The organism is Candidatus Omnitrophota bacterium (genome assembly GCA_041650805.1).
Taxonomy (GTDB): domain Bacteria; phylum Omnitrophota; class Gorgyraeia; order 2-01-FULL-45-10; family 2-01-FULL-45-10; genus JBAZKM01.
The window spans coordinates 1-97,260 of record JBAZKM010000009.1 but is presented as its reverse complement, the minus strand read 5'-3'; the positions used below and the strand labels follow the sequence as shown (position 1 = coordinate 97,260).

General features: G+C 54.1%; 90 protein-coding genes. All 90 read left to right on the top strand.

Annotation, left to right across the window (positions count from 1 at the left end; all coding sequences use genetic code 11):
- Window positions 1-565: 565 nt before the first annotated feature.
- The 90 genes from WC515_07475 to fmt all read left to right on the top strand — a co-directional run bounded on the left by WC515_07475 (window position 566) and on the right by fmt (window position 97,111).
- A complete protein-coding gene (locus WC515_07475; protein ID MFA5147197.1) occupies window positions 566-1,060 on the top strand; it encodes a hypothetical protein in 495 nt (164 codons plus the stop codon).
- A complete protein-coding gene (locus WC515_07470; protein ID MFA5147196.1) occupies window positions 1,057-2,244 on the top strand; it encodes an iron-containing alcohol dehydrogenase in 1,188 nt (395 codons plus the stop codon). Before WC515_07475 ends, WC515_07470 begins: the two co-directional genes overlap by 4 nt.
- A complete protein-coding gene (locus tag WC515_07465) occupies window positions 2,231-3,406 on the top strand; it encodes a DegT/DnrJ/EryC1/StrS family aminotransferase (protein MFA5147195.1) in 1,176 nt (391 codons plus the stop codon). The genes WC515_07470 and WC515_07465 overlap by 14 nt, the downstream gene beginning before the upstream one ends.
- Window positions 3,403-4,023 carry an acylneuraminate cytidylyltransferase family protein gene (locus WC515_07460; GenBank protein ID MFA5147194.1) on the top strand — a complete coding sequence of 207 codons (621 nt, stop codon included), beginning with the start codon at window positions 3,403-3,405 and terminating at the stop codon, window positions 4,021-4,023. Before WC515_07465 ends, WC515_07460 begins: the two co-directional genes overlap by 4 nt.
- Window positions 4,013-5,068 (top strand): N-acetylneuraminate synthase, encoded by a 1,056-nt coding sequence (neuB, locus tag WC515_07455; protein MFA5147193.1) that lies wholly within the window; start codon window positions 4,013-4,015, stop codon window positions 5,066-5,068. Before WC515_07460 ends, neuB begins: the two co-directional genes overlap by 11 nt.
- A complete protein-coding gene (neuC, locus tag WC515_07450) occupies window positions 5,065-6,213 on the top strand; it encodes a UDP-N-acetylglucosamine 2-epimerase (GenBank protein ID MFA5147192.1) in 1,149 nt (382 codons plus the stop codon). The genes neuB and neuC overlap by 4 nt, the downstream gene beginning before the upstream one ends.
- Window positions 6,214-6,216: 3 nt before the next feature.
- The gene (locus WC515_07445) at window positions 6,217-7,014 is read left to right on the top strand and encodes a formyltransferase family protein (protein MFA5147191.1); all 798 of its coding nucleotides are present in this window, start codon (window positions 6,217-6,219) and stop codon (window positions 7,012-7,014) included.
- The gene (locus tag WC515_07440; GenBank protein ID MFA5147190.1) at window positions 6,992-8,383 is read left to right on the top strand and encodes an NAD-dependent epimerase/dehydratase family protein; all 1,392 of its coding nucleotides are present in this window, start codon (window positions 6,992-6,994) and stop codon (window positions 8,381-8,383) included. The genes WC515_07445 and WC515_07440 overlap by 23 nt, the downstream gene beginning before the upstream one ends.
- A complete protein-coding gene (locus WC515_07435; protein MFA5147189.1) occupies window positions 8,380-9,576 on the top strand; it encodes a DegT/DnrJ/EryC1/StrS family aminotransferase in 1,197 nt (398 codons plus the stop codon). Before WC515_07440 ends, WC515_07435 begins: the two co-directional genes overlap by 4 nt.
- 18 nt (window positions 9,577-9,594) lie before the next feature.
- Window positions 9,595-11,157 (top strand): radical SAM protein, encoded by a 1,563-nt coding sequence (locus tag WC515_07430; GenBank protein MFA5147188.1) that lies wholly within the window; start codon window positions 9,595-9,597, stop codon window positions 11,155-11,157.
- Between the two features lie 8 nt (window positions 11,158-11,165).
- Window positions 11,166-12,344 carry a hypothetical protein gene (locus WC515_07425; GenBank protein ID MFA5147187.1) on the top strand — a complete coding sequence of 393 codons (1,179 nt, stop codon included), beginning with the start codon at window positions 11,166-11,168 and terminating at the stop codon, window positions 12,342-12,344.
- Window positions 12,345-12,347: 3 nt separating this feature from the next.
- Window positions 12,348-13,367 (top strand): radical SAM protein, encoded by a 1,020-nt coding sequence (locus WC515_07420; protein MFA5147186.1) that lies wholly within the window; start codon window positions 12,348-12,350, stop codon window positions 13,365-13,367.
- Window positions 13,364-14,110 (top strand): cytidylyltransferase, encoded by a 747-nt coding sequence (locus tag WC515_07415; GenBank protein ID MFA5147185.1) that lies wholly within the window; start codon window positions 13,364-13,366, stop codon window positions 14,108-14,110. The genes WC515_07420 and WC515_07415 overlap by 4 nt, the downstream gene beginning before the upstream one ends.
- Before the next feature lie 5 nt (window positions 14,111-14,115).
- Window positions 14,116-15,171: a histidinol-phosphate transaminase gene (locus WC515_07410; protein MFA5147184.1), complete on the top strand. Its 1,056-nt coding sequence runs from the start codon at window positions 14,116-14,118 to the stop codon at window positions 15,169-15,171.
- Window positions 15,168-15,719 carry a GNAT family protein gene (locus WC515_07405; GenBank protein MFA5147183.1) on the top strand — a complete coding sequence of 184 codons (552 nt, stop codon included), beginning with the start codon at window positions 15,168-15,170 and terminating at the stop codon, window positions 15,717-15,719. The genes WC515_07410 and WC515_07405 overlap by 4 nt, the downstream gene beginning before the upstream one ends.
- Window positions 15,695-16,297, top strand: a complete 603-nt coding sequence (locus tag WC515_07400) for an acyltransferase (GenBank protein ID MFA5147182.1) — start codon at window positions 15,695-15,697, stop codon at window positions 16,295-16,297. The genes WC515_07405 and WC515_07400 overlap by 25 nt, the downstream gene beginning before the upstream one ends.
- 19 nt (window positions 16,298-16,316) lie before the next feature.
- Window positions 16,317-17,216 (top strand): NAD(P)-dependent oxidoreductase, encoded by a 900-nt coding sequence (locus WC515_07395; protein ID MFA5147181.1) that lies wholly within the window; start codon window positions 16,317-16,319, stop codon window positions 17,214-17,216.
- The gene (locus tag WC515_07390; protein MFA5147180.1) at window positions 17,213-19,150 is read left to right on the top strand and encodes a hypothetical protein; all 1,938 of its coding nucleotides are present in this window, start codon (window positions 17,213-17,215) and stop codon (window positions 19,148-19,150) included. Before WC515_07395 ends, WC515_07390 begins: the two co-directional genes overlap by 4 nt.
- A 13-nt stretch (window positions 19,151-19,163) precedes the next feature.
- Window positions 19,164-20,087 (top strand): phosphoglycerate dehydrogenase, encoded by a 924-nt coding sequence (locus tag WC515_07385; protein ID MFA5147179.1) that lies wholly within the window; start codon window positions 19,164-19,166, stop codon window positions 20,085-20,087.
- Entirely contained in the window at window positions 20,084-21,154 is a 1,071-nt protein-coding gene (locus WC515_07380; GenBank protein ID MFA5147178.1) for a methyltransferase domain-containing protein, read from the top strand. The genes WC515_07385 and WC515_07380 overlap by 4 nt, the downstream gene beginning before the upstream one ends.
- 20 nt (window positions 21,155-21,174) lie before the next feature.
- Window positions 21,175-21,777, top strand: coding sequence for a cyclase family protein (locus WC515_07375; protein ID MFA5147177.1), 603 nt, complete (start codon window positions 21,175-21,177; stop codon window positions 21,775-21,777).
- Entirely contained in the window at window positions 21,755-22,387 is a 633-nt protein-coding gene (locus WC515_07370; protein ID MFA5147176.1) for an HAD-IA family hydrolase, read from the top strand. The genes WC515_07375 and WC515_07370 overlap by 23 nt, the downstream gene beginning before the upstream one ends.
- 11 nt (window positions 22,388-22,398) lie before the next feature.
- Window positions 22,399-24,294: a heparinase II/III-family protein gene (locus WC515_07365; protein MFA5147175.1), complete on the top strand. Its 1,896-nt coding sequence runs from the start codon at window positions 22,399-22,401 to the stop codon at window positions 24,292-24,294.
- A gap of 2 nt (window positions 24,295-24,296) precedes the next feature.
- Entirely contained in the window at window positions 24,297-26,171 is a 1,875-nt protein-coding gene (gene asnB / locus WC515_07360; protein ID MFA5147174.1) for an asparagine synthase (glutamine-hydrolyzing), read from the top strand.
- Window positions 26,155-27,147, top strand: coding sequence for a glycosyltransferase (locus tag WC515_07355; protein ID MFA5147173.1), 993 nt, complete (start codon window positions 26,155-26,157; stop codon window positions 27,145-27,147). The genes asnB and WC515_07355 overlap by 17 nt, the downstream gene beginning before the upstream one ends.
- Window positions 27,147-28,319: a glycosyltransferase gene (locus WC515_07350; protein ID MFA5147172.1), complete on the top strand. Its 1,173-nt coding sequence runs from the start codon at window positions 27,147-27,149 to the stop codon at window positions 28,317-28,319. Before WC515_07355 ends, WC515_07350 begins: the two co-directional genes overlap by 1 nt.
- Window positions 28,316-29,182: a polysaccharide deacetylase family protein gene (locus WC515_07345; GenBank protein MFA5147171.1), complete on the top strand. Its 867-nt coding sequence runs from the start codon at window positions 28,316-28,318 to the stop codon at window positions 29,180-29,182. The genes WC515_07350 and WC515_07345 overlap by 4 nt, the downstream gene beginning before the upstream one ends.
- Window positions 29,172-30,329, top strand: a complete 1,158-nt coding sequence (locus WC515_07340; protein MFA5147170.1) for a GNAT family N-acetyltransferase — start codon at window positions 29,172-29,174, stop codon at window positions 30,327-30,329. Before WC515_07345 ends, WC515_07340 begins: the two co-directional genes overlap by 11 nt.
- 56 nt (window positions 30,330-30,385) lie before the next feature.
- The gene (locus WC515_07335) at window positions 30,386-31,270 is read left to right on the top strand and encodes a radical SAM protein (protein MFA5147169.1); all 885 of its coding nucleotides are present in this window, start codon (window positions 30,386-30,388) and stop codon (window positions 31,268-31,270) included.
- 4 nt (window positions 31,271-31,274) lie between these two features.
- Window positions 31,275-32,249 (top strand): glycosyltransferase family 9 protein, encoded by a 975-nt coding sequence (locus tag WC515_07330; GenBank protein ID MFA5147168.1) that lies wholly within the window; start codon window positions 31,275-31,277, stop codon window positions 32,247-32,249.
- Between the two features lie 4 nt (window positions 32,250-32,253).
- Complete coding sequence (locus WC515_07325; protein MFA5147167.1) at window positions 32,254-33,258, top strand: NAD-dependent epimerase/dehydratase family protein; 1,005 nt, start codon at window positions 32,254-32,256, stop codon at window positions 33,256-33,258.
- On the top strand, window positions 33,255-34,100 hold the full coding sequence (locus WC515_07320; protein MFA5147166.1) for a transketolase: 846 nt from the start codon (window positions 33,255-33,257) through the stop codon (window positions 34,098-34,100). Before WC515_07325 ends, WC515_07320 begins: the two co-directional genes overlap by 4 nt.
- Window positions 34,097-35,023 carry a transketolase C-terminal domain-containing protein gene (locus WC515_07315; protein ID MFA5147165.1) on the top strand — a complete coding sequence of 309 codons (927 nt, stop codon included), beginning with the start codon at window positions 34,097-34,099 and terminating at the stop codon, window positions 35,021-35,023. The genes WC515_07320 and WC515_07315 overlap by 4 nt, the downstream gene beginning before the upstream one ends.
- Window positions 35,024-35,025: 2 nt before the next feature.
- The gene (locus tag WC515_07310) at window positions 35,026-35,688 is read left to right on the top strand and encodes a class I SAM-dependent methyltransferase (protein MFA5147164.1); all 663 of its coding nucleotides are present in this window, start codon (window positions 35,026-35,028) and stop codon (window positions 35,686-35,688) included.
- Complete coding sequence (locus tag WC515_07305) at window positions 35,666-36,793, top strand: radical SAM protein (protein ID MFA5147163.1); 1,128 nt, start codon at window positions 35,666-35,668, stop codon at window positions 36,791-36,793. Before WC515_07310 ends, WC515_07305 begins: the two co-directional genes overlap by 23 nt.
- A gap of 25 nt (window positions 36,794-36,818) precedes the next feature.
- Complete coding sequence (locus WC515_07300) at window positions 36,819-37,490, top strand: class I SAM-dependent methyltransferase (protein MFA5147162.1); 672 nt, start codon at window positions 36,819-36,821, stop codon at window positions 37,488-37,490.
- Window positions 37,491-37,512: 22 nt separating this feature from the next.
- Window positions 37,513-38,202 carry a class I SAM-dependent methyltransferase gene (locus WC515_07295; GenBank protein MFA5147161.1) on the top strand — a complete coding sequence of 230 codons (690 nt, stop codon included), beginning with the start codon at window positions 37,513-37,515 and terminating at the stop codon, window positions 38,200-38,202.
- Window positions 38,199-39,302: a DegT/DnrJ/EryC1/StrS family aminotransferase gene (locus WC515_07290; protein ID MFA5147160.1), complete on the top strand. Its 1,104-nt coding sequence runs from the start codon at window positions 38,199-38,201 to the stop codon at window positions 39,300-39,302. Before WC515_07295 ends, WC515_07290 begins: the two co-directional genes overlap by 4 nt.
- Window positions 39,289-39,801, top strand: coding sequence for a WbuC family cupin fold metalloprotein (locus tag WC515_07285; GenBank protein ID MFA5147159.1), 513 nt, complete (start codon window positions 39,289-39,291; stop codon window positions 39,799-39,801). Before WC515_07290 ends, WC515_07285 begins: the two co-directional genes overlap by 14 nt.
- Window positions 39,798-41,207, top strand: a complete 1,410-nt coding sequence (locus WC515_07280; protein MFA5147158.1) for a sulfotransferase — start codon at window positions 39,798-39,800, stop codon at window positions 41,205-41,207. The genes WC515_07285 and WC515_07280 overlap by 4 nt, the downstream gene beginning before the upstream one ends.
- 48 nt (window positions 41,208-41,255) lie before the next feature.
- On the top strand, window positions 41,256-42,734 hold the full coding sequence (locus WC515_07275) for a radical SAM protein (protein ID MFA5147157.1): 1,479 nt from the start codon (window positions 41,256-41,258) through the stop codon (window positions 42,732-42,734).
- 19 nt (window positions 42,735-42,753) lie between these two features.
- Window positions 42,754-43,776, top strand: coding sequence for a hypothetical protein (locus tag WC515_07270; protein ID MFA5147156.1), 1,023 nt, complete (start codon window positions 42,754-42,756; stop codon window positions 43,774-43,776).
- 16 nt (window positions 43,777-43,792) lie between these two features.
- Window positions 43,793-44,344 carry an adenylyl-sulfate kinase gene (gene cysC, locus WC515_07265; protein ID MFA5147155.1) on the top strand — a complete coding sequence of 184 codons (552 nt, stop codon included), beginning with the start codon at window positions 43,793-43,795 and terminating at the stop codon, window positions 44,342-44,344.
- The gene (locus WC515_07260; protein ID MFA5147154.1) at window positions 44,332-46,041 is read left to right on the top strand and encodes an asparagine synthetase B; all 1,710 of its coding nucleotides are present in this window, start codon (window positions 44,332-44,334) and stop codon (window positions 46,039-46,041) included. The genes cysC and WC515_07260 overlap by 13 nt, the downstream gene beginning before the upstream one ends.
- The gene (locus tag WC515_07255; GenBank protein ID MFA5147153.1) at window positions 46,035-47,426 is read left to right on the top strand and encodes an aldehyde dehydrogenase family protein; all 1,392 of its coding nucleotides are present in this window, start codon (window positions 46,035-46,037) and stop codon (window positions 47,424-47,426) included. The genes WC515_07260 and WC515_07255 overlap by 7 nt, the downstream gene beginning before the upstream one ends.
- On the top strand, window positions 47,426-48,301 hold the full coding sequence (locus WC515_07250; GenBank protein ID MFA5147152.1) for an EamA family transporter: 876 nt from the start codon (window positions 47,426-47,428) through the stop codon (window positions 48,299-48,301). Before WC515_07255 ends, WC515_07250 begins: the two co-directional genes overlap by 1 nt.
- Before the next feature lie 6 nt (window positions 48,302-48,307).
- Window positions 48,308-49,351 carry a radical SAM protein gene (locus WC515_07245; protein ID MFA5147151.1) on the top strand — a complete coding sequence of 348 codons (1,044 nt, stop codon included), beginning with the start codon at window positions 48,308-48,310 and terminating at the stop codon, window positions 49,349-49,351.
- Window positions 49,330-50,379 carry a radical SAM protein gene (locus WC515_07240; protein ID MFA5147150.1) on the top strand — a complete coding sequence of 350 codons (1,050 nt, stop codon included), beginning with the start codon at window positions 49,330-49,332 and terminating at the stop codon, window positions 50,377-50,379. The genes WC515_07245 and WC515_07240 overlap by 22 nt, the downstream gene beginning before the upstream one ends.
- An 8-nt stretch (window positions 50,380-50,387) precedes the next feature.
- The gene (locus WC515_07235; GenBank protein ID MFA5147149.1) at window positions 50,388-51,047 is read left to right on the top strand and encodes a class II aldolase/adducin family protein; all 660 of its coding nucleotides are present in this window, start codon (window positions 50,388-50,390) and stop codon (window positions 51,045-51,047) included.
- The gene (locus WC515_07230; protein ID MFA5147148.1) at window positions 51,034-52,500 is read left to right on the top strand and encodes a radical SAM protein; all 1,467 of its coding nucleotides are present in this window, start codon (window positions 51,034-51,036) and stop codon (window positions 52,498-52,500) included. The genes WC515_07235 and WC515_07230 overlap by 14 nt, the downstream gene beginning before the upstream one ends.
- A 22-nt stretch (window positions 52,501-52,522) precedes the next feature.
- Complete coding sequence (locus WC515_07225) at window positions 52,523-53,842, top strand: aminotransferase class I/II-fold pyridoxal phosphate-dependent enzyme (GenBank protein ID MFA5147147.1); 1,320 nt, start codon at window positions 52,523-52,525, stop codon at window positions 53,840-53,842.
- Entirely contained in the window at window positions 53,817-54,578 is a 762-nt protein-coding gene (locus WC515_07220) for a hypothetical protein (protein ID MFA5147146.1), read from the top strand. The genes WC515_07225 and WC515_07220 overlap by 26 nt, the downstream gene beginning before the upstream one ends.
- A gap of 14 nt (window positions 54,579-54,592) precedes the next feature.
- Complete coding sequence (locus WC515_07215; GenBank protein MFA5147145.1) at window positions 54,593-55,732, top strand: hypothetical protein; 1,140 nt, start codon at window positions 54,593-54,595, stop codon at window positions 55,730-55,732.
- Window positions 55,733-55,737: 5 nt separating this feature from the next.
- Complete coding sequence (locus WC515_07210) at window positions 55,738-56,973, top strand: TIGR04372 family glycosyltransferase (protein MFA5147144.1); 1,236 nt, start codon at window positions 55,738-55,740, stop codon at window positions 56,971-56,973.
- A 5-nt stretch (window positions 56,974-56,978) separates the two neighbouring features.
- Window positions 56,979-58,751: an ABC transporter ATP-binding protein gene (locus WC515_07205; GenBank protein ID MFA5147143.1), complete on the top strand. Its 1,773-nt coding sequence runs from the start codon at window positions 56,979-56,981 to the stop codon at window positions 58,749-58,751.
- A 1-nt stretch (window position 58,752) separates the two neighbouring features.
- The gene (locus tag WC515_07200; protein MFA5147142.1) at window positions 58,753-60,450 is read left to right on the top strand and encodes a hypothetical protein; all 1,698 of its coding nucleotides are present in this window, start codon (window positions 58,753-58,755) and stop codon (window positions 60,448-60,450) included.
- Window positions 60,451-60,462: 12 nt separating this feature from the next.
- The gene (locus tag WC515_07195; GenBank protein MFA5147141.1) at window positions 60,463-62,502 is read left to right on the top strand and encodes a hypothetical protein; all 2,040 of its coding nucleotides are present in this window, start codon (window positions 60,463-60,465) and stop codon (window positions 62,500-62,502) included.
- Between the two features lie 170 nt (window positions 62,503-62,672).
- Window positions 62,673-64,520, top strand: a complete 1,848-nt coding sequence (locus tag WC515_07190) for an ElyC/SanA/YdcF family protein (protein ID MFA5147140.1) — start codon at window positions 62,673-62,675, stop codon at window positions 64,518-64,520.
- A gap of 23 nt (window positions 64,521-64,543) precedes the next feature.
- Complete coding sequence (locus WC515_07185) at window positions 64,544-65,485, top strand: glycosyltransferase family 2 protein (GenBank protein MFA5147139.1); 942 nt, start codon at window positions 64,544-64,546, stop codon at window positions 65,483-65,485.
- Between the two features lie 5 nt (window positions 65,486-65,490).
- On the top strand, window positions 65,491-67,032 hold the full coding sequence (locus tag WC515_07180; GenBank protein MFA5147138.1) for a radical SAM protein: 1,542 nt from the start codon (window positions 65,491-65,493) through the stop codon (window positions 67,030-67,032).
- A 5-nt stretch (window positions 67,033-67,037) separates the two neighbouring features.
- The gene (locus WC515_07175) at window positions 67,038-68,042 is read left to right on the top strand and encodes an NAD-dependent epimerase/dehydratase family protein (GenBank protein MFA5147137.1); all 1,005 of its coding nucleotides are present in this window, start codon (window positions 67,038-67,040) and stop codon (window positions 68,040-68,042) included.
- Between the two features lie 17 nt (window positions 68,043-68,059).
- On the top strand, window positions 68,060-69,157 hold the full coding sequence (locus tag WC515_07170; protein ID MFA5147136.1) for a DegT/DnrJ/EryC1/StrS family aminotransferase: 1,098 nt from the start codon (window positions 68,060-68,062) through the stop codon (window positions 69,155-69,157).
- Between the two features lie 10 nt (window positions 69,158-69,167).
- Entirely contained in the window at window positions 69,168-69,902 is a 735-nt protein-coding gene (locus WC515_07165; protein MFA5147135.1) for a class I SAM-dependent methyltransferase, read from the top strand.
- A 12-nt stretch (window positions 69,903-69,914) separates the two neighbouring features.
- Complete coding sequence (locus WC515_07160; protein MFA5147134.1) at window positions 69,915-71,165, top strand: glycosyltransferase family 39 protein; 1,251 nt, start codon at window positions 69,915-69,917, stop codon at window positions 71,163-71,165.
- Window position 71,166: 1 nt separating this feature from the next.
- Complete coding sequence (locus tag WC515_07155; GenBank protein MFA5147133.1) at window positions 71,167-71,697, top strand: DUF4330 family protein; 531 nt, start codon at window positions 71,167-71,169, stop codon at window positions 71,695-71,697.
- The gene (locus WC515_07150; protein MFA5147132.1) at window positions 71,684-72,055 is read left to right on the top strand and encodes a hypothetical protein; all 372 of its coding nucleotides are present in this window, start codon (window positions 71,684-71,686) and stop codon (window positions 72,053-72,055) included. The genes WC515_07155 and WC515_07150 overlap by 14 nt, the downstream gene beginning before the upstream one ends.
- Entirely contained in the window at window positions 72,052-73,233 is a 1,182-nt protein-coding gene (locus WC515_07145; GenBank protein ID MFA5147131.1) for a glycosyltransferase family 4 protein, read from the top strand. Before WC515_07150 ends, WC515_07145 begins: the two co-directional genes overlap by 4 nt.
- Complete coding sequence (locus WC515_07140; GenBank protein MFA5147130.1) at window positions 73,230-74,198, top strand: GDP-mannose 4,6-dehydratase; 969 nt, start codon at window positions 73,230-73,232, stop codon at window positions 74,196-74,198. The genes WC515_07145 and WC515_07140 overlap by 4 nt, the downstream gene beginning before the upstream one ends.
- 14 nt (window positions 74,199-74,212) lie before the next feature.
- A complete protein-coding gene (locus tag WC515_07135; protein ID MFA5147129.1) occupies window positions 74,213-75,244 on the top strand; it encodes an MraY family glycosyltransferase in 1,032 nt (343 codons plus the stop codon).
- Complete coding sequence (locus WC515_07130; protein ID MFA5147128.1) at window positions 75,241-76,503, top strand: O-antigen ligase family protein; 1,263 nt, start codon at window positions 75,241-75,243, stop codon at window positions 76,501-76,503. The genes WC515_07135 and WC515_07130 overlap by 4 nt, the downstream gene beginning before the upstream one ends.
- Window positions 76,496-77,590, top strand: coding sequence for a glycosyltransferase family 9 protein (locus WC515_07125; protein ID MFA5147127.1), 1,095 nt, complete (start codon window positions 76,496-76,498; stop codon window positions 77,588-77,590). Before WC515_07130 ends, WC515_07125 begins: the two co-directional genes overlap by 8 nt.
- Window positions 77,587-78,723, top strand: a complete 1,137-nt coding sequence (locus tag WC515_07120) for a glycosyltransferase family 2 protein (protein MFA5147126.1) — start codon at window positions 77,587-77,589, stop codon at window positions 78,721-78,723. The genes WC515_07125 and WC515_07120 overlap by 4 nt, the downstream gene beginning before the upstream one ends.
- Window positions 78,720-79,775 carry a glycosyltransferase family 2 protein gene (locus tag WC515_07115; protein MFA5147125.1) on the top strand — a complete coding sequence of 352 codons (1,056 nt, stop codon included), beginning with the start codon at window positions 78,720-78,722 and terminating at the stop codon, window positions 79,773-79,775. Before WC515_07120 ends, WC515_07115 begins: the two co-directional genes overlap by 4 nt.
- A 4-nt stretch (window positions 79,776-79,779) precedes the next feature.
- Complete coding sequence (locus WC515_07110; GenBank protein MFA5147124.1) at window positions 79,780-80,793, top strand: glycosyltransferase family 2 protein; 1,014 nt, start codon at window positions 79,780-79,782, stop codon at window positions 80,791-80,793.
- Between the two features lie 19 nt (window positions 80,794-80,812).
- A complete protein-coding gene (locus tag WC515_07105) occupies window positions 80,813-81,586 on the top strand; it encodes a glycosyltransferase family 2 protein (protein ID MFA5147123.1) in 774 nt (257 codons plus the stop codon).
- The gene (locus WC515_07100; GenBank protein MFA5147122.1) at window positions 81,583-82,653 is read left to right on the top strand and encodes a GDSL-type esterase/lipase family protein; all 1,071 of its coding nucleotides are present in this window, start codon (window positions 81,583-81,585) and stop codon (window positions 82,651-82,653) included. The genes WC515_07105 and WC515_07100 overlap by 4 nt, the downstream gene beginning before the upstream one ends.
- 4 nt (window positions 82,654-82,657) lie before the next feature.
- Window positions 82,658-83,434, top strand: a complete 777-nt coding sequence (locus WC515_07095) for a glycosyltransferase family 2 protein (protein MFA5147121.1) — start codon at window positions 82,658-82,660, stop codon at window positions 83,432-83,434.
- Window positions 83,410-84,453, top strand: a complete 1,044-nt coding sequence (locus WC515_07090) for a glycosyltransferase family 2 protein (GenBank protein MFA5147120.1) — start codon at window positions 83,410-83,412, stop codon at window positions 84,451-84,453. Before WC515_07095 ends, WC515_07090 begins: the two co-directional genes overlap by 25 nt.
- 5 nt (window positions 84,454-84,458) lie before the next feature.
- Window positions 84,459-85,154, top strand: coding sequence for a glycosyltransferase family 2 protein (locus WC515_07085; protein ID MFA5147119.1), 696 nt, complete (start codon window positions 84,459-84,461; stop codon window positions 85,152-85,154).
- Window position 85,155: 1 nt separating this feature from the next.
- Entirely contained in the window at window positions 85,156-85,557 is a 402-nt protein-coding gene (locus WC515_07080) for a hypothetical protein (GenBank protein ID MFA5147118.1), read from the top strand.
- Entirely contained in the window at window positions 85,554-86,933 is a 1,380-nt protein-coding gene (locus WC515_07075; protein MFA5147117.1) for a glycosyltransferase family 39 protein, read from the top strand. Before WC515_07080 ends, WC515_07075 begins: the two co-directional genes overlap by 4 nt.
- Entirely contained in the window at window positions 86,930-88,507 is a 1,578-nt protein-coding gene (locus WC515_07070) for a glycosyltransferase family 39 protein (protein MFA5147116.1), read from the top strand. Before WC515_07075 ends, WC515_07070 begins: the two co-directional genes overlap by 4 nt.
- Window positions 88,494-89,063 (top strand): HAD family hydrolase, encoded by a 570-nt coding sequence (locus tag WC515_07065; protein ID MFA5147115.1) that lies wholly within the window; start codon window positions 88,494-88,496, stop codon window positions 89,061-89,063. Before WC515_07070 ends, WC515_07065 begins: the two co-directional genes overlap by 14 nt.
- On the top strand, window positions 89,060-90,103 hold the full coding sequence (locus tag WC515_07060; protein MFA5147114.1) for an NAD-dependent epimerase/dehydratase family protein: 1,044 nt from the start codon (window positions 89,060-89,062) through the stop codon (window positions 90,101-90,103). The genes WC515_07065 and WC515_07060 overlap by 4 nt, the downstream gene beginning before the upstream one ends.
- A gap of 2 nt (window positions 90,104-90,105) precedes the next feature.
- The gene (locus WC515_07055; GenBank protein MFA5147113.1) at window positions 90,106-91,245 is read left to right on the top strand and encodes a glycosyltransferase; all 1,140 of its coding nucleotides are present in this window, start codon (window positions 90,106-90,108) and stop codon (window positions 91,243-91,245) included.
- Window positions 91,238-91,927, top strand: a complete 690-nt coding sequence (locus tag WC515_07050) for a uracil-DNA glycosylase (GenBank protein ID MFA5147112.1) — start codon at window positions 91,238-91,240, stop codon at window positions 91,925-91,927. Before WC515_07055 ends, WC515_07050 begins: the two co-directional genes overlap by 8 nt.
- On the top strand, window positions 91,928-93,274 hold the full coding sequence (locus tag WC515_07045; protein ID MFA5147111.1) for a radical SAM protein: 1,347 nt from the start codon (window positions 91,928-91,930) through the stop codon (window positions 93,272-93,274).
- 21 nt (window positions 93,275-93,295) lie between these two features.
- Window positions 93,296-94,138, top strand: a complete 843-nt coding sequence (locus WC515_07040; protein ID MFA5147110.1) for a glycosyltransferase — start codon at window positions 93,296-93,298, stop codon at window positions 94,136-94,138.
- A 3-nt stretch (window positions 94,139-94,141) separates the two neighbouring features.
- Complete coding sequence (gene priA, locus WC515_07035) at window positions 94,142-96,166, top strand: primosomal protein N' (GenBank protein ID MFA5147109.1); 2,025 nt, start codon at window positions 94,142-94,144, stop codon at window positions 96,164-96,166.
- A gap of 9 nt (window positions 96,167-96,175) precedes the next feature.
- The gene (gene fmt / locus WC515_07030; GenBank protein ID MFA5147108.1) at window positions 96,176-97,111 is read left to right on the top strand and encodes a methionyl-tRNA formyltransferase; all 936 of its coding nucleotides are present in this window, start codon (window positions 96,176-96,178) and stop codon (window positions 97,109-97,111) included.
- Window positions 97,112-97,260 lie beyond the last annotated feature (149 nt).

Genomic DNA, 97,260 nt, shown 5'->3' with positions numbered 1-97,260 from the left:
TGAAATTTTAGTATTTTAATAGCCTATAGATTATCCCAAATTTTTCCTTTATAAAAATTTGGGATCATACTAAAATTTCCTCTGTGAAATTTTAGTATTTTAATAGCCATAGCTTATCCCAAATTTTTCCTTTATAAAAATTTGGGATCACCCGTAAAAATTTTGCTTTTTTTACCCAGTTCCCACCTCAGAAAATTTTTCGCTCCTCATTGAAAGGACCTATGGTCAGACTCCTATTTGTATTGTAGGACATGGCCACGAGGCCATGGGGGTTGAGCCGTATAAATTTTGCTAAGACTATAACCACTTCTCAAATATATGAAGCGAAAGCTATATGCCTAAGAACGGATAAAAGGAGATAGCCAATATAACTATGGATGCTCTTGATAGCAAAATTAGGCGAAACCCCCTGGCCGAGATGGCCATGTCCGGAGGAGCGGCAGGACCCGTAAAAATTTGACTATTATATACATATATATTGACATATAAGGGGAGATGTGTTATCTTTGTTTAGAACGTTCTAAACGATGTAAAAGCGACCATAACCTATCAAAAAGAGGAGAATATGAACACAAAATTGGAACAGGCGCAGGATGTATTTTTGGATAAGATAAACCAGATTTGTACCACATTTGGTCTCAATAACATCATGGCCCAGCTCTATTCCATCCTTTATCTCAGCAATAAACCGCTATCCCTGGATGATATGGTCGAACGGCTCAAGATCAGCAAGGGCAGCGCAAGCGTCAATATAAGGTCTCTCGAGAGTTTAGGCGCCGTACGGAATGTCTGGGTGAAGGGCTCCCGGAAAGATTTCTATGAGGCCGAACTGGACGTAAAGAAACTGATCGCCACCAAGGTCAAGGGCTCAGTCCAGAAGCGCGTGACCGAGGTCTCCGAGATGCTCAACAAGTTCAAGGAGATCGTGAAGTCGGCGAGCGACGAGCTTTCGTCCGAGGATAAGGACCTTGCCAGGATATATGCAGAGAGGATAAAGAAGATAGAGGAGCTCAATTCTATGGCCACCATGGCGCTCGGCCTTGTGGAGAAATTTTTATGACCGGTAATTTCAAGTTCAAGGTATCCGCCAATATGCGGTACGGCGCAGGCGAGAGCGCGCGCCTCGGCGAGGAGATGAAGGAGCTCGGGTATTCGAATACGGCGGCGATAGTTGATAAAGGCGTCTTCGATCATCCCCGGGTCCGCAAGGCGCTTGAGAGCGTAACGGCCGCAGGGATACGGCTCGATGTCGTGAAGAACCCGGCGGCGGAGCCGACGTACGGGTTTCTCGAATCGTTCAGGAATAATTTTAAGGCCGGACGATACGACTCTCTTATAGGGATAGGGGGCGGCAGCACCCTCGACCTCGCGAAGGGGATAGCGGTCCTCCTTACTAATGACGGGCCCGCCATCTCGTTCAGGGGGTTCCCTAAGCTGAGAGAGAGGCCGCTGCCGGTGGTCGCGCTCCCTACGACAGCGGGGACGGGCAGCGAGGTCACATATAACGCCGTATTCACGGACGAGAAGGAGAAGAGGAAGCTAGGCATAAATTCGGAATATAATTACCCTGTCCTGGCGATACTCGATCCGCTCCTTACCATGGACTGCCCGGTGAATGTCACCGTATCCTCTGGGATGGATGCGATGACGCATACCCTGGAGAGCTTCGTCCACAAAAACCACACGGTCGTATCAAGGGCCCTCTCCAGAGAGGCCTTCCGGCTCCTCTATAATAATCTGACGAAAGTCCTGTCAAATATGGGCGACGTGGAGATAAGGGGCCGTCTCCAGATCGGAAGTTATCTCGCCGCCATGGCCCTCATAAATTCGGGATCAGGGCCGGCAGCGGCGCTCTCTTACCCGCTCGGCGTCCACTACAAGGTCCCGCATGGTATCGCGGGCGCGATATTCCTCCCTTCGGTCACCGAATACAATGTCCGCAAAGGGTACACCGACTATGACGAACTGCACGACCTCATAGAGGGCTCGGATAAGGGCCTGACGCCCGACGCCAAGAACAGGGCGTTCGCCGGCTATATCAAAGAGCTGGCGGCCAAGCTGCATGTCCCGGCCTCGCTTTCCGGCCTCGGGCTGAAGGATAGGGATGTGGAATTCATGATAGACCAGTATGATATGTTGAAGAACGGCATCGCGCAGAACCCCATCGGGATGGCTAAGGAGGATATCGCGGCGATGCTGAGGTCTTTAAATAAAGAAACGGAGAGGAAAGATGCCAGGATTTGAGCTTATAGGGAAGGAAGAGAGGCAGGCGGTACTCGATATCTTCGATAAGTACGGCGGAGTGCTCTTCAAACACGGGTTTGACGGGCTGCGCAACGGTTCTTTCAAGGTCGCCGAATTCCAGAAGGCGTTCGCGGAGAAGTTCGGCGCCGCGCACGCGCAGGCGGTGACATCCGGTTCGGTCGCGCTTAAAGTAGCGCTCCAGGCCCTCGGTATCTCGCCCGGCGATGAGGTCGTCACGCAGAGCTTCACCTTCGTGGCGACAGCCGAGGCGATCATGGAATGCGGCGCCGTCCCGGTGATCACCGAGATAGACGAGACGCTCAATATGGACCCGGAAGACCTGAAGAAGAGGATAACGAAGAAGACGAAGGCGGTGGTGCCGGTCCACATGTACGGCTCCGCGGCCCGGATGGACGAGATAACGGCGATCGCGAAAGCGGCGGGGCTGAAGGTCCTGGAAGACGCGGCGCAGGCCATCGGCGGGAGATATAAAGGGAAGCCGCTCGGCACGATAGGCGACGCCGGCGCCTTCAGTTTCGATTTCGGCAAGGCCGTGACGACAGGCGAAGGCGGGATGGTCGTGACGAACGATATGGCGACATACCTGCGCGCCATGGAGCTGGCAGACCACGGCCACCAGAATAATCCGAAGTTCCCGAGGGGTGAGGATACGAGGCGTATACCCGGTTTCAATTACAGGATGAACGAACTCCAGGGCGCGATAGGGCTGGTCCAGCTTGGAAAACTCGATCTTGCCATAGGGGAGCAGAAGAAGAACAAGACAAAGATAGTCGCAGGTATAAGGGGTATAAAGGGGCTGAAGTTAAGGGCCTTCGCCGATCAGGAGGGCGAAACGGCCGATACCCTTACGTTCACTCTGGCTACGCAGGATAAGGCAAGGCGTTTCGTGGAGAAGCTGAAGGAAAGACGCCTCGGCACCAAGAACCTCCCGGATGCCTTCAAATGGCACTTCGCGGGGACCTGGGACCATATGCTGCCGGCCATCCCCCTCTACAGGGGCAAGGACCTTGCCGGGTTGTGGCCAAAGTCGCGCGACCTGCTCGAGAGGACTGTGGCGTTGCCGGTGAATATAAAAATGTCCGATGAGCAGATAGGCCGCGTCATCGATTCTATCAGAGATATATCGAAAGAGGTCATATGATACTTGGCATCATCCCGGCCAGAGGAGGGAGTAAGGGCATACCGCGGAAGAATATAAAGACGATCGCGGGCAAACCGCTCATAGCATGGACGATCGAAGCGGCTTCCGGGTCGCGCCTCTTAGACCGGTTTGTTGTCTCGACCGAGGATAAGGAGATAGCGGCCGTATCGAAACGATACGGCGCAGAGGTGGCGGAGCGTCCGGCGGGACTCGCTACCGATGAGGCTACCACGCTCTCCGTCCTGCAGCACGTCCTCTCGAAGATAGACGCCGACACGGTAGTGCTTCTACAACCTACCTCACCCGTCAGGAGCAATGGCCTCATAGACCGCTGTATTGCGCGTTTTAAGGAGTCGGGCGCGGATAACCTGGGCACGGGCTTCATATGTAAATTCATGGAATACGGAACATACACCGCCAGGCGGCAGGACCTTAAAGGTTTCTTCTACGACGACGGCAACGTCTATGTCATAAAGGCGGACCTGATACGGAAGGGCACGCTCTTCGGTAAGAAGGCAGGGCATTTCGAGACATCAAAAGAAGAGAATATAGAGATAGACGATGACTTCGATTTTTGGATGGCGGAACAGATACTGCTGAAGAGAGATGAAAAATAACAGATCGGTCACCATAGGGAATAAGAGGATAGGCGTCGGTATGCCAGTATTCATAATAGCCGAGGCGGGTGTGAACCATAACGGGGAGCTGTCGCTTGCGAAGAAGATGGTGGATGTCGCCGCCGACGCCGGAGCGGATGCGGTAAAGTTCCAGGCATTCAGGGCGGACGAGCTCGCCACGGTAAACGCCCCGAAGGCCGAGTACCAGAAGAGGACGGCCCCGGGCAAGTCGCAATTCGAGATGCTGAAAGAGCTTGAGCTTTCCCGGTCCGATCTCGAGTCCCTCTTCGATCACTGTAAAAAGAGAGGCATCATATTCCTGACGACGCCGTTCGACCCGAAGAGCGCACTGGTCCTGCAGGAGATCGGAGTCTCCGCGTTCAAGATAAGCTCAGGAGAGATCACCAACGACCCGTTATTATCTCAAGTAGGAGGTTATGGTAAGCCCATAATACTCTCCACCGGCATGTCCACTCTGAAAGAGGTGAGGGCGGCGGTAAATACCATTTACGAAAGCGGCAACAGGAAACTTGTGCTCCTCCACTGCACTTCGAACTACCCGGCGAGGTATGAGGACGTGAACCTGAAGGCGATCGATACGCTCCGCGCCGAGTTCGGAGTGCCGGCAGGTTATTCCGACCATGCAGAAGGCCTGGAGGCGGCATGTGCCGCCGCGGCAAGAGGCGCATCAGTCATCGAAAAACACTTTACGCTCGACAGGAATATGCCGGGGCCGGACCATCTCTCTTCGATCGAGCCCGATGAACTTAAGAGGATGGTGCGCTCGATACGGAATATCGAGAGGTCGATGGGTGACGGCAGGAAGGTCATGACGGCCAATGAGGCGCCCGTGCGCATGGTCGCAAGGAAGAGTGTGGTGGCGGAGGTAGATATCCCCGCGGGGACCGTGGTGCGCGATGATATGCTCGCCCTCAAAAGGCCGGGGACCGGCATAGAGCCGAGGCTCATCGGCAGGGTGATCGGAAAAAGGGCGAGACGCACGATAAAGCGTGATACCCTGCTTACATGGAAGATGCTCTCATGAAGAAGAAGATATGCGCCATAACGGGAAGCCGCGCCGATTACGGGATATATCATCCTGTATTCCGTGCCATTAAAGGTTCGCGGCATCTCGAGCTGTATATAGTAGCCACCTGCATGCATCTCATGCGCGAGTTCGGATATACGGCAAGGGAGATAGAGAAGGACGGTTTCCGTATTTACAGGAAGGCGGACATCTCATACGGCGAAGATACGGCCGTCGCTATGTCCGTCTCTGTCGGCAAGGCGGTCATCCTGCTGTCAAAGATATTCGCGGAGTTAAGGCCGGATGTAGTAATGGTCCTCGGGGACAGGGGCGAGATGCTCTCAGGCGCCATAGCCGCCAATTACCTCAATATTCCCGTCGCGCATATCCACGGAGGAGAGGTCTCCGGCCATGTCGACGGTCTCCTGCGCCATGCCATAACGAAGCTGGCCCATATCCACCTGGCCCCTACAAAAGGTTCCGGGGAGAGGATAATCAGGATGGGGGAAGAGCCGTGGAGGGTGCATGTGGTGGGCGCGCCTGCGCTCGATCGTATAATTAACGGGCGATTCTCCCCCCGCGCTAAGCTCATCAAAAGATATAAGATAGATCCGACCTCGCCTTTGATCCTGGCCGTGCAGCACCCCGTATCCACCGAAATAGGGAAGGCGGCCTCCCATATGAAGATCATGCTCGATGCGGTCCGGGAGACAGGGGTGCAGACGATCGTCGCATATCCGAACGCCGATGCGGGCGGCAGAAGGATGATCGAAGTGATACGGTCTTACAAAAGATACCCGTTCATAAAGGCGTTCAAGAGCATCCCGCACGAAGATTACCTGGGGTTGATGAAGATCGCCTCGGTCCTTGTCGGGAATTCCTCGAGCGGCATCATAGAGGCGCCTTCTTTCGGCCTGCCGGTGGTCAATATAGGCGCCAGGCAACACGGCCGCGAGAGGAGCCCCAATATAATAGATGTGCGGTGCGTTAAGGGTGAGATAGTGAATGCCGTAAAGAAGGCCATGTCCGACAGCGCATTCAGGAAAGGCGCGGCCCGGCATCGCAACCTGTACGGCGACGGGAACGCGGCAAAGAGGATCGTCTCTCTGCTCGAGGATATAAAGATAGGCGACCGCCTTCTCCATAAACGGATAACATACTGATATATGGATAATAAAAGGGCCCCCAGGATAGTTTATGCAGGAGACCGCGCCATAGCCGTGAAGGTGCTCCGTTTTATCGCGGGAGAGGGCGTATTGCCCGAGGTGCTCCTCGTAACCGACGCAAAACGGGCTTCTCATGCGGAAGAGCTGAAGTCCCTCTGCGGCCACCTTGACGGTTCGAGGATACTGGAGGGCAGTAAGTTCTCCAAAAAGGAGGGGCTCGACCTGCTGAGCTCCGTCAGGCCCGATTATATATTGTGCATACATTTCCCTTATATAGTCACCAAAGAAGTGCTCGCGATACCAAGCCGCGGCGTCCTGAACCTCCACCCGGCGTACCTGCCTTACAACCGCGGGTGGCACACGCCTACATGGGCGATATGGGACGGCACGCCATATGGGGCTACGCTCCATTTCATGGATGAGGGCGTCGACACAGGTGATATCGTACACCAGAAGCGCATAACCGTTTCACCGGATGATACTGCCGACTCTCTCTACAAGAGGGTGCTCGACCTCGAATTCGAGGTATTCAAAGAGGCGTGGCCTTCCCTCGTCAAAGGCACCTATGAGCGAAGGCCCCAGCCCGGGAGCGGAGGCACGTTCCATACGAAGACCGACATAGAGAGGATAAGAGAGTTCGATCCGGCGGGAGACAGGACGGAGATCGCCAGGAAGCTGAGGGCGCTTACCACAAATAGCATGGAAGAGGCGGCATATATGAAGATAGACGGCAGAATATACAGGATGCAGGTAAAGGTTTCAGAGGATATGCGGAATGATCCCAAAAAAAGACCTTAAGAAGGCCGTGGCGTCACAGGACGCCTCCATAAAAGACGTGATGCGGCTCATAGACCACTCGGGGTTGAGGGTGGCTTATATCGTAGATGACAAAAAACGTCTTATAGGGGCGGCGAGCGACAGCGAGATAAGGAAGGCGATCCTTAAGGGGAGCGATGTGTCGGAGAAAGTGAAGGCCATAATCAATCCGCATCCGGTCTTCCTGCGGGAAAAGGACCTTTCGAACGGATATGTGGCGAAGAAGGCCGTAAGGGAACTGCGTGCACGCATGCCGGACAGCCGTTACATACTGGTCGTGGACGGCAAGGGCCGTCCCTGCAGGATGGCGTTCTGCGATGCCATTACCGGCGAGAACGCCCTGCGGCCTCACAGGAAGCGCGTGATGGGCAGGAATATTCTCGTAGTGGGCGGCGCCGGATATCTCGGCTCGATCCTTGTCAGGCGCCTCCTCGAGCACGGGGCGAGGGTCAAAGTCCTGGACCTCCTGATGTACGGGGCAGAGTCGATGGACGGCCTTGCCGGAAAGAGGAATTTTACCCTCGTCGAAGGAGATATGAGGAATATATCCACTATGGTCAGGTCCCTTGAGGGTGTCGACAGCGTGGTGAACCTGGCGGCCATAGTAGGCGACCCTGCCTGCAAGAATAAGCCGGAGGCCGCCATAGAGACGAACTACCTCGCCAACAAGGTCCTTGCCGAGGCGTGCAGGTACCACCAGATAAACCGTTTTATCTACGCCTCCACCTGCAGTGTCTACGGAATGATGGATGACGAGCTCCCTCTCGATGAAGATTCGCCTTTAAACCCGGTATCGCTCTATGCGCGTTCAAAGATAAGGTCCGAAGAAGGGGTGCTCGGTCTTGTCGACGAGAACTTCTCGCCCACGATACTGCGCATGGGCACCCTATACGGATATTCGCCAAGGATGAGGTTCGACCTCGTCGTCAATACGATGACCAAGACGGCTATGGTCGAGAAACGTATAAAGGTCCACGGCGGGGGCAGGCAATGGCGGCCGCTCGTACATGTAAAAGACGCCGCAGAGGCGTATGTGAGGTGTCTCGAATCGCCCATAAACGCGGTGAAGGGCGAGGTCTTCAACGTAGGTTCGGACGGCCAGAATTATCAGATATTCACCGTAGCGGAGGTGGTGCAGAGGCATGTCCCCGGATCGCGCCTCATCAACGAAGGAGAGTCTAAAGACCAGCGCAATTATAACGTATCTTTCGCAAAGGCCGCATCGACGCTCGGGTTGAGGGCGGCGAACGACCTTAAGGAAGGCGTCATAGAGATCAGGAAATGGCTTATGGGTAGGAGTGCGGAAGACCTGGAAGATGCCAGATACTATAACGTGGAGTACGGACAATGATAGAAAAGGGTAAACGAGGAGGCCTCAAGAGGCGGCTGCCCGCGATAGCCGGAGGTAAGCCGGCCTTCGACGAGCCGGTCCCTATCACCCGTCCCACCATAACGGGTATAGGCGGTCTTGTGAAAGGGTATCGCCGCATACTTGAGAGCGGCATGATCACCAATGCAGGATATGTGAAAGAATTTGAAAACAGGGTAGCTGAATACACCGGCGCAAGACATGCCATAGCGCTTGCCAGCTGCACAAGCGGGCTCATGCTTATCATGAAGGCGCTCGGGCTTAAGGGGGAGGTCATATTACCCAGTTTCACATTCCATGCGACGGCCCACGCCGTAGTATGGAACGGCCTGAAGCCCGTCTTCGTAGATTGCGACCCTGCCACTTATAATATAGATCCGGAAGAAGCGGAAAAGGCCATTACTCCCGCTACTTCCGCGATACTGGCGGTCTACATATTCGGAAATCCTCCGGATATGGATAAGCTGGAGCGGATAGCCAGAAGGCGGGATCTGAAGTTGATATTCGATGCCGCCCACGGTTTCGGTTCGGTATATAAAGGCCGGAATGCCGGCACGTTCGGCGACGCCGAGTCATTCAGTTTAAGTCCTACGAAACTCGTCACTGCCGGAGAGGGCGGGGTAGTCACTACGAACGACGACAAGCTGGCAGGGATGGTAAGGATAGGCAGGAATTACGGTGACCCGGGCACTTATGACTGCGCGTTCTCCGGATTGAGCGCAAGGATGGATGAGTTTTCCGGGCTCCTGGGGATCGAGGGCCTGAAGCGCCTGGAAGCTCATGCGAAGCGGAGAAACAGTATAGCCGCATTGTACACCAGACGCCTGTCGAAGCTGGAGGGCCTGACGTTCCAGAAGATAGAAGGACGGAACAGGTCTAGCTACAAGGACTTCTCTATCCTGGTCGATGGCGCAAGGTTCGGTATCACAAGGGACGTGCTTGCGGATGCCCTGGCCGCGGAGAAGATCGTGACGAAAAAGTATTTTTATCCTGCAGTCCACGACCAGAAGATATTTTTGGGATTTCGAAACGGCGCCGCTAAGTTTGAAGCGACTGAAAGGTTAGCGGGCGGCTCGCTCAGTTTACCGTTATATTCAGATATGCCGCTTTCCGATGTCGAGCGCATATGTGACACGATAGAGCGTATCCATGGTTATTATAAACGTCCCGGGTAAGAAAAGGGTTACATGCACATGAAGCTCCTTTTAGTCTGGCCGAACAAAGATTCTTTCGGGTTCAAGCCGATAGGCATATCGCTCCTGGCCGGCATAGCGCGGCAGCTGGGGTGGGAGACGAAGCTATTCGATACCACCGGCATAGATTTCGGATATACGGATAATACGCAATTCGGGCAGTCCGTAAAGATGTTTAAGCCAGTAGATCCCTCATCCTATAATTTAAAGAAAGAGAAGCTCGACCTTAAGGAAGAGTTCAAAAAGGCGTTCAGTGAGTTCAGGCCCGATTGTGTGGCCATAGGAGTATTGAGCGATGAATTCAGGATAGCGGCCCAGATATCTGCGGCTGCAAAAGAGGCAATGCCGGATATCCCCATAATATGGGGTAATAAATATCCTACGCTGAATCCCGAAAAGACGCTCCTGTCGCATAATGCCGATTTCGTATGTATCGGTGAGGGATTAAGGGCCTTCCCCGAATTTTTGAAGGCGATGGCAGGCGGAGGCGACCTGTACAGCATACCGAATATATGGGGAAATAAAAAGGGTTCTATAGTAAAGAACGCTCCCGGACCGCTTGTGAAGGATATCGATGCCATGCCTTATGTCGATTGGGAGATATTCGACAAGAGGCAGTTTTATAAGCCGTTTGACGGACGGATATATGTGGGCGGAGACCATATGCTGAATTGGGGGTGCCCGTATCACTGTACATATTGTATAAACCATTTTTATCACGGGCTTTACTCGAACAAATATGTTATGAGAAGGTACAGCGTCAAGAGGATACTGCCGGAACTGAAGCACCTCGTAAAAAGATACGGGCTGCAGTTCTTTAAATTTCATGATGAAGATTTTCTGATGCGCCCCGTGGACAACCTCCGGGAGTTGGGGGAGGCGTACAGGGACGAAATCGGCCTCCCGTTCACCATAGAGACGAATCCAAAGTCCGTAACGGAGGAGAAGGTGCGCATACTTAAAGAGATGAACTGCGCAAGCGCTTCCATAGCGATAGAGACCGGTGACCTGCACCTGAGAAGAGATGTGCTGAAACGTGTGGATACGGAAGAGGACGTTATAAGGGCATTTTCCCTCTTCAGGGATGCAGGCATAAGGACCGTGTCGTTCAATATGCTCGGCATACCGTTCGAAACGCGCAAGACGTATTATGCCACCGTCGAGCTTAACAGGAATGCCGGTGTGCAATATCCACAGGTCGGGTTATTCTTCCCGTTCGAGGGGACGGAGCTTAGAGAGATAGCCATAAGGGAAAATCTATTTGATCCGGATGAAGGCAGCCTGTATGACAGAGACAATCCACCCATGAAGTTCCCAAACTTAAGCAAAAGGGAGCTTATGGAGATGCGGAACGTCTTCCCTTTATATGTCAAATTGCCAAAATCTTTTTGGCCTTTCATAGAGAGGTCAGAGATCCAGGATGATGCCGGCAGGATGTTGAGAAAAGAGATACTCGACGTGTATGATAAGACAGTGTGGTCTAATAACGGTTGGTATGACGGTGGCGCTTCGGAAGAAATGTATCTGGGGCAACTTGCAGGTATATTGTCAAAGGGATCGTGACGAGCCGGATGAAGATCGATAAAATAATATTTTTAGTCGCAAATACTTTCTGCGAAAGAGACCACGACAGGTTCGGCGTTGAAACGTTGAAGGATAATGGTTTTGAGGTTGAGATATGGGATCTTGCGCCCATCTTTTATCCCAGGACGTTCGACCCCTCCCTGTCATACGACTGCCTGGAACACAGGGTATTCTATTCAAAAAAGGAATTGCTCGTGGCTTTAAGACGATCGGGAATGGGCGATTTCATGATCTGTCTCATCAGGTACGATTTAAAGTCGTATTTCATATACAGGGCCGTCTCCGCGCGCCGGATCCCTTACGCCGTATGGACTGCCAACTCACTGCCCGTGCAGAGGAAGAACAGAGATGGCTTAAGGGCTAGAAGTTTTTTTAAGATGCCGACTTTGGCCAGGGTGGCAACCGTAGCAAATCTCCTTTTTCTAAATATACCGTTCCGTTTTATTGGGATACGCGCCGCCACTCTCGTATTTGAAGGCGGAGAGCAACCGGCCTATTCCAGCTACCCCATAGACCCTAGAAGCGAGACGATCCGGATACACTCTTTTGATTACGACATATACCTGAGGGAGAAGGGCAGGAGGGACGCTGTGTCGAAAGATTCCATGGCCGTTTTTCTGGATGAATATGTCCCGTTCCATCCGGATTATATGCACATGGGCGTTAAGCCGTTTTCCGAAAAGGACGATTACTATCCTGCCATGAGGAATTTTTTCCGTTTCGTAGAGGCGAAATATAAGGTGCGCGTTGTAATAGCCGCACATCCGAAAGCCGATTACGAGAATCATCCGGATTATTTTGAAGGAAGGCCTGTAGTGAAGAATAGGACCGCAGAACTGGTCAGGGACTCGAGCCTTGTCATGGCACACAGCAGCACGGCCATCAATTTCTCGGTTCTATTCAAAAAACCGCTTATCTTTATAACGACCGACCGCCTCGACCGGAGCCCGCAGAAAGAATTGATATCAGTGACCGCGGCATCGCTTGGTAAGGTAGCGGTGAACATAGATCATTTTTCAGAGGATGATCTTGAAGATGTACTGGCCGTTGATGAAAAGGCATATGACAATTACAGAAATACCTATATAAAACAAGACGGCTCCGTTGACGCGCCGTTCTGGCAGGCGGTCTCCGACAGGTTGAAGGAAGGGATAAGATATCCTTAATATATGGGAAAAACGATGAAGCCTGACGCTACCATGAAGGTCAATTCCAACGTCCACAGGATGGCCGGTGCCGACCTGCTTGCTAACCCTGACGCGCGTTTCATGGAATACAGGCGGAATTGGAAAGAATGGCCGGAGAATTTCAGTACGGGCGGTTTCCCTTTATTCATCGACATCGAGGCGACTAACGCGTGCAACCTCTCATGCCCGTTCTGTCCTACCACGCCGAAGCGGGAGGTGCTCGAGAAGGACCTGATAAGCCCGGACCTTGTGGCACGGATCATAGACGAAGGGGCGGCGAACGGCCTGGCCGGCGTCAAGTTCAATATCCGCGGAGAACCGCTCCTCCATCCCCGCATAGCTGAATTTGTGAAGCATGCTAAGTCGGCGGGGCTCATAGACGTCTATTTTAACACCAACGGCATGCTATTGACCGAAGAGATGTCGGAAAGGCTGATCGACGCCTCTCTGGACAGGATATCGGTTTCGTTCGAAGGGTATACGAAAGAGATGTATGAAAAGTACCGGGTGGGGTCGAAATATGAAACGGTCCTGGCCAATATAGAGACGATGCAGGCCTTGAAGAGGCGCATGGGAGCGGACCGGCCCAAGCTCAGGGTCCAGACCGTTATGCTGCCCGAGATAGAGACGATAAAGGAAGAGTATAAGGATTTCTGGAAGGGCCGTGCCGATGAGGTGATATTCCTGGACCACCAGGAGACCGGGGAGAAGAGACGCGGCCGGAAATATCCGTGGGCGTGCCAGCAGTTGTGGCAGAGGATGGCCGTATTCTGCGACGGGACGATACTGCCATGTAACCACGACTTCGACGGCCTCATAGCGCTGGGAAATATCAAAGAGATATCTATAAAAGATGCGTGGTGCTCGGATAAACTCAATCGGATAAGAGAGCTACACAGGAAGGGCGCGGCGCACGAGATACCGGCGTGCGATAACTGCTGCCTGAGGCATAGCGAGATAGACAACTTTCTAAAAAGAGAGAAAGGCGGAGTACCAAAATGATATGCGCGATATTGAAAGGGCGTAAGGGGAGCAAGGGGTTCCCGGGTAAGAACATGTATAAGGTGCTCGGGAAGCCGCTTTCCTATTATCCTATGGCTTCCGCGGAGGGTTGTCCCGAGGTCGACGAGACATATGTGACCACCGATGACGAAGCGCTCATGAAGCTGGCCCGCAATAACGGAGTGAAGGTCATCGAGCGTCCTCCCGAGCTATGCACCGATGCCGCCCTGGGAGATGACGTTTATGTGCATGCGTACGGTCTCATAAAGAAGGAGTATGAGAAGAGAGGGAAAGATGTGGAGCTCGTCGTGCTTCTCATGTGCAATGCGCCGTGCATTACAAGCGCGGCCATATCCGAAGGCATAAAGGTCCTGAGGGCGCATCCCGACTACGACTCTGCCGTAACCGTCTCTAAATATAATATGTGGAGTCCGTTGAGGGCGCGAAAGGAAGATGATAACGGCCTATTGAAACCGTTCGTCCCGTTCGAGGTCTTCGGTGATCCGAAGAAGCTGAGCTGTGACAGGGATTCACAGGGCGATGTGTGGTTCGCCGATATGGGTGTATCCATAGTCAGGCCGCGATGCATCGAGAATATCAAAGAAGGGCTCCTGCCGCAGAAGTGGATGGGGCAAAAGATATATCCGCTGAAGCAGTGGGGCGGTCTCGATGTCGACTACGAGTGGCAGATACCGCAGGCGGAGGCCTGGCTCAGGGACCACGGTTTCAAAGGGAAGGGATAATAGGTATGTCTTTTAAATATAAAGAGTGGGTGAAGCCGGTCCTGAGGGAGCGGGGCGCCGACGAGACGAGATACGGCTCGCTTCGCCTGGAGAAGAATGAAAGGGTAACGCCTTTCTCTACCGGGTTCTGGAAAAAGGCCGCCGGCCGCATCACCCAGGAGTGCGTAATGGCCTACCCCGAGCCGGAACGCCTCTATAAGAAGCTGAGCGCGTTCCACGGTTACGGAGTCGACCATTTCATGCTGACTGCCGGCTCTGACGCCGCCATCCGCCATGCGTTCGACCTCTGTGTAAAACCGGGCGATGGCGTGGTCACCCTTAAGCCGACATTTGCCATGGTAGAGGTGTATTGCGAGTTGTACGGCGCCGGGAAGCGGTTTGCCGGTTTTGATAAAGACCTCACGCTCGACACGAAAAAACTTTTGAACGATATAGACGAAAAGGTATCTCTTGTTGTCATCGCGAATCCCAATAGCCCCACAGGCACATATATAGAGTTGCCTATGATGAAGAAGATCGTCGCGAAGGCCGAAGGGGCCGGCGCAGTGGTCCTGATAGACGAGGCATATCACGGTTTTTGCCCCAAGACATCCATTTCTCTTATAGAGGACCATGATAATGTCATGGTGACCAGGACATTCTCGAAGGCGTGCGGCCTCGCGGGCGCGCGTATAGGATATATAGCGGCCTCTCCCGTGCTTACCGCTCTCCTGTACAAATTCAGGCCCATGTATGAGGCGAGCGGTCCGGCCGTAATACTGGCCGAGGAGGTCCTGGATAACTGGGAAGAGGTCAGGAAGTATCTTGTCGGCACAAAACTCGGCGAAAAGTATCTGATAAGGGAACTGGACCGCCTCGGGTTCCGGTATGTCAGCACGGTATCTAACTTCATACATATAGATTTCGGTACGAAAAAGGAAAAGGCGCTTGCATCATTTAAGAAGGCAGATATCAGGGTGAGGAGCGGTCTCCCGATAAAGGGATACGAGACCTTCCTGCGGATAACCACAGGTCCCGAAGAGGCGATGAAGAGGCTCATAAAGGTGATGGAAAAATTATGAAGTATGTAGCGAAGACGCGTATCTTAGGCGCCAGGCAGTTCCGTCCGAAAGACGCGCGGGATGTGGCATCATGGATGTCGGTGACGCCCGAAGGGCTCTTCATGGTGTCGTCTTCCCTTAAGTTCCCTGTTACCTCAAAGGCGCTGGTAAAAAGATTTACCGCCGCCCGATCCGGGGAGCACGCCTTCTATTCGGTATTTCTTTTAGAGACAGGGGAGCACGTGGGCCATTTCGAGATAAAGAATATCAGCGCCCGCCACAGGTCGGGCACAGGCGCGCATATCATACTCGCGCCTTCATGGAGGGGCAGGGGGCTCGGCAAAGATCTGGCGCGCCTCGTGTCAGGGACGGCGTTCGGTGTATTGAAACTTTACCGCGTTGGCCTGAGCGTGCATACGGTGAATAAGCCCGCCATAGCCGCTTATAAAAAGGCGGGATATGCCGTCGAGGGTGTTATACGCGAAGTCCTCAACTTCGGCGGTAAGAGATATTCGCTGTATCAGATGAGTATCCTGCGGCCGGAATGGGAGAAGAGAAAAAGATGCTGATGACCGATGAGACAAAAGAATGGTTTGAATCGATATTCGTCAGGAACATGCCCGGCCTGACAGGCCAGAAGGTAAGAAGGATATACTGGTCCCGTCAATTCCGTTCAGGATCCAGGTTTTTCATCCTGCCGGGTTGTCTGATAACTTCTCCCGGGAATATAGATGTCGGCGAAGATGCGGTGATAGTCGACGGTTGCAGGCTATACGCCCACGATGGCGGAAAGATCGCAATAGGCGACAGGGTCCGCATAAATAATAATGTGCAGTTGAACGCCTCCAACGGAGGAGAGATCGTCATAGGAAGAGAGGCGATCATAGCGCCCAACGTCGTCATAAGGGCGAGCAATCATAAATATGCGCGGAAGGACATGCCGATAGTCAAACAGGGGCACGAAGGCCGGACGATAAGGATAGGCGATGATGTATGGATCGGGGCGAACGCAGTCATATTGCCCGGGGTTACTATCGGTAACGGCGCGGTCATAGGCGCCGGGGCGGTGGTCGATGATAATGTGCCCGCTTACGCGCTGGCGGCCGGCGTTCCGGCGAGGGTCATAAAAGAGAATTGCAGGTCATGATAAAAGGAGAGTGATCAAGATGAAGATTGTCGTATTCGGAGGTTCCGGATTTTTAGGGAGTCACGTCGTAGATGTCCTGATCGAAAAAGGCCATGACGTCACCATCTTTGACCTTAAGCCGTCCGTTTACACCAAAAAGGGCACGATGGCAGTGGCCGATATCCTGGATGAGAAGGCGGTCGATTCGGCAGTGAGAGGGGCAGACGCCGTATATAACTTCGCCGGCATAGCGGATATAGATGAGGCGAAGGCGAACCCGGTGCTGACCGTGAAGCAGAATATAGTCGGCAATGCCGTCATCCTGGAGGCGTGCAGGAAGAATAAGGTCGGCCGTTTCCTCTTTGCCTCGTCGATCTATGTATACAGCAACTCCGGCTCATTCTACCGCAGCACAAAGCATGCGTGCGAGCTGATCATAGAGGATTACGGCAAGGCGTACGGCCTCGACTTCACGATCTTAAGATACGGCTCGCTTTACGGGCCGAGGGCAGATGGCAGGAACTGGATACACAGCATGCTGAAACAGGCCGTGACGGAGGGTAAGATAACCCGCAAGGGCGACGGCGAAGAGATACGGGAGTATATACATGTACGCGATGCCGCGCGCATGAGCGTCGATGCGCTCGAGAAGCAGTATGCGAACCAGTACGTCGTCATAACGGGGAACCAGGCGATAAAGATGAAGGACCTGCTCGTCATGATAAAGGAGATGATGAATAACTCCGTAAAGATAGAGTATATACCGGCGCGCGACGAAGAGCACTACGAGATCACGCCGTATTCGTTCAACCCGCGCATAGCCAGGAGGATAACGGCCCCTTCTTACCTGGACCTGGGGCAGGGCATGCTTGACGCGCTGGAGACGGTATATCACGAATCTTCACCGCACAGTAAAGGAGAGCGTCTGCGAGTCAAATGAGATCCCTGGTAGTCTTCGATAACAGTTTGGATGATAAGCGATTGAGCGCGATGGTCCGCGCTCATGCCAAAGGTGAGGTGTCGCTCTTTCCGCTCACATCGAGGTGGGACCGTATAGAGGCCCTCAGGGCCGGCCTCTCCTCGCCTGCGATAGGGAAGTTAGAGCTTATGGGGTCGGCCAGGTTGATCGAAGGGGAGACTGACAGGATCCGGGAGATACTGCCCCGATGGTCGGCAGGGCTCGGCATGCATAAGATCGAAGGGAAGACGTTGAAGGAACACTTCCTCCTCCCGGGGACGAACGTCAGTACGTGGTTCTTCTCTCTCCTTTCGGAGAAGAACCCGTTGAAGACGGATGCCTTCCTTCATATAGCACAGCTCTCCGCATTGGAGGGGGTCGTCTCCGCGGGCGGGTTCGACCTGTGTATCATAGCCGTTAAAGGCGGCAGCCTCCGGAGGGCACTCTATGGGCTCTGCCGCAGGCATTCGCTCGCATTTAAAGGGAGAGGGACGGGCAGGCCGGGAATAGGGCTATCATATATTTCGGTTGCCAGGGCGCTCAGGTTTGCATACTCCGCCGTTATGAGGAGCATGTACGCAAAACTGAGGATCGGTCCGATGGCGTCCAGGATGAAAGACGCCTCCGGTTCGACGCTCTTCGTGACCTATTTTCCTTCGGTGGAGAAAGAGGCGGCAGATGAGGGGATATTCAGTAATAGATATGCCGCGCCCCTCCAGGAAAAACTTGAAGAGATGGGAAAGCGCGTGATATGGGTATGGATGTACGTATTCATAGACGGGCGCAATTTCGCCGAAGCGGTCAAACTGGCGGCCTCGTTCGTCAAAAGAGGCGAGCGCGGTTTCCTGCTCGATGAATTTGTCTCGGTGAAGACATTATCCGGGGCGCTCCTGCAGTGGGCCAGGCAGGTCCGTGTGCTGGGCTCGCTCAACGCCGTGCTGACGGATCGCGCATTGCGCGGCGATCTCCCGGTGCCGGAGTCCGCCATCATAGTGAGAGAACTGATGATAGACTCTTTCGCCGGGCGGAAGGGGCTCGAGGGCATACTCTTCTTCGAATTATATAAGGATATATTCAGGCGTTTTTCGGATGCATCCACCTGCCTTTACTATTCGGAGATGCATGCCTGGGAGAAGGCGCTCAACGCGGCAAAGGATGCCGTCGTCCCCCGGATGAGGTCGATAGGATTCCAGCACACCAATGTTCCCAGGAACTTCTTCCCGTATTTTCATCACCCGGATGAGACGGCTGACAGAAAAGGCGTCGCGCCCCTGCCGCTCCCGGACATACTGGCCTGCAACGGTGAGACCCCCATGGGCCTCATGGCCCGATGCGGGTATCCTGATATGAGGAAGGTGGAAGCGATACGCCATCTATATATAGGTAAGGCGCTGGAAGAGACCGCCGCAAAACCGGAAGAGGCGATCGTCCTGATAGCCGGTTCGATAGACAGGAATGAGACGAAGAACCTCATCTCTTTCTTCCATAATGCCTTCAGGGAGCCCGAAGGTTTTGAACTGTGGGTGAAGGGCCACCCGTCCGTGCCGGTAGAGGATATAATGAAAGAGTTGAAGATACCTTCCGGACGATCGGGCTGGCGCATAAGACAGGAACCGATCGGCGAGTTGTTACAGGCCGCACGGGTGGTATTCGTAGGTTTTTCGTCTGTGGCGCTCGAGGCCCTCGCGTCCGGCTGTTTTGTCATATTGCCCGTCTTCGCGGACCATATCTCCATGAGCCCCCTCAAGGGGTTTGAAGAGTATTACGAAAAGGTATTTGACGCGGAGGAGCTGAGGAGCGCCGTCCGGAAAGGCATAGGGCCCGGGGCGGCGGATCCCGGCAAAGGCAGGACTTTCGCCGCCGGCTATTGGTGCATAGACAGGTCCCTGAAGAGGTGGGAGGAGATACTGAGATGAGGAGGAGCCGGATATGAAGGAAAGAATAGCCATAACTTTGACCTCGTTCGCCGAATACGATACGCGTCCTATGGATACGCTGAAGAAGAGAGGCCTGGATATCGTAAGTAACGCTCATCGCCGCACTCTCGCAAAGGGGGAGATACCGGAGTTGTGCGCAGGCTGCGCCGGCATAATCGCCGGTACAGAACCGTATGACAGCCGGACGCTCGCGGCCCTGTCCGGCCTGAAGGTGATATCGCGGTGCGGCGCGGGTACGGATAACGTGGACCTGGATGCCGCCGGGAAGATGGGGATAAAGGTCTTCAATACGCCCGACGGCCCCACAGAGGCGGTCGCCGAGCTCACCGTCGGCCTGATCTTTTCGCTCGCCCGTCATATAGCGCGCTCGGACCGTGATATAAGAAATGGCGTGTGGAATAAGCGGATGGGGGGCCTGATAAACGGGAAGAAGGCCGGCATCGTCGGATTCGGCAGGATAGGCCGGAGGGTGGCGGAGATATTGCGCGCCCTGGGCGCCGAAGTCGTCTTTTATGATCCGCTCAAGGCCGCAGAAAAGGCGAAAGGCCTTTCAGGCGTCCGGCTGGAGGAACTACTTAAAGGATCGGATATCGTCACACTGCATATACCGTATACAAAGGATAACCATCATGTCTTTTCTTCAAAAGAGCTCTCCCTGATGAAAGAAGGCGCCGTGCTGATCAACGCCTCCCGCGGGGGCATAGTGGACGAAGAGGCGCTTTACGGGGCATTGAAGAGCGGGCGGCTTTCAGGCGCCGCGGTCGATGTCTTTGAGAAGGAGCCTTACAGCGGGCCGTTGAAGGAGCTGGATAATGTAGTGCTTACCCCGCACATAGGGTCATACGCTAGGGAATCGAGGGTCTCTATGGAACTCGAAGCGGCAAATAACCTGATAAAAGGGCTCGGCGGTAGATGACGGATAACAAAACTCTCTTATCGCGCCTTAAGTTACTCCGGTGCCCGGCATGCAAGGCCGGCGCGCTCGATATTGCCGGCGGTACGGAGGCAGTCCGTCCGCTGCATTGCCGCGCATGCGGTAAAGATTTCGCGCCGGATAAAGGGTATTATGGTCTATTGGGGACGACGGAGGTATCCGGGCCTAAAGGCAGGATACAGAGATTCTGGGGAGATACCTGCAGGGAGTGGTATTCCGGTCTCGATGAGGTATTGACCGCCGACATCCTGGAGAAGCACCTGGCCGAATTGACAAAGATGTTCGTCTACAGGAAACATTGCGCCGTGACAGAGATGGCCCCGGAGGGCCTTGCCGGCGCCGATATACTTGAGATAGGTTCCGGCCCCGGCGCACATTCGGCGCTCTTCAAGAAGCGCGGCGCGAACGTTACGGCGATCGATATAACGGAAGAGAGGGTGCTGTCGACCGGGAAGAAACTGGCCCTGGTGAAAGAGGGTACCGGGTTCTCGGTCCTTGCAGATGCCGAAAACCTTCCTTTCCGCGACGACTCTTTCGATATCGTATACTCGAATGGCGTACTCCACCATTCCGAGGATACCGCAGGATGCGTCTCCGAGGTCTACAGGGTGCTGAAGCCCGGCGGGAAAGCGGTGATAATGCTCTATTGTAGGGACTCCCTGCTTTACTGGATGAACCTCCTGCCGAAGACCCTGATCAACGGCAGCATATTCAGGATGCCCGAGCCCGAGCGGCTGGGATATATCACGGAAGGCAGGCCGGGTACGGGCGCCAGGAACCCGATCACAAGGGTATATTCGAAGAGAGAGCTCGAGGCGCTCTTCGGCAAGTTTCGCATAATATCGCTCAGGAAGAGCGGCTTTGCTTTAGCGCATATACCGGGCGGAGGATATCTCCGGTCTGCCATAAGGAGGCTTTCCGGGGAGAAGCCCTACGAGGGCGGGGTCATCGTATACGGCGCTCCGTTTTACGCCGAGACGGGACCCGAGCTTGCGCTGGGCCGTTATATCGGATTTTCGTGGAATGTGGTTGCCGCGAAAGCGTCATAGGAGAGGGCGAAGGGGATAAGATGCGATATATAGATATAACGAGGACGATCGAGGCGGGCATGGATAAATATCCGTCCGATCCCGAAGTGGAGATAACCGAGTTCAAATCGATCAGGAGGGGGAACAGCTGTAATCTCCGTAAGCTGACGCTCTCCAGCCACGCCGGCACACATGTGGATGTGCCGCGCCATATATTCGACGAAGGACAAGCGCTCGACGATATAAGCATAGGCGACTTCATATGCCGCGTTGCCGTGGCCCCCATAGGCAGATCGGGTGACGAAAGATTTTTGAAGAGGATGTCGGATGACGGAGTGCGCGGCCTGCTCCTGAAGAGCGACGGGAAGAGGTCGGGCCTTACGGCGGAAGAGGCGGGGAGATTATTGAAATACGGGATACGTATCGTCGGCACCGAGGGGATGTCCATAGACGAATCGGCCGATAAACGCCACCCGGCGCATCGCATGCTGCTGGGCCGCGGCGTCATAGTGGTAGAAGGGCTGACACTGGCGAAAGCGAGACCGGGCCGCTATACGCTCATATGTCTGCCGCTTAAGATAAAGGACGGAGACGGCGCGCCGGTCCGCGCCGTACTGGCTTATGATAAAAGCTGTCATATTTGATTTTGACGGGGTGATCGTCGAATCCGTCGATATAAAGACCGATGCATTCCGCGAGCTCTTCAACATCTTCCCCGATAAGGTGGATGAGATAGTGAAATACCATGCCGATAACGGGGGTATATCGAGGTTCAACAAGTTCAGGTACATCTATGAGCATATACTGAGGAAGCCGCTCCCGAAGGAGCTCTTCGACAGGTTGTGCGACGACTTTGCCCGGCTTGTCAAGGAGAAGGTGGCCTCGGCGCCTTTCGTGCGCGGGGCAGAAGATTTCATCGGCAGGAATTTCACAAAATATCACTTTTATATAGTGTCCGGGACGCCCGAGACGGAGCTGGTGGATATAATAAAACTGCGGGGTATGGAGAAATATTTCAGGGGCATATATGGCGCGCCCAGGAGCAAGGCAGAACTCCTCAGGAAGATACTGGCGGATAACGGGTTCAGTCCGGAAGAGACGATATTTCTGGGGGATTCCATAAATGATTATGAGGCGGCAAAGAAGGCGTCTGTCCCGTTCGCCGCGCGGATCGTGGGGAGCGATGATCCCCTCTCTTCCGCGGATGTAGAGAAGAAGTTCAACGACCTGTCCGATATAGAGGCGTATCTTTAAGGAAGGGAAGAATGATATCTTTAGAAGACCGTAATTTCGTGAAGCACCTGGCATCGCCCGCCTTTTTTGCGGGCGCCGCTTCCCATCTGATCGGGACCGTATGCCATAAGGTATTTCGGGAGACGAAGGGTGATGGGGCCATATATATAAAGGTCCCAGAAGGTGGGCGCGGCATATCTTATGATAAAGGCTTCTTGAGCATCTTCGCCTCTCAGCCGGGCCTGTGTCAGCCGGGGACGGCTGAAACGCCGTTCGCATTTCCTGTCCCGGCCGAGCTTGCCACACACACCGCCTTTTACGGAGGTGTCCCCGACTGGTCGGAACGTTTCGACGACGAGGAAGATACTTTCGCCCTGAACAGGTGGGGATGGCTCCTTATGCTCGGAGCGGAAAAGCCGTCCTCAGGCATGAAGACCTTCGGCGTGGAAGTCATGAGAGACTGGTCCCTTAAGATGGGCCATCGCAAAGAGAGCCCTGCGTGGGAGAGTTATTCCGTGGCCGAGCGCATAGTGAACTGCATCTTGTTCCTGTATAGCCAGCGCGGTTTGCCTCCCGCCTTACCGGAAGAGCTCGGCCTCCTTGAGGATGATATCATGGAGATGGGCCGTTTCCTCCTGGCCCGCCTGGAATTTAAGGGGACCCTTACCAATAACCATATTTTAAACGACGCGAGGGCGCTCTATATCCTCGGCGCGATATCCGGCTGGAGAGAAGGAGCCGATATGGGCCGGCGCATATTTATCGAAGAGACGCCGCGTATGATAACGCAGTCCGGTTTCCTGAGAGAGGGGTCTTCGAGCTATCACGTGCTCTTATTGAGGACATATCTCGAAGTGCTTTGGGCGGCGGGCCGCTCAGGAGACGATGAGTTTGCCGAACGGTTAAGGCCGACGGCCGAAGCGATGATACGCGCAGCGTGGTTCTTCATCGTTGATGAGAATTCGCAAAGATCCGAAGACCTGCCGCTCATCGGCGACGTCTCGCCCGACTTCCCGCCGCGCTGGCTCGAGAAGATATGCCTTTCCCGGCCCGCATTGAGGATGTATGCGCCTGCCGTACAGAAGGCCGACCTGGCCACGGGATGGAACGGGCTGTGGCAGGCCGATGCGGAATGGGCACATCCCGTACGGTCGGCCGAACCCGAAGAGGGGGCGAGGATATTTCATGATAGCGGATGGTTCAGGATAGGATCCGGGGATATCGTCCTCCTGTCCTATGTCTGTCCTTACGGGACCCTGCCCGCCTTTTCCCATCTCCACAACGATCTCCTCTCCTTCGTATTATACTGGAAAGGACGGAAGGTCTTTACGGATGCGGGGCGGTTCAGTTATAAGGATGAGCCGCTCGGCCTTTACGGGAAGAGCGCCGCTTCGCACAATACATATATGGTAGACGGTCTTGAGCCGTATCCTGTGCCGCGTACTATATATCCCGCTGGGTACAAGAACGCCAGGTCGGATGTCGAATACAGGAGAGAAGGCGATGAAAATATACTTAAGATGTCACATACCGGGTTCTGCAGGATAGACCCGTCCATCGTCGCCTCAAGGGAATTCCGTCTCACCGATAAGGCGCTTGTGATAAAGGATTCGGTCCGGGGTTCGGGCATCCACACCGTCACAACATTTTTTCATATAGCGGACGGGATAGAGACGGCAGGGCGCGCGGCCGGAGCTGCCCCTCTCGATCTTGCGCTCATGGACGACAGAGGCATAGTGCGGATGCGGTCGTCGGATGCGGCAGAGGAGAGGGGCATAAGAAAGATCTCCGGCAAGGACGCCCCCGGGCCGGCCGGCTGGTACTTCCCGGGATACGGGGCCAGGAAGGCTATAGATACGGTCGTGATAGAGGAGAGGTCATCTCTGCCTTATCTGGCAGAGTATCGTCTCACTTTCGAGGGTAAATAGATATGTGCGGGATCAGCGGTATAATGCACCTGGACGGCAGGCCGGCGATCAGGGAAGAGCTTTCGCCTATGAATGCGGCCATGATACACCGGGGACCCGATGACGAAGGCTATCATCTGGACGGCAGCGCCGGCATCTCTATCCGCAGGTTGTCTATACTGGATATCGAAGGCGGCCACCAGCCGATCGCCAGCGAAGACAGGCGCTACTGGATCGTCTGTAACGGCGAGATATATAACTACGTGGAACTGAGGAGCGAGCTGAAGTCGAAGGGGCACGTATTTACCACGAAGACGGATGTCGAGACGATAGTCCACCTTTACGAGGATATGGGCCCGCGGTGCCTTGAGCGGCTTAACGGGATGTTCGCCTTCTCGATATGGGACTCGAGGGAAAAGGAACTGTTCGTCGCGGTCGACCGGCTGGGCATAAAGCCGCTTTACTATATAAGGAACGGGGCGTTCTTCTCTTTTTCGTCCGAGCTTAAGTCGCTCATGACGCTCCCGTTCGAAAAGGAGATAGACCGCACAAGCTACCTGCTCTATATGCTGCTCCTTTATGTGCCGCACCCGCTCTCCATGATAAAGGGTGTCCGCAGATTTGAACCGGCTACGTATATGAAGATAGGCCGGAACGGGAAGACCGTCCAGAGGTCTTACTGGGACATAGGCGATATACCGCCCGACGGCGCCGTGGACGAAAAGGGGCTCGGCGAAAAGATCGTCGGCATGCTTTCGGATGCCGTAAAGATCCAGCTCAGGAGCGATGTCCCCGTGGGCACGTTCCTTAGCGGCGGTATAGATTCGAGCACAGTCGTGGCGATGATCTCGCGCATCGGTGACCGTGACGCCCTGAGGACTTTCGCGGTCGGGTACGAGGGCCATTATATAGATGAAAGGCCGTATGCCGGAGAGGTGGCGCGCCTCTTCGATACAAGACACTCCGAACTATTCGTGACTCCGGATGTGGTCAAGAGAAACCTCGGGCGCGTCATCCGGCACATGGATGAGCCTATAGGCGATTCAGCGGCCATACCGACGTTCCTCCTTTCGGAACTTGCGCGCGAGGCCGGCGTAAAGGTCATACTGAACGGGACCGGCGGCGACGAGGTATTTGGCGGGTACCCCAGGTATCTTACGGGCGGACCGGGACAGGCGATGAAAGATACGGCAAGGCCGATAAGGGACGCCGCAATCTCTTTTTTACACAGGCCCATGCGCCTGTCGTCTGCGCTCAGATCCGGGAAAGGGTCGCTCGGTTATCTCTCGCACATAGGCAGCATGTCCGCCGTGCAGATGGACGGTCTCCTGAGAGAGAAGGCGTCGTTCGAAGACCTGCTCGACGCATTCGAAGGGACGATGGGGGATCGTTTCGATTCGCTCGTCTCCATGCCGCGCGCGGAGCGATTGATGAGATTTGACCTGAAGACGTATCTCGTCGATGACCTGCTCTTCCTCCTGGATAAGATGACGATGGCCCATTCCGTGGAGGGCAGGGTGCCGCTTCTGGACCACAGGATAGTGGAACTTATGGCCTCGATACCTTCGCGTTTAAAATTGGAGGGCGGACGGCTGAAGGGGTCCATGAGGAAAGCCCTGTCCGGCGTACTGCCTGAGAGCGTCCTCGACAGGCCGAAGGCGGGGTTCGGCGGACCGGTATTCTTCTGGCTTTCCAATAACATATTGTCCGAGGCGGGCGTCTTCGAAGATGATATGTCTCAGGTGACGGAAGAGGTCTTCCGCGCGGATAAGATAAGGACGATGGTAAGGGAGAGCAGACAGGCTGCCGGCCACAGGCAATTCGTTTACAACCTGGCAATATTCGAAATGTGGTACAAAGATGTCTTCAGAGGAGAGAGAATTGGACAGCGCAGTTAAAGGCAACGGTTCCCCGCTCGTCTCGGTGATCATACCGACCAGGAACAGGTCTTCTTTTCTGGAAAGGGCGATAGAGAGCGTGCTGGCACAGACCTATAAGAAGATAGAGCTCATAGTGGTCGATGACGCATCGGATGATGATACCGCAGGGTCGGTCATGGCCTTAAGGGAGAAGGTCCCGGGGCTCGTATATATAAGGAACGAAAAGCCGGGGGGCGGCGCGGCGTCCAGGAACACAGGCATAAGAAAGGCGTCGGGTGAGTACATCGCCTTCCTGGACGACGATGACGAATGGATGCCGGGCAAGCTTAATGCCCAGGTCGATTTCTTCAGGGCGCACCCGGATATCGCCGCGGTCTCATGCTATTTTATCATCAAAAAGGACGGCCGCACGGTGAAGGTGAGGAAACAGGAGGCGATATCTTTCGACGACATGCTCTGGGACAATTTTATGGGAAGTTTCTCGTTCGCGATGGTGCGCTCATCGATATTCGGGAAGGTCGGATACCTGAGCGAAGACCTTTCGAGCTGCCACGACTGGGATTTCTGGATACGTGTCGCCCGCATATACAGGATAGGCGTCGTGCCCGAATTTTTATGTGTCTACAGGTGGCATACCGCCAATATAAGCGATTGGACGGAGCGGACGCTCGATAACTATGCCATGGTATACGAAAAGAATAAGGACCTCATGAGCCGGGAATGCCGCAAGTACCACCTGAAGAAACAGATGATATTCCGTTCGAAACTTAAGGACGGCCGGGGCCGGAGGATGCGCGACTTCATCATGTCGTTCAAAAGGTCGGGTATCCCTTTCACGGAAGAATTCACGTTCGTGGTGAAAGGGCTCCTGGCATTATTTTTCCGGGACCTCATCTCCGGCCATGCCATGCGCCGGGCTAACGGCCTCTTCCAGGAGGCCGAACGGGAGGAACTGGCGGACCTTTATGCGGAAATACATAAGGATAGACGATAATGCTTAGCGGCAAGACGATCGTATGTTATTCCGGCACGAACTGGGGCCGCAACTGGGGTATAACGCAGCGGGCGATGACCGCCTTTGCCAGGACGAACAAAGTCATCTACATAGAATATCAGCCCTCGTTCGCGCACTGCTGGCTGCGCGGTGCCTCATACATAGATTACAGCTCGAAAGGGCGGGGCGTCTTCGAGAAGGTGAGCGATAACCTTACCATCTATCACCCGCGGCCGGGTTTGCCGTTCAATAACTACGCGCGAGCCGTAAATGTCATTAACCAGCGTACGATAGCCGCGGATATAAGGACGGCCCTGGCCGGCGCCTCCGCCAGGGATGTCATCCTCTGGGCGTTCGTGCCTTATGCCATAGATTTCGTGAACGGATTGGACAGATCTTTCACCGTATATCATTGCGCGGCAAATTATCCGGCCGAGAAGAATAATGCACTGAGACGGCGCACCGTTATGGATATGGAGAGCGCCTTGACCGGGGCGGCCGATCTCGTCGTGGCTCAGACGCGTTCGCTCCTGAAGAGGTTCGAGTCGATCGGTAAAAAGACGTTCTATCTACCGTCGGCGGTAGAGGCAAGGTACTCCGCCCCCGACGGCGCCGGCGCCTCCGGCCGGAGCCCGCTCCTCCCGGACAACAGCCGTCCCAGGATCGGGATAGTGGGATATTTCGACGACGCGTTCTACGATACGGACCTTTTGGAGTACCTGGTCGACGCGCGGAGAGAATGGTCGTTCATATTCATAGGACCGGTCACCGGGAAGGCGAGGAGCTTTAAAAAGTTGAACGGTATGCCCAATGCGGTATTCCTCGGATACAGGGAGCCTCAGACCGTCCCGGGCCTCCTGAAAGGCATGGACGTCGGGATAATCCCTTACAAAGTGAACAGCTTTATGGATGAGGTCTCGCCCAACAAATTTTATGAGTATATAGCATGCGGCGTGCCGGTCGTATCGACTTCACTGCCGGACCTTAAAGATTACGGCGATGTCATAAAGATCGCCGGGGGGAAAGAGGAATTTTTGAAGCACATCGACTATTTTCTCTCGGCCTCAGGCAAAGGTTCCCTGAGAGAGAAGGCGATGGAGACGGCCGCCCGCCATTCTCTCGACGGTTATATGGAGAGACTGTCGGCCGTAATAGAGGGGGCGATGCGATGATAGCTAAGGACCTGAAGGATGTACCCCTGAAGAAACGCTGGCGGATCTCTATCGGCGACCTCTTCTATAACCCGAAGAAGGTTGCGGCCGGCAGCGGGGCCGGGTTCAGGGCATTCGTCTACCATTCGGTCACCGCCAGGCCCGTCGATAACGAATGGGCCGAAGAGACGATCTCAAAAGAGGCCTTCGATTGGCAGATGGGATATCTTACCGACCATAAATATAATGTGATAAGCGCCGGAGAGGCGGTCCGCTATCTTACGCTGGGAAAGACCATGCCGCCCCGCGCCGTAGTGATAACGTTCGACGACGGGTACAGGGACAACTACACGAATGCGTTCCCGGTGCTGAAAAAATACAATTTTCCCGCAACCGTCTTTCTCACTGCCGATTTTCTGCGTGACAGGTCCGCCGACGAACGCGCATTATCCATTTCCGAGGTTAAAGATATGAAGCGTTCCGGCATAATAGATTTCGGGTGCCACGGCATGACCCACAGGGCGCTTACGCAGCTCGACGAAGCCCGGCTGGAAGAGGAGATAACGGGCTCCAGGAAGCGCCTGGCAGATATATTGGGCGAGGCCCCCGGGCTCTTCGCCTATCCCTTCGGCCACGTCGGGAGCTACAACAAAGGCGTAATAGAGAAGGTGAAGGCAGCAGGGTTCTCCGGGGCATATACGGCGATCTTTGGCAGTAACTCCGTGGGCCTGGACCCGTTCCTGATGCGCAGGAACCGCATCTCATGGCTCGATACGAGAGATGAATTTGCGAAGCACCTCGCCGGCGCCTATGACTGGTACGCGCTGTACCAGCGCTTTGGCGCCAAGAGATACCACTTCGACGGAGGGCGGCGTGGGGAGTGATATGACGGTGAAGAGGTATAAGGTGGAGCCGGCGGGTCCGGACGTCGGCGGCGATGTCCTCGATTTTCTCAAAAGCGCGTACGCCGGCCGTTTTAACGCCGCCGACTTCGAAGACGGCGATGAGGTCACGAAACGCTGGAGATGGTTCGCCGCCGAAAATCCGAACGCAAAAGACGCAAGGACAGCCTGGTTATGCAGGGATAGGCGAGACGGGAAGATAGTCGGCCATCTCGGCATCATCCCGGCCGCACTGAAATGTAAAGACCGGTGTTATCCGGTCGTCTGGGGAAGGGACATGATAGTCCTTCAGACGGTACGCAATATGGGCATAGGGACCTTTATGGCCAGGGTGCTTATGCGGGATATAAAAGAGAACGGGGCTATATTCCTGGCCGCCGGGTTGAACGAAAGCTCATACGGGTTATTCAGGAAGATGGGTTTCATCGATGTGGGCCGGATACCTTTGTATATATCCGTCAATAGGTGGGAAGATATCCTGCGTCTCAAGGTGCGGAACAGGGCCCTTGCCCGGTTCCTGGCGGTCTTTCCTCCCGTGATCGTGCGCGTCCTTCGCGCGCCGTCAGTTATATGGAGAGCCGTTCGCGGATACAGGAAAGATATTACCATAACCGGGATAGACCGTTTTGATGAATCGTTCGACCGCCTGTGGGATGAAGTGTCACACGGTTTTCCTGTCATCGTTAAGAGGGACATGGCCAATCTGAACTGGCGGTTCGTGGACCAGCCGTACCGGCGTTACGGGATATTCAAGGCAGCCTCGGCCGATACGGGCAGGACCAGAGGATACATAGTCCTGCGTGACGGGGAATATCGCGGCCTTAAGGTGGGTGTCATATCCGATCTCTTTGCAGGGGCCTCGGATCCCGATACGGTCATGGCTCTATTGGGTTTTGCCATAGACCATTACAGGGATAGGCCGGATATAGGGATGATATGGTGCAATATGATGCACAGAAATTTCGAAAAGGCGCTCATTAGGTCCGGTTTTATCGGGGTGCCTTCCAAGCCGCGTCTCATAGTGGAGAACGCGGAATGCGGCATAGATATGGACCTGGCCGGCAGGAAGGAGAACTGGTTCCTGACCTTTGCCGACAGTGACATGGACCTCTCCGGCGCCTCGCGCTAGAGACGCGGGTTGAAAAATGGCGGTATATACCATATAATATACAGATTATTATAACAATGAACATGAAACCTATAACTATACCTAAAGATTATGATTATGTGGGCGTCTATCTCACGGACAGGTGCCACCTGTCTTGCCCTTACTGTATCACGAAGCACCACGGTTCTCCATTCGGGAAGAACGCGATACGGACCCTTGGCCCCGGTGAGTGGATAGGGGCCCTGAACCGGCTCGAATTGCCGGAAGGCATCCCGATAACGCTTCAGGGGGGAGAGCCGTTCCTGTACGATGGGATATGGCAGATACTCGAAGGCGTCCGCCACAAGATGGATGTGCTGACCGCGCTACCGGGTTTTCTGGATAAGAAAAGATTCGAGGAGCTTAAGACGCTCGAGTGGAACAGGCGCCCTGCCCCGTATCCGACCATAAGGGTGAGCTATCATAAGGGGCAGAACGACTATAAGGAGCTGATCGGGCGCATCGCCGAGCTGAAGACGATATTGAAGATCGGGCTATATTACCTGACCGATCCTTCCTGCACGGAAGAGATAGCTTCTATACGAGAGTATGCGGAGAGGTTCGGCGTCGAGGTCAGGCCTAAGGAATTTCTCGGGAACTGGGAGGGAAAAGTATACGGCACTTTCCTCTACCCCGATGCCTCGGCAGGCACGCGTAAGGGGAAGAAGGTATTTTGCAGGAATACGGTAGTCCCGATAGCCCCGGACGGGAATATATACCGCTGCCACTCGGACCTCTATTTTAACCGCCGGGCCTCGGCGCTGGGCAATATCATGGACCCGGAGTTCGCCTTCCCGGCCGGGCATCTCGGTTGCGACAATTACGGCCTGTGCAGCGAATGCGACGTAAAGGTAAAGACGAACCACAATCAGGAGTACGGTTACACGTCTGTGGACATACAGTTCTCCAAAACGAAGAGGTGAAAAGATGGTGCAGCAGAAGAAACATAAGGTATTGATCATCAAGGTGGGGTATTCGGAGACGCTCGCCCCGGAGATATCGAACGTCACGAGTTACGGCGACGTCCTGAGGTCCACGGTGATCCTGAACCTGTACAAAGATAACCACGTCACGTGGCTCGTGGACGAGAAGGCGTACCCCATACTGAAGGGCAATCCGCACATAGACAGGATCCTCATATACAATATAAGTTCCGTGCTCCAGATACAGTCGGAGAGCTTCGACACCGTGGTCAACCTGGAGAAGGTCCCGGGGCTGTGCGCCCTGGCCGATTCGATAAACGCGTGGAGGCGTTACGGGTTCAGGTTCGACGCCAAGACGGGGGACGCCGAGGCCTATGACGGGTCGCACAGCGTGCTCGATATATGCCGGAACGCGGAGAAGAAGAAAGAGGCGGCGGCCTACTGGCAGGAGGGGCTCTTCGAGATGGTAGGCGCAAAATGGGACGGCGAAGAGTACATCCTTGGGTATAAGCCCAGGTCGAAGAATAAGTACGATATAGGTTTCAACTATGAGGTCGGCAACAAGTGGCCTCTCAAGGCATGGCCGATGGACGCCTGGAAGAAGCTGGAGGCGATCATAGGCAAAAGATATACCGTATCGTGGCAGCAGGGACTGGAGAGCATCGAAAAGTACTTCGAATGGATAAGCTCCTGCAGGCTTGTAGTTACGAACGACTCTTTCGGGATGCACGTAGCCATCGCCCTGAAGAAGCCGACGGTCGCATTATTCGGTCCCACCCCGCACGGGGAAAATTACCTGTACGGCCTGGGCTCCATAGTGCATCCGGAAGACCTGAAGTGCGAAGAGTTCCCGTGCCGTGTCAATAAGTGCATCCATTATAAAGAGAATTGTATGGAGCTTATAAAGCCGGAGACGGTCATGAAGGAGATAGACAAGATAATGGGTAAGGCGCTCGAGCCGAGCCCTGCGGGAAGATGAAGCCATGAGAGAGATCATAAAGAACGTCCTGGTCACGGGAGGCGCAGGTTACGTGGGGGCGGTGCTGGTCCCCAAGCTCCTCGACAGGGGGTATCACGTCAGGGTGCTGGACCTCTATATTTACGGGAAAGACGTCCTGAAGGCGGTCGGGGATAACCCGAACCTTGAAGAGATAAAGGGCGATATACGGGACAGGGGGCTCGTCGAAAAGGCGCTCGCCGGCTGCGACGCCGTGATACACCTGGCGTGCATATCTAATGACCCGAGCTTTGAGCTGGACCCGGCGCTCGGGAAGAGCATAAATTATGATGCAACACTGGCTCTTATAGATTCCGCCAAGAAAGCTTTGGTCAAGAGGTTCGTCTTCGCGTCGTCTTCCAGCGTTTACGGGGTAAAGGCCCAGGAGAACGTGACGGAAGACCTGCCCCTTGAACCTTTGACCGACTATTCGAAATATAAGGCGATGTGCGAGGAGTACCTCCTGAAGGCGCATGACAGCGGCTTCACCGTCCTCGTCCTGCGCCCGGCGACCGTCTGCGGCTATTCTCCGCGCCAGCGGCTCGACCTCACGGTGAATATACTGACCAACCATGCCGTCAACAAAAGGAGGATCACCGTATTCGGCGGAGAACAGAAGAGGCCCAATATACATATCGACGATGTCACCGACCTGTATGTGAAGACGCTCGAATATCCCAAAGAGAAGATCGCCGGCAAGGTATTCAACGCGGGGTTCGAGAACCAGAAGGTGAAGGATATAGCCAGGATAGTCACGAATGTCGTAAAGGACGAAAAGCTTGAGATAGTGACGGAGCCGACCGACGATAACAGGTCCTATCACATATCTTCCGAGAAGATAATGCGCGAGCTCGGTTTCTCCGCGCGCCGCACGATAAAAGACGCGATAACGGACCTGAAGGAGGCGTTCGCCGACGGCAGGATACCCGAGCCGATGACCGATATACGTTACTATAATATAAAGACGATGCAGGCGATAAAACTTAAATGAGAACGATGAATACGGCGGACCTCAGGACCAGGGCAAGGGATATCAGGCAGGTCATAATAAAGACGATCTGTAAAGGCGGCGGCGGCCACATACCCGCCTCGCTTTCGATAGTAGAGATACTCACGGTCCTTTATAACGGCATCCTGAAGATAGATACTAAAAGGCCGAAGGACCCCGCGAGGGACAGGTTCATACTGAGCAAAGGCCATGCAGGCGTTGCGCTATACGCGGTCCTTGCGGACAGCGGATTTTTTGATAAGAGCCATCTCGATACATTCGGAAGGCGCGGCACCATCCTGGGGGGACACCCCGATATGCACAAGGTGCCCGGGGTCGAGGCATCTACCGGGGCCCTGGGACACGGCTTCCCGTTCGGGATGGGGATGGCGCTCGCGGCGAAGATGGATAAGAAGGATTACAGGGTATTTGTACTACTGGGCGACGGGGAATGCCAGGAGGGATCGGTATGGGAGGCGGCGTTATTCGCGCCGCAGCATAAGCTCGATAACCTTACCGTCATCATCGATTACAATAAACTGCAGGCGATGGACAGGATAGAGAATATAATATCGCTCGAGCCCCTGGCCGATAAGTGGAAGGCCTTCGGTTGGGCGGTGAAAGAAGTGGACGGACATAATATACCTGAACTCCGAAAGACGTTCGCGTCAGTGCCGTTCGTCAGGGGAAAGCCGAATCTGGTAATAGCGCATACGGTAAAGGGTAAGGGTGTCTCCTTCATGGAGAACGTGCCGATCTGGCACTTCCGCCTGCCCGACAGGAAAGAGACCGAGATGATATGCAGAGAGCTTGAGATGGATACGCTTGAGGGGCCCCGGCAATGAGGAACGCATACGTGGCCGCTCTTTACGAACTGGCTAAAAAGGATAAGCGGATACTCTCCCTTGTGGCGGACAACGGCGCGATCGTCTATGACAGGTACAGGGAGGAGCTGCCCGGCCAATTTTTGAACTTCGGTATCTCGGAGGCGAATATGGTGAGCGTCGCCGCAGGCCTGGCCGCATGTGGGAAGATACCGTTCGCGTACACCATCGCCTGCTTCCTCACAATGAGGGCTTTTGAGCAGATAAGGAATGACGTCTGCCTCCAGAAGATGAACGTGAAGCTGGTCGGGATAGGCGTCGGTTTTGTATACAGCACGCTGGGCCCAACGCATCAGGCGACGAAGGATATATCTATCATGCGGTCCCTCCCGGAGATGACGATATTCTCTCCGGCCGATCCTATTGAGGCCAGGGAAGTGACCTCTGCGGCAGCCGGGATAGACGGGCCTGTATATATACGCCTTGCCACAGGAGGCACGCCAAAGATATATGATAAGGCATATGGTTTCAAACCGGGCCGGGGGGTCACGCTGAGGGACGGGGACGATATAGCCATCATCGCTACAGGCGGTATAGTACATGATGTCCTTCAGGCAGCGGAAGAATTGAAGAGAGGCGGTATCTCCGCCAGGGTGATAAATATACATACCGTAAAGCCGATCGATAAGGCGATCATCCTCAAAGCGGCGGCCGAGACGGGTGCGATACTGACCGTAGAGGAGCATACGATACTCGGCGGCCTCGGTAGTATAGTGGCGGAGACCGTATTGGAAGAGGGGAAAGACCCTTCCTTTAAATTTAAACGGCTGGGACTGGAAGGGGTATTCCCATCCGGATACGGGACATATCAGGAGATGAAAGAGATGAATGGCCTCTCAAAGACGGATATCGTACGCGCGGCGAAGAAACTACTGGGGCGGTGAATATGGGAAAACCGGTGAATTTCATAACGCCGTTACATAAGAAGACGAAGAGGGATTATGTCGGCAGGATGACCGACGATAAGGTCCATTGCATGAAGGTCGCCAAAGAGTACGGCAAGGATTACTGGGACGGCGACAGGCGATACGGGTACGGCGGCTACAGGTACGACGGCAGGTGGAAGGCGGTGGCAGAGGAGATGATAAAGCACTATCGTCTCCAGAAGGACGCGAAGATCCTCGACGTCGGATGCGGCAAGGGTTTTCTGCTCTATGAGCTCAAACGGCTCCTCCCCGGTTCCAGGATCGCCGGATTCGACATATCCAGATACGCGATAGAGAATGCAAAAGAGGAGATAAGGGGCGAGCTATTCGTCCACAGGGCCGAAGAGCTATACCCGTTCAAGGATAAGGAGTTTGACCTTGTGATATCGATAACGACCCTTCACAACCTGCAGGTGAAGGATCTGGCGCCGGCCCTGAAGGAGATCGAGAGGGTAGGCAGGGATAAATACGTAGCCGTTGAGAGCTACAGGAACGAAGCGGAGCTGTTCAACCTGCAGTGCTGGGCATTGACGTGCGAGGCGTTTTTCAGTCCGGCATCGTGGGTATGGTTATTCGACAGATCCGGATACAGCGGGGACTATGAGTTCATATACTTTGAATAAGGAAAAGGCGAGTAAAGGGAAGCGCGCGCGGAAGAAGGGGCTCCTCTACACGCGCACGAAGATATTCCACTTCAAGGATAAGCTCGATTCTCTTCCCTTGAGCGCGGATAAGATAATGGCGCCCCTTCATATAAGGATAAAGCCGACGAACGTCTGCGGCCATAACTGCAGTTACTGCGCGTATAGGGCCGATGATCTTCAGCTCGGGAAGGATATGGTCAAGACGGACCACATACCGGAAGCAAAGATGATGGAGATGATCGACGACATAGCCGGGATGGGTGTGAAGGCGGTCACCTTCTCGGGCGGAGGGGACCCGTTCTGCTACCCGTACCTCCTCAAGGCGGTAAAGAAGATATCCGGGACAGCCGTAAAGTTCGCCGCCTTAACGAACGGTTCCCGGCTGACGGGGGAGACGGCCGAGGTATTCTCCTCGAGAGGCACATGGCTCAGGGTATCCATGGACGGGTGGGATGACAAAAGTTATTCTTCGTATAGGGGCGTCCCTGAAGGCGAATTCGCAAAAGTGATAAAGAATATGAAGGGATTCAAGAAGCTCGGAGGCGGATGCTATCTGGGCGTGAGCATAATAATCGATAAGACGAACGCAGGCCATCTCTACGGATTTATGAAGCTCTTGAAAGATATAGGCGTCGACAGCGTGAAGGCCTCCCCGTGCATAACGAGTAATGACGGCGCCGAGAATAACTTATATCACAGGCCGATATTCGATAAGGTCAAAGAGGAGATTAGGAAGGCGGCGGGCGACCTTGCGGACGGGACTTTTGAGATAAACGACTCGTACCATGAGCTCGATGAAAAGTTCAGGAAAGCCCATACATGGTGCCCGTATCTCCAGATACTGCCGGTGATAGGGGCAGACCTTAACATATACCCGTGCCAGGACAAGGCGTACAACCTGGAAGAGGGTCTTATCGGTTCCATAAGAGATTGCCGGTTCAGGGATTTCTGGTTCTCGGATAAGAACGCGTTCTTTAAGATAAACCCGTCTATCCACTGCAACCACCACTGTGTCGCGAACGAAAAGAATAAGATGATATTGGAATATCTCGACGCGGATAACGAGCACCTTGCTTTTGTATAAAAAAAGAGATGAAAGGAAGAAGCCCATGGACGAAAAAAGTAAGCGGGAGATGAACACCTACTATTCCGGCCGCCTGAAAGAGTACGGTCCGACGAAGGAGGCGCTCGTATACAGGTCCGACAGGCAGCAGACGGACAGGTATGCCCTCCTGGCGGACATAGAGCCGATGGCAAAGGAGAGCTCTCTCCTCGATGTTGGGTGCGGCCTGGGGTTCCTTTGCGACTACCTCAGGAGCTACGGGTGGAAGGGAAAATATACGGGTATAGACATCAACCCGGACATGATAAAGGCGTCTCAAAAGAGGTTGCCGAAAGACAACTTCCTGTGTAAGGACATCCTGACGGAACGTTTTGATGAACAATACGATTATGTCTTTTGCGCCGCCACGGTCCAGTTGCGGCCCACTAACGGTGATCCTGTAGAGTATATGCAGGCTATGGTGAAGAAGATGTTCTCTTTGACGAGAGGCGCCCTTGCGTTCGACGTCTTCTCCGGAAGGGTCGACTATCAGGACAAGGACAAATTGTACGTAGACCCCGCGCGTTTGCTGGACTTCTGCTACACCCTGACGCGCAGGGTCGTATTGAGGAACGATACGAGACCCTATGAGCTCATGATGTATCTCTACAGGAAGGCAGAGAAGGACGATGCCAACAGGTTCGTCCACTGGATGACGCGGACTCCGCAAATATATTAAAGGAAAGGAAGGGAGTGACCCCGTGGGCAAGATAGACATAGACAAGTACAATAAGAAGGCGAAACTCTTTGAGCGGCTCGTGGTGGAGGAGTACGAGGATTATCCGGAGGTCACGCTCTCCCAGGAGTACGGCCACTTCGTCCATGATAACCTTCTCCAATTCCTGATCCGCCTGGCGCGTTATAAGTTCGTCGCCCGGCTCATCAAGAAGACCGATACGGTCCTTGAGGTAGGGTGCGGTTCCGGTCTCGGGACGATATTCCTCGGGCAGCATAGCGCCAAGGTCACCGGCCTCGAGCTGAAGGAGTACGAGCTCAAGGCGGCGCGGAAGATAAACCGGCGTAAGAACGTGACATTCCTGAAGGAGGACTTCTTCGACTATAGTCCGTCCGGCAAGTATGACGTGGTCGTCGCCATGGACGTTATAGAACATATGACCGCACCCCAGGCAAAACGGCTGATATCCAAGATGGCCGGACATCTGAAGCCGACGGGCATGGCCATAATCGGGACCCCGAGCATATACTCATATAAGTTCCAGAGCGCGGTGAGCAGGGCATCCCATGTGAAGTGCTATGACCAGAAGGAGCTCACGGACCTGGTCGAGAACTATTTCGGGAGGACGCTCGCATTCTCCATGAACGACGAGATGGTCCATACCGGCTTCCCGAAGATGGCCTGGTACTACTTTGTCATAGGACTCGTCCCATGAATAGAAAGATACCTTTCCTGGACCTCAGGGTGGAAAGTGCAAGGGACCGAAAAGAGATCATCGGCGCAGTCAGGGGTGTGCTCTTCCACGGCCGTATCATAAACGGCCCTGAAGTGGAGACGCTCGAGCGGAAGATCGCATCCCGTTGCGGCCGGAAGTATGCCGTAGGCGTCAATTCAGGCACGGACGCGCTCTTCCTGACGCTGAAGAGTTTAGGGATAGGGCCCGGGGATGAAGTGATAACGACGGCGCTCTCCTGGATAGCTACAGCCAATGCCGTCGCCCTGACAGGCGCAAGGGCAGTATTCGCGGACATACGGGACGATCTCAATATAGACCCGGACAGCGTAGAAAAATTGATCACGTCCCGGACGAAGGCGATCATGCCCGTACATTACACCGGCAAGGTCTGCGATATGCCATGGCTTTTGAAGATAGCGAAACGGCACGGTCTCCTCATAATAGAAGATGCCTCGCAGGCATTCGGCGCCCTTTATCGCGGCCGTATGGCGGGTTCATTCGGCGACGCCGGCTGTTTCAGCTTGAATCCGATGAAGGTCTTCGCCGCATGCGGCGAGGCAGGTATAGTGGTCACCGACCGGAAAGATATCTATGAGCGGCTCATCATACTGCGCTATAACGGTACGGTCAATAAAGAGAGATGCATAGAATCGTCCCTCAACGGGCGGCTGGACACGATACAGGCGGCGATACTGCTAAAGCGCCTGCCCGGGGTGAATGATGTGATACGGCGGAGGCGCAATATAGCGGCCCGGTACGCTCATCTATTGAAAGGTGTGGTGGACCTGCCGAAAGAGAGATCCGGCGAAAGGGACGTCTACTATACATATACGATAAGGACCGGGAAGAGGGATGCGCTCAGGTCGTTCCTTGCATCCTGCGGGATAGAGACGAAGATACAGCACCCGTATCTCATGTGCGGACAACCGGCATTCCGGTATGCGGTTAAGAGCCGTGTCCCTAACGCCAAACGGCTCGTCAAAGAGGTATTGTGTATACCGTGCCACGAGAAGATGAAAGATAGCGATGTCATATATGTGGCCCGGGCTATCAGGAGATTTTTCGATGAAGGCAGGTAAGGGGCCGGTAACATTCTGTAAAAGCGGGATAATAGAGATCAGAGATGAAGATATCCGCCGCCTGAAGAAAGAGGCCGCTAAGTCGGACCTGAAGAGGGCGCGCCTCTGCCTGCATAAGGACCACGCCGATAAGGTGCACGAGATGGTGATCGCCTTCTGCAAGGGGTCCTATGCGAGGCCGCACAGGCATAGCGATAAGAGCGAATCGTTCCACGTCATCGAAGGCAGGATGACCGTAGCCCTCTTCGACAGGCGGGGTAAGGTTATGAGGAGAGTGGAGATGGGGCCCGCAGGAAGCGGCCTGACGTTCTTTTACAGGATGGCCGATGAGCTCTGGCATACGGTGGTGCCGAACACGGAATTTGTCATAGTACATGAGACAACGCGCGGACCTTTTATAAGGAACGAGAGCGAACTTGCGCCGTGGTCGCCGGATTATGGGGATGCCGAAGGGATAAACGCGTTTTTACGCAGATTATCACAGAGAGAACGCAGATGATCACAGATAGGACCAGGAGACAGATGGTAGCGCCACGATTTACCGATTTCATGGTGCCGAGGCCGGTCTGTCTCATATCAGCCAATGACGGAGGGTCCAAGCTCTTCCAGAGTTACCTGGACGGCCATCCGGCCCTGTACAATATACCCGCCTATCCCATGCTCTATTTCTACCCGCACTGGGACACATGGAAAAAAGAGCTTGCCGCCGACTGGACGTGGAAAGCCATAATAGAGAAGTTTTGCGTCAAGCACGCCTCCGTGATCGACTCGCGGAGGATACCGGGCCTGAGCGGCCTGGAGACGCTGGGTGAGAACAAGGACGAGCATATAGAGATCGACGAAACGGCCTTCAGGTCTTATCTTGCCTATATGCTCGCGGGGCAGAAGGTGGAACGCAGGACATTCTTCCTCGCGGTCCATTATGCCTATGCGCTCTGCAAGGGCGAGGATATATCGAAAAAATCGGTCCTCCTGTGGCACCATCATGTTTACGAGTACCTGAAAGAGTTCATGGCCGACTTTCCGGATGCCGTCATCCTGGGGATGGTCCGGGACCCCAGGTCCAAGATACACCGTATCCATGACCTCCTGCTGAAAGTGGACAGGGTGAAACTTAACGAAACGGACTGCATGATATACAGGGCCGATGCGTCATATAATCTGAACAGGCACGTCTTCGACAGGATGCGCGAGCTGAAGTCGGTGGCGAAACCGGGGCGCATATATTTTATAAGGCACGAGGACCTGGCGCTGAAACTGGAGGGCGTGATGAAGAGCGTCTCCCGGGTGCTGGACATAGGGTTTTCGGATTCGATGCTCACGACGACTTTCGACGGAAAGCCGTGGTGGGGTCACGAGATATATAATATGCCGGCCGTCACAGGCACATATAAGAGGGTCCTGTCTAAGGATTGGCAGAAGATCCATCCGAAGATAGAGATATTCGTATTCGAGGGGATATCCTTAGACCTGTGCCTTAAATATGGTTACGACCCGCTATATTACAGGAACGATTCCGTATGGAACCGGATGCTGCTCTCCCTGGCGATCCTCCGGCCTTCGGGCATAGAGATGCGCGACCTTATCTTTTATCTTAACCCCGTCTCGCACATCCGCTTCCTGCGCGCCGCATACCGCGAGGGGAAGGATAAGGCAAGCCGTAAGGACTACACCCAGAATGCCGCGTACTATTATAAATGGACATATGAGAGGTTCGATCTGTGGAAAGAGAGATGGTACGAGAAGGTGCCGTCCCGGATACTTTATGTGATATGCCGTTACTGCCGTTTCTGGGTGTCGATATTCGCGCTGCCCGTCCTGGTATTTAAACGGTGGGGCATATATTACAGGGCATTGTACAGAAGGCGGTCGGGCAGTAATTTTTTACCGCCCCTTATCGGGTGATGCATATACAGCGAAAGGCGGAGAAGAGGCATGGGCATTGATTCGTCTATGAAGAAGAGAGTGGTCCTGGTGATACCCAATACCAGGTGGTACGGGAAACGGCCGTGGATGATAGCCAACAATTGCGCGTTCGTCATAACGGCCCTGCTGAAGGATGAGTACGACTTCAGCATCCTGGACGCGAACGGCAAAGACATGTCCGAGGAAGCGGTAAAAAATAAGTTGCGCGACCTTAAGCCGGACGCGGTACTGGTCTCCGGCGTCTCGATGGAATATTCGAGGCAGTTCCACGCGATATTCGCGATAGCCCGCTCTCTCTTCCCGGGCATATTGACCATATTGGGAGGGTCCTATCCTACGCTCCTTCCCAAAGAGGCGATGGAGAGGGACAAAAATCTCTCTTACGTATTCATAGGCCCGGCAGAGACACGGTTGAATGAGTTCATGAAGATCACGCTCGGCGGCAACGATAAGGCCGCAAAGGATACGAAGGGCATCGCGTACAGGGGCGGGGATGGCAATGTCCGCATAAACCCCATAACGGCCGATGATATGCGCCTCGCGGAATTGAGAGACACCGACTATTCCTATATGGACCTTTCGCCTTACCTTGATCAGGTCCACATGGATTTCATGGCGAACGGGCGGGGGAAGACGTTCTCCATGATGACCTCCCGCGGGTGCCCGCACAACTGCGTCTTCTGCGCCAACAAGGTGCTGCAGGGAAGGGGCCTCCTTTTCTATTCGGCAGAGAAGGTCTTGAGCGATATGGACTGGCTCATGGCGAAATACGACATAAACCATTTCATCTTTATAGACGACCTCTTCCTGTATGACAGGAAACGCGTTGAGAAGATAATAGAGGGGATCATAGAGCGCAGGAAGAAGAACCCGAAGCTTACCTGGCACCACGCGAACGTATCGGCATGGCATCTCGATCCGGAACTTCTCGCGATGATGAAGCGGAGCGGTTGCTCGAAGATAATAATCTCGGTCGAATCCGGCAACACCAGGGTACTGACGAAGATAATCAGGAAGCCGTTCAAGCTCGACCTCATCCCTAAAGTGGTCAAGATGTGCCGTGATGCAGGGATGGATATAGGGGCCAATTTCGTGATAGGCCTTCCCGGGGAGACGTGGGATGAGATACTGGAGACCTTCAGGTTCGCGGAAAAGATGCAGTTCGATGTCACCCATTTTCATATCGCCACCCCGCAGCCCGGCACAGACCTCTACAGGATCGCGAAAGAGAAGGGGCTCCTGCCTGCCAACTTTTCATTCCTGGACGACGGCTTCTTCGGTTACGGGGAGGGGTTCATAACTACGGACGAATTCACGCCGTTCGAGCTCAAGATCGTGCGCGCCTATGAGTGGGACAGGATAAACTTCAGCACGCCGGAGAAGACGGCGAAGGTAGCCGAGATGTACCTGACGACGGTCGAGAAGCTGAACGAACACCGCAGGCAGACGAGGCGCAAGCTGGGGATACACCACAATCAGGACGCGACCGGCAGGAACCGGCTATAACTGGATAAGGAGACTATCGATGGCAAGGGTCAAAGATGCCGCGGCGAATAAGGTCCCGGTCAAAAGAGAGGGCAGGGAGAAATTCCCGCGGGTAATGAAGCTGGAGCTGGAAAAGGTCTACGACGTGTATATGGGTGAGAACCATCACCAGAAGGCGGCGCTTTACAGGGACCCGTCCTCCAACGGCACCGGGATATGCGATGCCAGAAAACTGCGCGGCAGGGAGGTCTCCTCCAACATCCTTATAGACGCTAATACGGCCATCGAGATGATAAAGGTCTTCGACCTGCCCACCGTCATCTTTGTGAAGCACACCAACCCGTGCGGCGCATCATCGGCAGATTCCATATCGGCCGCCTTCACGGAGGCATTGGACTGCGACAGGCAGGGGCTTTTCGGCACAACGGTCGTTGTGAACGGCAGGGTCGACAGGGCCCTGGCCGGGCTCATCATGGATGAGACGAGATCCGTGCGCATCGAGTCGGTGATAGCCCCTTATTTCGACAGGGATACGATCGATATATTTTCCGCGAAAGATGACCTTGTGATGTTCGAGCTCCCTAAACTGAAGGATGGGAGCGACAAAGAGATGGATTATAAGAAGGTCATCGGAGGTTTCCTTGTCCAGGACACGGACCTGAAGCTGATCGGCGAAAAGGGGCTACAGGTGGTGACGAAGAGGGCGCCTTCCGCAGAGGAAGAGAGCTCGCTCATATTCGGGAACAAGATAGCGAAATATACGAAGTCGAACGCCATAGTCATATCCAAAGGCACGAAGACGGTCGGCATCGCGACCGGACAGATACTCAGGGAAGAGGCGGCGGCAATAGCCCTGCGGAAGGCCGGGGAGAGGGCAAGGGGCGCGACCATGGCGAGCGACGCGCGTTTTTCGCGGGCCGACAGCATAGAGTATGCTCATGAGGCCGGAATAACGGCCATAATCCACCAGGGAGGGGACAAGGCCGACCCGAGGATAATAGAGACGTGCGATAGATACGGGATGAGCATGGTGACTACAGGGTGCAGGCATTTTAAACATTGAGCTTACAAGAGCAATTATGGACCTTAAGAAGACAGGAAATGCGGGAAGCATCTGGATAATAGGGCTTTCGTCTTCAGGAAAGACGACGCTGGCGCGTCTTTTGTCCAAGCGGTTATGGGAGAATGGGCGTCCGAACATCCTACTGGATGGAGATCAGATACGCGACCTCTTCGAAGAGCGGCTGGGTTATGACGTAGAATCGAGACGTAAACAGACCCGGCGGGTAGAGCGCCTGGCACGCCTCATCTCCGGGGGTGGCGTATTGCCGGTCGTCGCCATAATACATCCGTTCGAAGACGACCGCGCCAGATGCAGGAAAGGGCTTAAAGGTTACTTCGAGGTGTACCTTAAATGCGACCTCGAGACCTGTATGGCGCGGGACACCAAGAATGTCTATTCGCCCGTCTTAAAAGGGCAGGCGAAGAACGTCCTGGGCCTCGACATACCTTATGAGGATCCGAAGAACGCGGACGTCGTGCTCGACAGCGGCAGGACCTCCCCGGATGAGATGCTTGAAACGTTGTGGAGAGAACTGGAAAAGAGGTGGAGTAAAACATGTGCGGAATAGTCGGAGGCATAGGTTTGACCAGGGAAGAGGCGTACGAGTGCCTTCTTTGTATAAAACGCGGGAATGACGGCATCACGGTGAAGGAGTCGGGCGGCGTGGTCGTGGGAAGCCGCCGCCACCTCGTCAAGGAGTCGTGGAAGCATGATGTCGCGCCGGGCGAATCGGACCAGCCGTACGATTCGGACGACGGGAAGATACACCTTGTCTTCAACGGGGAGCTTTACAATTTCAGGGATATACGGGATGATCTCACCAAAAAAGGAAAGACATTCCATACGGAAGGCGATACGGAGGTCTTCTTAAAGGCATACGAGCATTCCGGCAAGGATTTCGTGAAGAATAGGGAGATAGATTCCATGTTCGCCATCGCCATCCACGATGAGAATAAGAGGAAGCTCGTGATCACGCGCGACTGGCCGGGCCGCCTGCCCTTATTCTATTATTACGACCGCGACAAGAGGGTCTTCATATTTTCGAGCGAGCTGAAGGGGTTCCGCCCGCTTTCCTGGATGGACCTGGCGAAGCCGGTGGAGCTGGTGCCGGGCTACATGGCGATACTCGACCTGGATACTTTTGAATTGACACTGGAACAATATTACAAGCCCAGGCCGATCAAGAGATCCCTGCCTCTTCTGAAGGTCGGGGAGGAGCTCCACAAATTGCTGAAGCGTTCCGCCATGCACAGGACGATGGGGGATGTGCCCATATGCACCATGCTCTCGGGCGGGATAGACAGCCTGCTTACGACCTGGTATGTCCTCTCCAATATTGACTTCAAGAATGTCAATTATCAGCCGACCTCCTATGTCTTCGCGATAGACGGTTACGACTCCCCGGATGTGGCTCGGGCGAAGATAGCCGCCGAGGGGCTGAAGACGATGGGACTCCGGTTGAAAGAGGTCAGGGCATCCGGCGACCAGGTGGTCAGGGATATCGCAGATATAATAGAGATATTCGAGATGAGGAAGATAAAGGCGCTCAGCGTATACCCTCTTCCTATATATTACTACCTCGCCCCCGAGATGCGTAAGGACGGGTTCAAGGTCACTATAGGAGGCCATGGTGTGGACGAGCTCCTGGGCGCATATGACTCCTGGAAGGAGCTCGACGCGAGCCATAAGGTGCAGGTCAATCATAAGAGCCGGCTCATCTTCATCAATGCCATATATGAGAATATGATGCGCCGCGCCTCGATAATATTCATGAACCGCGGGCCCATCGAGGCGCGTTTTCCGTTCCTCGAGACGAACGTCTGCGAATACTGCCTCGGGATAGATCCCAAATGGCTCACGATAAGCGTCGAGAACGCAGAAACGCTATTAGCCCTCATGGATAAGAGGGCCGGCCCGAAGAGCGCCTGGCCTGAACAGTTCGCGAAGATACACAGCTGCCTCACCGGCTATCTCGATTCAGGCGGCAGCCACCCGGCCGGCGCCGACAGGGCGATAGTGCACGAAGTAGAGAAGCTCTTCTGGAAACTGCCTCTCATGGTGGCGGGGATGTATGCAGTCGGCGAATCCGAGCTGCCTTTCTTTACACTCTTCAATGCCAAACTGAGGGGCCAGCACGGTTCAGGGCTCACTTCCCTTGAGCCGAAGATCGTAGAGCATTATAAGGACCTGGGGAAGACCGATACGGAGATATTCAGATCGATAGTTCAAAAGGCATATTGCCTGGAGGGTTACAGCCGATGCTGATAAAAGGAAAATGGGTGGAGACGGACCGCAAATTATCCATAAAGAACCCGTATGACGGGAAGGTCGCAGGCGCCGTATCTCTGGCGACGAAGGAAGATGTTAAGGCGGCGGCAAAGGATGCCAAAGGATATCGCCCCGGATTGAGCGCTTACGAAAGATCGCTGATCCTTATGCGCACGGCAGACGAGCTTGAAAAGAAGGCCGGCGACTATGCCGCTTCCATCTCAGGCGAGTCGGGGATGTGCGTAAAAGATGCGAAGAAGGAAGTGGCCAGGGCGGTAAATATATTGACCGTTGCGGCGGAAGAGGCGAAGAGGATCACCGGAGAGTCGATCTTCACCGATATATCCGAGTCCGCGAAGCGGAACCTCGCCGTCACTATGCGCGAACCCGTGGGCCTGGTCCTGGCCATCACGCCGTTCAATAGACCCCTGAACCAGGTAGTCGTTAAATTGGCCCCTGCGATCGCGGCCAATAACAGCGTAATATTGAAGCCGTCTGAAAAGACGCCTCTCACGGCGATCAAATTCGTCAGGGCGCTTATAGATAACGGTCTCCCGGCCAGGATGGTATCGGTAGTCACGGGGCATCCCGGCGAAATAGGCGACGCGCTCGTATCCTCCCCTTATATCGATATGATAACCTTTACGGGGAGCAGGGAGGTGGGAGAACATATCGCCGGGGCGGCCGGTATGGTTAAGACGACTTTTGAGCTGGGTGATAACGGCGCATTGATAATAATGGACGATGCCGATCTCAAGAAGGCGGTAACGACGGCTGTAGCGGGCTCATATGGCAATGCCGGACAGTCCTGCCGCGGCATCAAGAGGATACTGGTGCAAAAAGGGATCGAGAAGGCGTTCGTCGAGGCCCTTAAGGCCCAGACCGTGAAGTTGAAGGTCGGGGATCCGCGCTCGGAGGATACGGATATAGGGACTCTCATATCCGAAGAGGCGGCATCGGTGATCGAGAAACGGATCAAAGACGCCGTGAAGGACGGGGCGCGCCTTGTATGCGGGGGGAAGAGGGTGAGGGCCCAGATCACACCGGCCGTCCTTACCGGCGTGCGGCGTGATTCCGACATAGTCGCGAAAGAGACGTTCGGGCCGTGCGCGCCGGTCGTGACGATAAAAGATATTGAAGATGCCGTCGGTTATGTGAACTCCACCGAATACGGGCTTCAGACGGGCATATTCACCAAAGACCTGGAGAAGGCCTTCTATGCGGCAAGAGAGCTGCGGGTCGGATCGGTCATAATAAATAACGGTCCCCAGTTCGATTCTCCGGCCATACCTTTCGGCGGAGTGAAGGCCAGCGGCCTGGGCCGCGAGGGGGTCAGGTTCGCCATAAATGAGATGACAACGATAAAGACGATCGTATTCTGATGGATTCTATAGCGTTATCCCTGGTCCTCCTGTCGGCATTTCTGCATGCCGTAAGGGAGCTCTTTACGAAGACGGGGACGAACAAACATAATTTTATATGGCTCTACAGGATAAGCGGGATAACGCTCTTCTTTCCGGTCTTCGTGTACTGCCTGGTGCGCTATTCCCTGAACTGGTACGGCGTGGGGCTCGCAGTCGCGAGCGGGTTGGTCCATTGCTTCTACTATATAGCCCTGGGCGAGAGTTTGACAGACGGCGACATCTCGATCGTCTATCCGATAACGAGGTGCACGCCGATAATACTGATATTCTGGTCCTATTTTGTATCGCATGAGCGGATGACGCTCCTCGGCATCATGGGGATCCTGCTGGTGATAGCCGGGACGCTATCGATCCAGCTGGACAGGAGAGACCTGAAGAACACCCTGCAGGCGATATTCAGGTTCAAGAACTATCCGGTGAGGATGGCATGGGTAGTGGCCGTCATCACCGCTCTATATTCGGTCATAGATGATAAGGGCGTGTCGTATCTGAACCCTTTCATCTATCTATATCTGATATATTCGTTCAGCGTGCTCTTCCATGCGCCTTTCGTCTTCAGGAATAGCAGCAAGGCCGAACTGGTATCGGAGTGGCGTACCAATAAGATGAAGATAATCCTGACGGGTTTTGTAAGCCTGTTCGGATATCTCCTGATACTGATGGCATTCACCATGGAGCGTGTCACTTATATAGTCACGATAAGGCAGGTGAGCGTAGTATTCGGCGTGCTCCTCGGGATAACGGTGTTGAATGAGAAGAATAAATTGATACGTCTTTCATCGTCGGTCGTCATCTACGCCGGCATATGCCTGATAACTCTTTTTGGAGGGTAATATAAAATGTCTCAGAAGATCAAGCCTTTAATATACCCGTACCACTGGGATATCATAGGGAACGACAGCCGTCCCAGGGCCAGGGCGGAATACGATCCCAGGTTCCTGGAATACAGGAGAGAGTGGGAGGAGAACCCCGTGAATTATAAGGTCTCCGATTTCCCGCTCCAGCTCGATATCGAGGTGAGCGGCAGGTGCAACCTGATGTGTTCGCACTGCGTCAGGCATTCGAGGAGGACGGACATCGGAGATATCGACGTCGAACTCTTTAAAAAGATAATAGACGAAGGCTCCCGGTACGGGCTTTACGCTATGAGCCCTCACTGGCTGGGGGAGTCATTCCTGCACCCTCACCTTATAGAGATGATCAAATACGCGAAATATAAAGGGGTCGTCGATATCAGGATCAATACGAACTGCACGCTGATAGATGAGGAGATGGCCAATAAGGTATTGGGGAGCGGCCTCGACACCCTGATATGTTCCATAGACGCCGTAGAAGAAGAGACCTATAACAGGATAAAGCTCGGTTCCGACTTCTCCCTGGTGAATGAAAATATAGAGAGGCTGATAAGCCTGAGGGACAGGAAAGGGCTCGATAAGCCGAAGATCATCGTACAGATGATCGACATGAAGAAGACCCACGAGGAACTTGCGTCTTTCGTCGATTACTGGAGGGTGCGGGCGGATAAGGTGCGGGTCGCCACCTACCAGAGCCCGGACGGCAGGCCCAACGACAGGAACAGGGTCAGGAACGCGCCCGACAGCATATTCCCGTGCCCCCAGCTGTGGCAGAGGCTCGTCATAGCATGGGACGGCACGGTCTATTCGTGCCTGGGGAACAATGCCTGCAGGGACCCCCTCGGCAACGTCAAAGAGATGCCGCTCTACGATATCTGGCACGGAGATAAATTGAATAAGTTAAGGCAGTTGCACATCGAATATAAGGCGGACGATATAGAGATGTGCGCGCACTGCGACTTGAATAAGATACCCCACACCGCCAAAAAATATAACGGAGATAAGAGATGCTCAAAAAAAAGAACGTAGGCAGGAAGATATCGGTCGGGATAGGGACGACCGGGAACTGTAACCTGAGCTGCCCTCACTGCTACTCGAGGCCCCTCAGGGGTAACACGCTCACCTTCGATGAGATAACCGCTCTCCTCGACGGGAAGAATATAAGTTCCATAAATTTCGGGACGGGAGAGAATATATTGAACCCGGATTTTGTCGATATAGTGAAGTGGTGCCACGAGAAAGGCATCAAGATGTCCCTCACGTCCAACGGTTACGGCATAATATCCCTCCACGACGACGATGTAAAAAAATTCAACGATATAGATATCTCGCTTGAATTTGTGAACGAAAAGCTGCAGAACGACTTCAGGCACGGCAATTCATGGAATTTTGTGGAGAAGGCGATAGAAAAATGCAGGCGCCTCGGCGTAGAGTTCTCGATCGCGACCGCCCTCATGAACGTAAATTATAGGGAGATCCCCGATCTCCTTGCCAAGGCGAAAAAAGAGGACTGCAACCTGCGCCTCAATATATTCAAGCCGGTGCCGAAGGCGGGCATCACGAAGTTCGCCCTGACCTATGACGAGTTCTGGGAGGCGATACGTCTGCTATTTACCCACGGCGGCCTCATAAGCTGTTCCGAGCCGATCGTGAACGCGATGCTCAACATACCTCCCATCGTGCCGCAATCTCCGTGCGGAAAGTCGAGCATAAGGGTGCACCCGACGGGGCAGGTGGTGCCCTGCGTCTACTGGTCCGAGGGGGACGTACATATAGATGACCTTAAAGATTCGTTTGAGCCGGCATTCCTGAGCGACTCCTTCAAAAAGGCGGGCATCGTACCGGAGTTCTGTCTTAAGAATTGCGATAAGGTGGGTGTTTGCGGCGGGGGGTGCTCATCCAGGCGCTACCTGAGAGGGGATATAAATGAGCCGGACGAATATTGCCCCATTTACCATAGAAGAGAGGTCCCGAAGATAGCGGTCACGGCGGCGAAGGGGCAGAAGGACCTCGTCCATTCGTCATATCTGTGCACTTTGATATTCGGGGGGAGATAGAGGACCAGATGGCTGTAAGTTTCAGGCCCGTAAGGGTAAAGGAAGGCAAAAGGCCGGATGCCCGCAAGGCGGATGAGATGATATTGTGGGGCAGGATATTCGACCGTCTCTATATGGCGCCGTATGTGGAGGGCAAGGGATCGGCGGGGAACATGGCCTTCAGGGCGCCGAACGGCATATGCATTACACCTTCCGGGGGCGCCCTCGGGTCTTTAAGGGCGGATGAGATAATGACGGTCGTCGACGTAAAGGAGGACGGAGGGGGTCTCTCGGTGCTCTTCTACGGCCATCCAGGTAAGGCGCCGAGCTCGGAGACGCTCATATACTGGGATATCTTTAAGAGGAGAAGAGATGTGAACGCGGTCCTGCACGGCCACGACTCCATATGTCTTGAGAAGACGGATGCCATACGTAAGATCTTTCCGGCCGACGTCTCCGAGACCAGAAAGGCGACGGATGCGGGCAGTTTCGATTTCGTGGAAGAGATGCGCGGTATATTATCCGGCAGCAACCGTTACCTCGTAGGAAAAGGCCACGGTTTCTTCGCGCTCGGAAAAGATTTTGAGGAGGCGGGGCTCCTGGCCCTTAAGTTGAGGACAGAGGCGACCGGTCTGCTTCTCGGGAAAAAGTTCATGGACGGACTGAAGGAAAAATATGACATATCTTGATAAGAAGACAATAAGGCTATCGGAGGACGTCCACCTTTTCGAGCGGGACGGTTTTGCGGCGTTCTTCCATTCATTGCGTATGACCAAGATCTATGGGGACGGTAAGACGCTTGCGACCCTCTTCCGGTATCTCAAAACCCCGCGCAGGAGAGCGGACGCGGTGAAGAGGTTCTCAAAACCGCTGATCGAAAAGCTCATGTCGGAAGGGATGGCCGTAGAAGGAATGGCGGCCAGAGAAGCGTCCCTGAAAAGGATAAAGAAGCTCGTCGGAAAGTTCGATATAACCAATATAGTCCTCCTCGTCTCCAATAACTGTAACTTCAGATGTTCCTATTGCCAGATCGAGGAGAATATGGCGCCGGAGCATATGGTCAATATGTCCAGGGAAGTTGCCGGCAAGGCGCTCGACCTCTTCAGGCGGAACAGCCGCCCGGGGGCGAAGAAGACGATCACCATTACGGGCGGGGAGCCGCTCCTCAATATGGACGTCGTCAGGTTCATCATAGATAAGGTAAGGAGAGAGCTGAAGAATACCCGCATAGTCATATTTACGAACGGGTCTCTGGTGACAAAGGAACTCGCCGTATATTTTAAAGACAACGACATACTGATGCTCATATCCCTCGACGGTCCGAGAGAGATGCACGATTCGGCGAGGAAGATGAAGGCGGGCGGAGGGAGTTTCGGGCCGGCTATGAACGGGTATAAGCTCCTCAAGGAGGCAGGTTGCACCATAGGCATCTCTGCCGTCGGAGGCACGCATAATGTAAAGGAGATCCGTAAAACATTCAAGTTCTTCACGGACCTGGCCCCTTCGAGCATAGGATTCAACTTCTCCCATTTCCTGTTGAATAAGGATAACCCCACCGAGATCCCGATAGTCGACTTCGGGAGGATACTGGTCGAGTTCTACGGCATATTGAGAGAGAGGCGGATATTCCTGGAGAACGTCTCCCGGCCGATCGGCGCCTTTGCGAGCAATAAGCCCAAGGTGAACGAATGCCAGGCGCAGGGGCACGGCTTCACCGTCGATGCACGGGGTAAGATCGGCCCGTGCAAAAGCCTGGTCGTGTCCGATATATTTTCCGAAGATATGGCAAGGGTCCCCAGGATCGATAAGAACCCCATGTTCATGGATTGGGCCACGCGGAGCCCTTTTATGGTCTCGAAGTGCGCGGATTGCACGGCCCTCTCCATATGCGGTGGCGGATGCGCCTACGACAGCTATATATCCAATAAAGGCGATTTCAAAGGTATCGACGAAAGGGTCTGCGAATACAAAAGATATATCCTCGATTATCTCATATGGGACCTCTTCGGAAAGATAAAGAGTAAGGTCATCAAAAATAAATTCTATTCCCCCTCCGTGAAGGAGCAGGAATCGGCATTTAACGGTTATTATGACAGGCGCAATGAATTGCAGCGTTCCGTAGGCCATGAGAACGACAAGTGAGATACGTCAAAAGGAGACACATATGCCGTCGATAAACGAAAAGATACTCGACATACCCATCTTTTACACCAAAGAGCTGACGGAAGGCATAAAGGATGATGCGACTGCGGTGAACCTGGCCAGGGGCGATTCCGAGTTCCAGACGCCGAGGCCTGTCATAGATTACCTCTGCAGGATATTGCCCGACGCCGGAGAGGGGCTGGACGGATTTAACACGCTCCCCGGCAAATGGACGCATTACGAGAAGGAGAAGGGTTCGCGCCGCCTCAGGGAGGCGATCGCAAGGAAATACCGGAGGGAGAGCGACCTCAAGGTGGACCCCGACTCCATCCTGATCACCCAGGGAGGGATGAACGCAATATTCACCTCCTTTATCGCGGTGACCAACCCGGGCGATGAGATCCTGATACCGGACCCATGCTATATAGCTTACGACCCCATATCGAACCATCTCCTTTCGGGGAGGACAGGCAAAAGGATACGGCCAAAGGAAGAGAACGGCTTCATCCTGACCGTAGAAGAGCTGGAGAGGGCCAGGACCAAGAAGACAAAGGCGCTGATACTGACATCCCCCTTGAACCCGGCCGGCACTTTATATGGCCGCGATCCGCTTAAATATATAATGGAGTGGGGAGCTGAGAACGATATCTTCATAATCCACGACGAGAACCACGAAAAGGAGATATATGACGGCAACAGACACTATCCGATAAGGTTATATGATACAGGAGGAGAGCATTCGATACTCTTAAACAGCTTTTCGCGTATAGGGATGGGGGGATGGCGCCTCGGATGGATGGTAGCCCCGAAAAAGGTGCTGAAGGCGGCTACGCTGGCGCACTCTTTTATCAATATGACGTGCAATACATTCGTGCAGGAGGCAGGCGCTTATACACTCGATAATTACGAGAAGTTAGGTTTCGACGATATATTCAGGAAGTATCAGGAGAAGAGGGACCTCCTGGTCCCCGCCCTGAACTCTATCCCCGGTTTCAGGTGCGCCGTGCCGAAGAGCACCTGCTATGCCTTTCCGAATATAAGGAAATTTTACGACTCGCACAGGGATGCCATCCTGTCATCGGTGGAGGAGGCGCTGAAGAGGAAGATCAAAGAGTGCCCGGAAAAGAAGGTATCCTGTGATAGAGACCTGAAATTGTCGCGCGAAAGCGTATCTTTCGCGATGCATAAGTATCTGTTATTCAAGGCGCGCGTCGGTGTGATCCCGGGCATCGCTTATGGGCCCGCGAGCGACGACCATATAAGGTTCTCTTTTTCGGTCAAGAGACCGGCCCTTGAGGAGGGGATAAGACGACTTCATGAATGCTGCCGTTCCGCCGTATGAATTGAAGAGTGACGGGTTTTTGACCCCCCAGGCAATGACCGGCGCGCGTTTCGCCGGCCGTGTCCCGGGGAGCTTATTGCTTACGTTCCATTATAATTCTGATATCTTTGCGCCGTTTGCCGCCGGGCGTGATGCCGTAAAGTGCCCATGGTACAGGGAGGACTACTCACCGGTCTCTTTGAAGGGCACCGATAAAGGGTGGTACATCCTTCCGGGCACGGGCGCCCCGGCTCTCATGTATGATCTGGAGAACCTCAGGGCATGCGGCGCCAGGCGCTTTGTCCTCTTCGGGAAGGCGGGTTTCCTGCGCCGTACGGATGCCGATCTGGCGATGCCCAGGTTGTCCTATATAGATGAGGGCACCAGCGCGCACTATATAGGGCGTAAAGAGAGCGTCGGTCTTGACAGCGCCCTGTACGGCGAGGTTAAAAAGGCGATGGAGGACCTGGGGTGTATCGTGTCCGAAGACCCTGTCTGGACCACGGATGCCATCTACAGGGAGACGCCGGGCAGGATCGAATATTTTAAGGAGAGAGGGTGCCTGTCCGTCGACATGGAGAGTTCCGCCTTCTTCTCCTTCTGCGGGAGGTATGGCCTGGAAGGGGCCAGCGTCTTATATAAGAGCGACTCTTTTTTGCGGGATAAGTGGGTTTACCACGGAGCGGATTTCAACTCCGCCGCCCTGACCGAAGGGAAGATAATCGAAGCATTGCTGAACGCTATCCGATCAACGTAAGGAAGGTCTGTATCATGCCCATCTCTGCATATGGCGGAAAACTGGTCGACCGGCTCATCGATGACAAGGAATTGTCCGCGCGGCTGGACAAGGTAAGGGACAAGAAATATATATCACCGGACGATATCATAAATATGCAGAACCTGGCCGCCGGTTGTTACAGCCCTCTCGAGGGCTTTATGACAGAGATCGAATATAATAGCGTCACGCTCTCCAGCACATTGCCGTCAGGGCATGCATGGACGATACCTGTGCTCCTCAGGGTAGAGGCGCCTCCCGAAGGGGATAAGGTCGCTTTGTGCGGCCCGGACGGTGTCGTTATAGGCATGATGGAGGTAGAGAGCGTCTTCGTGATAGACAACGAGAAGTTCTGCAGGAATGTTTTCGGGACCGCAGACCGGGACCATCCGGGCGTACGGCACGCCATGAAAAAAGAGGGGACCTGTATAGGAGGGAAGATATTCCTGTCCAGGTCAGGTATGGCCACCCACCGCCACTTCCGCACACCCAGGGAGTGCAGGGGCTGGTTGAAAGCGACGGGCAAGAAGGCCTTTACCGCTTTCTCTACCAGGAACGTATGCCATATAGGCCATCAGCATCTTCACGGCCTGGCGCTTGATGTCACCGATATGCTCGGTATCAATGTCATAACCGGGGCCCAGGTCGAAGGCAGCTTCCTGCCGGACGTCGTATTCGATATCTACGAGCACCTGATATCGGGGTCTTATCCGAAGGGGCGTGTATTTCTCAATAACCTCATGATACCGCCGATCTACGCCGGCCCGAAAGAGGCGTTCCTGCAGGCGACGATGCTGCAGAATTACGGTTTCACCCATGTCATCATAGGGCGCGACCATGCCGGGGTCGGCAGATATTATCCCAAATACGGTTCCCAGAAGATATTCGAGGAGCTGAAGGGACTGGATATAAGCGTATTACCTATAGCGGAACCGGTATTCTGCAAGGTATGCAATAAGGTGACGACCGAGGTCTTCTGCCGGCACACGGGAGACGACATAAGGCATCTGAACGGCCGCGACGTCAGGCGATACCTCATGGAGAAGAGACACGAGGAGCTGGACGCCGTCATAGGCAAAGATGTCCGGGACCTCCTCGTCGGGATGCTGGAGAAGAACGCAAAGATATTCTATTGATGGCGATGAAGAAGATAATAGACAGATTGCGCAGGGGGAGGGCAGGGCACATATTCCGTCAGACACGTGACAGGATATTGTATGTTTTGTGCGTTCCTCTCTTCCTGATATGCATACCGGCCATCCTGGTCGTGCGCATCGTGCGGCCATGGGCGGTCATACGCTTCGGATTTTTGTTCAGTCCCCGCATAGGCCACTTTGCCGCCAATACAGAGATATATCTCTGCGAAAGGGACGCCGGCCTCTGGCATAAAGGGCCTCGTACCGTCGATCTCTTTTATTTCCAGAGATCTGTATGTAACCGTCAGCTTGCGCGGATGTGGAAGCGGCTATTGCCGGTCTCGTCCCTTATCTATTACCTGCATCAGGCGAACAGGTGGATACCCGGATGGAGGCATCACGATATCTCCCTCCACAAGATCTACGACAGTCATGCCCTCATCTATAAGACGAAACCGCATCTGCGGTTCACGGCGGAAGAGGAATCGAGAGGATATTCAGCGCTTCGCAGGATGGGTATACCCGGGGACGGCGCCTTCGTCTGTTTCCATTCCAGGGATACGGCTTATCTCGATACCGTCTATCCGACCACTTACTGGACATACCACGACCACAGGAATTCGGATATAAAGACATATCTTCCGGCCATGGAGCGCCTGGCGGCCGGGGGGTATTATGCCGTAAGGATGGGCGCCGTTGTGGAGGATCCCATAAAGACCGGGAACGGGCGCATAATAGATTATGCCTCCGGATATCGCAGCGATTTTATGGATATATTTCTTCCGTCGCGATGCAGGTTCTTCCTGGGCTCCACCGCCGGTTATCTTGAGGTCCCCAGGATATTCAGGACCCCCATAGCGTATGTCAACTTTCTGCCCGTAGGCTATATGCATACAGCCAGCCCGTCAGATCTTTATATATTCAAAAAATTATGGCTGCGTAAAGAGAAGCGTCTTATGACATTCAGGGAGATATTCGGATCCGGCGCCGCATCCTTTTTGTATACAAGCGACTATGAAAAGAACGGCATAGAGGTGATCGACAACACAGCCGGCGAGATATCGGATCTTGCGACGGAGATGGATGCCAGGCTCGATAAGAGATGGACCCCCGCCCCGGAGGATGACGAACTGCAGGCGCGTTTCTGGAAGGTCTTCAGGTCGTACCAGCCGAACGGGGTCTCTCTGGCAAGGGTAGGTGCGCAATTTCTAAGGGATAACAGGGGTCTGTTAGACCAATAATCTATATGAGAGCATTTAAATTCATACATGAGATATGCAAAAAATTCCCGGTCCTTCTGGGCGCTAATACGCTGCTCCTGCTGGCCGTGGGGATATCGAGCGCCCTCTCTCTCTTTGCCGTAGGCCCGATAGTGGACCTCTTCATGCATCCGGACCTCCAGGGGATAAGTCCGCTTACGGGCAAGGCCGTGTACATACTGACTTTCCTGGGATACCCTCGGACGCTTGGCAACTGGCTCGTGGTATTTCTGGTCTTTGTTATAGCGAGCGGCCTCTTTCAGGTCTTCGCCATGCACTCGATCCTGAAGACGAAATATGCGGTGGTGCGGGATATGATGGTCGGCGCGTTCGAAGATTTTTTCAATGCGCGATGGCATTTTTTTACCGCTAACACACAGGGGGTCCTGCTGAATACGTTCAGCAGGGAGCTAACCGTAGTAGGGGACGCCTTCGGCGCCATGGCCATGTTCTTTTCGCATATATTGCAGCTGGTTTTCTATCTGGCGGTGCCTTTATGCATATCATGGCCTGTCACGGTTATCAGCCTGGCCTCGGCGGTCTTATTTTCGCTCCCTTTTATCATGGCCGGCAGGCTCAGCTACAGGTTCGGGAAAGCGAATACCGCTACTGCGAACGCCCTCATGTCGGCAGTCCAGGAGAGCGTCTCTTTAGCCAAGGTGGTCCTGGGGTTCGGCAACCAGGATAAGAACGCCCGCAAGGTAGGGGAGGCGTTCGATGCGCACAGGCGCGCGACACTGAGGTCGCAGGTCCTGAACATATCGATACCGCTCCTCTATCGTCCGCTGGGTATAGTAGCCCTTGTCATAGCCCTTATCGCCGCCCGCAGGTTCGGCGTGCCCTTATCGGAGGTGACGGTGATGCTCTTTGCCCTGCTGCAGGTCGCCTCGACTATCGGAAGTCTGGCCACGGAGAAGAATTCCGTAGAGAACTTCTTCCCGAGTTATGAACAGGTGAATGCGCTGAGAGGCCGTGCCCGGGAGCTGGTGCAGATATCCGGGGCAGTGCCATTTACGGGATTTTCGCGCGAGCTGACCGTAGAAGGCCTCTCCTTCGCTTATCCCAACCATGAGGAACCGGTCCTGACGGATGTAAATATCCGCATCCCTAAAGGGAGCATGATCGCCTTCGTAGGAGAATCCGGGGCAGGCAAGTCAACGCTTATAGATATAATCATGGGGTTTCACGAACCCTCCGCGGGACGCGTAGCTCTCGACGGAAGGCCGCTTTCGGATATAGATATCCGTACATACAGGCAGAGGATAGGATACGTGCCGCAGGAGAGCGCCCTCTTCAATATGACCATAAGGGATAATCTCCTCTGGGCCTCGGGATCTGCGACCGAAGACCAGATCGCGCATGCCTGCCGTCAGGCAAATGCCGATGAATTCATCCGGCAGCTGCCCGGCGGCTATAATACCGTAGTGGGGGACCGCGGCGTCCGGTTGTCCGGCGGCCAGGTCCAGCGCGTTGCGCTCGCCCGGGCCATCCTCCGGAGGCCGGAACTGCTGATATTGGATGAGGCGACGAGCGCCCTCGACACATCTTCGGAACGTCTCATACAGGAGGCGATCGAGGCGATCTCCAGGGAGACGACGATAGCCGTCATAGCGCATCGCCTCTCTACGATCGTGAATGCCGATTACATATATGTGCTTAAGAAGGGGCGTGTAGTCGAAGAGGGTTCCTACACGGACCTGGTCAGGGCGAACGGCTATTTCAACCGTATGGTCAAACTGCAGCTATTGGAGACGGTATAATATGGATACGCGCATGACCCGGCATATAATTTACGCCGCCATACTGGCGCTTTCGGGCATAGCGTTTACTCTATTCGCCCGTTGGGAACCGGGCGGCGAAAGTTGGGGATACTGGCTCTTCGCGCGCATCTTCGCCGAGACGGGCAAATTTATCGTCGTCGACAGGAGTCCTCTCTATATACTTTATCTGAACCTCTTCAGGTGGATGGGATATCCGTTAGAGGTCATCGTCGAATACTGCGTCACGTTCATGATAGCGGCAGTATCATTCATCGCTTTATTCAAACGATATGCCGGGCTCGTCGGCGCTTCATTTGCCTTCGTACTGTGGATGCCGTTCTTCCAGATGGCCGAGCCGCATACTCAGCAGCTGGCCCTCGCGTCGGCATGCCTTGCGGTAGTGGCGAGGGGTGATGCGACGAAGAGATCGAGGATGGCCCTCTCATATGCTCTTCTCCTCTTCGCATACATGATACGGTATAACTATCTTTTACTCGTCGGTATCTTCATCTTCTGGGATATCCTTCGGGCCCTGAGAAGGTCCGGCTTCAATTCCCTTATACGCGCTCTCAGGCCCGGGCCGGCAGACTGGCCTCTCTTCATTGCCATATTGCTGCTCCTATGGTTCAAGGTAGCGCAATCGCCGCACCCATGGAACAATATATGGTTTTCGAGCGCCGCCTGGTTCCCCGGTAACGGCAAGTCCCTGGCCGACGCCGCCTTTATACAGGACAGCAATTTCCAGTATATATTTCATAGATACGGAAGTTTTCATAACAAGGACTTCTATTTTACCAATCACGAGCTTTTCGGAGGCGCCACCGATATGTTAGGGGCCGTATTCGCAAATCCGGGATTCGTGGCACGCCAACTGGCCGAGAACATAAAAGGCGCATTCTGCACCATAGCCAGCCTGACGATGCTGCCCCCTTTCTATTACTCGAAGCCGTCCGGGCATCTGTGGTTATTTTACTCCGCGGCCGGGGCGGTGACCGTCCCTCTCCTGGGCCTCATCCTGTACGGCGCGGTCCGCGCCTCTAGGGATGACGGCATGCGGCTCTTCCTGGCCGGGAATATCCTTTTACTCCTGTCTCACGCGCTATCCTCGCCCAGCGCGCACTATATGGGCGCTGTCATACCGGTCTTCATCCTTGGCGCGTCGTGGTATGGAAATCTTTTCAGGGGCGTCTCCACGAGGTACGGTCACCTCATCCTGCCCCTCTTATTGATATTCTTTTCTAACGGCCCTATCCACTGGTCAAAGATAACCGGTGACCTGGCCGAAGATGTACGGCACAGAGATGTGCGTATCATGGAGACGAGGCCGTATTCTATCGGTGCCTCATTCAGGACGCTCGAAGAGCTGGCCCGGCCCGCCAAAGGGATAATGGCCCTGGAGAGCGCCTTCATAGGCGCATTCATGAGCGTGCCGCTAGACAGGGTATACGATATCTGGGAGATCCCGCCGTTCGGCAGGTTCGGCAGCTCCGATTATAACGGATTGCGGCCGGACAGGATAGACCGCGTATTCGTTTCGCATCGGCTGGCCACCGATACAGGAAAAGGGACCAATATGCAGATCAGGTATGATAATTATATACTTCCATATACTGAAGCGCTGTCCGCAGAAGGGGCGCATATCTATGATATCGAGAAATTCGGAAAGGCGTATATCATGCCTGGGCCGGGTGAACGATAGGAGCGAAAGACCGTGAAGCGATATCCGGATAATGATGAGACTGCCCGTGGGGACCAATCCCTTTACATCTACATCGGCCTATCGGTCTTTGCGGCCGTCCTGTGGTTGAGGTTCCTCTCCGGGGCCGTATCGAATATCTCCTTTGAGGAGGACCTCCTCTGGTTCATCCCGGCGGTATTCCGGGCAATCCGGGATATGTCGCCATTGGGTATAGCCAAGTTCATACTCGACCCGGCGCCCGCCCTGTACGGGCCGGCCGTCCTGAAGGCATATACCGTCCTTTGCCTGAATCTCTTCGGTCCGTCGCCTTCCGGATTCGTATCCGTTTCGCTCCTATTCCATGCGTTCGGCTCGTTCCTCTTATTTTCATTATGCAGGAATATGGGGCTCGGGTGGCGGAAGAGCACATTCTCCGCGATCATATTCCTCGGCCTTTATATACACTTCGGCGCGTATATATGGCCGATGGCCTTCCAGCACCTCGTCACGGTCTTTTTTATGCTTTTGGTATTGAGCCTTTATCTGAAGACGGGCACCATCATGGACGGGAGGAGGGACGGCCGCGCGTATTATGCCATGACGATAGCCGCGAATCTCGCCGCCTCATTCGCGAGGGCCAGCATATTGATGCTGCCGGTCCTGCTGTTGTTTCATATAGCCGTATCTTCAAGAGGCGGGGAGGAACGGGCGCGAAAGTTCCGCCTATGGTCTCCTCTATTCATAACGTATCTCGTCTATCCGCTATTCGCCCTCGTCTACGGAGGCGACGACAGGATGAACATATACCTGGCCGGAGGGAGGAGCGCCTTATCATATGCGCTATTTTTCGCCGCGGGCCTGGCGGCATTGATCCTGACCGGCCCGGCGCTGAGGTTACAGTGGGAGAAGAAGTCCGGCCGCCGGAACACGGCCTGCGCGATAGCCGCCGCGCTGTTTATCATCTTCTATTTCTCGATATCCTCAAAAGATATACGTAATATCCTCCTGCCGTATAATGTCATCCTCCCGTTCGCCGGCATGGTCGCATCGTTCCTGGGACCGGTCCGCGCCGTCCTCTCGAACGATCCGTCCCGTCCTTACTATTTTGTATCGCTTGCGCCGGGGTTCTTCTATCTGTCCCTGGCGATCGGGATGCTTTACGTATTTTTCAGGGATTCGGTAAAAGAGCATAAAGGGCTTCTTATATTCGTGCCATGGTACCTGATGAGCTTCATATATATCAACCTTCGCGAGCCCGTCGCCTCCCGTTATTTCATATATCTCTCCCCGGCATTCTGCGTCATTGCGGCGTCGGTGTTCGACCGTCTCTTCTTTTCCGGTCCCGGCAGGACGGTGAGGGGGAATATCGCGCGGGAGATCGTCGCGGCGGTCATAATAGCGGGCCTCGTCGCCTCCAATATCGCCGCTATCCGGCTTGACCTTCTGCGCGGCCGCCTGGCCAATAACTTCCCCGCGTATGACCGGTTAAAGGGAGGTGCCGCCCCAGACGGGTTCGACGGCACATTCAGCGCCGCGATGTCGAAACTGAAAGAGCGAAACTATCCGGCGGCAAAGGCCTTATTCGACAGGGCGCTTGCCATACGCCCGTTCCTGCTTAACTACGTCCTCCCGGGCCTCGAACTCGAAGACCTTAAATGGATCATGAATGCGCCGGACATGAAGGACTGGATAAATAAGATAGTATCTTATAGCGAGGTGAACGCCGATGACAGGGAGAAGGCGGTTCAGATCGGCTCCGTCATCGACCGGGAGGTGGACGGTTATATCGAGTGCCTCTTCTGCGCATCATACCTGAGTTACCGGTCAGGCGACGGCGCCTCGGGCGAGCGTCTCTTTTCGCGCATACAGTTCCTGGAGAGCGACTACGGCGCCGTATCCGCTATCCTGGAGAGGTCGGGCTGCATGGACCTGGATGGCGATATGCGCCCGTTCCTGAACAGCTTCAATAGCACCTCCCTCTATACGGACGTGCCGTACCGCAACACCTTCGAATTCGAGCGCTTCCTCTTCAAGCTCCTAACGGGCAGGGCAATTGTAAAAACCGTTCATTGATTTCCGACAAGGGTCACCAGGTCACCAAGTCACAAGGTCACAAGTAAAAGCTTTTACTGGTGACGTGGTGACAGGTGTCATGGTGACCTATTTTCCTCTGCCCTGAATTATAGGTTGTCAGCCCCGTCCCGCTATGTTATTATATATGGTCTATAGTAATATTATAAGCTATGGTACATAATAAAAACATAATATGCATATCCTCTATTGACTGGGACTTCGTGTGGCAGGGGCACCAGGAGATCATGGAGACCTTTGTCCGCGAGGGGAACAAGGTCCTCTTCATAGAGAATACGGGCATACGTGTGCCCACCTTTTCGGACCTGCCGAGGATAAGGAAGCGGCTCACCAACTGGTTCCGATCTTTTAAGGGGATACGGAAGGAGAGGGAGAACCTTTTCGTATATTCGCCGGTCATACTGCCTTTCCCGTACTCCAGGATCGCCTCATTCATCAACCGCCTTATAATGCTGCCCGTCCTCAAGAGGTGGATGAAGGCGGCGGACTTCACCAATCCCATCATATGGACGTTCCTTCCCACCGCCACGGCCCTGAACCTCATAACCAACCTTGACCACGAGCTCTCCATATACTATTGCATAGCCGACTTCAGCGAGCTGGTCAGGAATAAGGAGAAGCTCCGTAAGTCGGAAGAGGGGATATTGAAGGCGGTCGACCTCGTATTCGCCCAGGGGATCGTCCTGAAGGAGCATTGCCTGAAGCTCAACAAGAATGTCCACATATTCCCGTTCGGCGTCAAGGGGGAGCTTTTCAACAGGAAGGGCGGCCCTTCAGCCGGAAAGCTGCCGGATGACTTAAAAGGCGTAAAGGGGGCCAGGGTCTGTTATGTCGGCGGGCTCCACCGGCACATAGATTACGAGCTTCTGGGATCGCTCGCCCGCCTCAGGCCCGGATGGTCGATAATACTAATAGGACCTGACCAGGTAAACTATTCGGCCCAGGCCAAACCGGAGAATATAATACTCCTGGGGATGAAGAGGCACGATGAGCTGCCGGATTACATAGAGAATATGGACATATGCATGATCCCTTATAAGATAAACGAATATACCCGGACCGTCTATCCGACAAAGCTGAACGAATATCTCCTGATGGGCAAGCCCGTCATCTCCACCGCCCTCCCGGAGATAGAGGAGTTCAACCGCCTGTACGGCGATATCGTGCATATAGAAAGCTCGGGCGAGGGTTTTGCCCGCCGTATAGAAGATATAATGAAAAGCGAGAACGGAAAAGAGGCCTCCAGGGGCAAGGAGGCCGCAATGCAGAATACCTGGGAGAACCGCATAGAGGAGATGAGCGAGATCATGGAGGAGAGGATAGCGCAAAAGGCGATGTACGCCAGCCGCGGCTGGAAAGAGAACCTCGCCGCCCTCTACCGCGTCTCGAAACGCAGGGTGATACGGGCGGTTATCCTGGCCGCGCTCTCATATCTTCTCATATTCAATTCACCTCTTTTGTGGTTCGTAGCGAGCCCGTTAAAGATATCTCAGGTACCGTCCGTATCCGATGCCATAGTGGTCTTCGGAGGAGGGGTGGGCGAGAAGGGGTCGCCCGAAGAGAGCACCGTGGAGAGGGCCAGGTACAGCGTGGAACTCTACAGGAAGGGACTCGCCGGCCATATCATATATTCATCGGGATATACGTTCAAATATAACGATGCCGAGAATATGAAGCTATTCGCCATCTCTATGGGGGTGCCCGAGGAAGATATCATACTGGAGAAGAGGGCAAACTCGACTTACGAGAATGTGAAATATACGAGCGAGATCCTGCGCAAAATGGACTTCCGCAGGATGATACTCGTGAGCTCTCCGTATAATATGCGGAGGGCGGAGCTGGTAGCCAGGAAGACGGCTAAGGATATCGATATCATATATTCCCCGGTGCCGGGATCTAAATTTTATTACAGGGACGGACCCGTAAAATGGGAACAGATCAGGGCGATCGCGCACGAGTACCTGGGGATACTCTATTATCTCTTCAAGGGTTATATCTGACCAAAGCCGGAGGCGAGGTGCATATGAAGATAAGCGTAGTCATACCCGTATATAACGGTGCGCGCACCATATCGAAACTCGTGGAGGACCTGCTCGGGATACTTAAGGCGTATCAGACGGAGATCATACTGGTGAACGACGGAAGCAAGGATAAGAGCCATGATCTCTGCCTCTCCATCTATGAAAGGCACAAGGCAAACGTCAAATATATATGCCTTGCCAGGAATTTCGGGGAACACAATGCAGTAATGGCCGGCCTGAACCAGGTGACGGGCGACTATGCCGTTACCATAGACGATGATTTCCAGAACCCGCCGGAAGAGATACCGAAGCTCCTCGATAAAGCCGTCTCGGAAGGCCTGGACGTCGTATACAGTTATTATGAGAAGAAGCGCCATTCGTTCATGAGGAATGCCGGCAGCTCGTTCAATAACGCGATAGCCAACCTTCTGCTCGATAAGCCCAAAGACCTCTACCTTTCGAGCTTTCGGTGCATGAGCCGTTTCATAGCGGAGGAGGTCGTCAAATATAAAGGCCCGTACCCTTATGTCGACGGGCTCATCCTGCGCAGCACCGGGAATATAGGCAAGGTCCTTGTCCGGCACGCAAGCCGCGCCGCCGGCCGGTCCGGGTATACCTTCCATAAGCTAGTGCGGTTATGGATCAATATGTTCATAAATTTTTCCATATTCCCTTTGCGGGCGAGCACGCTCCTGGGGTTCCTCTTCCTGATAATAGGCGTCCTGTCGAGTATCTCGATGATCATAGAGAAGATCATCAATCCGGCGATCCCGATGGGCATAACGACGATACTCGTAGCGATCCTTCTCTTCGGGGGCATACAGCTCCTTATATTGGGTCTGATAGGCGAGTACCTTGGGAAGCTCTTCCTGATGGACAACAGGACCCCGCAGTACGTAGTGCGGCGCCTCTTTTCGAACGATAAGGATATCCCGCGCGCATGAGAGTGATGTTCATAGTAAATGACCTTGGCGTAAATGAGCCGTTCGGCCCCATGATACTGTCGTCGGTCCTGAAAGAGAAGGGGCACCGGACGGTCCTCGGGGTCATCAAGAAAGAGGATGTCGAGAAGAAGATATTATCATGGAAACCGGATATGCTGGCGTACAGCATGATGTCCGTCGACATGAAGGATATGCGGAGATTCAACGATTCGCTCAGGAAGAGGGCCAGGATATTCACCATACTGGGCGGCGCGCACGCCACGCTTGACAGGTCCTGTGTTACCGGCGGCGGGATAGATGCCGTATGCGTGGGAGAAGGCGAGGGGCCCATCATAGACGTGGTCGAATCTATCGGATCCGGCAAGGGCGTCGGCGCGATCCCGAACATCGTCACGCAGGAGGATCCCGGGCTGAAATTGAGGCCGCTCATATGCGATCTCGATACGGTCCCTTTCATGGACAGGGAGCTCGTGTACTCGTATCCGTTCATGGGGCGTTTCGGGATCAAAGGCATATGGACCTCCAGGGGGTGCGCCTTCCCGTGCCCGTACTGTTTCAATAACCGGTACAACAGGATATTCGAATCGAGCGGCAGGGTGGTGAGGAGGCGGACGGTCTCTTCGGTCATAGAAGAGACGAAAGAGATGAAGAATAGATACAGGGTCGATTTCGTCCGCATACAGGACGACGTCTTTGTATATAAGGCCGATGAATGGCTAAAGGAATTTTCCGAAAGATGGGCCTCGGAAATCCGGCTGCCGTTCTATTGTCTGCTCCGCGCCGAACTCGTTACCGATGAAATGGCGTCCTATCTTAAAAAGGCGGGATGTTTTTCGGTCTGTATGTCCATAGAGGCGGCTGACGATGACGTGCGGCTCAGGATGATGAGGCGTAATGCCACAAAACCGCAGCTCGAGGAGGCGTTCAGGATATTCAAGAGGCACGGCATAAACGTATACGCGAATACTATGCTTGCCCTCCCGTTCACGACGCTCGATCACGACATCGCCTCTCTCGATTTCGCCATAAAGGTCAAGCCGGAGATGCCCAACTTTTCCATATTCATGCCGTATCCCGGGACTGACCTGGGCGACTATTGCATAGAGAGGGGTATCTATGACCCGGAGGGCGACAGTATCGACTACGGCATGCGCAACATGAGCCCGCTCAGCTGTTTTTCGGACAGGGAGAAGCGGGCGCAGTACAACCTGTGCGAGCTTGCCATAGTGGCGGCGAAGTTCCCGTCGCTCAGGGATATCATAGTCAAGCGCCTGATATACTGGAGGCCCAATAAGACATTCTTCTTTATACATTACCTCCTGGCCGTTACAACGTACGGCAGGAAGATATTCTATTTCAGGCATACGCTGAAAGAGTATATCGAACTTGTTATCAGGACGTTCCGGCACTACCTGTACGATTTTACGAAGGAGAAGAGCGCCCCTGAGAGGGCCGGAACCCAGGCGAAGGGCCGCCATGCCTTATTGAGCGATGCCGAAAGAAGAGATGAACTTGAGAAGTGCATGAACGCAATGAGAGGGGCTTGAGAGCTATGCATAAGACGGAGCTTAAGAAGGGATATTTCAAAGGTAAGAAAGTGGTCATCACGGGCGGTCTCGGTTTCATAGGCAGTAACCTCGCCATAAGGATGGCCCGGCTCGGCGCCGATATAACGCTGGTCGATTCGATGATACCGGAATACGGAGGAAACCTCTTCAACATAAAGGGGCTGGAGGGGAAGGTCCACCTGAATTTCTCCGATGTCCGCGATGAGTACTCGATGGATTTCCTGGTGCGCGGCGCCGATATAATATTCAACCTGGCAGGTCAGGTAAGCCATATAGACAGTATGAAGGACCCCTATACGGACCTGGAGATAAATACCAAGAGCCAGCTCTCGCTCCTTGAGGCATGCAGGAAGAAGAACCCCGGGATCAAGATCGTATTCGCGAGCACCCGGCAGATATACGGAAAACCGGAATACCTCCCGGTCGACGAGTCGCATCCTTTAAAGCCGACCGATGTTAACGGCATAAATAAGCTTGCGGGAGAGTGGTATCACGTACTGTACAACAAGGTCTACGGCATGAAGACGGTGGCCTTAAGGATGACGAACACCTACGGGCCGCGCCTCCTGATGAAGCATAACAGGCAGGGTTTCATAGGGTGGTTCATACGCCAGATCATAGACGGCAAGCCTATAGAGATATACGGCAGCGGCAAACAGCTGAGGGACCTGAACTATATAGATGATGTGATCGATGCCCTGTTGATCTCGTCATATGACGATTCCCTGAACGGCGAGATATTCAACCTTGGCAATTCACCGGCCATATCGCTGGTGGATATCGCGAAGCTCCTTATAGGGATCAACGGTTCCGGCAAATACCGCTTGATACCGTTCCCCGAGGAGACGAGGAAGATAGATATAGGCGACTATTATGCCTCATACGAAAAGTTCAATAAGGCGACGGGATGGACGCCCAGGGTCTCTTATGAAGACGGTTTTTGCAAGACGATAGATTTTTATAAGAAGAACAAAAGATATTACTGGTGAGGACTATGTCAGCGGGCATGATTCCGTTCTGTGATCTGAAGCGCCACTACAGCCGTATAAAGAGAGACGTGGACGGCGCGATAAGGAGGGTATTCTCATCCGGATATTTTATACTTGGGCCGGAGGTGGCCGCGTTCGAGCGTGAATTCGCCGGGTACTGCGGATGCCGTTTCGGGGTGGGTGTCGCCTCGGGCACGGAGGCCATATATATCGCGCTGGCGTCAATGGGTATAGGCGCGGGCGATGAGGTCATAACGGTGGCTAATGCCGGCATCCCGACCGTCTCTGCCATCACCATGGCAGGCGCCACGCCCGTCTTTACGGATATAGATATAGCGAGCTACACCATGGACGTCTCGAAGATAGAGGCGAAGGTCTCTTCCAGGACGAAGGCGATCCTGCCGGTCCATCTCTACGGCCAGTGCGCAGACATGGACCCTCTATTGAGGATAGCAAAGAAGCACGGACTGAAAGTGGTGGAAGACGCCTGCCAGTCCCATGGGGCGGTCTATAAAGGCAGGAAGGCGGGGTCCATGGGAGATGCCGGGTGTTTCAGTTTCTATCCTACAAAGAACCTGGGCTCGTTCGGGGACGGCGGCATGGTAGTAACGAACGATAGGCAGCTGGCCCTTAGGACGCGTATGATAAGGGATTATGGACAGACAGACAGGTATCTCCACAAAATAAAAGGTATCAACAGCCGCCTTGACGAACTGCAGGCGGCCATACTGAGGGTCAAGTTAAAATATCTGGATGGGTGGAACCGGACCCGTCGCGAGATAGCCGGGATATACGGGAAGAGTATAAATAACGGGCTTATCGTCAAGCCGGATAGGATGGACCACGGCCTCCCGGTATATCATCTGTACGTGGTCAGGTCGGGATACAGGGACGCTTTCAGGAGGCACCTGGCTCGCAATGGGGTGCAGTCCCTCGTGCACTATCCGAGGCCCGTCCACATGCAGGAGGCCTATCCGGAGCTTAGGGGTAAATGCGCCCTCCCCGTCACGGAAGAGTGTTCGAGGACGGTCGTATCGCTGCCTCTATACCCTGAAATGACCGGAAGAGAGACGCGCCGCGTATGCGACGCGGTAAATTCGTTCAAAAACAGGTAATGCCGTTCGGATGGAAACTAAAGAATACACCCTGATGTATGAGCTTGAAGAGGGCCACTGGTGGTACAGGGGGCTTCACGACCTTCTCTTCTCGACCATAAGTAAGCTGAACGGCGAAGGGCGCGGCATAAAGATACTCGACGCAGGGTGCGGCACCGGTTTCACTATGGCAGCCCTCGACAGATACGGCAGGTCTTTCGGCGTCGACATATCCGATATCGCCCTGGGCTACTGCCGCAAGAGGGGCCTGAGCCGTATGGTAAAGGGCTCTATAGAAGCGATGCCGTTCGCAGACGCCTCTTTCGATATAGTGATACTGACGGACGTCCTTTATCACAGGCTGGTCAGGGACGATCTGGCCGTGCTGGGAGAAGCGCACAGGGTCCTGAAGAGCGGCGGGCACGTCATCATAAACGAGCCGGCCCATAATTACATGAGACGCAACCACGACACGTTCGTACATACGCGGCACAGATATGAGATGAGCGAGATGTGCGATATGCTCCGTAAAAAGGGTTTCAATATAATAAAGAGGACGTACAGGAATATGCTGCTGGGGGCGGTCCTCGTCTTCTTCAAATTTTTCGTATGGAAGATAAAGAAGGACAACTCCAGCAACCTCAAACCGATATTCCCCGCCGTGAACGGCATGCTTTATGCGGTCCTGAAGGCGGAGAATATGGCATTGAACGTGTTCGATATGCCGTGGGGGTTGTCGGTCTTCTGCGTCGCAAAGAAGGTATAGGCGTGATCATATATGAATAGAAAGACGGTCATCTCATACGTGATAGTCCTCATAGCGGTATCATTGCTGCTGAGGGCATTCCTGCTCGACCTATTCCTGTCCCGGCATTCCATAGAGCAGTGGGAATATGATTCCATAGCCAGGAATATCCTCGCCGGAAAAGGGTTCACCATGCCCCACCTGGGGACGACTTACCGGTCCTTCACCACGCCCCTGTATGTCTTTCTGCTCGTACTGGTGTACGGCATGTTCGGGTTCGACCCTGCTCCGGTCATGTACATGCAGACACTCCTGTCTATCGGGGCATGTGTATTGATATTCCTGATAGCGCGGAAGACCTTTGATGAGAAGGCGGCGCTGGTCGCGCTTGCGCTTACGATCTTCCACCCGGCCCTGGTCCTCTATTCGGTAAAGAAGGCGCATACCCTTACGCTTGACCTCTTTGTCTTCTCGCTCGTCATATTCTGTGTAATGAAACTGCGCGAAAGGGTTTCCTTGAAGAGCGCAGCGTTCTGCGGGCTCACATTCGGAGTTGCCGCCCTGTCGCGGTTCTCCATAATGGATTTCCTGCCGTTCGTCCTGCTGTGGTTATTCATCCTGATGAAAGGGGGATTATTGAAGAAGGTCTCTTGCCTGGCGATCTTTTTGATCTTCTTGTCCGTGCCGGTTTCGGGATGGGTCCTGAGGAACTATGTCATACACCATAAGTTCATCCCGGGCGCAAGCGTTGACGCGGAGGTCTTCTGGCGGGGCAATAACATGAATGCGACCGGCAGTTCGTATATGCCCTCCGGCGAGCCCGTATTGCTGGAGGATAAAGAACTTTATTCGAAGATCGTGGCGTTGCCTGAGCTTGAGCAGAGAGAGATATTCCGGGAAGAGGCGCTCAAATTTGTGAGCGAGGACCCCGCCAGGTTCATAATGCTCTTCTTCAGGAAACTCGGCTATTTCTGGTGGTCTTCGCCGACGACGGGTTTGCTTTACCCGTCCCTGTATACGGCCGTATATAATTATTCTTACGCCTTTTATGTCTTATTCGCCGCCGCGGGCCTTTATATGGCGCTCGGCAATAAGGTATGGTCGGACAAGGGGAACTTGATGTTACTGGTATTGTTCATGCTGTCGATATCGGTATTCCAGAGCTTATTTTATGTGGAGGGCAGGCACAGGTGGAGTGTGGAACCGGTCCTCCTGATCATCTCGGCTTCAGGGATAACCGGTCTTTTCGAGATATTCTCGAACTTCTACAAGAGGGAGCGATGATATGGAACTGCTGGATAAAAGAGGCCGTCTCTTCGGCAAGATAAATATAGTCGATTTCCTGATCGTAGGGCTCATCATAGTTATAATACCGACGTTCTTCTACGTCTACAAGGTGCTGGGTAAAAAAGTGCAGGCGGTGCCCGTATACTGGGTCAGGGCGGAGGTGGTCACACTGCCGGTCTTTGCAGTGGCAGAGATCTTCCGCGAAGGCGACCTCTCTTATGACGAGCAGGGGTCCCCGGATGCGCGATTGGTCCGCCTGATCAAAAAGGATGCCGGATACGGAGAGAAGATAAAGGCGGCCGCATTGAGGAAGTCGACAGACGAGACGTTCGACTACAAAGTTCCCGTATTCATGGAACTGGAGCTGGCATGTACCCGCGGCTCTAAAAGAGATCCGTGGTATTATCGCAGGCAGCCGCTTCTGATAGGGACCGGGTCGATGATATTCTTCAACACCGACAGGTACTCCGTGCCCTGTTATGTGCTGAAGGTGAACGATGAAGGGATCAAGAGGGATGATAAGAGGTAAGCTGCGTCTCTTCATACGGGAGAGCAGGATCGTCCGGTTCCTGTCCGGGCTTCCGATCAATATAATGGCCTCGTTTTGTGAGAGCGGGACTCGCAGGGCCTTTAAGGGCTTCCTCTCTCTTGTCAGGAGAGGTATCTTTGCCAACGCGGATAAGAGCATACTGGTCTCGTCGGCGAAGAAGACCTTTAAAGGCCTCGGGTTACGGGATCTGGGCCTCTTCATCATGGCGGTGACCGTATTTCATACGATACTGGTCCTGGCCGAAGGGGGATATATAGACGGTCTATCTGCCGCAGGAAGGTCTTTTGCCTTCTCGTGCGGGGCGATCATTTTTTTAAGAAAGAAGAGGAAAGGATGACCGGTAATATAAAGGTATTGAGGATCATAGCGCGTCTCAATATAGGGGGACCGGCCGTCCAGGCGATACTCCTCACAAACGCCCTCAATTCCGGGGGGTTCGAATCTATGCTGGTAAGCGGTATGGTCGATCGCGGAGAAGCCGAGATGACCTTTTTGCTGAAAGAGTACGGCGTCCGGCCGGTCTTCATACGGCGATTTGCCCGGCCGATAAACCCCTTAAACGACGTTATATCGTTCTTTGCCATATACAGGTTGATAAAAGGTTACAGGCCGCATATCGTCCACACCCACACCTCGAAGGCCGGATTTATAGGCCGCATTGCAGCATTTACGGCAGGGGTACCCGTGAAGGTCCATACCTTCCATGGGCACACGTTCAGCGGGTATTTTGGGGCCTTGAAGAGCCGTATATTCCTTGGCCTCGAACGGTTCCTCTCCCGCCTGACCGACGTCGTGATAGCCATAAGCCCGCTCCAGCATAATGATCTTGTCAAGACCTATAAGGTCGTCGATAGCGGGAAGTGCAGGGTGGTGCCCCTGGGCCTGCCGCTCGACGGCTACCTCTCCATAGATCCCGCGCGTAAGACGAAAGAGGGGATAGGGTTCGGAGATGACGATATCGTGATCGGTACGGTGGGGCGCATGACAGGGATAAAGAACCATAAATTATTCCTGGAGATCGCGCGGCTCTTTCTGGATTCTTATGGCGGGAATGATGTAAAGTTCGTGATCGTGGGAGACGGGGAGCTCAAGGAGGAGTTGATCGCGTACCGGGACCGTCTGGCCCTGGCCGATAAGGTGCGCGTATTCGGGTGGCAGGAAGATATGGTCAGGTTCTACTCCGCATTCGACATCTTCCTCCTGACCTCAAAGAACGAGGGGACTCCCGTCGCCATGATAGAGGCGATGGCATCCTCCGTCCCGATCTTGTCCACCGGAGTCGGCGGAGTGCCGGACGTCCTGGCCGGGTCGCGCGGGGGGTACATGGTTAAGGGTTCCGACCCTGCCGCATTTGTCGATAAGCTTAAGGCGATGGTATCCGATAAGGCGCTCCGCAACTCGATGGGTAAAGACGCGCGGAACGCGGTGAGGGAGACATTCCACAAGAACAGGCTCGTGAACGACATAAAGGGTCTTTACACGGAGCTTCTAAAAGAAAAAGGAGCGAATAGATGAAAGCACTTGTGACGGGCGGGGCCGGATTTATCGGCTCCCATCTCTGCGAGGCGTTGCTGGACAAAAAGTGGGAGGTCTACGTTATAGATAATCTCTCCACGGGAAGCATAGAGAACATACGCCATCTCGAGAATAATAAGCTCTTCCATTTCACCATAGGCAATATCATGGATGAAAAGGAGATGGCCCGTATGGTGAAGAAGGTGGACGTGATATTCCATCTCGCGGCCGCCGTAGGGGTGAAGTATATAATAGACAACCCTCTCGATTCTATAAGGACCAATGTCAGGGGTACCGAGATAGTCCTGGAGTTGGCAAACTCTCTGGGTAAGAAGAAGGTCATACTGGCCTCTACGTCCGAGGTATACGGGAAAGACGTTACGGGCAAGCGCTCGTTCAAGGAAGACGATGACCGTCTCCTCGGACCTACCACCATATCACGGTGGAGCTATGCCTCCACCAAGGCGCTGGACGAGTTCCTGGCGCTCGCATACTGGCGGGAGAAGAAGCTTCCCGTAGTCATCGTCAGGTTCTTCAATACCTGCGGCCCGCGCCAGACGGGCCGTTACGGTATGGTCATACCGCGGTTCATAAAACAGGCGCTCCTGGGGAAGCCGTTCACCGTATACGGGGACGGCAAGCAGACGAGATGCTTCCTGTATATAGGAGATGCCGTGAGGGCGATCATCGGGCTTACGAATGAAAAGAGAAGCGTCGGAGAGATATTCAACATAGGCAACCCGGAGAGCATAACTATCCTTGAGCTGGCGGAGAAGATAAAACGGCTTACAAATTCGCCGTCCAGGATAGAGCTCATCCCGTATGAGAAGGCGTACGAAGAAGGTTTCGAGGATATGAGGCACAGGAGGCCGGACATATCCAAGATAAAGGGGCTGATAAAGTTCTCCCCCCAGGTCAATACCGAGGAGTTGTTGAAGAGGACGATAGAATATTTCAAGCGATAAATAAGGAGTAACCGATGGTCACTGTACAGGATACGTGGGGGGCGCTCTTCATTGCCTTCATGATCGCCTACGGGTTCACCCCGTTCGTGCGGCAGCTGGCATTCAAGGCAAGGCTTCTGGATAACCCGGAGCGTAGGAAGTCACATGCCCATCCGACGCCGCTCCTCGGCGGGTTTGCCATATATGTGGCCTTCTTCGCCGGGATCCTCTTCACCACGGCCCCTAATGTATATTTATACGGCATATTCTTCGGTGCCACGCTTTTGCTCATATTGGGCATTATCGATGATAAGCTTGGAATGATGCCCCAGATGAAATTGTCCGGCCAGATAATGGCCGCCCTCATAGCTTATAAGGCAGGGTTCAGAGTGACCACTTTCGAGGACTATTATGTAAGTATGTTCTTTACCGTCTTCTGGGTCGTCGGCATCACGAACGCCTTCAATCTGCTCGACAACCTGAACGGTCTGTCGAGCGGGATAGCCGGCATAGCGTCGTTATTCTTCGGGGTAATGGCATTATGGAGCTCCCAGATATATACCGCGGTGGTATGCTTTGCCCTTGCGGGCGCCTGTTTCGGCTTCCTGCGCCATAATTTCCCACGGGCAAGCATATTCATGGGCGACTCCGGGAGCATGGTGATAGGTTTTGCGCTGGCCTGCATCGCCATACTGGGGTCATGGAAGACGGATACGATATCCCTTTCGCTTTCACTGCCCATATTGATCCTGGGGTATCCGATATTCGACACCACACTGGTGACCTTTTTGCGGCTGATGGAGAAGAGGCCGGTATATATAGGCGGGAGGGACCATTCATCGCATATACTGGCGTCTTTGGGCTTCAAAAAGCGGCGGGCGGTCGTCCTCATATACATAATATCATCGCTCCTTGGCCTGGCGGCTCTGCTCATAACGAAGGCGAGCGTACCCGTGGGGGTATTGATACTTGCGGCCGCATCTCTCGGCATGATAGGTTTCGGCTCATATCTGGCCGTCAAGCGGTTCGGAAGTGCAAAACTTCAGCGGCAAAACGGAAAAAGATGAAGAGATCTGACGCCCTGCATATTGCTGACAGGATAACCGAGTATTCCCTGTATCTTCTCGTATTCTGCATACCTTTCTCAAAATCCCTGGCCGAGATATCCATAGCCGCGGCGATCTTTGCCTGGTTGTCCAGGAAGATCATAGGAAATGATCTGCGGCTCAAGAAGACGCCGATCAACGTATTCCTCTTCGCATTCGTCGCGGCGAACCTCCTGTCGCTGATAAATGCCGGAGACAAATTTTTTGTCGCGAGGTCTATCGTCACCAAATGCCTGAAGTACGCGGCGCTCTATTTCGTGGTGGTAGAGACGGTTGACTCCAGGCCGAAGCTGAAGAATATATTGAAGGCGGCGCTCTTTTCGGCAACGGTGGTAATGGTCGACGCGTATATACAGTACCGTTTTATGCACGTGGACCCGATACGTCTTTATCCTTCGTTCAAATATGTCCTCCCGTGGAGCGATTTCCACCTCAGCCGCCTGGGGTTTCCCGTACCTTCCCCTTATTTTCTCGGGTTCCCGACGGGCCCGTTCCCTTTTCCGAATGACCTCTCGGCATGGATGCTGATCATCGCCATCCCGGCGATCTGCCTCTTACTGTGGCAGCCGGAAGGCGCGCGCGCCAGGGTGCTCCTCGGCCTCTTTTTATTGCCGTTCCTTTTCCTCTTCTACCTTGCCAATACCAGGAGCGCATGGGCCGGTTTCTTCGTCTCCCTTTTTGCCATGCTGTTCATAAAGAAGGCAAAACTGCTCATAGTAGCGGTCCTCTGTCTTGTCGTAGCGGCATCATTCTTCGTGCCAAAGCAGAAATTGAACGATCTCCTCGGCTTCTCAAGCATGCAGGACAGGTTCTATATGTGGCGCATAGGTTGGAAGATATTCCTTGATCATCCTGTCATCGGGAACGGATGCAATACCTTCTTTACAAAGTTCATGGAGTTCCGGGAGGATGAATACAAAGAGAAGAAGGGCAGCTATGCGCACAATAGCGTCCTGCAGATGGCCGCAGAGACGGGGGCTATAGGCCTCGGAGCCTTTCTGGCCATGCTCCTGGCGTTGTTCGGAAGATCGTTCCGGTATGCCGGGCAGAACGGCTCCACTTTTGCCGGGGTCCTTGCGCTGGGCATATCCCTAGGGCTCCTGGCCTTTCTCATACAGAGTATCTTTGACACAAATCTGCAGTCGCTCCCGCTGGTGATATTATTCTGGTTTACCGTTGCGTTGCTTATGAGCGTGATCAATGGACCGTTCGATGAATAAGCGGATACTGATAGTCAACACTTTCGGCATAGGGGACGTCCTCTTCACGACGCTCCTGGTGAAGACGCTTAAAAAGAGCATGCCGGACGCCGATATAGATTTCATGTGCAATGAACGCGCGCAGTATATCTTCAGGGATAACGGGAACATAAGGGATATAATCATATTCGAAAAAGACGAATTCAGGAAGGCCTTCAGGGATTCGAAGATAGGGTTCATCGGGAAACTGGCCGCCTTCATAAAGAAGCTCAAGTCAAAGAGGTATGACCTCCTGATAGACCTGTCGCTCGGTTACCAGCTGTCGCTCCTCATGAAGCTCCTGGGCGTGAAGAAGAGGATCGGCTTCAATTTTAAAGGGCGCGGCAGATTTTTGACGGAGGCGATAACAATAGACGGGTTCAGCGACAAACACGTCATCGACTATTACCTGGATGTGTTGAAACTCCTGGGGATCGGTAAGTGCGCGGATAAAGAGCTGGAGTTCGCCCTGTCCGAGGAGCTGGAGGGATGGGCGGCAGGTTTTATGAAAGAGCGTGGCTTGTCGGGGAGGACGGTGATCGGGCTGGCCCCCGGCGGCGGGAAGAGCTGGGGCGGCGATGCCTCTTACCGGAGGTGGGCGCCTGAAAACTTCAGTTATGTAGCGAGAAAGATCACGGAAAAATTCCCGGACGTATACTTTTTTATATTCGGGTCAGGCGAGGAGTCATGTCTCTGCAGGAAGATAGAGAAGGACCTGGCGGGCCGGGTCACAGACCTGTGCGGAAGGCTGACTCTTTCACAGTCCGCGGCGCTCATAAAACGCTGCTCGCTCATGGTCTGTAACGACGGCGGAATACTGCATATATCGGTGAGCCAGAAGGTGAGGACCGTCTCCATATTCGGCCCGGTTGACGACAGGGTGTACGGCCCGTACCCCGGGTCGCCGCGGGACAAGGTCGCGGTGGCCAAAGACGTAAAGTGCAGGCCGTGTTATTCCGGCTTTAAACATAATATATGCGAAGTGCACGATTGTCTCAAGAAGATCGACAGAGAGGCCGTCCTCCGTATGGCGGAGGAGAACCTTAAAGAACGGTATAAAGACAGATGAGATGTGATATCATAATCCCGATATGGGGCCAGCTCGATCTTACCAGGGAATGCATCGAGAGGATATTCGATACCACGCGCTATCCTTACAGACTGATACTTATAGACAACGCGAGCGAAGACGATACGAAGAAGTACCTGGAGGGCCTCAGGAGAGAGAGGCCCGATATCGTGCTGGTAAGGAATGAGCATAACCTTGGTTTCGTAAAGGCGGTCAACCAGGGTCTCAGGCTTTCGGACGGGCAGTACGTATGCGTGCTGAACAACGATACTATCCCGGCTACGGGGTGGCTTGAATCTATGGCGGCATTCGCCCAGACCCACGGGGACGTCGGGCTGATAAATCCGCAATGCGATGGTCATATGGACAAGACGATCGAACTTCACGCAGAGGAGCTCAGGTCTCACAGGGGCGAATACATGGAGATGAACCAGTGCCAGGGGTTCTGCATGCTGATCAAGAGAGAGGTCATAGAAAAGATAGGGTACCTCGACGAGTCGTTCGGTATAGGAGGGTTTGACGATACGGACTATTCCATGAGGGCGCATATGGCCGGTTACAGGTCGGTGTCGATAAAGGACGCGTATGTCTATCACCGCCTGCACGGTTCTTTCAACAAGTCGGGCGACAGGGAAGAGTGGGTCAGGCGCAACCAGAAGATCTATTACGACAAATGGGGAAAGCATAAGAGGATCGCCGTTGCGGCCGGGATAGACCCATCGGATGCGGGTTCGGTCACGAACCTCGTGATGTTCGCCTACGGCCTTGCGCGGGAATGGTCCTGGGTGCACATATGGTTAAATACGAGGCGCGGCAAAGGGAAGGCGGTTGAGGCCATTGCCCGGTCATGCGCGGATAATAAGCTTCCGCCGCACCAGAATATAAGGATAGATCATCTGGACCTGCCCGAGACGCTCTTCAGGGTCGTCGTCTTCGGCAAACTGCTTGAGCGTATGCGGAAGAGGATGAGAGACAAGAGGTTCGATATGGTAGTGGCCTCCGACCGCGCTGTGGCAAAGATGGCATCGGCCTTCGCCAGGGCTGTCAATATCTCGTTCACCGAAAGCTGCGCGGACTGGCAGAAGAGGGGAAGGGAAACGGCGCTTTCTATAGGCAGAAAGAGGATATCGTGAGCGGTCTCTCCTGCGACATCATAATACCTGTCTTCAACAATACGAAGATGACGGAAAATTGTTTCTGGAGCATAGCGGAAAATACCGATGTACCGTATACCCTGATATTCATAGATAACGGAAGCGATGAACCGACGAAAAGGTTCCTGAAAGATGTAAAGGCCTGCAACAAGAATGTGGAGGTCATCAGGAACGACGTTAACAGGGGCTGGATAAAGGCGATAAACCAGGGCATAGCGGTATCAAGGAGCCCTTACGTATGCATAATGAACAATGATACGATCGTAAGGACGCCCCGCTGGCTTTCCAAGCTTATAGGGATATCGGATGCCGCCCCGGACATAGGGCTGGTGAACCCCCGTTTCAAACTTAAGAAAGGGTCGCCGGCCCGAAAGGGCGCCGGAGCCCCTTTCATAGAGGTCGATTTTTGCCGCGGATATTGCATCCTGATCAAAAGAAGCGTGATCGATAAGGTGGGGCTTTTCGATGAGTCGTACGGGATGGGGTATTACGATGATGATGACTATTCGGCGAGGGCCATACGTGCCGGTTTCAGGTGTGTGAGCGCCGATGGGGTGACAGTCGAACACATAGGAGATTCCACGTTCGTATCCTTGTACGACGAAGCCAGGAGAAGGGAGCTTCACGAAAAGAATAAAGCGCTCTTCTACTCCAGGTGGGGTAGGCGGTTACGGGTAGTGTTCATAGCCGTATCCCGCACCGGCGGGAAGGCCCTGTCGGAGATATCGCTCTTCCTGGCAAGGCGCCAGCACATCATATACTTATGGAAGGCCGCCCCGGCACGGGTCATGCTGCATATCAACATAAGGGAATCGTCTGTCCCGCCTTTTTTTTACAGGACCTTTTTTAACGGTATCTTCCGCCTCAACAGGATGAAGAGGAAAGAGAAACGTTACGATATCGTCTTCACCGATGATCGCAAGATGGCGAAGGCGCTTTCCGCCCTGGGGTATAACGCGCATTACGTCGATATCGCGGAGGATGGGGATAGTATAAAAGAGACGGTAGCTTCCCTGGCTGGATCTGGATAGATATATGCGCTGTGATATCATAATGCCGGTTTGGAACAACCTCACATTGACCGCGGACTGTATAAGGTCGGTCTTTGAAAAGACGGGGAAGGACTACCGTCTCATCCTGGTGGATAATGCGAGCGATGAAGAGACCGCACGCTACCTGGAAGGCCTCAGGGATAAGAGCCCCGTAGATGTGATGCTTATAAGGAATAAAGAGAACCTTGGTTTTGTCAAGGCGGTCAACCAGGGAGAGAGGTCTTCCGAAGCCCCTTATATATGCGTATTGAATAATGATACCCTGGTCACGGAGGGATGGCTTGAGGAGATGATAAGGATCGCCCGGAGCGACCCGTCGATAGGTGTAGTCAACCCTTCGAGTAACAATCTCGGACAGAAGCCCCAGCAGGGGGAACCGATAGATATATACGCGCGGAGCATAAGGAAAGGGGCGGGAAGGTCCGTTGAACTGGGGGCGGCCATAGGTTTCTGCATGCTCATAAAGAGAGAGGTGGTCGGGCGGATAGGTCTTTTCGATGAGATATACGGCATGGGGAATTTTGAAGACACCGATTTTTCAAGACGTGCGATACGGGAAGGATACAGGTGCGTAAGGGCCCTGGGGGCTTATGTCTATCACAGGGAACACTCCTCGTTCAGGAGGTCCAGGACGTTCGAAAGCGATTTTAAGAGGAACAGGGAAATATATGAGTTCAGGTGGGGCAGGCCGAGGAGGATAGCATATATACTGGATTCATGCGATGATCTATTCATGCAGCGGCTGCGTTCGGAACTGCTAAGGTTGGCGCGGGACGGCAACTGGATATGGTATTTTTCGAGGGGGCATATAGATATCCCCGAGCATTCGAATATAATCTCCTGTGAGATAGAGCCAAAGCGATTTTATCCGAAGATGTTATACAGGATACTTACAAAGAAGAAGAGATTTAACGATATCTTTATAGGCGGAGAGAGGACGGGCAGGTTATTGGAATCGCTCTCTTTTATTCACAGGGCAAAGGTGCATTATTATTAACTACGGCAAGGGGAGAGAAATGAAAAAATTACCGGTATCGGTTGTAGTGATAACCAAGAATGAAGAAGATAATATGGCGAGGTGCCTGGGAAGCGTGGCATGGGCAGACGAGATCGTTGTCCTCGACGATGAGAGTACGGACAGGACGGCCGAGATCGCCAAACGCTATACCGGTAAAGTGACGGTCCGGAAGATGGATGTAGAAGGCAGACACAGGAATTACGCTTACGGCACGGCCCGCAATGAATGGGTGCTCTCGCTCGACGCGGACGAGGAGGCCTCGCCGGAACTTTACGAAGAGCTCTCGGGGCTCCTGTCCTCCGGCACGATAAAGGACGCCGCCTTTACCATCCCTATAAGGACATATATAGGAGACCACTGGATAAGACACGGCGGATGGTATCCGGCCGGCAAGGTGCGGCTATTCAGGAAGGATAAGTTCAGGTATGAGGAGGTAGAGGTGCACCCCAGGGTCTTCATAGACGGCTCATGCGGTCACCTGACCAAAGATATAATACACCATTCGTACAGGGATTTTCACGATTTCTTCGCCAGCCTGAATAACCAGACGACGCTCGAGGCCAGGAAATGGTTCAATGAGAAGAGGCGTATAAATTTCCTGACGATGATGAGAAAATTTTACGACCGCTTCCTGAAGTCGTACATTCTCAAGCAGGGGTTCAAGGACGGTCTTATAGGTTTCGTGGTCGCTTACGGTAACGGCCTCTACCAGCTGATGAGTTATGCCAAATACCGGTACATGATGGACCAAGAGAAGGGCGGAAAGAGTTGAAGAGGCTGATGGTCCTGTCGATATCCCTGGTCCTTATATTCGTATCGGTCCTCCTTCTCCTCGAGGCGTCGTACAGGGCCTATAAATTCTATAAGTACGGCCGCGCGATGGCCAGGGAACTCGAAAAGCCGGGCTATCCGCTTGTGAAACCGCTCGGGCCACGCGACAGGCAGGAGTATACGCTGAAACCGGGTTCGTCTTTTGAATCGGATAACGGCATCTCATATAAGATCAACTCGAAAGGGTTGCGCGACTACGAATACGGCTATGCCAAGGAGAGCGGCACATACAGGATAGTGGCGCTCGGGGATTCTTACATGTTCGGGTGGGGGGTCAACCTTGAAGATAGCTACCCAAAGCGCCTTGAGCGCATCCTGAACGGGAAGTACCCGGGAAGGAAGTTCGAGGTCATAAACGTCTCCGTCTACGGCTATAATACGGCGCAGGAATTCGAGCTCCTGAAGAGGGAGGGGATGAAGTACGATCCGGACCTGGTCATACTGGGGTTCTTCTTCAACGACGGAGAGCCGCAGTACGTCATGCCCAGGGACCCTTCGCTGGAGCATGAAGGCACCGGGATATGGTTCTTCGAATTCGTAAAGTTCCGGCTCAATATACTTATCAAAAAGTTGTCCGGGAGGGAAGATATCTTCCCTCTCCGCAGGGAAGAGTATTCCGAGCACTTCTGGGACGGGTTCAGGATAAAGAACCTGCTCTATAAAAAGGACGGGTGCCTGAGCGCCCTGGATGGGATAAGGGGTTTCCTGGGAGAGAGGGGTGTAGGGTTCCTGGTGGTCATGTTCCCGAGCTTTGAATACAGCGCAGATGACGAAACTATACCCGCGGACGGCTACGGTAACTACAAGATCATCAATACGGCCGTAAAAGATTTCTGCGCCGAGAAGAATATACGCGTCTTCGACCTCTACGACACGTTCGTGGGTATGCTGGCCGTAGATGTCAAAGAGAAGGCGGTAGGGCATATCCACCTCAATGAGAGAGGGTACATGATATCGGCCGAGGCCACGGCACGGTATCTGGACGAGAGCGGGATCATCCCGGAATGATCATATGACCAGACCTAAGATATCGGTCGCCATAATAACCAAGAACGAAGAACGGAATATCCGTGAATGCATCGCGCGCGTTGCCGGATGGGCGTTCGAGGTCATAGTCGTGGACGGCTACAGCGCCGACAGGACCCGGGATATAGCCGCGGAATGCGGCGCCAGGGTGATACCGCACCGCTTTGAGGGAGATTTTTCGAAGGAGAGAAATGCCGGTATGGATGCCTCATCCGGCGACTGGGTGCTTCACCTGGACGCCGATGACCGCGTGACGGATGATTTTAAAAAGAAGGCGGACGAAGCAGTGGGCAGCGATGACGCGGTCGATGTATATAAATTCCGCAGGAAAAACTTTTTCCTCGGCCACTGCATGGAGCACGGCGGATGGTGCCACTACATACCGAACCTTGTGCGCCGCCGGGCCGTACGCTTTGAGGGGGCGCTTCATGAGAGGCCCGTATACAAAGGGAAGACGGGCACTATCGAAGCGGATATAGAACACTACCCATTTACGAGCATATCCCAATTCATAGAGAGACAGAACCACTACAGCTCCGTGGAGGCCGAGGCGCTCTTTAAACGCGAAGGCGCCTCCATGATGGACCGCGCCACGGCGAATATGGTCGGGAGGACGTTCAAGATATTCTGGAAGATGTATGTAAAGAAGAAAGGTTACAGGGAGGGGATGTACGGTCTCGTCTTTTCCGTGCTATTCGCCTTCGTCAATTTCCTGATATGGGCCAAATACCGGGAGCTATGCGCGAAGAAGGATGCGACATAATCATTCCGGTCTGGAATGAGCAGGAGAGCACGTCTATCTGTATAGATAAGGTGCGGGAGCATACCCACGGCCCATACAGGCTTATCATAATAGATAACGCGAGCGGCGAAGCGACGAGGAGGTATCTCGAGGGGCTTCGTAAGGATGCGCCCGGGACGGTCCTGATAAGGAACGAAGAGAACCTCGGTTTTGTAAAGGCCGTGAACCAGGGCATAAGGTCGTCCGCCGGCCGCTACATATGCATCCTTAATAACGACACCGTAGTCACGGAAGACTGGCTCGAGCGTCTTATCGACACTTGCGAAAAAGGGCCCGGGGCCATCGGTATAGCAAATCCGGCCAGCAACGTCTTCGGCGATAAGGCCCCTTACGGCGGACGATACGGCTGGCAGGAGCTCGATTCGGCAAGAGGTTTTTGCATGCTCATAAAACGGGAGGTGGTGGAGAGGGTAGGCCTTTTCGACGAAGCGTACGGCATGGGGTATTTTGAAGAGAAGGACTTCTCAAGGAGGGCGATAGAGGCAGGATATATATGCGTAAAGGCAGGAACTTCATTCGTATATCACCGCGACCGGCTCAGCTTCGACAAGATAAAAGAGAGGGATGAGATATTCAGGGAGAACGAGAAGCTGTACAACCGGAAGTGGGGCAGGCCGCTCAGCATAGCGTTCATAGCCAGGAGCGGGAGCTGGTTGGCCGGGAGAAGAGATGCCATATATGCCCTGTTGAATAAAGGCCATCGCGTGAACATATTCTTACCCGATGGCATGGCCCGGCCCCGGTTCAAGGACCATATACAGATAAGGTATTTCTCTGCCGGGAGAGTCCTCTTTTCCGGCAGCGTCCTGTACAGGCTATGGGAGAGAAGGCGCAAGAAGAAGATAGACGTAGTGATACCGGAAGATGACGGTATGAAAAGATTTTTATCGGGGACGAAGGGCATGCACGGCAGTGATCTCTTCAGCGGAGGGGACGATGCCCTTATAGCTTTCTGTAATGCCAAAAGCAAGGAATGGTGAACCATATGGAAAATGAATGCCTTTCGGTCATCATCCCGGTCTATAACGAACGGGACACTATTTTGAAGATCATAGATAGAGTGCTCAAGCTCGATATGCTCAAAGAGGTTATAGTAGTGGACGACGGCTCGACGGACGGGACGCGGGAGCTTCTGGAAAAGGGGAAATTCCCGGGTAAGGTCAAGACGGCCTTCCATGAAAGGAATGCCGGCAAAGGCGCGGCGCTCAGGACCGGTTTCGGGTGCGCCGGCGGCGATATCATAGTCACGCAGGATGCCGACATGGAGTATGATCCCGGTGAGCTGAAAGAGTTGATCGCCCCTATAAGGAACGGCTTTGCCGACGTGGTATACGGTTCGCGCCTGTGGGGAGGGAAACCGCAGCGGGCCCATATGTTCTGGCATCTCATGGGGAACAGGTTCCTCACCCTCGTTACGGATATACTCTTCAATACCACATTGACCGACATGGAGACCGGGTACAAGGCCTTCACGCGGGATGTGATAAAGGGCATGCGGCTTCAGTCCGACGACTTCTCGATCGAGCCGGAGATCACGGCCAAGATACTGAAGAAGAAGCTGCGTGTTTACGAGCTCCCCATCTCCTATTACGGCCGCAGCTATGCGGAGGGGAAGAAGATAACCTGGGTCCACGGTTTTTCCGCGCTCTGGACCCTCATCAGGTACCGTTTTACGGATTGATATGGCGCAGAGGATGATCATAAAGGCGGCATTGGCCGTATGGGTAGGGCTATGGCTCTTATTCTCGGTAAGGCCTTATCTGAAGAAAGACCTGGCCGGGGAATATGCGGTCCTCTTTTCGTCTTCTCTCGAGGAGAGGAGGGCGTATGTAACGGGGCCGCGCCTGTACGAATTTATACGTTTCTGTAACGGTTCCATGCCCCCGTCTTCCACGTACTCCATAGTGGGGCTCGATAAGGAGCCGCTCGACGGGAGAAGGGCCGCGTATTACCTCTATCCGAACATAGAGGCCGGGGTGCCCGATTTCATCCTGGTATACGGCCTCGACGGCTTCTCCAGGGACGGTTACGGGATATTTAAACGGTTAGACAGGGAAAGGTACATCCTGAAAAGGACGCCATGATGATCACCTCGTTCAGGATAATTTTCTGTATAGCATTAGCCACAGCGGCAGGCTGGAGCGTGATATCGCTCTTGTCATACCGGAAGGAGGTATTCTATCCGGCGGAGAAGCTTGCCATCTCATACGCCGCCGGTTTGGGCCTTGTGACCGTGGAGATGGCCCTCTTGTCGGTATCCGGCATAAGTTTCAGCGTCTTCTCCATCGCCGTGCCGTGGATACCGCTCTTCCTCGCCTCTCTCTTATTATACGGTAAGGAGAGGGGAAAGGGTCCCGGTAATGGTGGCAGGGAGGTATCTCCGCCTCTCGTCCCGATCGAGAAGTTATTCCTTCTCGGTACGGCGCTTGAGGTCTCGTATACGTTCTTCAGGGCCATGGCCAAGCCGATCGAATCATACGATGCCATAGCGATATATGCCATCAAGGCGAAGATATTCTATCTGGCCCGGGGCATACCGGACTATTTCTTCACCGGCCTCAAGGATGTGGTGCCGCATTTAGAGTATCCGCTTTTCCTGCCGCTCGCGGAGACGTTCTTCTATGTATCTATCGGAGCCCTGAACGACCTCCTGGTAAAGTGCATATTCCCTCTCCTCTTCCTTTCCGCCCTGGTCATATTCTACTCGGCCGCGAAACGGATGATCAAGAGGAGGATGGCGTTCCTCGGCACCTTCCTACTGGCGACGGTGCCCCAATTCAGCGAATATGCTACGAACGGATATGCCGACCTCCCGCTCACGCTGTACTATTCCGCCAGTATTTTATATCTCTTCCTGTGGATAGCACAGAAGAGGAATGGCGTATTCCTCGCGCTCTCCTTTATATTTTTGGCGCTGGCGGTCTGGACGAAGACCGAAGGGGTGATGTTCGCCTTCGTCAATATCGCGGTGATATCGGCCTCCCTCATAAGGGATAGGTCCCGGTCCGTAAGGGCAGGGGTGGCATATGTGGTCCTGGTCCTGGCCCTCCTGGGAGCGTTCCTCTGCGCGTTGCGCGCCGCGGGCCTCGGGCTCCACGAAGATTTTAATACGGCCGGCCTTCAGGGACGAGCCGGGTTTGTGACCGGCATCAAAAGGATACCGGCTATACTGTACGAATACCAGAGGCAGTTCTTCGGGCCGAAGAAATGGAATATCGCCTGGATACTGTGCATCGGCGCCTTTGCGGCGGCATTCAGGAAGGTCTTCTCAAAAGACCTCTTCTATATGACCGTTGCCGTATTCCTGATGTTCGGCGGTTACACGGCCATCTATATGCTCACCCCGCGGGACCTTTCGTGGCATCTCTCCACGACCGCAAGCAGATTTTTCATACACCTCCTGCCCGTCTCGGTCTTCTGGCTTATGCTCGTATGCAAAGAGAAGGGATGGGAAGTATGAGGCCGATGAACCTCGTCCTGGCCGTATTTTTTATAGCCCTTTTATATCTCCTCCCGTCGTACGACAAGTGCTGGGCGCCTTATGATGAGGGAGATTACCTCAATACCTCCATGATGGTGCTTAAGGGCATGACCCCATATAAGGACTACTTCCTCATAATGTATCCGCCGGGGCATGCATATACGCTTGCCGCGCTGCTCAAGGTCTTCGGTATGCATCTCTACGTGGGGAGGTTCTATAATATAATCGTACTTTCGGTGATCCTGGCAACGGTATTTTACATCGCCGGGAAAGTGGCGTCCCGGGGATGGGCCTTATTTTCCTTTGTAATGTGCCTGGGCGTCTTCTCTTCCCTGGGGGAGCCCTCCATACCGCGCGCCATATGGCCGGGGGTCATGTGGAGCATGATAACGCTCGCATGCCTGCTCGAATTTATCGAAAAGGAGAAGACGGGTTACCTTGCCGCCGCGAGCGTCTCTTTGGGGATAACCCTCATCTTCCGGCATGATATAGCGTTCCTCACCTTTCTTTCGGGCTGCGTGGGCCTGACGGCACACGCCCTCTACGGACCGCGCCGCGGCGCGGCCGGGAGGATAGCCGTCAGGTCTGTGGGCCTTGCCGCCGGACCCGTTATATGCGCGGTCCTTCTTACGGCCTGGTTATACAGGATGGGCGCGCTCAATGACGCATTTCGGGCGATGTTCGTGGAGCCGTCGGCATTCCACAGGTGGGGCGCGATACCGTTCCCTCCTTATATACAGGATCCCGGCGCCATATTTCACAGGGGATGTATCTTCATACGCCACAACAAATTCTATATACCTGTCATCATATGCGCCTCCAGCGTTTTCCTATTCATATCAGATATCTTTATTAAGAAACGGCTCGATAAGCGGCTGGTGCTCTTATCCGGCATAATAACGCTTGCAGTGCTCTACCTTCAGCAGCTCGTCTTCAGGGTGGACGATAATCACCTCGCCGTCTCTTTTGCGCCATCGGCCGTCCTACTCGGCTCGCTTTTCAGTCATCGCGCGGAGAGCAGGAACAGGCCTTTTAAAGTCCTGGAGATGGCGATGCTGTCGTACGTGGGGCTCCTCGCCGCGCTCCTTTTGTACCACAGCACGGAGAGGTACATAAAAGATATCTACACGAAGCCATTCGTGAAGAAAGAGGTCGAACCCGCCGTCTTCGAACGAGGCACGATCTATATCCCCGATGACGTCCGGCCCGTTTTCGTGGAACTCGAAAAATTCATAAGGGAGAATACGGCCGGTGACGAGCGGATATACATAGGCCCCTTGAGGCACAACGTGCCCCAGATAGGATGGTTCGACCTCCTCTATTTTCTTACCGACAGGGTGCCGGCGGTCAAGTATTACGTTATGATACCGGGCTTCCAGACGAGACGCGACATACAGGAGGAGATGATCCGTTCTCTCGAGATAAATAATACGAGGTTCCTTTTCCTGAGGGATTTTGGCCGCTCGGAAGACGGCCTGCTCGATACCTATATAAAGGAGAGATATTCTTTGGTCAAAGTCATCGATTCATACTATATATATGGCAAAAGATAAGATAGTATTCATAGACAGGGACGGCGTCATAAATAAAGACCCCGGGGGGTGGACGCCGCACAGTTACGTGACGAAATGGGGGCAATTCCGTTTTCTGCCGGGCGCCAGGCGTGCCATAAAAGAACTGACCGAAGCCGGATATGATATAATAGTCATCTCGAACCAGGCCGGCATCAGCAAAGGGTTCTATTCCGTCAAAGACCTGAACGGCATCACAAGGAAGATGCTCGGCAAGATCGCGGAGGGCGGGGGGAGAATAAAGAGAGTATATTACTGCACGCACCAGACGAGCGACGGGTGCGCATGCAGGAAACCGAAGCCGGGGCTTTTAAGGAAGGCCGGGCGGGACCTCGGCGTGGGGATAGCCGGCAGGTATTTCATAGGGGATGGCCTGGTCGACATAGAGGCCGGGAAGAGGGCCCGCCTCAGGACCATACTCTTATTGTCCGGGAAGACGGACCGTAAAGATGTGAAGAGGTGGGATGTGAAACCGGACTTTATATTCAAAGATCTGCCGGAAGCCGTTGATTTCATATTGAAAAGAGGCGGAAGATGAGGGTCCTTGTGACCGGCGCGGCAGGCATGGTAGGGAGCCACGCGGCCGAATACTACGCAAAGAGGGGATGCAAGGTCATAGCGCTCGATAACCTCATGCGCTCGAAGCTCTTCGGCTACAGCAGGAAGAGCGTCGAGTTCAACTGGAGTTATCTCAAAAAGTACAAAAATATAGTACGGCTTAAGGGCGACATAAGGGACAGGAGCGATGTGGCCGCGGCCGTCGGTAAGGGCGTGGACCTCTGTATCCACGCAGCCGGACAGCCGGGGGTCCCGCTGTCATGGAGGGTGCCGCTCGAGGATTTCAGCATAAACGCTTTTGGGACATTGAACGTGCTGGAGGCGCTGCGGCAAAGGTCGAAAGAGGCCGCCTTCATCTATTGTTCGACCAATAAGGTCTTCGGCGAGAACGTCGGTAAACTGCGGCTGGTAGAGAGGGCGAAGCGTTATGCTTACAGGGGAGTCAAAGGCGTCGGCGAAGATATGCCCGTTGACCTGACGGGCCACACGCCCTACGGCGTTAGCAAATACGTAGGCGATCTCTATACGCAGGAATATGCGCGCATATACGGGATGAAAACGGCCGTCTTCAGGATGAGCTGTATATACGGCACAAGGCAATTCGGTTTTGAGGACCAGGGGTGGGTCGCGCATTTCGTGATATCCGCCCTGCTCGGGAGGCCGATAACTATTTACGGGAACGGGAAACAGGTGAGGGATATCCTGTATGTGGAGGACCTGATCGGGGCGTTCGATAAATTCTACTCCGGCGGCCTGAGGCACGATGTCTTCAACATAGGCGGCGGGCCGGATAATACCACGTCCATCCTGGAGTTCGTTGAGACCGTCGAAAAGAAGACCGGGATGAGGATGAGGTGCGGCTTCAGGGATTGGCGCCCGTCCGACCAGAAGGTCTATATATCGGATATAGGCAGGGTGTCGAAGCGGCTCAGGTGGCGCCCGAAGGTGGGTCCGTCGGACGGCGTCTCGCTTCTTTTGGGATGGGTCAGGGAGAACATAAAAATATTTAAAAAAGGGTGACTATGAAAAAGATACTGGTAGTCTATGCGACGGCGGGTATCGGCCACAAGAAGGCGGCGGTAGCGGTGAAGAAGGCGCTGGATGAGGTCCGGCCGCAGGATACGGAGGTCTCTCTTATCGACGCGCTCGATTACACCAACGCATTTTTCAAGTGGACATACCTGAAGGTATATCTGCTGGCCGTCAATAAATTATCGCTTCTCTGGGGATTCATGTATTACCTTACCGACAATTACTACGTCAACCTGGCGGTCTCCAAACTGAGGCGGTTGAATAACTGGGCAAATTCAAAACCGCTCGTAACTCATCTCCTGAAGAACCAGCCGGAGGTGATCGTATCGACGCATTTTTTCGCGAGCGAAGTCGCTTCCGACCTTAAGAGGGCCGGCCTTTTGAGGTCAAAGATAATCACCGTCATAACCGATTACCGGCTTCACTCGTGGTGGGTTTCGGATTTCGTCGACATCTATGTCGTATCGAACGAAGAGGCCAGGGATGACCTTATGCGGTGGGGGATAGCGGACTCGAAGATAAAGGTCCTGGGGATACCGGTGGAACCGGTCTTCTCCAAGGCGCTTGATAAAGAGAAGATAAAGAGCACCTTCGAGCTGAAGAGCGATATCTTTACGGTGCTCGTAATAGGCGGAGGTTTCGGCGTCGGACCCATAGAGGATATAGTCAAAAGCGCCGCTGCCGTACCCGGCCCTATACAGGTCATAGTCATCTGCGGTCATAACGAGGACCTTATAAACAGGATGAAATCCCTTAAAGAGCGTATGGGGATCGACCTGAAGGTGCTCGGTTTTGTGGATAATGTCTACGATTTTATGGAGGTCTCCGATATAGTCATATCGAAGGCAGGCGGCATCACTGTAACGGAGTGCCTCGCTAAAGGGCTGCCCCTTATCGCGACCTCGCCGATTCCGGGGCAGGAGACGGGTAACAGCGACTTTGTGGTCAAGCATGGGGCCGCGATACGGATAAAAGACGTGCGCGATATCTCGGCTATCCTTGAGGACCTGATGGCGGACCCCGGGAGGATGAAGGCGATGCGGGAGACGGTGCGCCGCCTCGGTAGGCCGCGGGCCTGCTATGACGTCGCGGCCCTGGCGGCCGGGATGGCCGGAGGCAGGGATGCTTAACGCGGCGGAATATGATTTAAAGGAGATATTGCGGGCGCTCAGGTCTTACATGGAATTGGAGAAGGCCTCCGGCGTCGAAGAGTTATATTTCCCGGTTCACGCGGGGAAAGGGGATGGACCGAAACCCGTCCCGGATGAGCTCGAAACCCTTAAGAAGGAACTCTCCGGCTGCAAGGCCTGCGATCTGTATAAGACTAGGACAAACATCGTCTTCGGTTCCGGGAACGGCCGGGCGCGCCTCATGTTCGTAGGGGAGGCGCCGGGAGAAGAGGAAGACAGGCAGGCCCTGCCGTTCGTCGGCAGGGCAGGGCAGCTTCTCACCAGGATAATAGAGGCGATGGGCTTGAAGCGCCAGGATGTCTACATAGCAAACGTCCTTAAGTGCAGGCCCCCGAATAACAGGGTCCCGTTGCCCACCGAGATACTGGCCTGCGAAGATAACCTTAAGAGGCAGATAGATATCATACATCCCGTTGTGATATGCACCCTCGGGAAGTCCGCGAGCCAGACGCTCCTGAGGACGCAGGAGCCGATCGGCGCATTGAGGGGGAAGTTCCGCGAGTATAACGGGATAAAGGTCATGCCTACGTTCCACCCCGCCTATCTCCTGAGGAACCCTTCGGAGAAGAAGACCGTGTGGGAAGATGTCAAAAAGATAAAGAGAGAGCTTGAAGGGAAATAGATGAAGATAGCCCTGCTCTATCCCGGGATCACGATGGACGGCTTCGCCAGGCCGCCGGAGCGTCCCAGGACGGGATGGATACATCACGGCCTGTCCCATATAAGCTCTGCCCTGAAGAAGGACGGACATACCGTTTCGCTGATAGACCTGAGACAGCTTTACGGCTGGGACGAATTGCCGCCCCTTGTGAAGAGGATCGCCCCGGAGGTCGTAGGCATAACGATGATGAGCCTCGATTTCGATGCCGCGATCACATCGGCAAAGATCATAAAAGATACGGATAAAAAGATAAGGGTCGTTGTGGGAGGGGTCCACCCCAGCATCATGCCGGATGAGCTCATGGGCAATCCCTATATCGACTATATATTCAAGGGTGAGGCCGAGATCACGCTGCCCCGGGTAGCGGGCGATATCGCGTCGGGCGCCATGAAGTCAAAGGTCATACAGGGGGAGATGCCGGACCTCGAGAAGATCCCGTTCGAGGACAGGTCCCTCTTTCCCATACTGGAGGCGCCGATGGTCCCTTTCCTGAAGATGCCTTTCATAACAGCGACCGCCGGGAGAGGCTGCGTATACAATTGCAATTTTTGTCAGCCGGCCGAGCGGAAGATCTTCGGCTCCAAAGTACGGCGTGTTTCGGTCGAGCGCTTTATGGAGGAGCTCACGATGACCAGGGACAGGGTGGGCCTGAACAGCCTTATGATACACGACGATTGCCTTCTCGAGGACATAAGATGGGTGGAAAAGTTCCTCAGGTTTTATGGGACGAAAGGGTTCGGGAAACCTTTCGTCTGCCAGAGCCGGGCCGATATCATAGTGAAACACCCGGACCTCTTCAGGGACATGAAGCGCCACGGGCTGGCCCTCCTCCTGGTAGGTTTCGAGAGCGGAAGCCAGAGGATCCTCGACTTCCTGCGCAAGGGCACCACGGTAGAGCAGAATTACAGGGCGGGAGCCATCTGTAAACGGCTGGGCATAAGGGTCTTCGCGAACTTCATCCTCGGCATACCGACCGAGACGAAAGAAGAGGTGATGGAGACGGTGAAGATGATAGAGAAGATAAGACCGTACGTCCCGAGCCCGACATTCTACACGCCTTTCCCCGGAAGCGACCTCTTCGAATATTGCAAGGAGAAGGATATCTCCCTGATAAAGGACCATTCCGATTATAAGAGAGATCCCGTATCGCCCAAGATAAAGGGCATTGACTATGAATTTTTGAAAGAGGCGCTGGCCCGGACCAGGCATATACCGCTTTCGGTCAGGATAAGGCGGAAGATAGACAGGTTGAAGCTGGGCAGGTTTAACAAAGAGTTGATAGCTAACCACATAAATGTGTTCAATTGAATACGAACCCTTGCGGTCGCCATGCCTAAGATCAGCGTGATAACCCCGGTACATAATGCGGCGCATTTCATACGGCGGGCCGTCGACAGCGTCCTGTCACAGGGGTATGGCGATATCGAGGTGATAATAGTGGATGACGGTTCGACGGACGACCTGAAAGAGGCGCTGGCCGCGTATTCAGGCGATGGCCGGGTGCGCTGTTTGAGGACGGAGAAGGGAGGCGTCTCACACGCCGTGAATAAAGGCATGGAGGCATCTTCCGGAGATTATCTGGCGGTCCTGCATGCCGACGACATATTCAGGCCCGGCAGGATAAAGAGGCAGGTTGAATTGATGGAGAAGAACCCCGGATACGGCGTCTCTTACACGAACGAGAGCTACTTCCTGGAAGGCGGCAAGCGCGTAATAGAGAGCCCGTACTTCCATTTCGGCGGTGATATATTCTATTTCCTGAAACGGAATAACTTCATACACATATCGAGCGCGATGTTCAGGAGGCAGGTCCTGGGAAGAGAGATGCTTGACGAGCGGCTGAAGTGCCACGAGGACTGGGACCTATTCCTGCGCCTGTCGGCCAGAGGCGTAAGGTTCCTCTATATAGACGAGGTCCTGACCGATATATGCGTCCACCCGAAGAGCCTCACCTCCGATACGGCGCTCATGGACTCTACCAGGCATGAGGTGGGGATGCGGGCCAAAAGGTTATGGCGGGATTTTAAGCTGACGATGGGCCTTACATCGCCGGGAGGGCTTTTAAGCATTAAGCGATACCTCGCTTTCAAAATATCGGCTGTCCTTGCGGGTTTTCCTTATAGCAGCCGTTACAACAGGGGTACGCCGACCGGTATATTGAACCTACGGTGACATATGGACGTTGAAACAGAGGACCGGAAGAAGACCTTTGCCGAAGTGGCGGTGGCCCTGCCCATGGACAGGACCTTCCATTATTCGATCCCCGATGAGATGCTCGGGGATATCGCCGTAGGGAAGAGGGTCTTCGTCCCTTTCCAGACGAGGACCGTCGTGGGATATGTGGTGGGGCTTACCGGCGACCCTGGCGTAAAGGACCTCAAGGCGATAGTCAAGGTCATAGACAGAGAGCCCCTGATAAACGAAGAGATGCTGAAGCTTACGCGATGGATAAAGGACAACTATTTCTGTTCATGGGGAGACGCCATAGAGGCGGCCGTACCGGCAGGCATAAAGAAAGGCAAGGAGGAGATAGGGTCCACGATAAAAGATCTGCATATCGATACATCCCAGTGGGCTGCCTCGCTGCCGCACGTCCTGACGGACGAGCAGGATAAGGCGTTGAAGGCATTGCGCGAATCGATAGAGAAGAGAGAGCATAAGACGTTCCTTCTCCACGGCATAACGGCAAGCGGCAAGACGGAGATATACCTCCAGGCGATCACGCTCATCCTTTCCGCGGGCAAGGGTGTCATAATGCTGGTGCCCGAGATATCGCTCACCCCGCAGACGATAGAGCGTTTCGTATCGAGGTTCGGTGACCTCGTCGCGGTCATACACTCCAAGCTCACACCCGCAAAAAAATTCCTGGAGTGGAAGAAGATAAAAGAGGGCAGGGCCAGGATAGTGGTGGGGGCGAGGTCCGCCATATTCAGCCCGGTAGCCGGCCTCGGCCTCATCATAATCGATGAGGAACATGAGACTTCATATAAACAGGAGGACGTGCCGCGCTATCATGCGCGCGAGGTTGCGGAGGAGAGGGCGCGGCTAAATAACTGCCCGCTCGTCCTGGGGACCGCCACGCCTTCGCTCGAGTCGTATTACAAGGCAAAACACGGCGAGTATAAGCTGATACGGCTGACCAAGCGTATCGAGGAACGGCTCCTCCCGAAGGTGAAGATAGTCGATATGAGGATGGAGGTCGCGACCAAGAAGAGGATAGCGATATTCTCGAAGGTCCTCCTGGACGCCATCGATAAGACGCTGAAAGAGAAGAAACAGGCGATCATATTCCTGAACAGGCGTGGATTTTCCACCTTCCTTAACTGCAAGGCGTGCGGCTTCGTAATGAAATGCAGGCGTTGTGATACGACGCTGGTCTACCACTTTGAAGAGAAGAGGCTGGTCTGCCATTATTGTAACTACACGGCGGAGCCGCCGGACATATGCCCAAAGTGCAGGAGCAGCTATATAAAGTACTTCGGTTTGGGCACGGAGAAGGTGGAATCGGAGATAAGCCACAGCTTCCCCGCCGTCCACCTGGCGAGGATGGATTCCGATACCACCCAGAAGGCCGGCTCTCACGACAGGATACTCGGGACGTTCAAATCCGGCAGCGTCAACATCCTGGTGGGTACGCAGATGATAGCGAAGGGGCTCGACTTCCCCATGGTGACGCTCGTCGGGGTCGTCTCCGCGGACGTGACGCTGAATATACCGGATTTCCGCGCGAGCGAGAGGACATTTAACCTCCTTACACAGGTCGCCGGCCGCGCCGGGAGGGGCGAGGACGGGGGAGAGGTCATAGTCCAGACGTATGCGCCGAGCCATTATGCCGTCCTCACTGCCGCCAAGCACGATTACGAGAAGTTCTACCAGGAAGAGATCGTCTCCCGTAAAGAGCTCCTCTTCCCGCCGTTCGTACGCCTAGTCAAGATCACCGTACGCGCAAGGAATGACGAGATGACGCAAAAGGCCGCCTCGGAGCTCGCGACGGCCATAAGAGCGGAAGACGCGACCGCTAAAGTGGCCGGGCCTGCCCCGGCGCCGATAGCGCGCGTCCGCGGCTACTTCAGGTATAATATAGTGCTTAAGGGGAAGGACCGGATCGCTATGTGCGAACTGCTTAGGAAGGTCCTGGCGAAGTTCAAGAAGCCGCACGGCGTGCTAATAGCCGTAGACGTAGATCCGATATCAATGTAGAGGTGAAATATGAAGATCATATTTTTCGGCACGTCCAATTTCGCGCTTCCGGCGCTGAAGGCGCTGATCGATTCGGGTCATGAGGTAGCTTTGCTCGTGACGCAGCCGGACAGGAAGAGCGGCAGGAACCTCGCGATATCGCCTCCGCCGACAAAGGTCTTTGCCCTCTCCAGGGGCGTTACCGTCTATCAGCCGGAAGACGCCTCCGGGTCGGAGTCGATAGAGCGTCTTAAAAAAGTCGGCCCAGACATATTCGTCGTCGTATCTTTCGGTCAGATACTGAAAAGGGAGGTCCTCTCGATACCGAAATTGTACGCCGTTAACCTGCACGGGTCGCTCCTTCCCGGATACAGGGGCGCCGCGCCGACGAACAGGGCCGTCATGAACGGCGATGAGATCACCGGTGTCACCGTGATACGCATGAATGAGCGTATGGACGAAGGCGACATAATGGCGGAGAAGGAAGTAGGTATAGGTCCGGAAGATACAAATATCACCTTGAGCGAGAAGCTGTCCGAGGCAGGGGCCATCTTATTGGTCGACACATTACGGCTGATAGAGGACGGGAAGGCGCATTTCGAAAAGCAGGACCCTGAGAAGGCGACCTACGCGCCCAAGCTGAGAAAAGAGGAGGGTCTCATACGCTGGGACGAGCCGGCGGCGGCCATCCATAATAAGGTCCGCGGCCTCATCCCGTGGCCCGGCGCTTACACCCATTACGGCCGGAAGACGCTCAAGATATTGAAGACCGCTCTTTCGGACGCCTCATCAGACGGAGTGGCCCCCGGCGAGGTCATCGCCTCCGGCGAGAGCACAGGGATAGTAGTTGCTACCGGTTCGGGCGCGATAAAGATCACGCATCTCCAGGTCGAGGGCAAGAAGGTCCTCGACTCCGCCGCCTTCCTCCGCGGCCACCGCCTCTCCAAAGGTACACGATTCGAGTAAAATTTTTACGGGTCCCCTCCTTCGCAGCTTCTGCCATTCAGAGATGTTTTGCTTCGGAGGGCAGGCTGCCGCTCCCTCGCCTTTTGTTTCTATAGGGCATTCAACGCTCTCGAGGCGTACCAATGACAGATCGTGGATACTAGGCGCCG

Excerpts from the sequence above, each read along its gene's own strand:
- WC515_07090 (MFA5147120.1), top strand. The coding sequence starts at position 83,410 with ATGCGCGAAGAAGGATGCGACATAATCATTCCGGTCTGGAATGAGCAG.
- WC515_07230 (MFA5147148.1), top strand. The coding sequence starts at position 51,034 with ATGACATATCTTGATAAGAAGACAATAAGGCTATCGGAGGACGTCCAC.
- WC515_07270 (MFA5147156.1), top strand. The coding sequence starts at position 42,754 with ATGGCAAGGGTCAAAGATGCCGCGGCGAATAAGGTCCCGGTCAAAAGA.
- WC515_07055 (MFA5147113.1), top strand. The coding sequence starts at position 90,106 with ATGAAAAAGATACTGGTAGTCTATGCGACGGCGGGTATCGGCCACAAG.
- WC515_07070 (MFA5147116.1), top strand. The coding sequence starts at position 86,930 with ATGAGGCCGATGAACCTCGTCCTGGCCGTATTTTTTATAGCCCTTTTA.
- WC515_07215 (MFA5147145.1), top strand. The coding sequence starts at position 54,593 with ATGCCCATCTCTGCATATGGCGGAAAACTGGTCGACCGGCTCATCGAT.
- WC515_07290 (MFA5147160.1), top strand. The coding sequence starts at position 38,199 with ATGAATAGAAAGATACCTTTCCTGGACCTCAGGGTGGAAAGTGCAAGG.
- WC515_07420 (MFA5147186.1), top strand. The coding sequence starts at position 12,348 with ATGGGAAAAACGATGAAGCCTGACGCTACCATGAAGGTCAATTCCAAC.
- WC515_07435 (MFA5147189.1), top strand. The coding sequence starts at position 8,380 with ATGATAGAAAAGGGTAAACGAGGAGGCCTCAAGAGGCGGCTGCCCGCG.
- WC515_07275 (MFA5147157.1), top strand. The coding sequence starts at position 41,256 with ATGAAGAAGAGAGTGGTCCTGGTGATACCCAATACCAGGTGGTACGGG.
- WC515_07305 (MFA5147163.1), top strand. The coding sequence starts at position 35,666 with ATGAGTTCATATACTTTGAATAAGGAAAAGGCGAGTAAAGGGAAGCGC.
- WC515_07300 (MFA5147162.1), top strand. The coding sequence starts at position 36,819 with ATGGACGAAAAAAGTAAGCGGGAGATGAACACCTACTATTCCGGCCGC.
- WC515_07385 (MFA5147179.1), top strand. The coding sequence starts at position 19,164 with ATGAAGGAAAGAATAGCCATAACTTTGACCTCGTTCGCCGAATACGAT.
- WC515_07175 (MFA5147137.1), top strand. The coding sequence starts at position 67,038 with ATGCATAAGACGGAGCTTAAGAAGGGATATTTCAAAGGTAAGAAAGTG.
- WC515_07080 (MFA5147118.1), top strand. The coding sequence starts at position 85,156 with ATGGCGCAGAGGATGATCATAAAGGCGGCATTGGCCGTATGGGTAGGG.
- WC515_07325 (MFA5147167.1), top strand. The coding sequence starts at position 32,254 with ATGAGAGAGATCATAAAGAACGTCCTGGTCACGGGAGGCGCAGGTTAC.
- WC515_07065 (MFA5147115.1), top strand. The coding sequence starts at position 88,494 with ATGGCAAAAGATAAGATAGTATTCATAGACAGGGACGGCGTCATAAAT.
- WC515_07380 (MFA5147178.1), top strand. The coding sequence starts at position 20,084 with ATGACGGATAACAAAACTCTCTTATCGCGCCTTAAGTTACTCCGGTGC.
- WC515_07220 (MFA5147146.1), top strand. The coding sequence starts at position 53,817 with ATGAATGCTGCCGTTCCGCCGTATGAATTGAAGAGTGACGGGTTTTTG.
- WC515_07125 (MFA5147127.1), top strand. The coding sequence starts at position 76,496 with ATGAATAAGCGGATACTGATAGTCAACACTTTCGGCATAGGGGACGTC.
- WC515_07145 (MFA5147131.1), top strand. The coding sequence starts at position 72,052 with ATGACCGGTAATATAAAGGTATTGAGGATCATAGCGCGTCTCAATATA.
- WC515_07430 (MFA5147188.1), top strand. The coding sequence starts at position 9,595 with ATGAAGCTCCTTTTAGTCTGGCCGAACAAAGATTCTTTCGGGTTCAAG.
- WC515_07465 (MFA5147195.1), top strand. The coding sequence starts at position 2,231 with ATGCCAGGATTTGAGCTTATAGGGAAGGAAGAGAGGCAGGCGGTACTC.
- WC515_07410 (MFA5147184.1), top strand. The coding sequence starts at position 14,116 with ATGTCTTTTAAATATAAAGAGTGGGTGAAGCCGGTCCTGAGGGAGCGG.
- WC515_07345 (MFA5147171.1), top strand. The coding sequence starts at position 28,316 with ATGATAGCTAAGGACCTGAAGGATGTACCCCTGAAGAAACGCTGGCGG.
- WC515_07095 (MFA5147121.1), top strand. The coding sequence starts at position 82,658 with ATGACCAGACCTAAGATATCGGTCGCCATAATAACCAAGAACGAAGAA.
- WC515_07185 (MFA5147139.1), top strand. The coding sequence starts at position 64,544 with ATGAAGATAAGCGTAGTCATACCCGTATATAACGGTGCGCGCACCATA.
- cysC (MFA5147155.1), top strand. The coding sequence starts at position 43,793 with ATGGACCTTAAGAAGACAGGAAATGCGGGAAGCATCTGGATAATAGGG.
- WC515_07475 (MFA5147197.1), top strand. The coding sequence starts at position 566 with ATGAACACAAAATTGGAACAGGCGCAGGATGTATTTTTGGATAAGATA.
- WC515_07110 (MFA5147124.1), top strand. The coding sequence starts at position 79,780 with ATGCGCTGTGATATCATAATGCCGGTTTGGAACAACCTCACATTGACC.
- WC515_07285 (MFA5147159.1), top strand. The coding sequence starts at position 39,289 with ATGAAGGCAGGTAAGGGGCCGGTAACATTCTGTAAAAGCGGGATAATA.
- WC515_07190 (MFA5147140.1), top strand. The coding sequence starts at position 62,673 with ATGGTACATAATAAAAACATAATATGCATATCCTCTATTGACTGGGAC.
- WC515_07205 (MFA5147143.1), top strand. The coding sequence starts at position 56,979 with ATGAGAGCATTTAAATTCATACATGAGATATGCAAAAAATTCCCGGTC.
- WC515_07140 (MFA5147130.1), top strand. The coding sequence starts at position 73,230 with ATGAAAGCACTTGTGACGGGCGGGGCCGGATTTATCGGCTCCCATCTC.
- WC515_07440 (MFA5147190.1), top strand. The coding sequence starts at position 6,992 with ATGATCCCAAAAAAAGACCTTAAGAAGGCCGTGGCGTCACAGGACGCC.
- WC515_07400 (MFA5147182.1), top strand. The coding sequence starts at position 15,695 with ATGGGAGAAGAGAAAAAGATGCTGATGACCGATGAGACAAAAGAATGG.
- WC515_07425 (MFA5147187.1), top strand. The coding sequence starts at position 11,166 with ATGAAGATCGATAAAATAATATTTTTAGTCGCAAATACTTTCTGCGAA.
- neuB (MFA5147193.1), top strand. The coding sequence starts at position 4,013 with ATGAAAAATAACAGATCGGTCACCATAGGGAATAAGAGGATAGGCGTC.
- fmt (MFA5147108.1), top strand. The coding sequence starts at position 96,176 with ATGAAGATCATATTTTTCGGCACGTCCAATTTCGCGCTTCCGGCGCTG.
- WC515_07350 (MFA5147172.1), top strand. The coding sequence starts at position 27,147 with ATGCTTAGCGGCAAGACGATCGTATGTTATTCCGGCACGAACTGGGGC.
- priA (MFA5147109.1), top strand. The coding sequence starts at position 94,142 with ATGGACGTTGAAACAGAGGACCGGAAGAAGACCTTTGCCGAAGTGGCG.
- WC515_07330 (MFA5147168.1), top strand. The coding sequence starts at position 31,275 with ATGGTGCAGCAGAAGAAACATAAGGTATTGATCATCAAGGTGGGGTAT.
- WC515_07415 (MFA5147185.1), top strand. The coding sequence starts at position 13,364 with ATGATATGCGCGATATTGAAAGGGCGTAAGGGGAGCAAGGGGTTCCCG.
- WC515_07245 (MFA5147151.1), top strand. The coding sequence starts at position 48,308 with ATGTCTCAGAAGATCAAGCCTTTAATATACCCGTACCACTGGGATATC.
- WC515_07240 (MFA5147150.1), top strand. The coding sequence starts at position 49,330 with ATGCTCAAAAAAAAGAACGTAGGCAGGAAGATATCGGTCGGGATAGGG.
- WC515_07050 (MFA5147112.1), top strand. The coding sequence starts at position 91,238 with ATGCTTAACGCGGCGGAATATGATTTAAAGGAGATATTGCGGGCGCTC.
- WC515_07370 (MFA5147176.1), top strand. The coding sequence starts at position 21,755 with ATGATAAAAGCTGTCATATTTGATTTTGACGGGGTGATCGTCGAATCC.
- WC515_07405 (MFA5147183.1), top strand. The coding sequence starts at position 15,168 with ATGAAGTATGTAGCGAAGACGCGTATCTTAGGCGCCAGGCAGTTCCGT.
- WC515_07040 (MFA5147110.1), top strand. The coding sequence starts at position 93,296 with ATGCCTAAGATCAGCGTGATAACCCCGGTACATAATGCGGCGCATTTC.
- WC515_07470 (MFA5147196.1), top strand. The coding sequence starts at position 1,057 with ATGACCGGTAATTTCAAGTTCAAGGTATCCGCCAATATGCGGTACGGC.
- WC515_07155 (MFA5147133.1), top strand. The coding sequence starts at position 71,167 with ATGGAACTGCTGGATAAAAGAGGCCGTCTCTTCGGCAAGATAAATATA.
- WC515_07135 (MFA5147129.1), top strand. The coding sequence starts at position 74,213 with ATGGTCACTGTACAGGATACGTGGGGGGCGCTCTTCATTGCCTTCATG.
- WC515_07225 (MFA5147147.1), top strand. The coding sequence starts at position 52,523 with ATGCCGTCGATAAACGAAAAGATACTCGACATACCCATCTTTTACACC.
- WC515_07130 (MFA5147128.1), top strand. The coding sequence starts at position 75,241 with ATGAAGAGATCTGACGCCCTGCATATTGCTGACAGGATAACCGAGTAT.
- WC515_07045 (MFA5147111.1), top strand. The coding sequence starts at position 91,928 with ATGAAGATAGCCCTGCTCTATCCCGGGATCACGATGGACGGCTTCGCC.
- asnB (MFA5147174.1), top strand. The coding sequence starts at position 24,297 with ATGTGCGGGATCAGCGGTATAATGCACCTGGACGGCAGGCCGGCGATC.
- WC515_07075 (MFA5147117.1), top strand. The coding sequence starts at position 85,554 with ATGATGATCACCTCGTTCAGGATAATTTTCTGTATAGCATTAGCCACA.
- neuC (MFA5147192.1), top strand. The coding sequence starts at position 5,065 with ATGAAGAAGAAGATATGCGCCATAACGGGAAGCCGCGCCGATTACGGG.
- WC515_07315 (MFA5147165.1), top strand. The coding sequence starts at position 34,097 with ATGAGGAACGCATACGTGGCCGCTCTTTACGAACTGGCTAAAAAGGAT.
- WC515_07160 (MFA5147134.1), top strand. The coding sequence starts at position 69,915 with ATGAATAGAAAGACGGTCATCTCATACGTGATAGTCCTCATAGCGGTA.
- WC515_07320 (MFA5147166.1), top strand. The coding sequence starts at position 33,255 with ATGAGAACGATGAATACGGCGGACCTCAGGACCAGGGCAAGGGATATC.
- WC515_07105 (MFA5147123.1), top strand. The coding sequence starts at position 80,813 with ATGAAAAAATTACCGGTATCGGTTGTAGTGATAACCAAGAATGAAGAA.
- WC515_07250 (MFA5147152.1), top strand. The coding sequence starts at position 47,426 with ATGGATTCTATAGCGTTATCCCTGGTCCTCCTGTCGGCATTTCTGCAT.
- WC515_07210 (MFA5147144.1), top strand. The coding sequence starts at position 55,738 with ATGAAGAAGATAATAGACAGATTGCGCAGGGGGAGGGCAGGGCACATA.
- WC515_07255 (MFA5147153.1), top strand. The coding sequence starts at position 46,035 with ATGCTGATAAAAGGAAAATGGGTGGAGACGGACCGCAAATTATCCATA.
- WC515_07120 (MFA5147126.1), top strand. The coding sequence starts at position 77,587 with ATGAGATGTGATATCATAATCCCGATATGGGGCCAGCTCGATCTTACC.
- WC515_07395 (MFA5147181.1), top strand. The coding sequence starts at position 16,317 with ATGAAGATTGTCGTATTCGGAGGTTCCGGATTTTTAGGGAGTCACGTC.
- WC515_07460 (MFA5147194.1), top strand. The coding sequence starts at position 3,403 with ATGATACTTGGCATCATCCCGGCCAGAGGAGGGAGTAAGGGCATACCG.
- WC515_07260 (MFA5147154.1), top strand. The coding sequence starts at position 44,332 with ATGTGCGGAATAGTCGGAGGCATAGGTTTGACCAGGGAAGAGGCGTAC.
- WC515_07150 (MFA5147132.1), top strand. The coding sequence starts at position 71,684 with ATGATAAGAGGTAAGCTGCGTCTCTTCATACGGGAGAGCAGGATCGTC.
- WC515_07170 (MFA5147136.1), top strand. The coding sequence starts at position 68,060 with ATGATTCCGTTCTGTGATCTGAAGCGCCACTACAGCCGTATAAAGAGA.
- WC515_07365 (MFA5147175.1), top strand. The coding sequence starts at position 22,399 with ATGATATCTTTAGAAGACCGTAATTTCGTGAAGCACCTGGCATCGCCC.
- WC515_07060 (MFA5147114.1), top strand. The coding sequence starts at position 89,060 with ATGAGGGTCCTTGTGACCGGCGCGGCAGGCATGGTAGGGAGCCACGCG.
- WC515_07445 (MFA5147191.1), top strand. The coding sequence starts at position 6,217 with ATGGATAATAAAAGGGCCCCCAGGATAGTTTATGCAGGAGACCGCGCC.
- WC515_07085 (MFA5147119.1), top strand. The coding sequence starts at position 84,459 with ATGGAAAATGAATGCCTTTCGGTCATCATCCCGGTCTATAACGAACGG.
- WC515_07335 (MFA5147169.1), top strand. The coding sequence starts at position 30,386 with ATGAACATGAAACCTATAACTATACCTAAAGATTATGATTATGTGGGC.
- WC515_07180 (MFA5147138.1), top strand. The coding sequence starts at position 65,491 with ATGTTCATAGTAAATGACCTTGGCGTAAATGAGCCGTTCGGCCCCATG.
- WC515_07165 (MFA5147135.1), top strand. The coding sequence starts at position 69,168 with ATGGAAACTAAAGAATACACCCTGATGTATGAGCTTGAAGAGGGCCAC.
- WC515_07280 (MFA5147158.1), top strand. The coding sequence starts at position 39,798 with ATGATCACAGATAGGACCAGGAGACAGATGGTAGCGCCACGATTTACC.
- WC515_07310 (MFA5147164.1), top strand. The coding sequence starts at position 35,026 with ATGGGAAAACCGGTGAATTTCATAACGCCGTTACATAAGAAGACGAAG.
- WC515_07200 (MFA5147142.1), top strand. The coding sequence starts at position 58,753 with ATGGATACGCGCATGACCCGGCATATAATTTACGCCGCCATACTGGCG.
- WC515_07390 (MFA5147180.1), top strand. The coding sequence starts at position 17,213 with ATGAGATCCCTGGTAGTCTTCGATAACAGTTTGGATGATAAGCGATTG.
- WC515_07375 (MFA5147177.1), top strand. The coding sequence starts at position 21,175 with ATGCGATATATAGATATAACGAGGACGATCGAGGCGGGCATGGATAAA.
- WC515_07235 (MFA5147149.1), top strand. The coding sequence starts at position 50,388 with ATGGCTGTAAGTTTCAGGCCCGTAAGGGTAAAGGAAGGCAAAAGGCCG.